Source organism: Ruegeria sp. YTSA064, from assembly GCF_059610325.1.
In genome coordinates this window covers 1-113461 of record NZ_JBXWNK010000004.1, presented here as the reverse complement: position 1 = coordinate 113461, position 113461 = coordinate 1, and the positions used below count along the sequence as shown (strand labels likewise).

Annotated in this window: 109 protein-coding genes, 4 tRNA genes and 1 pseudogene (1 of these 114 cut by a window edge); 66 read left to right on the top strand and 48 right to left on the bottom strand. The window is 56.2% G+C overall.

Annotated features, from left to right (window positions below; translation table 11 throughout):
- Nucleotides 1–138, top strand: the end of a protein-coding gene (locus AC2FI7_RS07430; protein WP_010442661.1) for a winged helix-turn-helix transcriptional regulator. 216 nt of this gene lie to the left of the window's left edge; only the last 138 of its 354 coding nucleotides appear in the window; the start codon falls outside the window, past its left edge; the stop codon is at nt 136–138.
- A 104-nt stretch (nt 139–242) separates the two neighbouring features.
- Here the strand turns inward: AC2FI7_RS07430 and AC2FI7_RS07425 are convergent, their stop codons facing one another.
- A complete protein-coding gene (locus AC2FI7_RS07425) occupies nt 243–1256 on the bottom strand; it encodes a LacI family DNA-binding transcriptional regulator (protein ID WP_083829028.1) in 1014 nt (337 codons plus the stop codon).
- Nucleotides 1257–1360: 104 nt separating this feature from the next.
- On the opposite strand from AC2FI7_RS07425, the gene AC2FI7_RS07420 reads away from it, so the two are divergent.
- From AC2FI7_RS07420 to AC2FI7_RS07405, 4 genes are all read left to right on the top strand, one after another.
- Nucleotides 1361–3682, top strand: a complete 2322-nt coding sequence (locus AC2FI7_RS07420; RefSeq protein WP_496815662.1) for a DUF1989 domain-containing protein — start codon at nt 1361–1363, stop codon at nt 3680–3682.
- A gap of 35 nt (nt 3683–3717) precedes the next feature.
- Entirely contained in the window at nt 3718–4686 is a 969-nt protein-coding gene (locus tag AC2FI7_RS07415) for an ABC transporter substrate-binding protein (protein WP_010442658.1), read from the top strand.
- 64 nt (nt 4687–4750) lie between these two features.
- Complete coding sequence (locus AC2FI7_RS07410) at nt 4751–5800, top strand: quaternary amine ABC transporter ATP-binding protein (protein WP_496815663.1); 1050 nt, start codon at nt 4751–4753, stop codon at nt 5798–5800.
- Between the two features lie 10 nt (nt 5801–5810).
- The gene (locus AC2FI7_RS07405) at nt 5811–7328 is read left to right on the top strand and encodes an ABC transporter permease (protein WP_010442656.1); all 1518 of its coding nucleotides are present in this window, start codon (nt 5811–5813) and stop codon (nt 7326–7328) included.
- A gap of 418 nt (nt 7329–7746) precedes the next feature.
- Here the strand turns inward: AC2FI7_RS07405 and AC2FI7_RS07400 are convergent, their stop codons facing one another.
- From AC2FI7_RS07400 to AC2FI7_RS07370, 7 genes are read right to left on the bottom strand one after another with little or no spacing between them, the layout of a single operon-like run.
- Nucleotides 7747–8811, bottom strand: a complete 1065-nt coding sequence (locus AC2FI7_RS07400) for an ABC transporter ATP-binding protein (protein WP_010442655.1) — start codon at nt 8809–8811, stop codon at nt 7747–7749.
- Nucleotides 8811–9596, bottom strand: coding sequence for an ABC transporter permease (locus AC2FI7_RS07395; protein ID WP_010442654.1), 786 nt, complete (start codon nt 9594–9596; stop codon nt 8811–8813). The genes AC2FI7_RS07400 and AC2FI7_RS07395 overlap by 1 nt, the downstream gene beginning before the upstream one ends.
- Nucleotides 9593–10456, bottom strand: coding sequence for an ABC transporter permease (locus tag AC2FI7_RS07390; protein ID WP_170477115.1), 864 nt, complete (start codon nt 10454–10456; stop codon nt 9593–9595). The genes AC2FI7_RS07395 and AC2FI7_RS07390 overlap by 4 nt, the downstream gene beginning before the upstream one ends.
- Nucleotides 10457–10484: 28 nt before the next feature.
- Entirely contained in the window at nt 10485–11525 is a 1041-nt protein-coding gene (locus AC2FI7_RS07385; protein WP_010442652.1) for an ABC transporter substrate-binding protein, read from the bottom strand.
- Between the two features lie 41 nt (nt 11526–11566).
- Nucleotides 11567–12499, bottom strand: a complete 933-nt coding sequence (locus tag AC2FI7_RS07380) for a PfkB family carbohydrate kinase (protein WP_010442651.1) — start codon at nt 12497–12499, stop codon at nt 11567–11569.
- Nucleotides 12496–13521, bottom strand: a complete 1026-nt coding sequence (locus AC2FI7_RS07375) for an ADP-ribosylglycohydrolase family protein (RefSeq protein WP_496815664.1) — start codon at nt 13519–13521, stop codon at nt 12496–12498. Before AC2FI7_RS07375 ends, AC2FI7_RS07380 begins: the two co-directional genes overlap by 4 nt.
- A gap of 5 nt (nt 13522–13526) precedes the next feature.
- A complete protein-coding gene (locus AC2FI7_RS07370; RefSeq protein ID WP_010442649.1) occupies nt 13527–14258 on the bottom strand; it encodes a GntR family transcriptional regulator in 732 nt (243 codons plus the stop codon).
- 172 nt (nt 14259–14430) lie between these two features.
- Here AC2FI7_RS07370 and AC2FI7_RS07365 point away from each other — a divergent pair, with 172 nt between their 5' ends.
- Genes AC2FI7_RS07365 through AC2FI7_RS07335 form a run of 7 tightly spaced genes read left to right on the top strand, consistent with a single transcriptional unit; the run spans nt 14431 to nt 21920 of the window.
- Nucleotides 14431–15258 (top strand): FAD binding domain-containing protein, encoded by an 828-nt coding sequence (locus tag AC2FI7_RS07365; protein ID WP_029622116.1) that lies wholly within the window; start codon nt 14431–14433, stop codon nt 15256–15258.
- On the top strand, nt 15258–17993 hold the full coding sequence (locus AC2FI7_RS07360; protein WP_496815665.1) for a molybdopterin-dependent oxidoreductase: 2736 nt from the start codon (nt 15258–15260) through the stop codon (nt 17991–17993). The genes AC2FI7_RS07365 and AC2FI7_RS07360 overlap by 1 nt, the downstream gene beginning before the upstream one ends.
- A complete protein-coding gene (locus AC2FI7_RS07355) occupies nt 17993–19477 on the top strand; it encodes a hypothetical protein (protein ID WP_010442646.1) in 1485 nt (494 codons plus the stop codon). Before AC2FI7_RS07360 ends, AC2FI7_RS07355 begins: the two co-directional genes overlap by 1 nt.
- On the top strand, nt 19474–20337 hold the full coding sequence (locus tag AC2FI7_RS07350; RefSeq protein WP_010442645.1) for a UPF0280 family protein: 864 nt from the start codon (nt 19474–19476) through the stop codon (nt 20335–20337). Before AC2FI7_RS07355 ends, AC2FI7_RS07350 begins: the two co-directional genes overlap by 4 nt.
- Complete coding sequence (locus AC2FI7_RS07345) at nt 20324–20905, top strand: amino acid synthesis family protein (protein ID WP_496815666.1); 582 nt, start codon at nt 20324–20326, stop codon at nt 20903–20905. The genes AC2FI7_RS07350 and AC2FI7_RS07345 overlap by 14 nt, the downstream gene beginning before the upstream one ends.
- A complete protein-coding gene (locus AC2FI7_RS07340; RefSeq protein ID WP_010442643.1) occupies nt 20902–21486 on the top strand; it encodes an amino acid synthesis family protein in 585 nt (194 codons plus the stop codon). Before AC2FI7_RS07345 ends, AC2FI7_RS07340 begins: the two co-directional genes overlap by 4 nt.
- A gap of 8 nt (nt 21487–21494) precedes the next feature.
- Nucleotides 21495–21920: a MarR family winged helix-turn-helix transcriptional regulator gene (locus AC2FI7_RS07335; RefSeq protein ID WP_010442642.1), complete on the top strand. Its 426-nt coding sequence runs from the start codon at nt 21495–21497 to the stop codon at nt 21918–21920.
- Nucleotides 21921–21981: 61 nt separating this feature from the next.
- Here AC2FI7_RS07335 and AC2FI7_RS07330 read toward each other — a convergent pair whose 3' ends face one another.
- On the bottom strand, nt 21982–23148 hold the full coding sequence (locus AC2FI7_RS07330; protein WP_010442641.1) for an amidohydrolase family protein: 1167 nt from the start codon (nt 23146–23148) through the stop codon (nt 21982–21984).
- Between the two features lie 225 nt (nt 23149–23373).
- On the opposite strand from AC2FI7_RS07330, the gene AC2FI7_RS07325 reads away from it, so the two are divergent.
- A complete protein-coding gene (locus AC2FI7_RS07325) occupies nt 23374–24177 on the top strand; it encodes a ferredoxin--NADP reductase (RefSeq protein ID WP_010442640.1) in 804 nt (267 codons plus the stop codon).
- Nucleotides 24178–24246: 69 nt separating this feature from the next.
- On the opposite strand, the gene AC2FI7_RS07320 is transcribed toward AC2FI7_RS07325, so the two are convergent.
- The gene (locus AC2FI7_RS07320) at nt 24247–25014 is read right to left on the bottom strand and encodes a copper chaperone PCu(A)C (protein WP_010442639.1); all 768 of its coding nucleotides are present in this window, start codon (nt 25012–25014) and stop codon (nt 24247–24249) included.
- An 87-nt stretch (nt 25015–25101) separates the two neighbouring features.
- Here AC2FI7_RS07320 and AC2FI7_RS07315 point away from each other — a divergent pair, with 87 nt between their 5' ends.
- The 6 genes from AC2FI7_RS07315 (at nt 25102) to AC2FI7_RS07290 (ending at nt 31127) form a co-directional block, all read left to right on the top strand.
- Complete coding sequence (locus AC2FI7_RS07315) at nt 25102–26439, top strand: hypothetical protein (RefSeq protein WP_496815667.1); 1338 nt, start codon at nt 25102–25104, stop codon at nt 26437–26439.
- A gap of 90 nt (nt 26440–26529) precedes the next feature.
- On the top strand, nt 26530–27822 hold the full coding sequence (locus AC2FI7_RS07310; protein WP_010442637.1) for an ABC transporter substrate-binding protein: 1293 nt from the start codon (nt 26530–26532) through the stop codon (nt 27820–27822).
- Nucleotides 27823–27852: 30 nt separating this feature from the next.
- Complete coding sequence (locus AC2FI7_RS07305) at nt 27853–28779, top strand: branched-chain amino acid ABC transporter permease (RefSeq protein WP_010442636.1); 927 nt, start codon at nt 27853–27855, stop codon at nt 28777–28779.
- Nucleotides 28779–29720: a branched-chain amino acid ABC transporter permease gene (locus tag AC2FI7_RS07300; protein ID WP_010442635.1), complete on the top strand. Its 942-nt coding sequence runs from the start codon at nt 28779–28781 to the stop codon at nt 29718–29720. The genes AC2FI7_RS07305 and AC2FI7_RS07300 overlap by 1 nt, the downstream gene beginning before the upstream one ends.
- Entirely contained in the window at nt 29708–30439 is a 732-nt protein-coding gene (locus tag AC2FI7_RS07295; RefSeq protein ID WP_010442634.1) for an ABC transporter ATP-binding protein, read from the top strand. The genes AC2FI7_RS07300 and AC2FI7_RS07295 overlap by 13 nt, the downstream gene beginning before the upstream one ends.
- Nucleotides 30432–31127 carry an ABC transporter ATP-binding protein gene (locus AC2FI7_RS07290; RefSeq protein ID WP_496815669.1) on the top strand — a complete coding sequence of 232 codons (696 nt, stop codon included), beginning with the start codon at nt 30432–30434 and terminating at the stop codon, nt 31125–31127. The genes AC2FI7_RS07295 and AC2FI7_RS07290 overlap by 8 nt, the downstream gene beginning before the upstream one ends.
- Nucleotides 31128–31254: 127 nt before the next feature.
- Here the strand turns inward: AC2FI7_RS07290 and AC2FI7_RS07285 are convergent, their stop codons facing one another.
- From AC2FI7_RS07285 to AC2FI7_RS07265, 5 genes are read right to left on the bottom strand one after another with little or no spacing between them, the layout of a single operon-like run.
- The gene (locus tag AC2FI7_RS07285) at nt 31255–32733 is read right to left on the bottom strand and encodes an aldehyde dehydrogenase (protein WP_010442632.1); all 1479 of its coding nucleotides are present in this window, start codon (nt 32731–32733) and stop codon (nt 31255–31257) included.
- A gap of 8 nt (nt 32734–32741) precedes the next feature.
- Entirely contained in the window at nt 32742–33776 is a 1035-nt protein-coding gene (locus AC2FI7_RS07280) for an LLM class flavin-dependent oxidoreductase (RefSeq protein ID WP_010442631.1), read from the bottom strand.
- A 3-nt stretch (nt 33777–33779) separates the two neighbouring features.
- The gene (locus AC2FI7_RS07275; RefSeq protein ID WP_496815670.1) at nt 33780–34703 is read right to left on the bottom strand and encodes a flavin reductase family protein; all 924 of its coding nucleotides are present in this window, start codon (nt 34701–34703) and stop codon (nt 33780–33782) included.
- The gene (locus AC2FI7_RS07270) at nt 34690–35478 is read right to left on the bottom strand and encodes an alpha/beta fold hydrolase (protein ID WP_319546718.1); all 789 of its coding nucleotides are present in this window, start codon (nt 35476–35478) and stop codon (nt 34690–34692) included. The genes AC2FI7_RS07275 and AC2FI7_RS07270 overlap by 14 nt, the downstream gene beginning before the upstream one ends.
- Nucleotides 35450–36049 carry an amino acid synthesis family protein gene (locus AC2FI7_RS07265; protein WP_319546719.1) on the bottom strand — a complete coding sequence of 200 codons (600 nt, stop codon included), beginning with the start codon at nt 36047–36049 and terminating at the stop codon, nt 35450–35452. Before AC2FI7_RS07265 ends, AC2FI7_RS07270 begins: the two co-directional genes overlap by 29 nt.
- Nucleotides 36050–36155: 106 nt before the next feature.
- Between AC2FI7_RS07265 and AC2FI7_RS07260 the strand changes: the two genes are divergently transcribed.
- Nucleotides 36156–37001, top strand: a complete 846-nt coding sequence (locus AC2FI7_RS07260; RefSeq protein ID WP_496815671.1) for a LysR family transcriptional regulator — start codon at nt 36156–36158, stop codon at nt 36999–37001.
- Between the two features lie 203 nt (nt 37002–37204).
- Here the strand turns inward: AC2FI7_RS07260 and AC2FI7_RS07255 are convergent.
- Nucleotides 37205–37288: transfer RNA gene (locus tag AC2FI7_RS07255), tRNA-Tyr, on the bottom strand.
- Between the two features lie 116 nt (nt 37289–37404).
- On the opposite strand from AC2FI7_RS07255, the gene rlmB reads away from it, so the two are divergent.
- The 5 genes from rlmB to AC2FI7_RS07230 all read left to right on the top strand — a co-directional run bounded on the left by rlmB (nt 37405) and on the right by AC2FI7_RS07230 (nt 40304).
- The gene (gene rlmB / locus AC2FI7_RS07250; RefSeq protein ID WP_010442626.1) at nt 37405–38178 is read left to right on the top strand and encodes a 23S rRNA (guanosine(2251)-2'-O)-methyltransferase RlmB; all 774 of its coding nucleotides are present in this window, start codon (nt 37405–37407) and stop codon (nt 38176–38178) included.
- Nucleotides 38179–38190: 12 nt separating this feature from the next.
- Nucleotides 38191–38463, top strand: coding sequence for a hypothetical protein (locus AC2FI7_RS07245; RefSeq protein WP_496815691.1), 273 nt, complete (start codon nt 38191–38193; stop codon nt 38461–38463).
- Nucleotides 38464–38638: 175 nt separating this feature from the next.
- On the top strand, nt 38639–39010 hold the full coding sequence (locus AC2FI7_RS07240; protein ID WP_010442624.1) for a YHS domain-containing (seleno)protein: 372 nt from the start codon (nt 38639–38641) through the stop codon (nt 39008–39010).
- Nucleotides 39011–39211: 201 nt separating this feature from the next.
- On the top strand, nt 39212–39682 hold the full coding sequence (locus AC2FI7_RS07235; RefSeq protein WP_010442623.1) for a CoA-binding protein: 471 nt from the start codon (nt 39212–39214) through the stop codon (nt 39680–39682).
- Nucleotides 39683–39830: 148 nt separating this feature from the next.
- Entirely contained in the window at nt 39831–40304 is a 474-nt protein-coding gene (locus tag AC2FI7_RS07230) for a GFA family protein (protein ID WP_259462651.1), read from the top strand.
- Between the two features lie 76 nt (nt 40305–40380).
- On the opposite strand, the gene AC2FI7_RS07225 is transcribed toward AC2FI7_RS07230, so the two are convergent.
- The 3 genes from AC2FI7_RS07225 to hisF all read right to left on the bottom strand — a co-directional run bounded on the left by AC2FI7_RS07225 (nt 40381) and on the right by hisF (nt 42092).
- Complete coding sequence (locus AC2FI7_RS07225) at nt 40381–40947, bottom strand: hypothetical protein (protein WP_010442621.1); 567 nt, start codon at nt 40945–40947, stop codon at nt 40381–40383.
- Nucleotides 40948–41016: 69 nt separating this feature from the next.
- The gene (locus AC2FI7_RS07220; RefSeq protein WP_010442620.1) at nt 41017–41334 is read right to left on the bottom strand and encodes a phosphoribosyl-ATP diphosphatase; all 318 of its coding nucleotides are present in this window, start codon (nt 41332–41334) and stop codon (nt 41017–41019) included.
- On the bottom strand, nt 41331–42092 hold the full coding sequence (gene hisF, locus AC2FI7_RS07215; protein WP_010442619.1) for an imidazole glycerol phosphate synthase subunit HisF: 762 nt from the start codon (nt 42090–42092) through the stop codon (nt 41331–41333). Before hisF ends, AC2FI7_RS07220 begins: the two co-directional genes overlap by 4 nt.
- A gap of 120 nt (nt 42093–42212) precedes the next feature.
- On the opposite strand from hisF, the gene AC2FI7_RS07210 reads away from it, so the two are divergent.
- Complete coding sequence (locus tag AC2FI7_RS07210; protein WP_496815673.1) at nt 42213–42659, top strand: DUF302 domain-containing protein; 447 nt, start codon at nt 42213–42215, stop codon at nt 42657–42659.
- 12 nt (nt 42660–42671) lie between these two features.
- Here the strand turns inward: AC2FI7_RS07210 and AC2FI7_RS07205 are convergent, their stop codons facing one another.
- Complete coding sequence (locus AC2FI7_RS07205; protein WP_496815674.1) at nt 42672–43136, bottom strand: DUF2867 domain-containing protein; 465 nt, start codon at nt 43134–43136, stop codon at nt 42672–42674.
- Between the two features lie 4 nt (nt 43137–43140).
- Nucleotides 43141–43863, bottom strand: coding sequence for a 1-(5-phosphoribosyl)-5-[(5-phosphoribosylamino)methylideneamino]imidazole-4-carboxamide isomerase (gene hisA / locus AC2FI7_RS07200; protein ID WP_010442616.1), 723 nt, complete (start codon nt 43861–43863; stop codon nt 43141–43143).
- Between the two features lie 133 nt (nt 43864–43996).
- Between hisA and AC2FI7_RS07195 the strand changes: the two genes are divergently transcribed.
- Nucleotides 43997–44398 (top strand): DUF2147 domain-containing protein, encoded by a 402-nt coding sequence (locus AC2FI7_RS07195; protein WP_010442615.1) that lies wholly within the window; start codon nt 43997–43999, stop codon nt 44396–44398.
- Between the two features lie 4 nt (nt 44399–44402).
- On the opposite strand, the gene hisH is transcribed toward AC2FI7_RS07195, so the two are convergent.
- On the bottom strand, nt 44403–45041 hold the full coding sequence (gene hisH / locus AC2FI7_RS07190; RefSeq protein ID WP_010442614.1) for an imidazole glycerol phosphate synthase subunit HisH: 639 nt from the start codon (nt 45039–45041) through the stop codon (nt 44403–44405).
- Nucleotides 45042–45629, bottom strand: coding sequence for an imidazoleglycerol-phosphate dehydratase HisB (hisB, locus tag AC2FI7_RS07185; RefSeq protein ID WP_010442613.1), 588 nt, complete (start codon nt 45627–45629; stop codon nt 45042–45044).
- Nucleotides 45630–45783: 154 nt separating this feature from the next.
- Here hisB and AC2FI7_RS07180 point away from each other — a divergent pair, with 154 nt between their 5' ends.
- The gene (locus AC2FI7_RS07180; protein ID WP_010442612.1) at nt 45784–46023 is read left to right on the top strand and encodes an Lrp/AsnC family transcriptional regulator; all 240 of its coding nucleotides are present in this window, start codon (nt 45784–45786) and stop codon (nt 46021–46023) included.
- Here the strand turns inward: AC2FI7_RS07180 and AC2FI7_RS07175 are convergent.
- The 6 genes from AC2FI7_RS07175 to AC2FI7_RS07150 all read right to left on the bottom strand — a co-directional run bounded on the left by AC2FI7_RS07175 (nt 46020) and on the right by AC2FI7_RS07150 (nt 48506).
- The gene (locus AC2FI7_RS07175; protein ID WP_010442611.1) at nt 46020–46424 is read right to left on the bottom strand and encodes a GNAT family N-acetyltransferase; all 405 of its coding nucleotides are present in this window, start codon (nt 46422–46424) and stop codon (nt 46020–46022) included. The genes AC2FI7_RS07180 and AC2FI7_RS07175 overlap by 4 nt on opposite strands.
- Nucleotides 46425–46589: a hypothetical protein gene (locus tag AC2FI7_RS07170; RefSeq protein ID WP_010442610.1), complete on the bottom strand. Its 165-nt coding sequence runs from the start codon at nt 46587–46589 to the stop codon at nt 46425–46427.
- A 138-nt stretch (nt 46590–46727) separates the two neighbouring features.
- Nucleotides 46728–46886 carry a hypothetical protein gene (locus tag AC2FI7_RS07165; protein WP_496815675.1) on the bottom strand — a complete coding sequence of 53 codons (159 nt, stop codon included), beginning with the start codon at nt 46884–46886 and terminating at the stop codon, nt 46728–46730.
- 106 nt (nt 46887–46992) lie between these two features.
- Nucleotides 46993–48210 (bottom strand): RidA family protein, encoded by a 1218-nt coding sequence (locus tag AC2FI7_RS07160; protein ID WP_496815676.1) that lies wholly within the window; start codon nt 48208–48210, stop codon nt 46993–46995.
- A gap of 112 nt (nt 48211–48322) precedes the next feature.
- Nucleotides 48323–48397, bottom strand: a tRNA-Gly gene (locus AC2FI7_RS07155).
- A 34-nt stretch (nt 48398–48431) separates the two neighbouring features.
- Nucleotides 48432–48506: transfer RNA gene (locus AC2FI7_RS07150), tRNA-Gly, on the bottom strand.
- Between the two features lie 149 nt (nt 48507–48655).
- On the opposite strand from AC2FI7_RS07150, the gene AC2FI7_RS07145 reads away from it, so the two are divergent.
- Nucleotides 48656–48808: a hypothetical protein gene (locus AC2FI7_RS07145; RefSeq protein WP_158005280.1), complete on the top strand. Its 153-nt coding sequence runs from the start codon at nt 48656–48658 to the stop codon at nt 48806–48808.
- A 15-nt stretch (nt 48809–48823) separates the two neighbouring features.
- Here AC2FI7_RS07145 and AC2FI7_RS07140 read toward each other — a convergent pair whose 3' ends face one another.
- From AC2FI7_RS07140 to AC2FI7_RS07130, 3 genes are all read right to left on the bottom strand, one after another.
- Nucleotides 48824–49207 (bottom strand): MAPEG family protein, encoded by a 384-nt coding sequence (locus tag AC2FI7_RS07140; protein ID WP_010442606.1) that lies wholly within the window; start codon nt 49205–49207, stop codon nt 48824–48826.
- A 71-nt stretch (nt 49208–49278) separates the two neighbouring features.
- Nucleotides 49279–52716, bottom strand: coding sequence for a pyruvate carboxylase (locus tag AC2FI7_RS07135; RefSeq protein WP_010442605.1), 3438 nt, complete (start codon nt 52714–52716; stop codon nt 49279–49281).
- A 324-nt stretch (nt 52717–53040) separates the two neighbouring features.
- Nucleotides 53041–54831 carry a sensor domain-containing diguanylate cyclase gene (locus AC2FI7_RS07130; protein ID WP_496815677.1) on the bottom strand — a complete coding sequence of 597 codons (1791 nt, stop codon included), beginning with the start codon at nt 54829–54831 and terminating at the stop codon, nt 53041–53043.
- Nucleotides 54832–54998: 167 nt separating this feature from the next.
- On the opposite strand from AC2FI7_RS07130, the gene AC2FI7_RS07125 reads away from it, so the two are divergent.
- Complete coding sequence (locus AC2FI7_RS07125) at nt 54999–57395, top strand: ATP-dependent helicase (RefSeq protein ID WP_029622107.1); 2397 nt, start codon at nt 54999–55001, stop codon at nt 57393–57395.
- Nucleotides 57396–57398: 3 nt separating this feature from the next.
- Here the strand turns inward: AC2FI7_RS07125 and AC2FI7_RS07120 are convergent, their stop codons facing one another.
- Nucleotides 57399–57689: a DUF1330 domain-containing protein gene (locus tag AC2FI7_RS07120; protein ID WP_010442602.1), complete on the bottom strand. Its 291-nt coding sequence runs from the start codon at nt 57687–57689 to the stop codon at nt 57399–57401.
- 369 nt (nt 57690–58058) lie between these two features.
- On the bottom strand, nt 58059–58283 hold the full coding sequence (locus AC2FI7_RS07115) for a DUF1127 domain-containing protein (RefSeq protein WP_029622106.1): 225 nt from the start codon (nt 58281–58283) through the stop codon (nt 58059–58061).
- A gap of 328 nt (nt 58284–58611) precedes the next feature.
- On the opposite strand from AC2FI7_RS07115, the gene AC2FI7_RS07110 reads away from it, so the two are divergent.
- The 10 genes from AC2FI7_RS07110 (at nt 58612) to AC2FI7_RS07065 (ending at nt 68879) form a co-directional block, all read left to right on the top strand.
- The gene (locus AC2FI7_RS07110; RefSeq protein ID WP_496815678.1) at nt 58612–58884 is read left to right on the top strand and encodes a hypothetical protein; all 273 of its coding nucleotides are present in this window, start codon (nt 58612–58614) and stop codon (nt 58882–58884) included.
- A gap of 337 nt (nt 58885–59221) precedes the next feature.
- Nucleotides 59222–59689 (top strand): division/cell wall cluster transcriptional repressor MraZ, encoded by a 468-nt coding sequence (gene mraZ / locus AC2FI7_RS07105; protein WP_010442599.1) that lies wholly within the window; start codon nt 59222–59224, stop codon nt 59687–59689.
- Between the two features lie 4 nt (nt 59690–59693).
- On the top strand, nt 59694–60686 hold the full coding sequence (rsmH, locus tag AC2FI7_RS07100) for a 16S rRNA (cytosine(1402)-N(4))-methyltransferase RsmH (RefSeq protein WP_496815679.1): 993 nt from the start codon (nt 59694–59696) through the stop codon (nt 60684–60686).
- A complete protein-coding gene (gene ftsL / locus AC2FI7_RS07095) occupies nt 60683–61051 on the top strand; it encodes a cell division protein FtsL (RefSeq protein ID WP_010442597.1) in 369 nt (122 codons plus the stop codon). Before rsmH ends, ftsL begins: the two co-directional genes overlap by 4 nt.
- Nucleotides 61048–62835: a peptidoglycan D,D-transpeptidase FtsI family protein gene (locus AC2FI7_RS07090; RefSeq protein WP_010442596.1), complete on the top strand. Its 1788-nt coding sequence runs from the start codon at nt 61048–61050 to the stop codon at nt 62833–62835. The genes ftsL and AC2FI7_RS07090 overlap by 4 nt, the downstream gene beginning before the upstream one ends.
- 22 nt (nt 62836–62857) lie before the next feature.
- Nucleotides 62858–64339: a UDP-N-acetylmuramoyl-L-alanyl-D-glutamate--2,6-diaminopimelate ligase gene (locus tag AC2FI7_RS07085; protein ID WP_010442595.1), complete on the top strand. Its 1482-nt coding sequence runs from the start codon at nt 62858–62860 to the stop codon at nt 64337–64339.
- The gene (locus tag AC2FI7_RS07080; protein ID WP_496815680.1) at nt 64336–65730 is read left to right on the top strand and encodes a UDP-N-acetylmuramoyl-tripeptide--D-alanyl-D-alanine ligase; all 1395 of its coding nucleotides are present in this window, start codon (nt 64336–64338) and stop codon (nt 65728–65730) included. Before AC2FI7_RS07085 ends, AC2FI7_RS07080 begins: the two co-directional genes overlap by 4 nt.
- A gap of 34 nt (nt 65731–65764) precedes the next feature.
- Nucleotides 65765–66847 (top strand): phospho-N-acetylmuramoyl-pentapeptide-transferase, encoded by a 1083-nt coding sequence (gene mraY / locus AC2FI7_RS07075; protein WP_010442593.1) that lies wholly within the window; start codon nt 65765–65767, stop codon nt 66845–66847.
- Between the two features lie 150 nt (nt 66848–66997).
- Nucleotides 66998–68392 carry a UDP-N-acetylmuramoyl-L-alanine--D-glutamate ligase gene (gene murD / locus AC2FI7_RS07070; protein ID WP_010442592.1) on the top strand — a complete coding sequence of 465 codons (1395 nt, stop codon included), beginning with the start codon at nt 66998–67000 and terminating at the stop codon, nt 68390–68392.
- Nucleotides 68393–68504: 112 nt separating this feature from the next.
- The gene (locus tag AC2FI7_RS07065) at nt 68505–68879 is read left to right on the top strand and encodes a glycine zipper family protein (protein ID WP_259462652.1); all 375 of its coding nucleotides are present in this window, start codon (nt 68505–68507) and stop codon (nt 68877–68879) included.
- On the opposite strand, the gene AC2FI7_RS07060 is transcribed toward AC2FI7_RS07065, so the two are convergent.
- Nucleotides 68876–70054 (bottom strand): BaiN/RdsA family NAD(P)/FAD-dependent oxidoreductase, encoded by a 1179-nt coding sequence (locus AC2FI7_RS07060; RefSeq protein WP_496815681.1) that lies wholly within the window; start codon nt 70052–70054, stop codon nt 68876–68878. The two genes, AC2FI7_RS07065 and AC2FI7_RS07060, sit on opposite strands and share 4 nt — an antisense overlap.
- A gap of 241 nt (nt 70055–70295) precedes the next feature.
- On the opposite strand from AC2FI7_RS07060, the gene AC2FI7_RS07055 reads away from it, so the two are divergent.
- The 17 genes from AC2FI7_RS07055 (at nt 70296) to AC2FI7_RS06975 (ending at nt 88239) form a co-directional block, all read left to right on the top strand.
- On the top strand, nt 70296–71342 hold the full coding sequence (locus AC2FI7_RS07055) for a Hint domain-containing protein (RefSeq protein WP_010442589.1): 1047 nt from the start codon (nt 70296–70298) through the stop codon (nt 71340–71342).
- A 170-nt stretch (nt 71343–71512) separates the two neighbouring features.
- Nucleotides 71513–72676: a putative lipid II flippase FtsW gene (gene ftsW, locus AC2FI7_RS07050; RefSeq protein WP_010442588.1), complete on the top strand. Its 1164-nt coding sequence runs from the start codon at nt 71513–71515 to the stop codon at nt 72674–72676.
- A complete protein-coding gene (locus tag AC2FI7_RS07045; protein WP_010442587.1) occupies nt 72676–73767 on the top strand; it encodes a UDP-N-acetylglucosamine--N-acetylmuramyl-(pentapeptide) pyrophosphoryl-undecaprenol N-acetylglucosamine transferase in 1092 nt (363 codons plus the stop codon). The genes ftsW and AC2FI7_RS07045 overlap by 1 nt, the downstream gene beginning before the upstream one ends.
- A complete protein-coding gene (murC, locus tag AC2FI7_RS07040) occupies nt 73764–75170 on the top strand; it encodes a UDP-N-acetylmuramate--L-alanine ligase (RefSeq protein ID WP_010442586.1) in 1407 nt (468 codons plus the stop codon). The genes AC2FI7_RS07045 and murC overlap by 4 nt, the downstream gene beginning before the upstream one ends.
- Nucleotides 75171–75174: 4 nt before the next feature.
- Nucleotides 75175–75423 carry a DUF2484 family protein gene (locus AC2FI7_RS07035; RefSeq protein WP_010442585.1) on the top strand — a complete coding sequence of 83 codons (249 nt, stop codon included), beginning with the start codon at nt 75175–75177 and terminating at the stop codon, nt 75421–75423.
- Nucleotides 75420–75686 (top strand): DUF2484 family protein, encoded by a 267-nt coding sequence (locus AC2FI7_RS07030; protein ID WP_010442584.1) that lies wholly within the window; start codon nt 75420–75422, stop codon nt 75684–75686. The genes AC2FI7_RS07035 and AC2FI7_RS07030 overlap by 4 nt, the downstream gene beginning before the upstream one ends.
- A 22-nt stretch (nt 75687–75708) precedes the next feature.
- Nucleotides 75709–76002, top strand: coding sequence for a hypothetical protein (locus AC2FI7_RS07025; RefSeq protein ID WP_010442583.1), 294 nt, complete (start codon nt 75709–75711; stop codon nt 76000–76002).
- Nucleotides 75999–76922: a UDP-N-acetylmuramate dehydrogenase gene (gene murB, locus AC2FI7_RS07020; RefSeq protein WP_010442582.1), complete on the top strand. Its 924-nt coding sequence runs from the start codon at nt 75999–76001 to the stop codon at nt 76920–76922. The genes AC2FI7_RS07025 and murB overlap by 4 nt, the downstream gene beginning before the upstream one ends.
- A 111-nt stretch (nt 76923–77033) precedes the next feature.
- Nucleotides 77034–77951, top strand: coding sequence for a D-alanine--D-alanine ligase (locus AC2FI7_RS07015; protein ID WP_010442581.1), 918 nt, complete (start codon nt 77034–77036; stop codon nt 77949–77951).
- On the top strand, nt 77939–78943 hold the full coding sequence (locus AC2FI7_RS07010; protein WP_010442580.1) for a cell division protein FtsQ/DivIB: 1005 nt from the start codon (nt 77939–77941) through the stop codon (nt 78941–78943). Before AC2FI7_RS07015 ends, AC2FI7_RS07010 begins: the two co-directional genes overlap by 13 nt.
- Before the next feature lie 8 nt (nt 78944–78951).
- The gene (ftsA, locus tag AC2FI7_RS07005) at nt 78952–80286 is read left to right on the top strand and encodes a cell division protein FtsA (RefSeq protein ID WP_010442579.1); all 1335 of its coding nucleotides are present in this window, start codon (nt 78952–78954) and stop codon (nt 80284–80286) included.
- Nucleotides 80273–80692 carry a hypothetical protein gene (locus AC2FI7_RS07000; protein ID WP_010442578.1) on the top strand — a complete coding sequence of 140 codons (420 nt, stop codon included), beginning with the start codon at nt 80273–80275 and terminating at the stop codon, nt 80690–80692. The genes ftsA and AC2FI7_RS07000 overlap by 14 nt, the downstream gene beginning before the upstream one ends.
- A gap of 348 nt (nt 80693–81040) precedes the next feature.
- The gene (gene ftsZ, locus AC2FI7_RS06995; protein WP_496815682.1) at nt 81041–82642 is read left to right on the top strand and encodes a cell division protein FtsZ; all 1602 of its coding nucleotides are present in this window, start codon (nt 81041–81043) and stop codon (nt 82640–82642) included.
- A 214-nt stretch (nt 82643–82856) separates the two neighbouring features.
- Nucleotides 82857–83777, top strand: a complete 921-nt coding sequence (lpxC, locus tag AC2FI7_RS06990; RefSeq protein ID WP_029622104.1) for a UDP-3-O-acyl-N-acetylglucosamine deacetylase — start codon at nt 82857–82859, stop codon at nt 83775–83777.
- Between the two features lie 126 nt (nt 83778–83903).
- Nucleotides 83904–84764: an outer membrane protein assembly factor BamD gene (locus tag AC2FI7_RS06985; protein ID WP_010442575.1), complete on the top strand. Its 861-nt coding sequence runs from the start codon at nt 83904–83906 to the stop codon at nt 84762–84764.
- Nucleotides 84765–84799: 35 nt separating this feature from the next.
- Nucleotides 84800–86449: a DNA repair protein RecN gene (gene recN / locus AC2FI7_RS06980; RefSeq protein WP_496833299.1), complete on the top strand. Its 1650-nt coding sequence runs from the start codon at nt 84800–84802 to the stop codon at nt 86447–86449.
- A gap of 104 nt (nt 86450–86553) precedes the next feature.
- Nucleotides 86554–88239, top strand: coding sequence for a chloride channel protein (locus AC2FI7_RS06975; RefSeq protein WP_010442573.1), 1686 nt, complete (start codon nt 86554–86556; stop codon nt 88237–88239).
- Here the strand turns inward: AC2FI7_RS06975 and AC2FI7_RS06970 are convergent, their stop codons facing one another.
- Nucleotides 88240–89610: a DUF3179 domain-containing protein gene (locus AC2FI7_RS06970; protein ID WP_496815684.1), complete on the bottom strand. Its 1371-nt coding sequence runs from the start codon at nt 89608–89610 to the stop codon at nt 88240–88242.
- A gap of 315 nt (nt 89611–89925) precedes the next feature.
- Here AC2FI7_RS06970 and speB point away from each other — a divergent pair, with 315 nt between their 5' ends.
- Complete coding sequence (gene speB, locus AC2FI7_RS06965; protein ID WP_010442571.1) at nt 89926–90897, top strand: agmatinase; 972 nt, start codon at nt 89926–89928, stop codon at nt 90895–90897.
- 531 nt (nt 90898–91428) lie between these two features.
- Here speB and AC2FI7_RS06960 read toward each other — a convergent pair.
- From AC2FI7_RS06960 to AC2FI7_RS06925, 8 genes are all read right to left on the bottom strand, one after another.
- A complete protein-coding gene (locus tag AC2FI7_RS06960) occupies nt 91429–92649 on the bottom strand; it encodes an aminopeptidase P family protein (protein ID WP_010442569.1) in 1221 nt (406 codons plus the stop codon).
- A gap of 160 nt (nt 92650–92809) precedes the next feature.
- Nucleotides 92810–94021, bottom strand: a complete 1212-nt coding sequence (locus tag AC2FI7_RS06955) for an ABC transporter permease (protein ID WP_496815685.1) — start codon at nt 94019–94021, stop codon at nt 92810–92812.
- A gap of 5 nt (nt 94022–94026) precedes the next feature.
- Entirely contained in the window at nt 94027–95301 is a 1275-nt protein-coding gene (locus tag AC2FI7_RS06950) for an ABC transporter permease (protein WP_029622103.1), read from the bottom strand.
- Nucleotides 95302–95370: 69 nt separating this feature from the next.
- Nucleotides 95371–96462, bottom strand: a complete 1092-nt coding sequence (locus tag AC2FI7_RS06945; RefSeq protein ID WP_010442566.1) for an extracellular solute-binding protein — start codon at nt 96460–96462, stop codon at nt 95371–95373.
- 102 nt (nt 96463–96564) lie between these two features.
- Nucleotides 96565–97665, bottom strand: a complete 1101-nt coding sequence (locus tag AC2FI7_RS06940) for an ABC transporter ATP-binding protein (protein WP_010442565.1) — start codon at nt 97663–97665, stop codon at nt 96565–96567.
- A 132-nt stretch (nt 97666–97797) separates the two neighbouring features.
- A complete protein-coding gene (locus AC2FI7_RS06935) occupies nt 97798–98511 on the bottom strand; it encodes a maleate cis-trans isomerase family protein (RefSeq protein WP_010442564.1) in 714 nt (237 codons plus the stop codon).
- Nucleotides 98508–99653 (bottom strand): M24 family metallopeptidase, encoded by a 1146-nt coding sequence (locus tag AC2FI7_RS06930; protein WP_496815686.1) that lies wholly within the window; start codon nt 99651–99653, stop codon nt 98508–98510. The genes AC2FI7_RS06935 and AC2FI7_RS06930 overlap by 4 nt, the downstream gene beginning before the upstream one ends.
- Complete coding sequence (locus tag AC2FI7_RS06925; RefSeq protein WP_496815687.1) at nt 99650–100693, bottom strand: pyridoxal-phosphate dependent enzyme; 1044 nt, start codon at nt 100691–100693, stop codon at nt 99650–99652. Before AC2FI7_RS06925 ends, AC2FI7_RS06930 begins: the two co-directional genes overlap by 4 nt.
- A 215-nt stretch (nt 100694–100908) precedes the next feature.
- Between AC2FI7_RS06925 and AC2FI7_RS06920 the strand changes: the two genes are divergently transcribed.
- Nucleotides 100909–100994 (top strand) — tRNA-Leu (locus AC2FI7_RS06920).
- Between the two features lie 8 nt (nt 100995–101002).
- Here the strand turns inward: AC2FI7_RS06920 and AC2FI7_RS06915 are convergent.
- Complete coding sequence (locus AC2FI7_RS06915) at nt 101003–101455, bottom strand: hypothetical protein (RefSeq protein ID WP_238528824.1); 453 nt, start codon at nt 101453–101455, stop codon at nt 101003–101005.
- Between the two features lie 37 nt (nt 101456–101492).
- The gene (locus AC2FI7_RS06910; RefSeq protein ID WP_158005279.1) at nt 101493–102434 is read right to left on the bottom strand and encodes a helix-turn-helix transcriptional regulator; all 942 of its coding nucleotides are present in this window, start codon (nt 102432–102434) and stop codon (nt 101493–101495) included.
- Nucleotides 102435–102866: 432 nt separating this feature from the next.
- On the opposite strand from AC2FI7_RS06910, the gene AC2FI7_RS06905 reads away from it, so the two are divergent.
- From AC2FI7_RS06905 to AC2FI7_RS06880, 6 genes are all read left to right on the top strand, one after another.
- Nucleotides 102867–105278 (top strand): hypothetical protein, encoded by a 2412-nt coding sequence (locus AC2FI7_RS06905; RefSeq protein WP_010442559.1) that lies wholly within the window; start codon nt 102867–102869, stop codon nt 105276–105278.
- A 129-nt stretch (nt 105279–105407) separates the two neighbouring features.
- Nucleotides 105408–107351, top strand: a complete 1944-nt coding sequence (locus tag AC2FI7_RS06900) for a hypothetical protein (protein ID WP_010442558.1) — start codon at nt 105408–105410, stop codon at nt 107349–107351.
- A gap of 36 nt (nt 107352–107387) precedes the next feature.
- Nucleotides 107388–109679, top strand: coding sequence for a type I secretion system permease/ATPase (locus tag AC2FI7_RS06895; RefSeq protein ID WP_010442557.1), 2292 nt, complete (start codon nt 107388–107390; stop codon nt 109677–109679).
- A gap of 3 nt (nt 109680–109682) precedes the next feature.
- Nucleotides 109683–111023, top strand: a complete 1341-nt coding sequence (locus tag AC2FI7_RS06890; protein ID WP_010442556.1) for an HlyD family type I secretion periplasmic adaptor subunit — start codon at nt 109683–109685, stop codon at nt 111021–111023.
- A gap of 72 nt (nt 111024–111095) precedes the next feature.
- Complete coding sequence (locus tag AC2FI7_RS06885) at nt 111096–111488, top strand: rhodanese-like domain-containing protein (RefSeq protein WP_010442555.1); 393 nt, start codon at nt 111096–111098, stop codon at nt 111486–111488.
- An 85-nt stretch (nt 111489–111573) separates the two neighbouring features.
- Entirely contained in the window at nt 111574–111759 is a 186-nt protein-coding gene (locus tag AC2FI7_RS06880; protein ID WP_170775234.1) for a hypothetical protein, read from the top strand.
- On the opposite strand, the gene AC2FI7_RS06875 is transcribed toward AC2FI7_RS06880, so the two are convergent.
- Entirely contained in the window at nt 111760–112518 is a 759-nt protein-coding gene (locus AC2FI7_RS06875; protein WP_319547300.1) for an alpha/beta fold hydrolase, read from the bottom strand.
- 89 nt (nt 112519–112607) lie between these two features.
- On the opposite strand from AC2FI7_RS06875, the gene AC2FI7_RS06870 reads away from it, so the two are divergent.
- On the top strand, nt 112608–112982 hold the full coding sequence (locus AC2FI7_RS06870) for a hypothetical protein (protein ID WP_170543664.1): 375 nt from the start codon (nt 112608–112610) through the stop codon (nt 112980–112982).
- Between the two features lie 272 nt (nt 112983–113254).
- Here AC2FI7_RS06870 and glyA read toward each other — a convergent pair.
- Nucleotides 113255–113461 (bottom strand): annotated as a pseudogene (gene glyA, locus AC2FI7_RS06865) (serine hydroxymethyltransferase); the annotation flags it as partial.

The window sequence follows — 113461 nt, the reverse complement described above, 5'->3', positions numbered from 1 at the left end:
ACTATCCCTCCACATGTGGAATACAGTTTGACATCATTGGGGCAAAGCCTGATCCCTTTGTTGCAGGCCATGCATGAATGGGCGGCCACAAACGCGGGCAAAATGGCACATCCGAAAGACAGCAAGGAGCGCATTTAGTTGCGTACGTTCCTGCAGTAATTGCATCCTTCCAACAGTTGCTTTCGGGACACTGAAGCCCGGTATCGAACGGGTCGGCCAATGTCTGGTCTGGCCCACTTGCCTCAACAACGTTTTGTAGAGTTCCGAACAACGAGTTGTGTAAACAACTCTTCGGATTTGGGCGCCTGATGAGTCGTGATCCAGTTGGCAAGTGCGTCCGCCGCGCGTTCACCCATCTGAGAAACCGGTAAATGTACGCTTGTCAGTGGCGGAACGGTCACAGACGAAGTTGGAAGATCGTCAACCCCGACCATGGAAATTTGGTCCGGGACGATGATATTTTGCGCCTGAAGACCAAGCAAAACCCCCAGGGCGACGACGTCGGATAGACATAGAATTGCCGTTGGCCTGCTGCTTAGATTGCCCAAGTGTTTTGCAGCGTCTGCGCCACCCTGATGGCTGATCTCGGTCTCGAAGGTTGAGAGCTTTCCGTCGAAGGGAAAGACTTTGAGGCCGGTTAGGCGCGCTCTGGTACGGTCATTGTCGTTAACGGGGCCATGCACGACCGCAATGTCTCGGTGTCCGAGTTCAACAAGGTGTTGTAGGGCAAGTTGCGCCGCAGCCGCGTTGTCATACCCGATGGTCGGCAGCGGGTTTTCCGGATTAAAGAAAGACGTGACGATCGTTGGCAACGACGCCCGTTCGATCAGTTCGTGAAACGCCGGGCTGTGCGTAATGCCAGTGATGATCAGTCCTTCTGCCCCGATATCCAGCAGGCTTTTGGCTTTCTCGGCTTCAATCTCTAGGCTCGCCTCGGTTGTCGCAACGATCAGAGACAACTGATGGTCTGATAGCTTACGCTCCAGAGCAGCAAGGAAACGGGCAAAGATCGCATTGTCCAGCGTAGGGACCAAAGCCCCAACAAAGCGGGTGCGACCAGAATTGATTGCCCTGGCAGCCGCGCTAGGAACGAATTTAAGCTCGGCAATGGCGGTCTGAACTTTTTCGAGCGTTTCCTTCTTCACCACGGTCGGTTCATTAAGCACCCTGGACACCGTTGCGACGGACACGCCCGCTGCTTTTGCTACATCTCTGAGATTTGAGCGTTTTTTAGGCTCGGGGGTTTTCTGCGTCACTGATTTTAGGGCCCGTCTTGCCGATCTATAAGTAAAGAGTTGACATATGTAACTGGTTTCATCAAGCTCTGTAACTAGTTACATTTTAGGAATCTGGCTGCGCGATGCACGGGTCTACGGTTTTACATACTTTTACTAACACGGGGTACGACGGCCCCGGTCGCCGGTTCCCGGGCTTCCCAAATGCCTTTGACGCACGCACGCATGTCCTGTCGCCGCGCGAGGCGGTGAAGCTGTCGATCAAACCCGGAGATTTGCTGTCAGTAGAAGGGGCTGGTTCAATGCAGCCATTGGATCTTGCTGCTTTGGCAGAGGGTGGGCAGCCGATGCTTGCGGCACTTGGGCTGAGCCAAACCGGGTTGGTTGAATGGGACGGTTTTGACAGTGCCCAGTTCTCGGGTTGGATAGCAGCGCGGGATGGGGATCAGCGGGTTCCCTGTTACAGATTTGATCAATCATCCGAGCCAGTGATTATACGTGCCAGTCAGACGATGACGGTCTGGTTGATCCGACCCGTCGGAGTTGCCGGGCTAATCGAAGGCTCAGGCGCTGGAAATGTGACGGTTCTGCACAAACCCGCAGCCAAACGTGATGTGCAATTGCCGCCTTTGCTGGGTGATACACGAGACGAATTCACCATCCCTCGCGGCAGCGCCATGGCGTATGAGCTTAAAGCTGGCGAATTCGTTCAAATCATCGATGTTGAAGGCCAGCAATGTTCCGATTTCATGGCGTTGCGGGCTGATGGCCTGGACCGTGGCGAGGAATGGATGATCGACTCCACTGCCACTCGGTCCATGGTTAGACGGGCTTTTCCCGGTCCCGGTTTGCTGGATAAATTCTTTGATCGCGATATGCGCCCGTTACTGAATGTGGTTCAGGACACTTGTGGTCAACACGATACATTCGGTCTGGCGTGCACCGCTCGTGGTTACGAAGAGAGAGGCTTTCCCGGCCATCTAAACTGTTCCGACAACATGACCAATGCTCTGGTGCCCTACGGTGTCAAAAAGCGGACCGCTTGGCCCGCAATCAATTTCTTCTGGAGCACGTGGGTTGACCCGGCTTCGCATCATATCCTGACTGAAGAATCCCGTTCGCGCCCCGGTGATTATGTTGCCATGCGAGCGTTGGAGGATCTGGTCTGCACCTCGACCGCCTGTCCAGACGACATTGATCCGATCAACGGCTGGAACCCGACGGATGTGCATGTACGTATCTACCGCCCTGAAACACCGATCCGCCGTGCGGTTGCCTATCGCGAAAAGGAAGACGCCCTCATGTCGATCAGCCAGGAGTCCGCTTTTCATGACCGTCTGGCCCCGCTGACCCAGCATTTCGCGCCAGCGCGTGATCTATGGACACCGGTCAGTTACCCGGCCCATGGTACTTTGGGTGAATATTGGGCCTGCCGCGAGGCTGTGACAGTGCAGGACATGAGCGGACTGCGCAAATTCGACATCGTCGGCCCGGATGCCGAGGCGCTGCTGCAACTGGCCACCACTCGAAACGTGGCGAAACTGCCGGTTTGGCGTGGATCTTACACGCTGATGTGCGACGAAAGTGGATCGGTCATTGACGATGGCACCTTGTTCCGTCTGGCGCCCGAGATTTTCCGTTGGTGCTGCGGGTCCGAGGAAAGCGGGCGGGTGTTGCAGGAACTGGCAGACTCGCGCGGCTTGCAAGTGCGGGTCCACGCATTGCGCGGAACGATGCCAAACCTGGCTATTCAAGGGCCGAAATCGCGCGACTTGCTACGCAAGATCGCTTTTACCCAACCGCATGTACCCAGCCTGGATCATCTAAAATGGTTCGGTGTCACCGTCGCACGGTTGAACGATCGCGAAGGTGCGCCGTTCATGCTGTCGCGATCGGGCTATACCGGCGAATTAGGGTATGAAGTTTTCTGCTCAAAATCCGATGCCGTCGCGATCTGGGATGCGGTAATGGCAGCCGGCGAAGAATTCGGGATCACCCCAATGGGTTCAGCCGCACTAGACATCATCCGGATTGAGGCAGGTCTGGCCGCCGCAAACGCCGAATTCGCACCGGGCGTCGATGCGTTCGAGGCTGGATTGGGCTTTGCGGTCGATCTGACCAAGTCTGACTTCACCGGCAAGTCGGCTCTGCAACGCAACGCACGCGACCCGCGCCGGGTGCTCAAAGGGCTGCTGATCGGTTGCGATGACGTGCCAGCCCACGGTGCCCCGGTCTACGCGGGAGAACGGCAGGTGGGTGTGGTGACCTCGGCTATACGTTCACCGATGCTGGAGCATGCGATTGCGATGGCCCGATTGTCGGTCGAGCAGGTGGAAAACGGCATTCAATTGGAGATCGGACAGCTCGACGGACGGATGAAACGCCTGTGCGCGACTGTCTCGGACATTCCATTCATAGACCCGCAACGCAAGCGGGCGCGCGCCTGATGGCGCATGCAACTCAACGAAACGGGAGAAATAATATGAAAAAAGGAATGCTAACGGCAGCATTGACCCTGACTTTGGGCGCTACAACCGCGATCGCACAGGACAAAGTGATGGTCGGTGAACCCAGCTGGCCCGGTGCCAAGATTATGAGCCGCGTCATTGGTCAGGTTATCGAAACACGTCTAGGCGGCGAAGTTGGCTATGCGCCTGGCGCCAATGCGGTCATCTTTGCAGCGATGGATGGCGGGCGTGGCGATATCGACGTGCACCCGGATGTCTGGCTGCCGAACCAGTCTTCGTTCACCGACGAGTATGTCGATCAGAAGGGCACTGTCGCGCTGTCTTCTGGCAGCTACGAGGGGCGCGCCGGCATCTGCGTGCCGAATTATATGGTTGAGGATCACAACATCCGTTCAATCTACGATCTGGCCACCCCAATGGCGCAAGAGCTCTTCGACTCGGATGGTGACGGCATGGGTGAGGTTTGGGTTGGTGCTTCGGGCTGGGCTTCAACCAACACATTCAAAGTGCGGGTGCGGGACTATGGGATCGAGACCTTCCTGACACCAACGACCGAGGATGAAACCGTGTTCTATTCGCGCTTGAAGGATCAGGTTGACCAACAGAAGGGTGCGGCCTTCTACTGCTATGCGCCGCATTACGTGCATGCTTTGTATGATGTGACAATTCTGGAAGAACCCGAACATGATGCGACCACATACAAGATGGTGCAGCCCGATCAGGACGCAGATTGGTTCAACAAGTCCCATATCAGCACCGGTGAACCGGTCAAGACCGTGACCGTCGCCCATTCCAAATCGCTTGAGCAGCGCAACCCGGCAGCGGCGTCCTTTCTGGCTAATATCGACATGGATGCCGGCGAGCTAAGCGGTCTGACTTACGAGGTCGTCGTCAAAGGGCGTGATACAGACGAGGTCGTGGCCGAGTGGATCGCCGCCAATGGCGATACCGTCGACAGCTGGCTTGGTCTGACCACCAACTAAAACCTGTGCGCCCCCGATGATTTCGGGGGCGTTGCTCGATTCATTCAACTGCGGTGGGGTCAGTATGACAGCGGATATCGCAATCGACGCAAAAGGCGTTTGGAAGGTTTTTGGTGCGCGGTCGCAGGAAGCTTTGCAAGCCATCCACAGCGAGGGGCTGAGCAAGGCCGAAGTACTGGAGCACTTCGACTGCGTTGTCGGCGTCGCCGATGCAAGTTTCGAAATCGAGCGGGGTGAGTTGTTCTGTGTCATGGGCCTGTCGGGCTCGGGCAAGTCGACCCTTGTGCGGCATGTGAACCGTCTACTGGAGCCCACGGACGGCCATATCTATTTGGATGGCGAGGATGTGATGGGCCTGAATGATGAGAGCTTGCGCGACCTGCGCAACCGGCGCGTCGCTATGGTGTTCCAGAACTTCGGCCTGATGCCCCACCGTACTGTCCGCGACAACGTAGCGATGCCGCTGGAAATCCGAGGCACCGGCAAGGCGCGCCGCTGGGAAGAAGCGGACCGGGTGCTGGAACTGGTCGAACTGAATGGCTGGGAAGACAAATACGCTCATGAGCTGTCGGGCGGTATGCAGCAACGTGTGGGTCTGGCCCGTGCCATCGCCGCCGACCCCGAGATATTGCTGATGGACGAGCCGTTCTCGGCCCTCGACCCGCTGATCCGAAAGCAGTTGCAGGACCAGTTCATGGACCTCAGCCACAAGCTGAACAAGACCACGATGTTCATCACCCACGATCTAGATGAAGCGATCCGCATCGGACATCGTATCGCGATCATGAAGGACGGGCGCATTGTGCAGATCGGTACGCCGGAAGAAATCATCCTCAACCCCGCCGATGACTACGTGGCCGACTTTGTGGCAGGGATTTCCAAACTCAACATGATCTTCGCCCATGCGGTGATGAAACCGGTCGAAGAGTTCGAGGCGCATCACGGCGAAGTGCCCGAAGATGCCAAAGAGGCGCATCCGGACATGGATTTGTCCGATCTGATGAACCTCTGCGTTGATGGTCATGGAGTTGTAGCCGTCGCTCAGGATGGCAAGACCGTGGGTGTTATCAACCGAGCGGGTCTGATCCGCGCGATTCAGGACAGTCAAGCCTAAGGGGGCCGCTATGAAACATGTTGATACACAACAGATCCAACCGGAAACCGCCGACCGCCTGAATGGCTTGATCGGAGATTTCGTGGGGCAGGGGCAGTCCTATTACCAAAAGACGTTTGCCTACATGATGCAGGCCCCCGGCTACCGCTTTACGCTGAACAAGGCCGCCGCAATTCTGGGGCCGATATGGTTCGGGGCGCGGGGGCTGTGGTCGTGGTTCCTTGGGTTTTTGGTGCTGGAAACGCTTGCCTATATCCAAATCGGTCTGGGCTTATTCGGTGATCTGGGCCGTGAGTTTCGGGAACGCGCGGAACAGATTGAGCAGACACTGGAGCTGCGCCGCCAGCAAATTGCAGCGGCAGAGCAATCCGGTTTAACCACTTTGGAGTCATTGAAGCGCGCCGCGGAATCGCTTGAGGGTGCTTTGGCAGGCGCGCAGGAGGCCGCACGTTCGGCGGATTCGACAGGATTCACCTATCTGGTTATCGGGATCGTCCTTCTGCTGGCGTTTAAGTTCCTGGCCGCCTCGTTGGCCAACTGGACGCTTGAAGGGCAGTTCGCGCGCTGGCGTTCGGACCCGAGCGTAGCGCATGGCTGGTCGCTGCCTCGGGTAGTCGTCGCGACGGCGCTGACTGCCGTGGTAGTAATCTTGTCGATGATCAAGTTTGCGCAACCCGATGCGCTAGCGGTACTCAAAACTTTCCCAACCAACCGGGACTGGCGTTTAAACGTCGGCGATGGCGTACAAGCAGTGTTTGAATGGACCAAAACCGCCGGGCGCGGCTTCTTCGATGGGCTGACCTTTGGGATGCGCACCCTGCTGGACTGGATTGAGGTAGTGCTGGTCGATACGCCGTGGCCGGTCGTGGCACTGGTGATTATCATGCTGGCCTATCTCTCTGCCGGACCGCGCGTGGCAATCTTCACCGGTGCAGCGCTGGCCTATCTGGGCCTATTGGATTTCTGGGAAAAAGCGATGACCACGATTGCCCTGCTGGGCGCGGCGGCGCTGATTTCGATCACGCTAGGTATCCCGCTGGGCATCTATTGTGCGCGCCGCCCGCGGGCGTTTGCAATCGTGCGACCGATTTTGGATTTCATGCAGTCGATGCCGTCCTTCGTCTACTTGATCCCGGTCGTGGCCTTTATCGGATCAGGCAAGCCAGCGGGCGTGGTCGCAACAATGATCTTCGGCAGCCCCCCGGTGATCCGTTTTACCGTTCTTGGCCTGCAGCAAGTTCCCGAAACCGTGCGGGAGGCCGCCTTGGCCTTCGGAGCGACGCCCCGGTATCTGCTATGGAGGGTAGATCTGCCCCTGGCGCACAAGACTATCATGGCGGGTGTGAATCAGACTATCCTGATGTCTCTTGCGATGGTGGTCGTCGCCTCGCTGATCGGTGCAAAAGGCTTGGGCGAGGACGTGCTGGAGGCGCTTCAATATGCCGCTGCAGGACAAGGAATTTTGGCTGGATTGGCGATCCTGTTCTGCGCGCTCATCCTGGATCGAATTGTGGCTGGAAGAAAATGACAAATACGTCAAGCGCACGATCACTCGACAGTATTTCGAGGTGGCGATGCAGATTTTTTCGCAGATGTCACGGTTTCGTCTGAACCCTTAGTTGAAGCAACCTCTCTGGTCCGGGCATGTGGGCAGCGCAGGCACCTACAAGGTGGCAGGCTATGTTGTTCTACCAATCTGATTGAAGCTGGTTCGAATTGTTTTCCAACCCGGTGGCAGCGCAGATCCAGTGCCGCATACGTTGGATTGATGTTTGAACCCAGATCGTCGGACTAATAATCGCATTCGCCACCCAGTGAGGCGTCATTCAATTAATAAGTTGAACTGGCCAGATGCAGTCACGTCGATTGTCACGAGGTCACCGCACATCAGGCCGTGTTTGTTCTAGCGTCACGCACGAGGGTTTTAGATCTTGATCTGGCTCGGCTCAGTTGGGGTCAAACCCAACTGATCCTTCCGGGACAACAATCGTGTGCTCGGGTTTCCAGCTCAGCCATATTTCGCCGCCTTCGGGCAAATCCGGGATGTCCTGATCGCGCGCAATGACTTTGAAGGTGTTGTCGTTGTGTTTCAGGACGCAGGTCGCCATCGCTCCGGCGAAGATGCGACGGACCAGCGTGGCGGGGAGTTTTGAGATCTCGTCGCCGTCAGGCTCTGAGATCGATATGCTCATGTTCTCGGGTCTGACGGCCAGCGTCGACTGCGGTGTCGCGCTGTGTGGTAATTTGATATCCGCACCGCCAGAACTCAGAGCCAAGCCGCTTTGACCTGTCAGAATATTGGCTTCGCCCAGAAATTCGGCGGTAAAGACGTCGACGGGATTGTTGTAGACTTCGCGTGGCGGGCCAGCCTGAATCATCGTGCCCTGTCTGAGGATGCCGATCTTGTCTGACAAAGTAAGGGCTTCTTCCTGATCATGGGTCACAAAGATCGTTGTAATGCCAATCTCACGCTGAATACGCTTCAATTCTATCTGCATGTCGACGCGCAAAGATTTGTCCAAGGCCGATAGCGGCTCGTCCAATAGAAGCACCTTTGGATTAGTGACAATAGCCCGTGCCAATGCCACGCGCTGTCGTTGACCACCAGACAACTGATGAGGTTTGCGGTCGCCCAGTTGCCCAAGCTGTACCAATTCCAGCGCTTCACTCACGCGGCGGCGTTCCTCAGCGGCACCTACTTTGCGTACACGCAAGCCAAAACCCACATTGTCGGCGACGGTCATATTGGGAAACAGAGCATAGTTCTGGAACATCATTCCGATGTCGCGCTTTTCGACGGGAATGTGCTCGACCGACTGATCACCGATATGGATCGAACCACTATCCGCAAAGATGAATCCGGCAATGGCACGCAGCAACGTCGTCTTACCGCTGCCTGACGGGCCGAGCAGGGCAAAAAAACCACCATCCGGAAAGTGCATGGTGACGTCATTCAAAGCCTTGAGTGACCCGAATGTTTTGGTGACGTTTTGGACAGAAACATCGGCCATCAGCGTTCTCCTCCGAAATTTGAGAACCGGGCTGCAAACAGCATCACGGCCATCGAGATTACGATAATGATTGTCGAGATTGCATTGATTTCCGGCGTGAAGCCTTTGCGGATCGAGGTGTAGATCAGCACTGGCAACGTGCTGTCGCCGGGTTCGGAGAGGAAGTACGATACAACGAACTGGTCAAAACTGACCGCAAAAGCGAACAGAGCACCGGCAATGATCCCCGAGGCGATCCAGGGCAAGGTAACGCGGCGCGTCACAGTCCAGCTGTCGGCACCCATGGACCTTGCGGCCTCTTCCAGTGTGGGATCAAATGTCGCCAAACGGGCGCTGACGACGACGATCACGTAAGGCAGTGCAAGCGCGACATGGCCGATCAGAACCGACGGTGTGCCGCGGCCAAGACCGACGCCATAGAAAAAGATCAGCATCGCCGTGCCGGTGATCAGCCATGGAATTGCGATCGGCGGGAACAGCATCACCTGCAGGAAGCGCTTGCCTCGAAACTCGAACCGGAACAGGGCCAGCGAGGCGGCTGTGCCCAAGATGGTGGCAATCACTGTTGTAGCCAGTGCGATCAAAATTGAGCGGGTCGCGGCATTCAGAATTTCGGTGTTCTGGCCCAGTTTTTCGTACCATTTTAGCGAAAAATCAAAGGGCAGTTGATAATACTGTGACGCGTTGAAAGACATGAACGCCATGACGATGATCGGGGCGTAAAGAAAGAACAGGATCAAGCCAAGCCAAACCTTACCTGCCCAGACCAGATAGGTGTTCTTCATGTCTGTGCCCTCCGCAACGCCGGGCTGGCGGTTGCCAGGATCACCAAAACCACCGCAAGCAGGATAAAGGACAAGGCAGCCCCTAAGGGCCAATTGAATACGGCCACGAACTGATCCTCAATCACGGTGCCAAAATAAGTTCCGACACGACCACCTAATATGCGTGGCTCCATGAAAGAGCCGACGACAGGTACAAAAATCAGTACCGCACCGGCCAGCAGCCCGGGCAGGGACAAAGGCAGGATGACGCGCCATAGGATGGTCAGCTTGTTCGCCCCCATTGACCGCGCGGCGTCGATCAGATTGTCGTCGATGGCCTGTAAGGCCAGATACGAAGTCAAGATCACGTAAGGCAGGTAAGAGTGGACCAGGCCGATAACGATCGCAGGGGTCGAGAACATCAGGTTCACATCGACCTCGAACGGCAGGATCGCGTTGAGGCCGAGTTCTAGCACTCCATTTCCGCGCAGAACGATGGCCCAGGAAAATATCCGGACCAGCGAATTCGACCAGAAGGGCAGGATGACTAGAAGGAATAGTGCTTCGCGCGACTTACCCTTAATCGCCTTGGCCAAAACATAGGCGCAGGGAAAGCCAACCAGCACGGAAATCACCGTCACAGTCAGGCCCAGCTTTATGGATTTCCACAGCAGCGTTGCGTAAGTCGAGGTCTGGAAGAAGGCCTGATAGTTTTCAGAAGTGTAGTGCCATTCGGCATCGCCAAAAGGCACATCGGACAAAAAGCTGAAATACAACATCGCCGACAGCGGCAAAAATATTGCCACCGTCAGCCAAATATAAGCCGGAGAAAGCAGGCTGACGATCTTGAGCCTGTTTTGTCGGGCGAGAACCGTTGACATGTCTGCTTTCTCCTTAGCGTGCCTGGGCTTATTGGGCGGCTTTCAACCCTTGCCAGAGCTCAAGGTATCTCTCGCGGTTTTCATCCGAGACCGGACGCTGGAACTGGACGCGTGCCACGACTGCGGGATCGCCCAGAACGCGTTTGTTGAAGGCATCATCAGGCAACGCAGCGGCTGCCTTGGCATTGGCCGAAGCTGGGGCACCGCTTTCGGCCCATTTGACGTAGAACTCAGGGTCGATCATCCAATTGATAAAGGCGTGTGCAGCCTCTTTCTTGGTCGATGATGTTGGGATCGACAGACCATCCAACCAGCCGATTGCACCCTCGTCCGGCACGATGAATTGAACCGGTAGTCCGGAAGCCATCGAGCGGCTCGCAGAACCTGACCAGAAGGTCGCCACATCCAGATCGCCCGCGGCCATGAACTGGTTCCAGTCGTTCTCCGAACCCCAATAGGTTTTGATCTGAGGCATCAACTCGGCAAGTTTGGCCTCGATGGCATCGAGATCCAGGATGTCGTTGATATCCTGGCCCGTTGCGATAGCTGCGAATTGTACGGCTTCCAACGCGTCATCGCGGATCGAGACTTTGCCTTCGTGCGCCGTGTCCCAAAATACCTCAATCGACGTTGGCATCTCGTTGAATTCATTGGTGTTCACAGCAAAGGATGTCAGGCCCCAGGTCCAAGGCATTCCATGCAGCGCACCTCCGGCGTTGAGGTCCGGATTGGCGGCCAGATTTTCGGGCACGTCGCTAAAATTCGCGACCATCGAGCTGTCCACTGGCCCTATCAGCCCCTCGGCCTGCGCCTGTGGCGTAAAGGCCGCGTTGATCAGCACGACGTCATAGGCACCGGGGTTGGTCCGAAGCTTGGTCAACATCTCTTGTTCAGAATTGAAGTATTCATGAACGACGGTGTGGCCCGTTGCCTCGGTAAAGGCAGAAATGGCCCAGTCTTCGTCGGTTCCATACCCTTGCCAATTGAGAACTCGGATCTCGTCGGCAAGAACGGCCGCGCCCGTTGTTGTCAAAGCAACTGTGGTTGCCAATAGGATACGTTTGTTCATTGTGATCTCCCGGTTGAATGGTCTTTAGCTTTGGTTCTCGATCAACCCGCCTCTTTCTTGTTTAGGGCGTCCGTCACGACCGCCTGGGTCGGCGCCGTTGCGGGTCCTTGTTGTGTGGTTGACAACGCCGCAGCGACATTTGCGTAAATGGCGGCTTCTTTTGGGGTATCACCGCGCGCCATTCGGGCGATGAAACTGCCAACATGGGTGTCACCAGCGCCGTTGGTGTCCACCGCTTGAACGCGGTAAGGTGGGATATGGTGAAGAGCATCGGGCCGGGCCAGAATGCAGCCGTCTTCCCCCAGCCGCACAATAGTTCCACCGTCATCAGGGCGCGTTTCAGCAAGTGCTTTGGCTGCAGCAATAGGGTCCGTGTGACCAGTCAGAACCGCAGCTTCGCGCGCATTTGCACTGATCCATGTGGCCCGTCTCAATGCCGTCTGCAGCACCTCATGTGGGAGAGAGGCGATGATGGGCGAAGGATCGAACACCAGGTTATTGATGCGGGCATCCGAAGATAACCTCTGGTGCAGCGCATCACGCGAGCCCGTGTAGTGCAAAGCGTAGCCAGACAAAAGGGTCCAGTCGAATTCGGCAAAGCTGATCTGCGTTAAGTCCTCGGCAGTCACGTGCCCTTCAGCACCGTCGCTTGCCACAAAGGTCCGCTCACCCTGAGGGTCGATCATCACGGTACAGCAGCCCTGATCGCGTGTTAGGTCTTGTGCCCGCAGGAACGGGATACCTTCGGTGTTAAGACCTTCGCGAATAATCTTGGCAAATGGGCCAGATCCGATAGAGCCTCCATAGAATACCATCATACCCGCGCGTTTCGCGGCCACCATGGCGTTGAACCCGCCACCAGGTGCGATGGAGAAACCCTTGACGATAGCTTCTTCACCAACCGCTGGAACAGCTTTGACCTGATAGAGCAGATCGGCCACAACACCTGACATCTGAAGAAGACGAGTGGTCATCTTGCGGCCTCCGTCTTTTCGTCAGACGTATTGCGAAGAGAAAGCAACTGTTCCGCTATTGCTTCGACGGGTAGGTTGTTGGCAGCACGAACAGGTTCGAGTACAGCGGGTGCGATGGCTTCAATTCCGGCGCATGCCCCTGCCATCGCTCCGGCAATAGCGCCGATCGTATCTGTGTCGTCCCCAATATTCGCAGCAATCCGGGTGGCCTTCCAAACATCCCCCGACGCCATCCTTACGATGCCAAAGGCCGCCGGGACAGATTCAAACGAAGAGACAGAAGTTCCGACGAGCTGCGCGAATTCGACATCGGTCAGGCCCTGATCAGCGAGATCAAGTGCGTTTGAAATCCGACGGCGCATGTTTGCTTCGCCAAACCGATGGCCGCGTTTCTGCCCTTGCTCTGCGGCGTCCAGCGCGGTGTCGAGCGCTGCGTCGAAATCAAGACCATCCACACCACAGCTGACGACAGTGGCAACAGCAGCAGCGGCGGCGATGGCTTCGCCCGTGTTATGCGTCATACGGCAGGCCAGTTCCACGCGGTCCAAGAATTTCTGCGTTGGCGAGAAATGCGTGGCGATCCCAACTGGCGCAATTCGCATCGCAGCGCCGTTTGTCGTTCCGTTGCGCCCCGTTTCGCTGGCTGGTTCTCCGTTCAGCATCGCTGCAAGAGCCGCTTTGGAAGATGGACCCAGCAGGTCGCGCAAACCACGCGCTCGGACGTCACTCTCCCAATCCAGCAGGTCTTGCGCCCAAAGCGCCTCGTCAAAACCTTCGCCATCTTGCACAAGACGTTGAGCCAACAGAAATGCCTGCTCGGTGTCATCCGTCACCTGCGCCGCCTGTAGGCCATGAGAGACCGGATGGTCGGGGTAGGGGGCGACATAAGCTGTGATCTCGCCATAATGTTGCGCTATTTCTGGGCGCGACAGCGTTTGTGAGGGCATACCCAACGCATCCCCGATGGCCATTCCGGCAAGAGCGCCACAAGCGCGACTGAAAGCCAGTTCTCCAGTGGCCATAGCCGTCAAAACTCCATGTGCAGACCAAACAGGTCTGGGTCCAGAATGCTCTCGACGAATTCCAGGGAGTCCCCGTCGGCTGAACGGGTCAACCGGCACAGCCGCAACATCGGTTCTCCTGACACGCGCCCCATGACAGCCGCGTCTTCCGCGCTGAGCGCGGGCAACACACGCGCCCATTCGCTACCGCCGTTGACTGCCAACCCGCGACTGCGAAGCGTTTCCGTCAAAGAGCCGTTTTCCAAACCGGTCTCAATTATCTCGGAAAACTCCGAACGCCATGGGACACGGCTGCGTTCCAGCGAAACTCCCTGACCGGTGTTCACACGAAAACGTAAACGATCGACCATCAGGACATCGGTGCCGACACTTTCAGGTGCGTCTGCTAAATCCATTTTACCGCGTGTCAGGCGAAGAATCCGCGTCGCAAGTTCTGTTTCACCCGAGGATAGTGCAACGCTCCATCCCTTGCGGTCGTCGATCGTTTTTCCCCCAAAGGTAACAAATGATCCGATGCCACGCCGGGTCGTTATCAGACCCTTGCGGCTGAGGATATCGAGGCTTTTGCGTATTGTGTTTCGACTGACTGAGAACCGTTTGACCAGCGCGTTCTCACTGTCCAGCGGTGCGCCTGTATCCAACCCACCTGACCGGATCTCTTCCTCTAGCATGAGTGCGATCCTGACAGATTTCGGTGCTCCGATCCGGTCAGTGCTTGTTGATTCTTGTTCAGACATGTTCATCCTTGTACCTTATCTGGATTCGATTATCTGTCAACTTGGGTATACGGAGGCCCACTTGGCTCAAACTGCGGCCCATGTATGATTGGATGTGTTCTCAGGACAGTTCTGTTGACTCTGGCAAACGTCCACACTTATCATTAGTGTGCTAATGAAAGTGGATATGTGCATGGCCTACTCACAACCAAGCTTGTTGCCTGATGCGCTGGGCATTCTTAAGCAGGCTGGGGTCCGCATTATTGCAGGTGGGACAGATTTCTATCCGGCGTTGAAAGCAGGCCAGCATCCCGAAAATCTGTTAGATGTAACAAGAATAGATGGGTTTTCGGACATCACGCAATCTGAAGGGGGCACAAGAATTGGTGCAGCCGTCACATGGTCGGATGTTGTTAGAACTGATCTTCCTCGGGCCTTTGATGCCTTGAAGCAGGCGGCGCGCGAGGTCGGAAGCCTGCAAATTCAAAATGCAGGTACGGTTGTCGGAAACATTTGCAACGCCTCTCCCGCCGCCGATGGTGTTCCACCTCTGCTTGCATTGAATGCTGAGGTTGAGCTGGCCAGTGCAGCAAAGGGAAAGCGTGTTCTTCCCCTCGAGGCATTTATCAGGGGTGTGCGGCAAACAGCGTTAATGGATGACGAACTGGTAACAGCGATCATCGTGCCGAAACCCCATGCTGGCATGACGTCTGGTTTTGAAAAATTAGGGAGCCGTCGCTATTTGGTCATTTCTATTGCCATGACAGCGGCAAATGTTCTTTTGGATGCAAAGGGAAGAATAGCCGAGGCTCGCATCGCAGTTGGGTCCTGTTCCGCTGTAGCGCAACGGCTTACGGCGTTAGAGGCGGGCCTGATCGGTCAGGATCCCGCTGATGTCGGGATTTCTCCGATTGATGTCGCAGCATTAACGCCGATCGATGATGTCCGAGGGACAAGTTCGTATCGGCTTGATGCAGTGCGTCATCAAATTCAGCGTGCAATTCACAAGGCGGTTTCGTGATGAACAAAGCGCTTTCAGACACCCCGACCCCATTTCGTTTGAATGGACGTGAAGCTGCCCCAATGCTTTTCCCCGGCCAACGACTGTCCGAAGTTCTGCGCGAAGGGTTGGGTCAACGCGATGTAAAGATTGGCTGTGATGCTGGGGATTGCGGTGCGTGTACTGTGCTGATTGAGGGTGAGCCCGTTTGCGCCTGTCTGACCCCAGCACATCAGGTTGCGGGGCGCGAGGTCGAAACTGTGCAAGGATTACATGCCAATGACCCCGTGGCAGCCAAGCTGGCGCAGAGCTTTCTGGATCATGGCGCGGCGCAATGCGGGATCTGTACGCCCGGCATGATGGTATCTGCCGTTGCGCTGCTGCGGGACGTGCCCGAGCCCACCGAGGCGCAAGTGCAGGATGCGTTGGGGGGTGTGCTATGTCGCTGTACAGGTTATCGCAAAATCATCGATGCGGTGATGGGTGCGCCCTCGGTTGCTATCGCGACAGCAGGTAAGGTGGGCGATGCGGTTCAGCATTTGGATGGGATCGAAAAAGTTTCGGCTACCGTCAAGTACGGCGATGATATTGCACCCGTGGGGTGCCTTGAGATTTTGGTCATTCGCTCCCCCCATGCCCGGGCGGTCTTTGAAATCGGTGACCTCGAAGGGTTCGCGCAGGCGGCTGGACTGGACGCGGTACTGACTGCGGAAGACGTGAAGGGCCAGAACAACTTTGGCGTGATACCCGGATTTGAAGACCAACCCGTCTTTGCCGAGCGGGAAACGCGTTTCAGGGGAGAGGCTGTCGCGGCCCTGATTGGTGCTCGGGATGTGCTTCGTGCGATCGATCCGGAAATGGTGCCGATTACCTGGACCGAACTGCCCGCCTTACAAGACATGGATGCGGCCGAAGACCAGAAAGCTGATCAACTTCATCACGGGCGGGAAAATAACGTGATGTGCACAGGGTTTGTGACCTGTGGCGATCCAAATGCGGCCCTAGGACGCGCGCATGTAATCGTGGAAGGCCGGTTTGAAAGCGGCTTTGTCGAGCACGCCTATATCGAACCTGAAGCCGGTTTCGCCGAAGTCGTGAACGGTCGCGTTGAGGTGCATGCCTGCACGCAAGCCCCGGTTATGGATCTCGAAGGGCTCGAGCGTGTTCTGGGGCTTGACCGGTCGGACATACGCGTTGTGCCAACGGCCACCGGAGGCGGTTTCGGTTCCAAGTTGGATATGAGTGTACAGCCCTATCTGGCGCTCGCGGCACTGAAGACAGGCAAGCGCGTGCGGCTTTGCTACACGCGTACTGAATCCATGCAATGTTCGACCAAGCGGCACCCCTCAGACATCACGCTTAGGATCGGTGCTGATAAGACGGGCAACCTCTGCGGCTTTGACTTTTGTGGCCGCTTTGACACGGGGGCTTATGCCAGTTGGGGCCCGACAGTGGCGAACAGGGTGCCGGTCCATGCTTCGGGACCGTACCGCGTCGCTGACTACATCGCGCAGGCCAAGGGTGTGCATACCAACAACCCGCCGTCGGGGGCGTTTCGCGGCTTTGGTGTGCCTCAGGCAGCCATTGCACAAGAATGTCTTTTCGACGATCTGGCTGAGAAGCTGGGAATGGATGCGCTGGAGTTCCGTGTTCTCAACGCTTTGGATAATGGTGTGCCGACCGTGTGCGGACATGTGTTTGACCAGGGGGTCGGGATCAAGGCCTGCCTTGAGGCATTGCGGTTTGCCTGGACGGAAGAGCGCGCAGGTGTTGAGGCATTCAACGCACAAAATGACGCTGTAAAACGCGGTGTGGGTATCGCCAGCGGATGGTATGGCTGTGGCAACACGTCTTTGCCCAACCCATCGGCCATCAAATGCGGCATTCGCGCTGATGGCACGGTGGTGCTGCATCAAGGCGCGATGGATATCGGTCAGGGGGCCAATACCGTCATCACCCAGATTTTTGCCACCGCACTTGGGGCCGAGGTGGGTCAGATTACGCTTGTCGGAGCGGATACGGATGTGACACCCGATGCGGGCAAAACCTCGGCTTCGCGCCAGACTTTTGTCTCGGGCAATGCGGCGCGGCTGTCGGGTGAGGCATTGCGGGCCATGATACTGGAGCGTCTGAACGTTGCCGAAGATGCTGCCTTGGAGTTCAGCGCCGGGGAAATTCAGGCGACTGATGCCGGGGGGGCTCGTGTGCTGGATCTTTCGGCTCTAGAAGCGGACTCGGATGGGTATGTTCTTCGCGCCGAAGAAAGCTATGATCCGCCGACAAAGCCCTTGGATAAAAATGGGCAGGGGCATCCTTACGCCCAATTCGGCTATGCTGCGCATCTGGCTGTTGTCGAAGTGGATACCGCGCTGGGCACAGTCACGCCAGTGAAATTCATCGCGGCTCATGATGTCGGTCAGGCCATCAACCCGATGCTGGTCGAAGGACAGGTCCATGGCGGTATTGCTCAGGGTCTGGGGATGGCGCTAATGGAGGAATACATCCCGGGCCGGACCGAGAACCTGCATGACTATCTGATCCCGACATTCGGTGACATCCCTCCGATTGAGACCATTATCATCGAAGAAGCCGACGCGCATGGACCTTATGGAGCCAAGGGTCTGGGAGAGCATGTTTTGATCCCAACGGCACCGGCGATCCTGAACGCAATCAAACATGCAACAGGGGTACGATTGTTCAAGGGACCGGCAATCCCCAGCGTCGTCCATGCAACCCTCAAGAAGAGTGTAACCTGATGACGGATGTAGCGAAGCCAGAAAAGATCCGCTGCGACGCCTGCCCGGTGATGTGCTATATCGCAGAGGGCAATTCGGGCGCCTGCGACCGTTATGCCAACCACGGTGGCGAGCTGGTTCGGCTTGATCCGTTGACCATCATCCAAAGCGGCCAAGACCTCGTTCCGTTCATGGGCGAGGGCGCGACAGAGGAATGGGATGGCGATATCTTCAAAGGTGAGCGTCAGTTTGTGACAGCTGTAGGAGCGGGAACCACTTATCCCGACTACAAGCCCGCGCCTTTTATCGCCAGCCAAGAGGTCGAAGGCGTCGATATGGTCACCGTCGTGACCGAGGGTATCTTTAGCTATTGCGGTGTGAAGGTGAAGATCGACACTGATCGCCACATCGGCCATGAGCGAGACGTGGTGCGCGTCGACGGGGAACCGATCGGCCATGTCATGACCTCTGAATATGGCTCAAAGATGCTATCCTTGGGTGGTGTCGAACACCTCACAGGTGGTAGCAAGAAAGAAGGCCGCGTAACCTGTGACGCGCTGCTGCGGCTGTGCAACCGAGAACCTGTCACGATGGTCATTGGCGAAGAGGATCACGCCACCGAAGTTGTGGTTGAGGCGGGAAAACCACCTATCATCAACGGTGTGACAGAAAGCTTGATGCGCGTAGGCTGCGGTTCTGCCACGATAGGCATGTTCCCGAAACAGTGGATCGGTCATGTCGACGACGTCGTGGTGGTGGATGACCACATCACCGGAGTGCTTAGCGAGCACGAGACCGGCAAGCAGCTTGATGTCCCAGCAACGGGGATCAAGATCAAAGGACGGCGCTCGACGCCTGGGCGATACTTCCAAGTGGCTGAGCCCGGCACCGGTTGGGGCGGGACAGATATCGAGGACCCTCTTGCGATCCTTGGCCCCTTCAACCCCAAAACAGCATGGGAAGGCTTGCGGCTGTTTATGGTGTCCACAACGGGTGAGCAGTTTTCATACTATGAACTCGACGCCGATCTTGTCCCGCAGCTGCGGGACGTACCCGCGAAACTGGCGGCTTCAGCTGCGCTGATTGCGGAAAACTGCGAACCTTCGGTTTGTTCAGTGCTGTTCATGGGTGGGGCAGGGGGATCGCTGCGCGCGGGCGTTACTGAGAACCCCGTGCGCCTGACCAAATCGGTTAAGGACGCGCTGACCCATGTGTCTTGTGGTGGTGCAGATGCCTATGTGTGGCCCGGAGGCGGGATCACTGTGATGGTAGATGTGTTGGATATGCCCACGAATTCTTTTGGCTATGTTCCAACTCCCGCGCTTGTCGCCCCCATCGAGTTTACCTTGCGTGTCAGAGATTACGCTGCTCTGGGCGGACATGTGGACCACATGCGCCGCGTCAGTGACATCAATTCGGATCAGGCTCGCCACGTACGACAAAAACCTAATGCCGGGGATCCGATGGATCTTGGAAATTACAACTGGAAGGCGGACGCAGAATGAGGCCGCGCGCGCGCCTTTTGCCCGATGGCCAACGGCTGCATCTGCAGCATGGCCCCAGTGATCTGATTGTTTGGGTGGAAGGGGATCGGGATCAGGCGTACCGGGCCGCAGCAAAGCGGTTCGAAACGATCATTGCCGAAATTGTTGAGGAACTGCCGGACCTCCGGGCGATGCTGTCTCCGCTAACAAAACGTCCCAACGGCACAGTTGCGCGTCGAATGCATGACGCGTGTCTGCCGTTGACTGATGTGGGGTACGTCACACGGATGGCCGCCGTGGCTGGAAGCATTGCGGATGAGGTGCTTGCGGCAATGACCCAAAGCGCGAATATCACGCGCGCTTATGTCAATAACGGTGGAGATATCGCTCTGTATCTGACCCCAGGAACGAGCTTCAAAACCTCGATCCAAGCCCATGACGGCGGCGAATTGGGTCGGATTGAAGTTGCGGACAAGGATCGTATCGGGGGTATTGCGACCTCTGGTCGCCATGGGCGCAGCCTGTCTCTGGGCATTGCGGACAGCGTGACGGTGCTCGCCTCATCGGCCGCTGAGGCTGACGTTGCGGCAACACTCATCGCCAATGCGGTGGACCTGCCGGGTCATCCATCGATCACACGTCGCGCCGCTTGCGATATCGACGAGAACAGTGATTTGGGGGAGTTGCCGGTCACTGTTAGCTGTGGTGTTTTGTCAGCCGAGGATTGTGAACGCGCTTTGGCCCGTGGTCTCAACCGCGCGACGTCGTTTCAGGCCCTGGGACGGATCGCGTCTGCGGGTTTGTTCCTCCATGGCCGATCTGTCACAACCGGTGCACACGCATTTTCGTTCCAACAAGAGATACAACATGTCCCAGCTTAATGTCCGGAAAACAGCCTATTCTGTCGAAGAGATTTTCCACGAAGGTGGCCCGGCCCCGGCGAACCCTCTGCGTCGGGCGGCGGCGATTGCGATCATCGAGAACCCATTTGCCGGGCGTTACGAGCCTGATATTCAGTGGTTCATGGAGGACCTCAAGCCACTTGGTTTGCAGATGGCGAGGCGATTGGTTGAGATGCTGGGCGGGGCGGACAAGATTGAAGGCTATGGCAAAGGCGCATTGATAGGTGAGGCGGGTGAGCTGGAACATGGCGCCCTGTGGCACGCTCCGGGGGGGTACGCTATGCGCGAACTTCTCAATGATTCCAACGCGATCGTACCCTCTACCAAGAAAGTCACGGGCGTTGGCGGGCGGCTCGATGTGCCGATCACCCATATAAATGCCTCTTACGTTCGAAGCCATTTTGACAGTATGGAGGTCGGCCTGAACGACGCGCCCAAAGCTCATGAAATGGCCGTCATTCTGGTCATGAGCACGGGACCACGCATCCACGACCGCGCTGGCGGCCTGGCAGCCAAGGATATCAAAGGAGAGGACGGCCTGAGATGAGAGCTAAGATTCGCAAGATCGCTGTAAACATCGAAGAAACGCATTCCGAAATCGGACGAAAGATCGACCCGGCCACCCGCAAGGCCGTCGCCGTTGCAGTAATCGAGAACCCGTTTGCGGGCACCTATACTGAGGACTTAAGCGCATTGATGGAGATCGGTGCAGAGCTGGGAACGCTGTTGGGTCGCAAATGCGTAGAAGCCCTTGGCATCACACCAGAGCAGGCAGAGAGCTATGGCAAGTCGGCCATGGTCGGCGAAAATGGCGAGTTGGAACATGCCGCTGCGATCCTCCATCCCAAGTTGGGCGCGCCGTTGCGTAAAGAAGTGGAAAAAGGGGCCGCCTTGGTGCCGTCTTCGAAAAAGATGGGTTCGCCCGGTCAGGTGCTTGATGTACCGCTTGGGCACAAGGACGCAGCCTATGTGCGCAGCCACTTTGACGGCATCGAAGTGCGGCTGAACGATGCGCCGCGTGCAAATGAAATCATGGTGGCCGTGGCTGTGACCGACAGCGGGCGGCCATTACCCCGTGTCGGTGGCTTGACCCACGATGAAGCAGAAGGCAAAGACGGGCTTCGTTAGGAGCACTTATGTCAAACAGCGTTGATCCCTACCATCTTGAAGACCAGGTCGGATATCTTTTGCGGCTGGCCAGTCAGCGCCATTCGATCATCTTTCAGAACCGAATTTCCAAAGATCTGACGCCGACGCAATTTGCCACGCTGATCCGGGTGGCCGAGAAGAAAGAGGTGTCGCAAAACCAGCTGGGCCGACTTGCGGCAATGGACATTGCGACGATCAAGGGCGTGGTCGACCGGTTGAAGGCTAAGGGACTATTGCAGGCGACTGCCGATCCCGGGGACAAACGCCGCTCGATCATCTCGTTGACCGAAGCGGGGGCGCAATTGATGGAACAGCTATACGCTGACGGGTTCGGGATTTCGCATGAAACCCTCGCACCTCTCAAGAAGTCCGAGCAAAAGACGCTTCTGGCATTGCTCAAAAAGATCACCTGACCTTCAAAGATCGCGTTGCCCGCATTTTGCGCCAAACAACCCAAGTCACCGAAAATCGAGTTTACAGAATACGTTCCGGCAGGCGTTGTGCGGGCGGTGTGTTGCGAGAACGTTCCGAGCAGATCACGCCATCAATGATCGTCATGCCGACACCCGGCAGATTCCCCTGCGCGACGCTTTCAAGCATGTTTTTTCCGGGCGCGTGCTGCGCTTGGTCCAGAAGGACGAAATCGGCGCAACGACCCTTTTCAATAAGACCCACATCCAGATCTCGCTGCCGTGCCGTGTTTCCGTTGCCAAAGCAGAAAGCGATCTCAGCAGGGACGTTGCCAAAGGCCGACAGCATGGCGATCATCCTTAGGATGCCAAGGGGCTGTACGCCTGACCCTGCCGGCCCGTCGGTGCCCAAGATCACCTGATCCAGTTTGCCTAATTCGCGCGCGGTATTCACCGTAAGCACCGCGGCGCGCTCATTGCCGTTATGAACGATTTCAAAGGCTTGCTTGGTGCAGGTCTCACAAAGGCAGATGATCTGATCATCCGGCAGCGCCGAATGACCTCCGTTGATGTGCCCGATCACGTCGGTACCTGTCTCGATCACCATATCCGCGTCGATGAGGCCGGACCCGGGGATGGATGGGCCTCCCGTGTGGATCGTGGACTGAATCCCATGTTTTCTGGCCCATTCGACCATCTGGTTTGCGGTTTTGCCATCTTTTACCGAACCCAGACCAACTTCGCCCAGATATTTCACTCCGGCGTTGGCCAGTTCGGCGAAATCCTCCTCGACCATGCCATGTTCGATGACAGGGGCGCCGGCATGGACCTTGACACCGGAGGGGCGAAAATTCTCATACCAGCGTTGTGCCGCGATCGACATCGCCTTAAGGCCGATCACATCTTTAGGTCGCCCCGGCATATGAACCTCTCCGGCCGAGATCATTGTGGTCACACCGCCGTTCAGAGTGGAGTCGATCCAGTGGAGTTGTTGCTGACGGGGCGTGTAGTCACCTACCACCGGGTGCACATGGCTGTCGATCAGACCGGGGCCAAGCGTCACACCATGGGCGTCTACGATGCTGGTAGCGCCGTCGGTATCGAGGTCCTTTTCATTACCCCATGCGTCTATCTTACCATCTATGGCAATCAGACAATCGCCATCAAAAATCGGTTCTTCCATTTTTCCTGACAGGATCATGCCGATGTTCTTTATGACAAGTTTTTCCATAAGATCCTCCCACTATTCATTAGTATACGAATATAATTAGCGGGCATGCGTCAAGATAATTCTGGGACGAGAGGCATTCTTCACAAATCAATTGACAGGATATTCCATTGCCTCATAATCATTAGTATACTAATGAAATGAATGGCCTGACAAAGGTGGTTGACAAATAATGCCTCATGGTTAGGGCATCTGGCCGCTTTCTTGGTGGCAAGAGGAGGTGATCTGATGGCGCTCGATTCCAAAGAGACAAAGTTCCCGATCCCGGCGGGTGTATTTGCCCAGACCGTAACTGAAGTGCAGCACTATACTGATCGGCTGTTTCGGTTCCGTATGACACGGCCTGCATCTTTCCGCTTCCGGTCCGGTGAATTTGTGATGATTGGCCTGCCAAATGCCGAGAAGCCTGTGTTCCGGGCCTACTCTGTGGCGTCTCCCAGTTGGGATGAGGAGTTGGAGTTTTATTCGATCAAAGTTCCGGACGGCCCGCTCACCGAGCATCTGCAAAAGATCAAGGAAGGTGACACCATATTGATGCGCAAAAAACCAACGGGCACCTTGGTGAACGATGCGTTGTTGCCGGGCAAACGGCTCTGGATGTTTTCTACAGGTACGGGATTTGCGCCCTTTGCCAGTTTGATCCGAGATCCTGAGACCTATGAGAAGTTTGAAGAGGTCATCGTCACCCATACCTGCCGCGAAGTCGCTGAACTTACCTATAGCAAGAACCTGGTTGCGTCTGTGAAAGACGATCCGTTGTGCGGAGAGTTTGCGCATGGCCTGAGCCTTTATGCCACCACCACACGCGAAGACTATCCATTCATGGGTCGCACTACCGATCTAATGACCAATGGCAAACTGTTTGAAGACCTAGAGGTTCCCCCAATTTCGCCAGATACCGACCGGGGCATGATCTGCGGCTCAATGAATATGCTCAAAGATACCAAGGCTCTACTCGAGGAGTTCGGTCTGGTCGAGGGATCGAACAGTAAACCAGACACGTTTGTTGTTGAGCGTGCTTTTGTCGATTAAGAACAACTGCTTGTGTTCTGCTTTTCTGTGATTCACTGAAGGCTTGTCACTTGCCAAAGGCAATCCGCATCATAGTGTAAATCTATAGGTTACCGAGATGGGTGCGCCATCGGACATATAAGGGCGGTGGTCGTTAGAGTTCAGCGCAACAGTTAATTCATAATCGCCGGGCTTCAGCGCTCCGACTTGAAAGCTGTTTTCGTAAAGTCGGCCAAGCTTCAGGCCGTTCAGATAGATATGGGCGTGACCCTGACCGTCGATATGCGGTGTGCCGTCCTCGACAAGGACAAACTCGAAGTTTTTAACGCTAATTTGAACAGCAAATCCGTCAGTGCTGACCTGCGGGTCCTGAACCAGCGCGATCGTCGGGCTAGGGGAGATTTCGATGCCGTTGGCATTGCTGTGGTCCATTAACGTCATACTGCCGGTTGCCTCTGGATTCAGGATGCGAGTCACCACCTCGCTGCCATCGTCAAACGTGAGCGCCAGCGAATGATAAGTGCCTTCGGGAAAGCTTCCGTCGGGCACTTGCAACATGATATGGGCCCCGTCCATTGCCAGTTGCGCCGGATCGCCACCAGGCACTACAAGTGGTTTGTCATGGCCAGGGTTCATTAATGACGTGTGGGCTCCAGATGGCGACGTGACGCTTTGAAGAATGCGAGGGTCACCGTCATTTTGCAGCTTAAGAGTGACCATGAACAGCGATCCCGACGCCCCCATCGGCGCGGCGCGCCCGTCGCTGACCTTTACAGCAGTTTGCGGCGTACCTGCGAATATGTAGGCGAAACCCAACGCGGCCGCGATACCTGCCACAGCGAACCAGCGTTTGCTCATCTGACTTGCCTCCTTGCAAGAATTTGTGTGTATGCTAACGAAGTGAAGTTGATTGTGAAGTCATTTCTAGCGTTAATTTGCGCCACTATGGTTGCTGGACCAGCCTTTGCCCATGCCGCCGATCAGGGTTTTGTGCTTCTTTTGCCCACCACCGCCTACATCACTGGTGGTGCAGCGACTGTGGCTGCGACAATCCTGCTGCTTGTTTGCCTGAGACCAGGGCAGATTGAGGTTATACTGCGGCCCATTACATTGCCTCTCAAGCGCGGTCGAGGCCGATGGTGCAACTGGGGTCAGATCGCAGCCTCCCTTTGTCTGATGTTGTTGATACTGATTGGTCTAAGGGGCCCAACGGACCCGCAAGCGAACCTCATGCCTTTGGTGTTGTGGACCATATGGTGGATGTTGCTTTTCATGGTGCAAGCGCTGATCTTCGATGTCTGGAAATGGGTTAATCCCTGGCCGGGCTTGCACCGTCTGTTGGCCCCAGATCACAAAGCACCTCTGACACTTGCAAAAAAACTTTCGATTTGGCCGGCTGTTGTTCTTATGGCGGCGTTTCAGGGCTTTGTTCTTGCCGATGCAGCACCAAACGATCCGGGCAGGCTTGCGAGTTTCGCGCTTGGATACTGGGGTTTTACAGTACTGGGTATGACCCTTTTTGGGCGCAAATCCTGGCTTGGTCAGGTCGAGTGCTTTTCGGTCTTGTTCGCACTGATCGGCACAATCAGATCGGTGCGCGGGTCAGCATTTGGCGTGCCGGGATGGCAAGTCTTTCACGGTAATCAGTTTGATCTAAGCCATGCGGCCTTTGTAATAATTATTCTCGCATCCGGCAGTTTCGATGGCCTCTACGAGACCTTCTGGTGGCTAGATCAGTTAGGGGTCAATCCCTTGGAGTATCCGGGGCGAACCGCGATGATCTGGCCAACGACGCTTGGCCTCTACACCAGTATGCTACTGCTGACGTGTATTTTTGCGCTCGCCGTTTACTTGGGAACGGTACTGGTGAACGAGACCGCTTCCTTCAAAATAGCCTTCATCCGCTTTTCCATCACCTTGCTGCCGATTGCGATCGGCTATCATTTTGCCCACTATTTCGTGACGTTTCTGGTTCAAATTCAGGTTGTAGTCGCAACACTGGCCGATCCTTTCGCGCTTGGCTGGAATCTGTTCGGACTAGGCAGCCGCCCCGTCAGGGTCGGGTTTCTGACGGTTCCAGACACTGTGAAGACCATCTGGCTCACCCAGACCGGTGTCGTTGTATTGTCGCATGTTTTGGCCGTCATCTTGTGCCACAGGACAGCTGAGGCTCTTTGCACATCCCGCCGGGACATTCTGCTGTTGCAATTGGGTCTGTCTATCTTGATGATTTTCTATACGATTTTCGGGCTGTGGCTGCTTTCCAGCCCGCGCGGAGCCTAAAAAATGTAGACAACTCGTTAGTATACATACAAACTGATCACAAAAGAGAGGCGAAACATCGCCCTAAAAACAACAGAGGAGATGAACGCCATGACAAAGACTTCAAAGATCAGTCGCCGTAGTACACTGCTTGGTCTCGGGGCCGGTGCAAGTGCTCTGGCCGCGGGTGGGGTGTTGCCTGGTTCTCTTGGTTTTGCGCAAGCGCAAAGTTCGGCGCCGATCAAAATCGGATTCCAAAAGCACGCGACTGGCATTGGCGCTGCATATGGCCGCTGGTATGACGTGGCAACTAACGCCGCTGCTGCGCGCATCAACGAAATGGGCGGCATCAATGGTCGCCCGGTCGAGATCATCACTGAAGACGACGCAACCGATCCTGGGCGTGGGGCCGAAGTGCTTGAAAAATTTGCCAACCAACACGAGGTAGACGTCGCTTTCGGTACCTTGTTCAGCCACGTGGTAATTGGCTCTGCGCCCCGCGCGGGCGAGTTGAAACTGCCTTATTTTGTTGTCTCCGAAGGTCACCATGTCGCCAGCGGCATGCTGAATCGCTATACGCTGCAACCAGGTATCACTGATGTGAAAAGTCAGGTTATTTCGATGGCACCCTTCGTCGCCGACAATCTGGGTAAGAAGGTCACGATGATTTATCCTGACTTTGCTTTTGGTCATGATCATCGCGACTTTTTCTCGCAAGCGATTGAAGCGCAGGGGGGCGAAGTTGTTGCGAAGATTGCTATTCCGCCCACCGAGACAACCTTTACCCGCTATTTCCCAAGCATCCCGCGCGAAACCGAAGTGATCTATCATGTGATGGTGGGCCCGGCAGTACTGACATTCGTCAAGGAAATGGGCGAATTCTTCGGGCCCAGCCGACCCGAGATTTTTGGTTTTATCGACAGCCTTGAAGCGGTTGATATACAAAGCCCCGGGCTTGAGTTCCTCGAAGGCACGTATTTCTGGGAAGGCATGCCGCGCTATAAGCAAGCCAACGAATCGGAGGCGGCCTCAGCCTATCGTGCGGCAGTTGGCGTGAATGACAGTGGCGCTGCGATCGATGACCCGGCCAATGTTGCCACTTACGCTCATATGTTCGGGTGTTGGGAAACGATGCATATCATCAAAGCTGGTATGGAAGCAGCGGACTACCAAGGGCCTGCAGATCGCTCCAAACTGATCGAAGCGGTCGAGGCGATGACTGACATGCCGGAATCCATCGAACATCCGCAGGGTGAAAAAGTCTTTAACGGCAAGACCCATCAGACCTTTGGCAAACAGTATATCTCAAAGGTTGGTGATGGCCGTCTTGATGTGGTGCATACCGCGTCAATCGAGGATGGCCTTTATGAAGATGAGGTGGATTACACCACGCAATCCTTCTGATCCCGACATTAGGCAAAAGCGAGACTGGGTATGGACTTCGGGCCTCACCTGATGCTCGCCTCCATCGAGGGGGCGGTCATTTCGGCTATTCTTGTGCTGACGGCAATGGGGCTCAGCATTGTGTTCGGCGTCATGCGCGTTGTGAATGTCGCCCATGGCGAGTTCTTCATGCTGGGTGCGGTATTTGCCTGGGCGGTAAGCACGTTGATCGGCGGCCATGCTGGTTTCGGTTTCGTGGCTGCCCTGCTTATAGTGCCGGTTTTGGTCGGCTGCATTGCGGCGGGGGTCGATCAGCTGATCCTAAAGCGGATCGACTATGACGTGGACCGGACCATCGTAGCCACGATTGGCGTACTTTATATTGTGCAGCAATCGACGCTGATGCTGTATGGACCCGAGGCGCGGCCCGTCGCGCCACCGTTCAACACTCGCTTGGCACTGCCCTGGTTCGAATTTGGTGCAGATGGATTCCAAATGATCTGGCCCTGGGGGCTAAGCGTGACGACCTACAAGCTGTTCGTGATAATAGCGGCGATTTCCGTGTTGGGGATGCTTTGGTTTGTGCTGACGCGCACCAAGATCGGATTGATCATGCGTGCAACGCAGCAGGATCGCGAGATGGCTCAGGCCTTTGGGGTGCCGGTCAATCGTGTGTACTCTTGGGTATTTGGCCTGGGTGCAGGGCTGGCAGCACTAGGTGCTGTGTTGGTGGTTCCAATTCAGCAGGCCCATTATCTGATGGGCGGAGATCCATTGTTGCTGGCGTTTATCGTGGTAATCATCGGCGGTCTCGGAAGTTTGCCCGGCACTGTGATTGCAGCGGTGCTGATCGGAATGAGCGACGGCATTATCTCGGTCTTTTTCTCGCCGACTCTGGCCAAAATCATCGCGACCTTCCTTGTCGCAATGGTGCTTGTGTTTAGGCCGCAAGGCTTGATGGGGCGGGTGGCGGCCTGATGACGGTGTCCAGAACAACCGCTTTGCATTTCGGCACCTTACTTGTGCTTATCGCATTGTTCTTCGTGCTGCCCGCCTATCACGTCGGAGCCTTCTCGCGAATCATGGTGCTTGCGATTTATGCCATCGGGTTCAATCTGCTGTTTGGCTATACCGGCCTGCTGAGCCTTGGCCACGCCATGTTCTTTGCCGCCGGAATGTACGGGTTTGGGCTGAGCATGAATTTCGGCGGACTGTCAGTGCTGCCAGCTTTTGCAGTTGGCGTCCTTGCTGCGGGATTGTTGGCGCTGGGCGTAGGCTTATTGGCGCTGCGTACCATCGGTGTCGCGTTCATGATCGTGACGCTGATGTTTGCTCAAACCTTCTATCTCGTGATCCTGTATTTCGGAGAATACACGCGCGGTGACGAAGGCTTCATCATTCAACAGGCCCAACGCAACCTCGCTGGGATTGACCTGACAACGGAAACGGCACGTTACTTCGCTGCATTTACCCTTTTCGCCATCTGCTTTCTCGCCATGGCGCGTTTGGTGCAAAGCCCATTTGGAAAGCGACTGGTTGCCATACGGGAAAACGAAGAGCGAGCCCGGATGTTGGGATATGACGTAGGGCGGCTGAAACTTGCTGCGCTGGTTGTATCTGGCCTGTTTTCAGGTGTCGCAGGCGCCGCCTACGCGATGCTGTTCGGCTATGTCGGTGCAAGCTTTGCCGCGGTGCATTATTCTATCTTCCCGCTACTGTGGGTCTTGCTGGGCGGGGCCGGAACCACGATCGGACCTCTCATCGGTGTCATCTTCATGTTCTATCTGATTGACATTTCCAGCAGTTTCACCAACGCATATATGCTTGTTGCCGGTGTTGCTTTGGTTCTGCTGACCCTGTTCGCCCCCCAAGGTATTGCGGGCACAATACGCAAGAGAGCTGTGTCATGGTTGCCGTAAATATCCTTGAGACCAAAGGCCTGACCAAGATCTATGGCGGGCTCCAGGCCAATACTGACATAGATTTCTCTCTGCGAAGGAATGCAATTACAGCGTTGATAGGGCCCAACGGCGCGGGTAAGTCGACATTTGTTGGAATGGTTAGCGGGCGGACTCCACCAACCCGCGGCAGCGTTTCATTCGAAGGCCGGGACATCAGCCAACTGCCCGCACATAAACGCATGCAACTCGGCATGGCCTATACGTTCCAAATCACTTCGATCTTTCCCGGACTGACGGTTGAAGACAACGTCGCCCTTGCTGCCGGCCGCAGGCTTGCGCATGACAAAGTAGCCCATGCTGAAAAGACGGCTACTGTGCTGGATAGAATTGGATTGAAGGATCGCGCTGGCCAGGTTGCTTCGGACCTCAGTTATGGCCATCAACGGGTTCTTGAAATTGCCATGGGACTGGCGCAGGATCCCAAACTTTTCATCCTTGACGAGCCGACCCAAGGTCTGGCCGAAGGTGAAGTTGAAGCGTTTGTGGCGCTCATGCGGACGATGGCCGAAGAAACTACGATCCTGCTGATCGAGCACAATATGCGGGTGGTCGCTGAAACCGCCGATCATGTTGCAGTGCTGGATCAGGGTCGCCTTTTGGCCTCGGGTAGCTTTGACGAAATTCGCGCGAACGCTGCCGTGCAATCCGCCTATTTGGGGGCGCCCGCCGATGTTTGAGGTCCAGAATATCCACACCGGCTATGGCAAGGTAAAAGTGCTGTTTGGCGTGTCGTTGACCGTCAGTGCAGGGGAAATTCATTGCCTGATGGGCCGCAACGGGGCGGGCAAAACGACATTGCTGAAAGCAATCATGGGGCAACTACCGCTGAGCCAAGGTGAGGTCATCTTGGATGGTGAACGCCTCAGCGGCCTGCCTGCACACCTCGTGCCACAACGCGGAATGGGCTATATCCCGCAGGGACGGCGGCTTTTTCCTGAGCTTACGGTTTCAGAGAACATCGAAATGGGCCTTTTGGCACGGGGTGAAGGTGCAGATACACGAGATTGGGTGCTTGAACTCTTTCCCCGGCTCAAGGAACGTCTGAGCCAAGTCGCTGGTACACTTTCAGGAGGCGAACAGCAGATGTTGGCCACAGCCCGAGCGTTATGCCTGCGCCCCAAGGTATTGCTTTTGGACGAACCGACCGAAGGCTTGCAGCCTTCAATGATCGAACAGATCCGGCAAGTCGTGGTTAAAATGAAAGCAGAAGGCTACGCTATCGTCCTTGTGGAACAGCGTATCGATGCGGTTTTGTCGATTGCTGACCGGATCTCCTTTATTGAAAACGGCCAAGATCGTGTGACTGTCCAACCCGCAGATGTCGCTGAAGATCAGACGATCCTTACACGTTACCTCGGTGTCTAACAGCATCGACCCAGATAAGCTTCTGTAGATTTTTCTGGATTTGGATCGAAATCATCGCTGTAAGCGGTGCCTATTCCGTCACCAATCCGTCAGAAGTTGGCTCAAAAAATTCCAGTTCATATAAATGTCAGCGCATGGTGAATGGATTGGCCATTGCCGCATCTGACGTATTGATCCAGGTGGTTTTGGTTCTCGTGTAGTCATAAACCACGTCAATCCCGGCCTCTCGCCCATAGCCGGACTGATTGAACCCACCAAATGGGGCAATGGGAGAGACTGCGCGATACGTGTTCACCCAGCAAATCCCTGCTTTGAGCCGTCCTGACACACGATGTGCACGGGCGACGTTTTGGGTGAATACCCCCGCGCCGAGCCCATATGGCGTTTCATTGGCGATTGCGATGGCTTCCTCTTCCGTATCAAACGGGATCAAGGACATAACCGGGCCAAACATCTCAACCTTCAGGGTCTCGATGTCGGTATTGGGGCATTCCACAAGCGTCGGCGCCATATAGTTGCCAGCGCGCTCCAACCTGCTTCCACCAAAACGGATTCGCGCGCCCGCGGAACGGGCGGCATTTAGCGCGGCCTCTATTTTCTGTATCTGCGCTGACGTACAAAGAGGTCCGATTTGCGTATCGGGCGCAAGAGGATCGCCGACAGTGACGCCCTCCATTTTGGATTCAATCAGAGATACGATCTTTTCAAATACCGGGCGGTGGACAAGCCCACGACTACCAGCCACACAGCTTTGCCCTGATGCGCCAAAATTCCCTGCAATCAATCCATTCGCGGCACCATCGAGATCAGCGTCATCAAAAACGACCATCGGGGATTTTCCCCCAAGCTCAAGCGAGGTAACCGCGAAATTTTCGGCCGAGTTGCGAACGACATGACGCGCGGTTTCCGGCCCGCCGGTAAAGGCAATACGGTCTACATCCGGATGGCGCGTCAAGGGTATGGCGCAGTTTTCGGCATCACCAGTGAGGACCGATACAACGCCAGGCGGAAACCCGGCTTCTTTAATGAGACGGGCAAATTCAAGCAGAGGCGCAGGAGCGATTTCTGAGGCTTTTAGTACAACTGCACAGCCCGCAGCCAGGGCCGGTCCCAACTTGGTTGCGGTCAGGAACATTTGTGCGTTCCAGGGGACGATCGCGACCACAACGCCGATCGGCTCGCGCTGGGTAAACGCATGCATGTCGGGTTTATCAATGGGCAGAACCGCACCTTCGATCTTGTCTGCCAGTCCCGCATAATAGCGATAGTAATCCCCGACATAGGCGGATTGCGCCGCAGTCTCAGCCAGCAGCTTGCCGCTGTCGGTAGTTTCGATGCGGCCGATCTGTTCGGCATGCTCCTCGATCAATTCTGCCAGACGATACAACAGCTTGCCACGCTGAGTTTGGGTCATGTCGCGCCATGCAGGGTCGTTGAGGGCCCGGCGAGCGGCACTGATCGCGCAATCAACATCGTCGGGTGCCGCACAGGCAAAGGTGGCCCAATGTGTTCCGGTGGCGGGGTTTTCCGAGGACATGGTTTGCCCTTGGGCACCGTCGGTAAATTCCCCGTCGATGAAAAGCTGGTAATGTGGTTTCTGGTCCATCTCTTCCCTCACTGGAATGCTGGCATGACGTCGTCGATAAAGCGGGCAAGCGAGGCGCGCTTACGCTCAAAACTCATGCCGCTGTCGATCCAGAATGAGAACTCATCATACCCTAAATCTTCGTAGCGTTTAATCTGATCAATCACCTCAGTTGCGGTTCCGACCGTCAGATCACGCCGCAGGTTTTCCGGGGCCATCAGCGTGTTGGCAGCGATTTCTTCTGCGGTCAGTTGTTGGATCAAACCCTGTTTCACTGGCCGCTTGTTCTGGAACCATGCACCAAAATAGCAATAAAACCGCGACAACTCTTGTGCAGCTAAATCTACATCGGCTGCATCTTTTCCGACATATGTGTGGTGCAAGAGCATGATTTTGGGGCGTGGCCCAGCATACCCTTCACAAGCGTCATTGAAACGGCCGACCAGACTCTCAATCTCTTCCATCCCTTGCCAGAGTGGGGTGACCTGGATGTTAAATCCGTTGTGAACGCCAAATTCATGGCTGTTGGGATCACGCGCGGCGATCCAGATCGGAGGCCCGTCTTTCTGAACAGGTTTCGGCGCAGAGGTCGTTGCGGGAAACTGAAAGAACTCTCCTTCATGTGCACAATCGCCAGCCCATAGTTTGGGGATCAGGGGCACCAATTCGCGCATGCGTTGCCCGGCCTCCCACGCGTCCATACCCGGCATGAGACGTTCGTATTCATAAGAGTAAGCACCGCGCGCGATGCCAAGCTCGATCCGGCCACCTGTAATCAGGTCCGCCGATGCAGCTTCGCCTGCCAGTTTGATGGGGTGCCAGAAAGGGGCGATGACTGTACCGGTCCCAAGTTTCACATGGTTGGTGTGATTGGCGAGGTTGACCAGTTCCAACAAAGGGTTAGGGGAAATGGTGAAATCCATTCCATGATGCTCACCCGTCCAGACCGCGCGCATTCTGGCGTCATCGGCCATTTTGCACAGCTCGATGAAATCGCTGTGAAGATTTTCCTGGCTTTGATCAGGGGTCATGCGTTCCATGTGCGCAAAAAGCGAAAAATCCATGGATCAGTTCCTTTCAATCAAGCTATGAACATCGCCGCGATCCGCATTGCCAAGGTAAAACCCAAAGCTGTTCGTGCGGGATTCGAGCGCATACCGCAGCATCATGTCGGCAATCGCGGAGGTCGTGTATGAGAGGGTCGGCAGGGTAGCGGTTGGGATGGGTTGCAACGAAGATTGTCCGGTTTGCACGCCACTTTGGGCCAGAAAGTAAACATGGTGGGTCTGGCTTTGCGCATCGTCATAGACAGAATAAACCGGGCCAAGCTCGACGGGGCTTCCCTGCAATGCGAGGGCGTCGGTCAGGTCCTGCCGCAGATTGCCATTGTCGCTTAGGCTGATCTGAGGCGGTCGGTATCCATCGTCAGTGAGTTCCAGCAAAACGCAGTCGTTTGAGTTAATAATTGCGCCACAAGTTGTTGTGCCACCATTCCGGTCCATCGCGGCGCGTTCGAGGCCAAGGCTGAAATACTGCCCGCCGGTATATCCAAGCCCAAGGGCGTCGGATTCAGTGAACGCTTGCACTTCTCCGATCAGGATTTGGTGGTCCCCTGCAGGCAAGGATTGCCATGTGCTGCAAGAAAACTGAGCAATAGCCCCATCGATCAACGGAATGCCGTTCAGATCGAGCGTATGGGGGACCGCGGCGAAACGATCTCCGGTGAAACTGGCGAATGTATTGGATACTTCTTGCTGCCCCTCGGCCAGAATACTAATGGCGAAGTGACTGCAGTTCGAGAACTGGTCAAAGGTCGACAGAAACCGACCCGGACAAACCAGAAGCAGAGGCGGGTCAAGCGAGACCGACGAAAAGGAATTGGCGGTGAAACCGCAAAGCGTTCCGTCATTTGCGCGGCAGGTCACCACGGTCACGCCGGTCATGAAACGGCCAAACGCGCTGCGTAGGGTGCGGGGATCAATCTCTGCCATGAGCTGACTTTCTAGCAAATTCCAGCAGCGCAGAATTGACTTCGGCTGCATGTGTCATGGGCATCATGTGCGCAGCACCTGTGATTATTTGGGCTTTTCCTTTCGGGGTAAGCGAGGCCATGGTTTCAGACATCTCGGGTGTCGAATTGGGTTCGGCGCTCCCCGTCAGGAAAAGTGCGGGGCAGGTCAGCGCAGAGAGCGTGTCGATATCTGGGCCATTTTCATGCGCAAATATGCTGTAGGCTCTGCGGTAGGCCATCGGGTCGACGTTTGTGAGCCAATTTCTGCAAACCTCTTTCTCGATGACATCTGCATCACCGAACCAACGGGCCAGGGTAGGCGTCGGGTCAGCGCCTGTTTCCGTGTCCAAAAGAGATGCGCGCGCTTTTACGGCTTTGGCGGCTGTATCACTTCGATTGAATATGGCATTCAGCGCCGCCACACCCAGCACCTTTCCCTTATGTCGCGCGGCCAAATCCAATGCGATCATGGCCCCCATGGAATGACCAATGACGATTGCCGGTGTATCCAGGCCGGATGCAATCGTATCTGTATAACTCCGGAGGTCTTGTGCTCCGGCTGGCAAGGCGCTCGCGCCATGGCCCGGCATGTCCACTGCGGTTACACGGAACATTGACGACAAGGTGTCCAGTTGCGCGTTCCACGCTTCGGCCCGAAGCCCGACACCATGTATCAACAGAACCGCAGGACCATCACCTTGGCGGATCGCGCGGAGACGTCCGAAATCAGACCGCGGCCGGGTTGTCCAGATCATGGCCCAAATCCTTCAAGTCCTGATAGCGATCTCCAATCCTATGATGGGGGCGTCCACCGGTAGCTGCTCCCAGCACCACCACGATCTCGTCATCCCGCGGAGCATCAGGGATCGAGAATTGGATGGTGAGGTAGTGTGATCGCCGGCCAGCATCGTTTTTGTCCATCAGTGGAACCATGATAGGTGCATTGGCCGTTCCGCGTGTATTGGTAAACGCCAGATAAGATTTCGCGCCGACCGCCTCACGATAAAAATTGCCGAAGCGCAGCGTATGAATCAGTCCCGAGGCATGCTCGACCTCGCCGTTCAGACCAACCACGGCGGCTTTGCCATAAGCTTCGATCGCATCTCCGCCGCCGGCCAGAGCGATCATCCGGTTGGTTATCATCTCTCCCAAAACAGGGCCATAAGCCTGTATTTCGGGTTTCAGGTCCTCAACAAACCGCCCTGCCCAAGGGTTTTTGACAACTGCGGCAACAGCGAACATGCGCCAAGGTTGTTGTGTTTCTTTGAAACCTTCGATGAGAACTTCTTCATCATAGGTCACGATCTTCCGTATCTCGGGGCGCATAAATTTCTCCTGTTCGCTACCCGAGAAATTCAGAGATTACACCGACTTTGACAAACGATTGATTTAAGGGCTTATGTATTAAAAAGACTAATGGCTTACTTGACCCATGAAAAAATCGCTGCCCCCGCTGACCTGGTTTCGCGCGTTCGAGGCCGCTGCGCGCCATCTGAGTTTTACCGCTGCCGGTGAAGAGATCGGCCTGACCCAATCTGCGGTCAGTCAACAGGTAAAATCCCTTGAAACACGGCTGCGTGCAGCTTTGTTTACGCGCCATGCGCGTGGATTGTCGCTGACCGACGAAGGGCGCAAACTGCTGCCTCAGGTCGGGGCGGCACTGGGGGTGTTGTCTGCAGCGACAGATACATTTGATACTGGGCCGTCAGAGAACCTTTTGACCATCGCGTCGTCAGTCAGTGTTGCCCAGTGGATTATCGCGCCAAACCTTGCTGAATTTCGGAAGAGGCATCCGAATACCCGCGTTCGTCTTCTAAGTGCGGTATGGCCGGACGAGTTCAGTTCTGCACGTGCAGATGTAGAAATCCGCTTCGGATCAGAAAAACAGGTAGGAAGAAATGCCAGATTGCTAACACCTAACCGGCTCATTGCCCTCAAATCACCCAGCCTTAAAGGTGGGGTAAGTGATTTGCCGTTGATCGAAGCGGTCGGCACATCCAGCGGATGGAAAGAATGGTCCGCAAAGGTTGAGCCTGTTCCGGAGCCTCAGATTTTTGCGGATTCGTACGGTGTGGCCTTGCACTTTGCTGCCCACGGCAATGGAATTGCGCTTGTGAGCGAACTTCTGATCAAACACGCGATCAATTCTGGTGTGCTTGAAAGGGCGCATCCGGCAACCGTCGAAAGTAACGAAGGATATTACCTGTCGAGCAACGAAGAGAATGAATTTGCAAGGCAATTTCAGGGCTGGCTATTGGAGCAATTACCACAACAATAAAGAGATCAATGTCTCGAAAACACTAATCTACGAGTGGTTTGCCCTATTTGATACCAGAGACAAATTTCCAGTTAATGGATGTGGGCCATTCGCATTAGTCTAGATTCCCACTTTGCAACAAACAAACAGTCGACCAAAGCGGGCGCAAAGCTTATTGGAACACCCTAAATGGCATTTACCGACCCAAAGACTGAGAAGCTGAATGGTGGGCGACCCTGGAATCGAACCAGGCGTGCGTCTCCGCGAGGGAGTTACAGTCCCCTGCCACACCTTGCGGCCTGTCGCCCACTGTCAGGCGTTGCACCTGACGTGGAGGCGTGATTACTAGCGCGTCTAAAGGGCGTCAACAGGAAAATACCGCTTTGACGCAGGAAACCGAATTCCCGGCCCGGAGGCCCGTAATATGAAGAAACCAAAGTGGGTCGTTGAGAAAGAACAGGCGCGAAAAGCTGCTGCTGCGGAAACCGTATGGCTGTTTGGATTACATGCTGTTCGTGATGCCTTGATGAACCCGAAACGGCAGAAGTTGCGTTTGATCGTGACCCGAAACGCCCGCGATAAGCTAGCGGAATCCATTGATTTTTCCGGGATTGAGGCCGAGGTAGTTGATCCACGGAAATTCACGGCTCCGATTGATCCGGGCTCTGTTCATCAGGGGGCTGCGCTTGAGGTCAAGCCACTGGACTGGGGTGGACTTGCCGAGAATTGTATCGGGCAGGAAAACCCGCGTGTGCTGCTTTTGGATCGGGTAACGGACCCACATAACGTTGGGGCGATTCTCCGTTCAGCGGAAGTATTTGGCGCAAGTGCAGTAATTGGCACGCGGCACCATTCGGCCCCTGAAACGGGCGCACTGGCAAAAACTGCCAGCGGTGCGTTGGAACGGCAACCGTATCTGCGTGTCCGTAACCTGGCTGACACGATCAATGCGCTGCAGGATATGGGCTTTCTGGTTCTGGGTTTGGATGGTGAGGCAGACGAAACTATCGAAACCGTATTGGAGGGCAAACGAGCGCAGCCAGTAGCGCTAGTATTGGGGGCCGAAGGACCGGGCCTGCGTCAAAAGACCAAAGAAACTGTGGACCAGCTGGTCAAGATTGACGCGGCGGGCGGATTTGGGTCACTCAATGTCTCAAATGCTGCCGCAATTGCACTATATGCGTCACAGCCGAGATGACAGGAGGTTCACATTTCCACGCCGCACAAAATCGCCACCTGCTGCTATTGTGGAACCCGCGCCGCGCTGGTTCTTAGGGGGAAACAGCAACATGAACTAAGTTGCTCAAGCTGTGGTGCGCCTTTGCATAACCTCAAGATGGTTCCAAAGGCCAAGCTTGTTGATCGTCCGGTCCAGAAATCCAGGCCAACCAATTACAATATAAAGAATAGGAAGAAGAAAAAGGGCCTGTTTTCGCGCGTATTGGACGAGGCCTGGGATGCTATTGAAGACGTTTTCGATTGAAGACCGCACGCGTGTTCACAAGGGCGTCATGGGGGTTTTCGTGACTAGATGAAATGTGCAACTTAAAACCCTCTCAAATTCAATCGATGAATCAGTGATGCTGTCCCGACGTTCCTTTTTGACCAGTCTCGCATGTCTTGCCGTAGCGCCTTCAGTAAGAGCGCAGGAAAAGCCAATGTTCTATTCGGACGGTGGATTGGCTGTTTCTGGTTATGATGCGGTCTCATACTTCAGGATCGGAACGCCTACGCTGGGGAAATCTGATTTTTCCCTGATGTGGAAGGGGGCCGTGTGGCAGTTCACATCGGAAGAAAATCGTGACAGATTCGAGCGCAACCCACGGGCTTTTGCTCCTCAGTTTGGTGGATATTGTGCGTATGCGATGGTGCAGGGGATGCTCAGCAGCACTGACCCGCAAGCATGGCAGATCGTTGACGGAAAGTTGTACTTGACCCATTCGGAAGCGATTGAGCGTATCTGGAAACAGAACGTGTCGCAGAACATTCGCGAGGCCGAGGGGCATTGGCCTCAAGTTCTGTATAACTGATCGGCAAATCTCCGCCAATTGTGACTTGTCATCACAAAAATGCGCGCCCCCTCTTTTTTTTCACAAACTTAGGCTTAAATGTCACAGTGACCGCGGAATGGAACTGCCGCGGGTCATTTCACTGTCCCTCGTTCCAACAACTGGCGCTCAGGCAAGACCTGAGCGCTTTTTTCTTTTTGGCATGGCGTCTAGGGTGCGATCATGCCTGATTACTCTGACCAGTTCCTGACCACAGTGTTGAAACGTACCAAGGTTGTTGCCGTTGTTGGCGTGTCGATGAATCCGGTAAGGCCCAGCTACTACGTTGCGCGTTACTTGTCGCTCAAAGGCTATACGGTGATTCCGGTGAACCCGGGGCATGCCGGTAAACCTCTCTTTGGTCAGACGGTCAGGGCGTCGTTATCCGAGATCTCTGAAGCGGTAGACATGGTTGATATTTTTCGACGCTCTGAAGCCGTTCCGCCTATCGTTGACGAGGCTTTGGCCGAGTTGCCGAATCTACGCACGATCTGGATGCAGATCGGCGTAGAGCATGCCGAGGCCGCCGCCAGAGCGCAGGCCCGCGATATTGACGTGGTCATGAACCGCTGCCCCAAAATCGAATATCAGCGCCTGTTTGGCGAGCTGCGGATGGGTGGGTTTGCAACGGGCGTCATTTCGTCCAAACTCTAAGCAATTCATGGCTATAGCGCTTTCACAGCAATATCGCGCTATGATTGGATTGCCAGTCGGTCTTGGTTGAGTGCCGCCTTGGTGCAATCCGCTGATTCCCAGCCTCCCGAAATTGAACCTGTCTGATCCCTGCGGAGGGGCTTGTGAAATGGAAAGTGAGCTAAGAACAATGTCAATTCCAGAACCACCATTTGAAGGTGCTTGCTTATGTGGTGCGGTGCGCGTTCGTGTGACGGCATCCCCCCTGTTAACCGTTGCGTGCCACTGCCGTGATTGCCAAAAATTCAGTGCGAGCGCTTTTTCTCTTACCACCATGTTCCCAAGCGATAGTTTCTCCTATGACGGCGAACTGGTTCTGGGTGGTCTTAGATCGGTCGAACGCGCGCATTATTTCTGCAAATCGTGTCTGAACTTCATCTACTCTCAGCTCAAAGGAGCACCGGAACGGGTCAACCTGCGGACGTCGATCTTAGATCAAGCAGCTTCATTCGAGCCATTTCTCGAAGTGATGACAGAGGCGAAGATGCCTTGGGTGGATGTTCCTGCTGTTCGCAGCTACTCCCGATTTCCGGAAACACCGGAAGAGCTGCAATCGCTAATGCGCGACTATTCAAAACGCTGAATCCCGGTGGAGACAGACTGAACTGTCACGGGCTTTCGAGGTCGAACACATCGGAGCCTGATGATGCACAACGGGTTCAGTTCAAAGCCAATCGGGTCAGTTGCCCGACTTGTTCCTGACGACGCTTTTCCAGAACCTCTTCGCGTGGAACCCACTCGTAACGGGTATCCTCAACTAGGGGCGACCAGAATAGCACTCCACCATAGCGCCAGGGGTCCAGGACGACGCCATCATACATGCTCTCGCCTTTGCGGCTGATAATGGCAGTGCTGTGGTCGATGCGGAACGGGTTATCCGCATTGGCAATAGCGCGGTGCATCTCGAGCGTACGGAATTGTTCCTGATCCAGTCGCCGCTCGATATCCTCGGCCCAATGCCAGCACAAGCCGCGCGGGCGCAGGCCTTTGTTGACCTTGGCATTGTGGATCAGCGGAGGGTCTGTGATTTTGTATTCCTGCACCAGCTGCGCAGTATAGGCATGGGCGATGCGGGCGGCGCGGGTGGCTTCTTCCGGGTCGATATCGGGACCGAGGCTTTGGATCTCGGCGGCAAGCCGCTGGACCTCATCTCCAGAGGAAGGGGGAGGGGTGGCGCAGGCCGTGAGGGTGGCAAGTGCTGCTGCGAACACCAAAGCTCTGATCATCTGCGCGCCCTTTGCCTCAATGCACCCGAACCCGGAGTATAGCGAGCTGGGTTATCGCACGAAACCCGCTTACCCCTTGGGTCGGGATGCCTTTTCAGTGATGCCACTGGTACCCTGGCGTTGGGCCAGTTCGGCCAACACATCGTCCAGTTCTACATCGCGCGCGGCGAGCATGACTAGCAAGTGGTAAAGCACATCCGCCGCCTCAGAGGTCAGCTTTTCTTTGTCGCCTTTGGCTGCCTCAATGATCGCTTCGATAGCCTCTTCACCAAATTTCTCAGCACATTTCTCAGGGCCTTTGGACAACAGCTTGGCGGTCCAGCTGCTGTCAGGATCCGCCCCTTTGCGGGCCTCAATGGTTGCGGCCAAATCGTGTAGAATACTCATGTCAGCCTCATTGGAATGCCGGCGGCGGCCATATGTTCTTTGGCCTCTTGGATGGTGTATTCGCCGAAATGGAAGATCGAGGCCGCCAGAACAGCGCTTGCCCCACCCTTGGTGACGCCTTCGACCAGATGGTCCAGATTGCCGACGCCACCGCTTGCGATCACTGGTACATCGACGGCATCTGAAATCGCGCCGGTCAGGGGCAGGTTGAATCCGGCCTTGGTGCCATCGCGATCCATCGAGGTTAGCAGGATCTCTCCCGCGCCCTTGGCGACAACGGTCTTGGCAAACTCAACCGCGTCGATACCGGTGGGCTTGCGACCGCCATGGGTGAAAATCTCCCACTTGCCGGGGCTAACGGTTTTGGCGTCGATGGCGCAGACGATACACTGACTGCCGAACTGGTCCGCCGCCTCAGCAATCACATCCGGGTTGGCCACAGCGGCCGAGTTAAAGCTGACCTTATCCGCTCCTGCCAACAGCAGGGCACGTACATCATCCTTGGTGCGAACTCCGCCACCCACGGTCAGGGGGACAAAGCATTGTTCTGCCGTGCGTTGGACGACATCAAACATGGTGCCGCGATTTTCGTGGGTTGCATGGATGTCGAGAAAGCAGATTTCGTCGGCTCCAGCAGCATCATAGGCCTTGGCGGACTCCACCGGATCACCCGCATCGCGTAGGCCCACGAAATTCACACCTTTGACCACGCGGCCATCAGCGACATCCAGACAGGGAATGATACGGGTTTTCAGCATTGGGTATCCTCTGTTGCTGGCACCTCTACCGGCAAAGCCTCGCCGATGCCAGACTTGTGATTGTGATCTACCGAGAAGCCATGGAAATTAGAGATGAAATTCATGAAAAGGATTATCCAGATGCGACATCTTATTTTGGCTTCAATAATCACATTCGGAGGTGCGCTGTCCGCCATGGCTGACGACATCATCAAAGTACAAACCAATAAAACAGTGGCCGAGGCGCTGGACGCCCTCGAAGCTGCGGTAGGCAATGCAGGCGCGACTGTATTTGCCCGTATCGATCACGCCGCTGGGGCAGAAAAGGTCGGTACTCCGATTGCACCCAATCAGGTGCTTATCTTCGGCAACCCAGCACTGGGCACGCCTGCGATGCTGATCGATCCGCGCGCCGGGTTATTTCTGCCACTGAAGGTGCAGGCTTATGAGGATGCGAATGGTCAGGTATGGCTGGCTTACGAAGACCCAAAAGAGACCATGGATGAACTCGATGAGGTCGAAAAGTCACCGGTCATCGAAATGATGCGTGGCGCATTGAAAAAGCTGACCACAGCCGCAGCGGGCTAATATGGCTTCGTGTCAGGCGCTTGCGCGGCTCACCCGTGCAAGCGCGTTGCGCGCAATCAGGATGTGGAAAGGCAAAATAATCGCCAGATATAGTCGCCCACCCAGATTGTGTCGATGAACCCAGGTCGCGAGGGAAATACGACCGTCTTCGGAAAAGACAGACACTCGGAAATCGAGGTGACGGTCATCGAAGCCAGCGATCACCTCGCTCGCGTCATCGTGCTCAACCGGAAAAATACCCACCTTATCAGTTGCTTCTGGCCCTGTATTATCAAGCCCAAACGGGGCGGCCAGGATGCCGCGCAGTCGAACCAACATTTTGGCCCAAGCAGGGAAACTGGTGATAATCTCTGCCGCCTGACGCGGCGAAAGATCAGAAACCACGCTGAAACAATCCAGAAAATCGCCATCTTCCAGCCGGTTATGCAGCAGACTCTTGGTTGGCAGTTCGGATCGCTTCACGCGTGATTTGAGCATCGGACTATTCTCTGAGTGTTGTCAGAGCCTCTTTCAGATCGATGGCGCCATCGTAAAGCGCGCGCCCTGAGATCGCACCATTCAAATCTGCGCCACAATTGCGCAGGGCGATCAGGTCGGAAATAGAAGACACACCACCCGAGGCAATGACCGGGATGTCGACAGCTTTGGCTAAGTCAGCAGTGGCTTCGATATTTGGTCCCTGCATCGCACCATCCCGATTGATGTCAGTGTAGATGATTGCAGCGACCCCGGCGTCTTCGAAACTGCGTGCCAGATCGGTGACCTGAACGTTGGTTTCCTCGGCCCATCCTTTGGTGGCAACCATGCCGTTACGCGCATCGATCCCGACAGCGACCTTACCCGGAAAGGCTTTGGCTGCGTCGCGCACCAGATCGGGGTTCTCGACCGCGATAGTGCCCAGAATCACTCGCGCCAGGCCTTTCTCGATCCAGGCCTCGATTGTTGCCATGTCACGAATGCCGCCACCTAACTGAGCTGGAACATTGCACTCCCTCAGAATAGCTTCAACCGGGGCTGCGTTTACCGGCTCACCGGCAAAAGCACCGTTCAAGTCAACCAGGTGCAGCCATTCACAGCCAGCTTCTACAAAGGCGCGGGCTTGCGCGGCGGGGTCTTCATTAAAGACCGTCGCCTTGTCCATTTCACCGCGCAGCAAGCGCACAGCATTGCCGTCTTTGAGGTCGATAGCGGGGTAGAGGATCATGTCAGGCGGCCCTATATCTTTGTTACACGCGCGGGATATCGCACAGGCGGGGCAGGGGCGCAACGCGACGCAAAGTCAATCTTGCGGGGTACAGACCGGCAGGTCAGACTGTCTGCAAAACAGGGAGACAACAATGAAGACATACACTCTTGCAGCTATATTCGCTGCGATGGCCACAACCGCCTTTGCCGCCGATCCGGTGGACGGTTTGTGGAAGACTGCCCCAGGAGATACGGGCGGTTATCTGCATGTGACGATTTCCGAATGCGGCAGTGCCATTTGCGGTACCATCGACAGTGCGTTTGACGCTGAAGGCAATCAGCAACTGGAATACGAGAACCTTGGGAAGCAGATCATCTGGGACATGGTGCCAGATGGTGCCGGTGCCTATAGCGGCGGCAAAATCTGGGCACCGGATCGCGATAAGACCTACAACTCAAAAATGTCGCTGAACGGGCAGAACAAACTGACGGTGAAAGGCTGCGTTGCGGGCGGGTTGATCTGTCGTGGACAGGATTGGACCCGAGTTCAATAACCGATCACGGAGTCCAGGTCAGGAAATTCCCGATCATGCGCAGGCCAACGTCCTGGCTTTTCTCAGGGTGAAACTGCATCCCGACCATGGTGTCACGGCCAATCACGGCCGTGACCTCTTGCCCATAATTCACATATGCCAATCTTTGGACCGGATCGGTCACCCGAAAGTGGTAGGAGTGGACAAAATAGGTGTGATCACCTGATTTCACCCCGTCAAAAACCGGGTGGTCGCTTTCCAAAACCAGATCGTTCCAGCCCATATGCGGAACCTTCAGGGTACTGTCCGAGGGTTCGATCTTCACGACATCACCGGCAACCCAACCCAGACCGTTGGTCTCGGAGTATTCGTGCCCCTTGGTCGCCATCAGCTGCATACCAACGCAGATGCCCAGAAACGGGCGGCCCTTCTGTTCCACCGCCTCGATCATCGCGTCATAGATACCCTTGTGGCCGCGCAACTCGGTGGCGCAAGCCGGAAAGGCTCCATCTCCCGGTAGGACCAATCGATCCGCCCTCGCAACAACGTCAGCGTCCGAGGTCACGACGACTTCGCCAGCATCCAACTCGCGCGCCATGCGTTGAAACGCCTTCTCTGCCGAGTGCAGGTTACCGCTCTCGTAGTCAATGATGGCTGTCAGCATCTACAGCGTGCCCTTGGTCGAGGGAATCGCATCCGCCTTGCACGGATCGGTCTCGACCGCCAAACGCAGAGCGCGGGCGACTGCCTTGAAGGCGGCCTCGGCAATATGGTGGCTGTTGAAGCCGTGTAATTGGTCGACATGCAGGGTTATGCCGCCATGTGTACTGAGCGCTTGAAAGAACTCGCGCACCAACTCTGTATCGAACGTACCGATTTTGGGTGTCGGCAGGTCCACATTCCAGATCAGGAAAGGGCGGGCGGACAGGTCCAGCGCACAGCGCACCTGTGCATCATCCATGGGCAGGTGGCATTCGCCATAGCGTCGGATTCCCTTCTTATCGCCCAAGGCCTGTGTCAGCGCCTGACCCAGAGCAATCCCGGTATCCTCGACCGTGTGGTGGTCGTCGATGTGGTAATCACCCTTGGCGCTGATCGTCATGTCGATCAGCGAATGCCGCGCCAATTGATCCAGCATGTGGTCAAAGAACCCAACACCAGTCTGGTTGTCATACTGGCCTGTGCCGTCCAGATTGACCTCGACCGAGATTTCGGTCTCGGCGGTCTGACGGCTGATCTTAGCGCTGCGCATGGGCGAATTCCTTTTTCTTCTGGGGCGCTTATAGACCCGGATGAACGACCTATCCAGACCGCTTTGAGCCTTCGGTGCAAACTGTTGCAGGGGATTGCACCCGGGCGCGGCCCGTGCCAGCCTGCGGTCAACACGAACCAACAAGGCCCGGCCCATGTCCACCTGCGTTTTCATCCAGATCCGCTGTAAACCCGGCACCACCTACAAGGTAGCCGAAGAGATTGCCCTCCGCGAAATCCACTCGGAGCTGTATTCCACCAGCGGCGAATATGACCTTTTGCTGAAGCTCTACATCCCTGAAACCGATGATGTGGGCCATTACATCAACGAAAACCTGCTGGTGATTCCCAATATCGAACGCTCGCTGACCACGATGACGTTTAAGGCTTTTTAGCCCAGTTCAAACGTCGACACGCCGAAGACCCGGTTCAGGTCAATCTCGGGTTCGTGGTCGGAATACATCCGCGCGGTCTCAAAGACCTTCTCCAGCCCAAGCTCTTCGGCCAACGCGAACGCCGATACATTTGGCTGTGGCATATCGATGAACACTTCGTGTGCGTTATGAACCTCGGGAATCGACGGGAGAACAGCGGCCAGCAACGCCCTCGCGATTTCTGCAGTGTCCGCAAATAGGGGGCCGATCTTATAACCAGTTAGACAAGGGCGCTGTGTTGCATAGTCCCTGGTCCTGCCGTTCTCGGTATAAAGCTTTGAAACGTGGCTGAAAGCACCAAGCCAGCTTTCCAGAAACAGATCGCGTGGTGCGGGGAACAGAGCGCGATCATATACCTTCAATTAATCAGACGCTTGTTTCAGATCCGATATATGGCTGTTCGGCTCAGCCTCTAGCTTTGCCAGAATCTGGTGTTTTGTCCCTGCGAAACGATTGTTGTTATAAGCAAAAGAAAAGCCAGACTTAAAATAGTTATCCTGCTGTTTGACCACGCCATCCAGGCCCATGTTTCAGCCCGTACAATGGCTCAGCGCATGCTGTGCGATTTCAAGCCCGTGGCCGTGGTGCCTGAGCTCGGGCTTTACGATGTAGAACCTCAAAAAAAGAAAATCTGTCGTCGTAATTCACTGCCGAAACAGATGAGATCATCTCGCCATCCAGAAACCCACCAGAAACCCATCAGGGTCTGTCGGGCGAAAGCACTCGGCATCATGCACACCCGGGTTCCAACCTTCGTGCCTGGCCCAATCCACGCCGTGCTGAACCTCGGCTTCGGTGAGAGGGCGTATGTCATAGCGCGGCATGGTCAGGTCCCTGTTTTATGGCTGTATTGGTCAGAGTGGCCCAGCCCGCCGAAAAGAACCAGACCCTTGCTGGCTCGGCGAGCGCGCGTGTCCAGAGCGGTACTGCTTAATCCAAAATTGCGATCGCTTCGATTTCGATCACCATGCCTTCATAGAAAAGCGCGGGAATCGGGATACCCGTCGTAGCAGGCCCCGGCGCCGTGTAAGAATTCGAGCGTATCAGAAGGTTTTCATGCAATGCTTCTGCTGAAGCATTACCCTGATAGAAGGTCGTTACTTTTACGACGTCATCCAGTGTCGCACCAAACTCGGCTAGAACTTTGGATAGGTTTTTCATTGCGATCTTGGTTTGCGCGACCATATCTCCGGGCTGAAGGACTTGCGCCTGATTATCCAGGGCGACCTGCCCACCAATGTGGATGACATTGCCACACCTGTTACCGTGTTTGTACGGAAGCGGTGTGGTCCAGTTCCAATGCCCGTCGGGCCAGGCAAAATTTTTGGGCTCATCAGTCGCCGAAGAGCAAATTGCCGTTGCCGCAATTTTGGTCTTCAGACCTTCTTGTGCAAAACTGGGAACCGGTATGCCTGTCGCTGCAGGTCCGGGATCGGAGAAATACGAAGCTCTTAGACTTGCGGCTTTCTTCCAGCTCCTGCCATGTAGATCATCTTGATAAAATGTGTTGAGCTTGACGATGTCGTGCAAGCCCGCGTCGACCGTCGACAGCGCCCGCTTCAAACGCTCCATGGTTTTGGCAGTTTGCGCTGGAATATTGTCTGGGGCCTCAACCGTTCCATGTGGTGTCAGGGCAGACATCTCGCTGGTAAAAACCGTGTCCCCGACACGAACCACATGTGAAAACCCGTCTGGCAAATACGGCATGTCCTCAAGTCGATGGCATTGTTTTGGTGTTCTGGCATCGTCTGGACGCCGCATGGCAACGCCTTCGATTTCTGTGAGCATGTCCGGATAACATAGCTCTGGCATGTTGATCATGCTGATCACGGGGCGGGCCGTGTCGCCAATGATCTGGCTTAGAAGCTCCAGTAAATGGCCTTCGTCATTCGCATCCCCTACGTAATAGACGACCACGCGCACCAGATCATCGAAATCGACACCCAAATCAGAGAACAGGTTGGCCATATAGGCCATAGAGTTTCTGCATTGCGCTGTCAGATCGCCAATGTTGCGCACATTGCCTTGCGCATCCAGATCGACTTGCCCGCCAGTGAAAATCATGTCCCCGGCACGGACGGCGTGGTGATGAGTCAATTTGACGGGCCAATCCCAATGCCCGTCAGGAAAACTGTATCGTCTGGTCAATCCAACCTCCGCGCCTGATTTGGCAACTGTTGGATGGAAGCCAATGCGATGTCAAAACAGTAACGTGTTCCGTAAAGCACCACATTCAAACTGGTGTTGAAGGTCTGGTATCTGGAGCGGGCGAGGCGATTCGAACGCCCGACCCTAACCTTGGCAAGGTTATGCTCTACCCCTGAGCTACGCCCGCATCAGATACTTATGTCGGTCCGAAGACCTCTCAATGGAGCGGGCGAGGCGATTCGAACGCCCGACCCTAACCTTGGCAAGGTTATGCTCTACCCCTGAGCTACGCCCGCGCCGTTGAGTGAGGAGGGATGTATTAATTCCCACACGTGGCTGCAAGAGGAAAATGGGGCCGTTGGAAAATTATTTCGACGGAATGCTTGCCCCTCACGCGTTCAAGAGCAAATGGAAAGCAAAATAAGCTGCGCGGGAAGGTGTTATGATGATCGATGTCTCAGATTTGAAAGCCATAGCGTTGGGTGTCATGATCATTCTAGTGATCATGGTTTCGAAATTTGACAGCGAGCGCATGGGATCCGAAGTCTCGCACCGATTTAGCGGCGCTCAGCCTGGTTGGCACGATCCTATCGGATAGCAGCGATCAGGTGCTTCAAAGCGCCAGAATAAGACCCGCGCTGGCCGCGACTAAAATCGCCAAGAATGTCAGTAACATTCCGATCTGTCGCAAGATGATTGTTTGTGGCGTCTTTCCGAAACCGTAGGCGTGCGACAGACGCCCAGCCAGCAACAGCAGACCCAGCAGATTAACAAGCCATGCTTCAGCGCCCTGCAACTCAACCATGGCGATCAGCAGCAATGCGAAAGGTGCATATTCGGCACAATTGGCCTGCGTCCGCATGGCTTTGATCATGGCCTTGTCGCCGTGGTCTCCGACCGAGATTTTGCCTTTGCGACGCTGCAGGATGACGTTCACGCTGAGCGCAATGAACAGAAATGCAATCAGTGCAGCGTAGATCGGGGTGATGGACAGCATGACAGCTCCTGACATTGAAAAGGCCGCGCAGAGAACTGCGCGGCCCTGTATGCCCCAATGTGATAACTGGCTTATTCCAGTTCGACCAGCAGGTCCTTGGCGTCAATCTGGCCGCCAGGTTGGACGTGGACGGCCTTGACCGTTGCGTCTCGCTCGGCATGGATGCCGGTTTCCATCTTCATCGCTTCGATGGTCAGCAGCAGATCGCCTTCGTGTACTTCTTGACCTGCCGAGACGGCAACGGTGGCCACAACGCCCGGCATGGGCGCGCCAATATGGTCGGGATTCCCAACTTCGGCTTTGGGCCGCTGCGCGGTAGTGGCTTTGACCATCCGGTTCGGCACGCGGATCACACGTGGCTGGCCATTGAGTTCAAAGAACACGCGCACTTCGCCGTTTTCGTCGGTCTCGCCGATGGCCTGACAGCGAATTTCTAGCGTTTTGCCTGGGTCAATCTCGGCAGTAATTTCTTCGCCGGGTTCCATGCCGTAGAAGAAGGTGCGCGTGGGCAGGGTACGGACCGGGCCATAGGTCCGGTGGCGGCCCATGTAATCCAGGAACACCTTGGGATACATCAGATAGCCGTTCAGGTCCTCGTCATCGACCTCTTTGCCCTCAAGCTGTTTGGACAGATCGGCGCGGGTGGCTTCCAGATCGACGGCTTCGACATTTTTGCCGGGGCGTTCCGTATTCGGTACTTCGTCTTTTAGTACCTTGGTGATGATCGTGTTAGGGAACCCGCCCGGAGGTTGACCCAGATTGCCGCGCATCATGTCCACGACCGAGTCGGGGAAGGCGACGTCGGTGTCAGGGTCTTCGACTTGTTCGCGTGTCATGTTCTGGCTTACCATCATCAGCGCCATGTCGCCGACCACTTTGGACGACGGTGTCACCTTGACGATATCACCGAACATCTGGTTCACATCGGCGTACATCTGGGCGACCTCGTGCCAACGCTCCTCTAGACCCAGCGAACGCGCCTGTGCCTTTAGGTTGGTAAACTGACCGCCGGGCATCTCGTGCAGATAGACCTCGGAGGCCGGGGCCTGCAGGCTGGATTCGAAGGCCGCGTATTGGCCACGGACGGCCTCAAAATAGTCGCTGATCTCGCGGATGGCCTTGATGTCCAGCCCGGTGTCACGTTCGGTATGACGCAGTGCTTCGACCACGGTGCCCAATGTTGCTTGGCTGGTGTTGCCGGAGAAGCTGTCCATCGCGCAATCCACCGCGTCCACGCCCGCCTCAGAGGCCGCCAGAATAGTGGCGCTGGCGATACCGGCCGTATCGTGGGTGTGGAAGTGGATCGGCAGGCCGACCTCTTCCTTAAGCGCGCGGATCAAAATGCGTGCCGAGGCTGGTTTCAACAAGCCCGCCATGTCTTTCAGGCCAAGAACATGCGCGCCCGCATCTCGCAGCTCTTTTGCCATACCGACATAATATTTCAGGTCATACTTGGCGCGATCCGGGTCGAGGATATCGCCGGTATAACAGACTGTACCTTCACAGATCTTACCGTTCTCGATCACTGCATCCATGGCGACGCGCATGTTCTCGACCCAGTTCAGCGAGTCGAAAACGCGGAACACGTCGATATTCTGCGAGGCTTGCCGCACGAACTCCTGCACCACATTGTCGGGATAGTTTGTATAGCCAACCCCGTTTGCGCCACGCAGCAACATCTGGGTCATCAGGTTCGGCATTGCCTCGCGCAGGTCGCGCAGACGCTGCCACGGGCATTCCTGCAGAAAGCGATAGGCCACATCAAAAGTCGCGCCACCCCAACATTCAACGCTGAACAACTGGGGGAGGTTCGCCGCATAACTTGGCGCTACCTTGATCATGTCGATCGAGCGCATCCGGGTGGCCAGCAGGGACTGGTGCCCGTCACGCATGGTGGTGTCAGTGATCAGCAGTTGCCGCTGCGCCTTCATCCAGTCGGCAACTGCCTGCGGGCCTTTTTGCTCCAGCAGGTTGCGTGTGCCCATTTGGGGCTCGGCCTTGGGCGCGGGGGGCTTGGCCTCTTTCAGGTCGGCGCGTGGTTCGGGGCGATCCTTGGTTTCGGGATGCCCGTTCACGGTGATGTCCGCGATATAGTTCAGAACCTTGGTGCCGCGGTCGCGACGCTTCTTGAACTGAAACAGATCCGGTGTCTCATCGATGAACTTTGTCGTGTATTCATTCGACAGGAAGGTTGGGTGCTTCAGCAGGTTCTCGACAAAAGCGATGTTGGTGGAAACGCCACGCACCCGGAATTCGCGCAGGGCGCGGTCCATCCGGGCGATCGCTTTCTCGGGGGTAGGCGCCCAGGCGGTGACCTTAGTCAGCAATGAATCGTAAAACCGCGTGATCACCCCGCCCGCATAAGCGGTGCCGCCGTCCAGACGGATGCCCATGCCGGTAGCCGAGCGATAGGCAGTGATGCGGCCATAGTCGGGGATGAAGTTGTTCAGCGGGTCTTCGGTGGTCACTCGGGTTTGCAGGGCGTGACCGTTCAGGCGGATCTCGTCCTGGCTGGTTTTGCCGGTAGCCTCGGCCAGCGTCTTGCCCTCGGCAATCAGGATTTGCGCCTGCACGATGTCGATGCCCGTTACCTCTTCGGTGACAGTGTGCTCGACTTGCACGCGCGGATTGACCTCGATGAAGTAGAACTTACCGGTGTTCATATCCATCAGGAATTCAACCGTGCCCGCGCATTCATAGTTCACATGGGCGCAGATGCGGCGGCCCAACTCGCATATTTCGGCGCGCTGTTCGTCGGTCAGGTAAGGGGCAGGGGCGCGTTCGACGACTTTCTGGTTGCGGCGCTGGACCGAGCAGTCACGTTCATAGAGGTGATAGATCTCGCCATGTTTGTCGCCGAGAATCTGAACCTCGACATGGCGGGCGCGGGTGATCATCTTCTCCAGATAACCCTCGCCATTGCCAAACGCCGCTTCGGCCTCGCGACGACCTTCCAGAACCTTCTCTTCCAGCTCATCTTCGGACAGGATCGGACGCATTCCGCGCCCGCCGCCGCCCCAGCTGGCTTTCAGCATCAATGGGTACCCAATCTCGGCCGCTTCAGTTTTGATGGCGGCCATGTCGTCGCCCAATACTTCAGTTGCCGGGATAACTGGAACGTCAGCCGCAATCGCCACTTTCCGGGCGCTGGCCTTATCGCCCAATGCGCGCATGGTTTCGGCCTTGGGACCAATAAAGGTAATGCCATTCTGAACACAGGCATCTACGAAATCCGGGTTCTCGGAAAGCAAGCCGTAACCGGGATGGATTGCATCCGCGCCACATTCCTTGGCAACTCGGATAATCTCGTCGATCGAAAGATAGGCCGCGACCGGTCCCAGATCCGCACCAATACGATATGCCTCATCCGCCTTAAAACGATGCAGCCCCAACTTGTCTTCCTCGGCAAAAACCGCGACGGTCCGTTTGCCCATCTCGTTGGCAGCGCGCATCACGCGAATGGCAATCTCGCCGCGGTTGGCGATCAGGATTTTCTTGAAGTCTGTCATTGCAGGTCCCGGTCTTTACTAGGTGTGGCCTTGTGAATAGGCGGACAATACAGCCACGTACATATGTAGTTCTGGGTAGAACCGGCATGTTAACGCTCGCAATCGCCGCCTATTGCCGCTTTTCTTTACACGCGCTGCGCCGCAGCATCAAATACTGTATCTATGATGTCAGATTTTCTGTACCCTATGTGCTTAGGGCTGTGGATTTCACTTCTGAAATCCGTCTCAATCCGAGTGATTCGGAAGCGCACAGGGCCAAGATTTCAAGGTCAGCGAATTCCTAGACGCCATGCCGGTCGCAAGCAGGCAACGACTGGCATAGGCTTAAGGCTTAGCAAGGGAGGTCGAGGAACCTGAAACCACCGGCCTTTTTCGATCGGCAATGTCCGTGACGGTCTGATTGGATTTTCCAACCTGCACCTGATTGCGACCTTTGTCCTTTGCCGCATACAGCGCATCATCAGCAACACGCATCAGATCCTGCGGCATCACACCGTGGGTCGGATAATGTGCAACCCCAACTGAGATGGTGATGCGCGGTAGTGATTTCTCGCCATACCGAACCGTGATCGCTTCGACTGCCTGCCGGATCTGTTCCGCACGGGTCATCGCATCATCCGGAGTATTGTCCGGTAGGATCAGCATGAATTCCTCGCCGCCGATCCGGCAGGCCACTTCATCCCGATCACACCCAGTTTCAAGGGCCGATCCAACCGCGCGCAGCACCATGTCACCTGCGTCATGCCCATGCGTGTCGTTAAACTTTTTGAAATGATCCACGTCCACCGCGATCAGGCTCAGCGGAGAGCCGGTTTGCTGACTGCGACTGATGGCTTTGCGCAGTGTCTCAGTCATGTGGCGGCGATTGAACAATCCGGTCAGAGGATCGCGGACGGACTGATCATGCAACTGATCCCGCATTCTGACATTCGCGATGGCCATGCTGATTTGCTCTGCACACAGCTGTGCCAACTTTTTACTGTCATGGAACGCCTCTCCGCTGCCTTCATGAGCGCGCAGATGCAGCAAACCCACTGTCTCGCCATGCGCAAGAATGGGAAAGCAGAAATAGGGCCGCCCGTCATGAGGTTCGGCATGTTCGCAGACAAAATCGACCTCGGAGGCACCGAATTCATAAGTCCGTCCACGTCGCAGACCCCAGCACCCCTCGGGATGAATGTGCGCTTTGTGCGAGCCACCATTCCAGCTGGCACAGCCATCCAGCACATCGCGCGAGTTTGAGTAGACATATACACTGCCCTCGGCCTCAGGCAGAATGTGGGTCATGAAACGCGATACCATATCGAACAGCTCATCCAATGACCGGCTGGATTGCAGCCATTCATTCAACTCACCCAGCAGACGCACCTCGCGCGCGAGGCGCAGTTGATCATCCATAAGCTCGCGTTCCTTGTCTGACCTGTTTTTCAGCGACTGAAGCTGATACCGGTTGGTGCGATATGTCACCAGACTCACCGCACTCAACGCAAGCAGGGCAATCCCGCTTAGAATGGCCAGAGAAACCCGCAACCGGTAGATGAATGTACTGCGCAGGTCGGTGAAATCCGTAAAGAACTCGATCGCGCCTATGAAGCGGCCGTTCTTGGTGACCGGCATGAACACCTCGGCCACGTGATGCTGGGTGGTTTTGCTGGTGTTTTCCGTGTGCAGATCAAGCCCGTCAATTTCGGACAAAGGAACAGTTTCCTGAATGTAGTGAGTCATGCCCCGCGCCACGTCACTGCGAAAGAAGTTTCGCGGTTCCGAGGTGCCGATTTCCTCGGGGCGGGTCGACCAGACCACCCGTCCGGACGTGTCGAATAGTTTGAATCGATAAACATCCGAAGCCTCGGGCATAGTCGAAAGAAACTCGGCATCATGATGATCGATTTGCCCTGTGCGCAGGGCGGTTTCTGGATCCTCCAGATGCAACACAACCCGGCGCTTCCAAAGCTCGGCCTGTTTAAGAATATCGGTTCTGAGCATACGGTCTACGACCGGAGCGGGCAGCGCATAAATGCTCCATCCCGCGGTCGCAGCCAGCGCTATAAGCAGAATGGTGATTCCCGCCCATTTCAGGCGATGGCCAAGCGGTCGCCGATCCTTCAATTTCATATTCCGCACTCCCACTGCATTGAACCAAGCATCATTGCCAAGGTTTGACAGGGGGTTAACGGCGGTGGGTGATTGTTTAGAATTTAACGGATGTGGCGGCAAAATCCTTGTGAACAAGGCGTGAACAAACCCTTTCCCTTGGCGCGCATCCAGCGTAGTTTGAACCCATGAGCAGTTTTGATGAAATGGACGCCTTCGAGGGCGCCTCACTGTCGGCGCGGGCGATGCCTGTGCCCTCGGCAGAGTATCTCAATAATCTCAACCCGGCACAGCGCGAAGCTGTTGAACGGCTGGATGGTCCGGTGTTGATGCTGGCGGGCGCGGGAACAGGTAAGACCAAAGCGCTGACCGCACGGATCACGCATCTGCTTAGAACCCACCGCGTGCGTGAGAACGAGATTCTGGCGGTGACCTTCACCAACAAGGCCGCGCGCGAGATGAAGCAGCGCGTAGGGCGCATGCTGGGTCGACCCGCCGAGGGAATGCCCTGGCTGGGCACGTTTCATGCGATTTGTGTCAAGCTGTTGCGTCGCCACGCGGAATTGGTCGGGCTAAAGTCTAATTTCACCATTCTGGACAGCGATGATCAGAAACGGCTGCTGAAACAGCTTACTCAAGCCGCCAATATCGATGACAAGCGCTGGCCCGCGCGGATGCTGGCAGGGATCATCGATGACTGGAAAAACCGAGCCTTGACGCCCGATAAGGTGCCTGCCGCAGATGCCGGAGCCTATAATCATAAGGGTATCGAGCTTTATGCCCAGTACCAGACCCGCCTGCGCGAGTTGAACGCGGTGGATTTCGGCGATCTGCTGTTGCATATGGTCACGATCTTCCAGACCCACCCGGACGTGCTGGAGCAATACCAGCGCTGGTTCCGCTACATCCTTGTGGACGAGTATCAGGACACCAACGTCGCCCAATATCTCTGGTTGCGCCTGCTAGCCGGTGGACACAAGAATATCTGCTGCGTCGGTGACGACGATCAGTCGATCTATGGCTGGCGCGGTGCCGAGGTGGGAAACATCCTGCGTTTTGAGAAGGATTTTCCCGGCGCATTTGTAGTTCGGCTGGAACAAAACTACCGATCGACCCCGCATATTCTGGCCGCGGCGTCCAATGTCATTCGTGGCAATGAAAGCCGCTTGGGCAAAGAGCTTTGGACCGACCGCGAAGAGGGCGAAAAGGTTCGTCTGATTGGCCATTGGGATGGCGAGGAAGAGGCGCGTTGGATCGGCGAGGAAATCGACGCGATGCAGGGTAGCACGCGCGGCGTGCGACCGATGAACCTTGATGAGATGGCGATCCTCGTGCGCGCCTCACACCAGATGCGCGCATTCGAGGACCGGTTCCTGACCATTGGCCTGCCCTACAAAGTGATCGGTGGCCCTCGGTTCTATGAGCGGATGGAGATTCGCGATGCCATGGCCTATTTCCGGCTGGTGGTCAGCCCCGAGGATGATCTGGCGTTCGAGCGGATCGTGAACACCCCCAAACGCGGCCTCGGCGACAAGGCGCAGCAGACGATTCAGGTGGTGGCGCGCGAAAACGGGGTATCTCTTGTCGAAGGCGCGCGGATCGCGGTTGAGAACGGGTTGATCAAGGGGAAGGGCGGCAAGGCACTGCGCGAGTTGATCGACGGGTTGGCTCGGTGGAACGCGATGACGCGCGGACCTCGGATTGAAGTGGATGATGATTCGGTGATCGATGACGGCGCGTCGCCGATCCGCTATGGCGCGCCTGAGCATACGCATATCGAGCTGGCGCAGATCGTGTTGGACGAATCCGGCTATACCGCCCATTGGCAGAACGAGAAGACGCCCGAGGCTCCGGGACGGCTGGAGAACCTCAAGGAGCTGGTCAATCAGCTGGACAATTTCGAGAACCTGCAAGGGTTTCTGGAACATGTCAGTCTGGTGATGGACAATGAGCAGGACAGCGACGGGGCCAAGGTCTCGATCATGACGCTGCACGCGGCCAAGGGGTTGGAGTTTCCTGCCGTGTTCCTGCCGGGCTGGGAGGATGGGTTATTCCCTTCGCAGCGTTCGATGGACGAATCCGGTCTCAAAGGCCTCGAAGAAGAACGGAGGCTGGCCTATGTCGGCATCACCCGGGCAGAAGAGGTCTGTACGATTTCCTTTGCAGCCAACCGACGGGTGTTCGGACAATGGCAGAACTCGATGCCGTCCCGGTTCATTGATGAGTTACCCGAAGATCATGTGGAAGTACTGACGCCGCCAGGTCTGTATGGTGGTGGTCAGACCACTACCGGTATCGAAACCCGCGCGGCCGAGGCGAATGTCTATAACTCGCCGGGATGGAAACGGATGCAGGCGCGGCAGGGACAGTATGGAATGTCTCAACCGAAAGAAAGCCGGAATACCGTGATCGACGCCACAGCGGTCGCCAGCTTTACTCTGGGTGAGCGGGTGTTTCACCAGAAGTTCGGTTATGGGGCAGTAATTGGCATCGAGGGCGACAAGGTTGAGGTCGATTTTGACAAGGCCGGAACGAAAAAGGTCGTCTCGCGCTTTCTGACCGCGAAGGATGACGTGCCGTTCTGACGCTTACAGCCCCTCGACCAGCACCAGATTTGCCGTCGCCGTTTGTTGCCTGATCTTGGCCAACTCAACATAGTCCGGATCGTCCTTCCACGCGTTTGCGGCAGCCATGTCTGGGAACTCCATCAAGACAATACCGTCTTCTGCCCAACTGCCTTCGATCACTTCGACGGGCTTTGAGGATATGGTCAGCAGGCGCCCGCCATGCCGGTCAAAGATCGGCATGAAGCCTTCAAGGTATTTCTGGTATCCATCCGGGTCATGAATGGAAATCTGGGCGATGAAATAGGCGGCCATGGGACACTCCTGAAAATCGTTCACGGCCCCAGCTTACATCTTGTGCGTCAAAAACGAAAAACGGCGGTTCCCAGGGAGGAGGGGAACCGCCGTTCTTTTCTACATCAGGGCAGGGAGGAGGTAGCCCTGATGTATCCGAGCCCGGGTTTGATCCCGGTATGAGGAAGACGCGGCGACGTCAGGGAGGAGGAAGGCGTCGCCGCGCGCTTTCAACATCAGGGCAGGGAGGAGGAGAGCCCCGATGTATCGGCTTCCGGCAGTCAGAGCCGGTATTAGGTGCGGCAACGTCAGGGAGGAGGAGAGACGTTGCCGCTGATTACAGACCCAATAGGGAGGAGGATGGGCCTGATCTCAGTATCTGTGTCGCGCTTACTGCGCGGTTTGCTCTTCGGTGGCCTGCTGGGCCAGTCGACGGATCATCGAACGGTGCAGGCCCAGATCGGCCAGCTCGCGATCCGACAGTGCCGACAGTTCGTTTACCGTCTGGCGGTACAGGCGGTAGCGCGCAACGCGGGTCTTTACGGTTTCAACCAGTGCTGCGACTCCAAATACCGGAGCGCTCTTCAGACCTGTTTGTGTGCTTGCGACTGCCATCTTCATCATCCGTTCATTCTTGTTGCTGCCGGCATCGTCCGGCGCTTGCTTGAGACTGAAGATAGGCAAATGCTGCGATTGCACAATAGTTCGCGCCATCAATGCTGCTATGCAGCAAATGCATGGATTGTCGGGATAATCCGGGCCTCCCCAATAATTGCCTTTAAAATATAGGTTTTCGCATGCGGTTGGCTTTTTGTCAGTTCAGGTGCCGTGATTAAAGGTGCTTATCCCTTAAGCAGGATTGGCATTTGTTTGGGCATGTTGTGTCAGATCAAGAGGGGGCAGAGCTGTTCGCTTCTGATCCAGCCCGTGGTGTAACGGTGCCATGGGAAAGCATGGGTCGCCTGTGGGAATGGCCTCCTCAGCGATCGCGATTCGTCCTGCTTGGCCGGATTTCATGGGTGCTTGCGCCAGTTTTATCACCATTTGGGAAGTTTATTGGGAAATCGTGGGAAAAAATTTTTCAACGCTGATTTGCGTATATATGGTGTTGATGGGTTTTAAGATAACAATTTATGGTGCATTCAACCCGGATTTTGATTGCATTAACCTTATTTTGAAGCCAGAATCAGTTTTCTTCTTACAAATTTTTTATTGATTTCCATAATTTCCCATGGCATCCCTTGTTTACCCGATGAGGGCGAGGACAGTTAAGGGGCGCCAAACGACCCCGAACCAAAAATACAAAAACAGGTTTCATACAGGCATCTCGCTTTCATCACTTAACAGATCCGGCGCGCGGGCGAGCAGACATCCCCCCAGGTGGCGCGCGCAGCTGGACATCCCGCAAAGCGGGTCAATGCGGCGGGTTGATCAGTGGCAGCAGATCAACCCGCCGTTTTTCATCCGGGGGGGAACGTGAATTTTGAGGTGGGGCGCAAGCGAAAGGGACAGTCGTCTTGGCGCGCAGGTTTAGAGGTGAAAGCCACCATAAGGTGGATACGAAGGGCAGGGTCTCGATCCCGGCCTCGTTTCGCCGTGTGCTTGAAGCATCCGATTCCAACTGGCAGCCCGGTGACAATCCTGAACTGGTGATTGTCTATGGCGACCACCGCCGCAAATACCTTGAATGCTATACGATGGAAGCGATCGATGAGGTGGACGCCAAGATCGACGCGCTGCCGCGTGGTTCGATGCAGCGTCGGATGCTGCAGAGGATGTTCCACGGTCAGTCCTTTCCGACCAATGTGGACGAAACTGGCCGTCTGGTTTTGCCCGCCAAGTTGCGTAACAAGATCGATCTTGAGAACGAGGCATTCTTTATCGCCGCTGGTGATACCTTTCAGATCTGGAAGCCCGAGACATACGAGGCCGAGGAACTGGCCACGACCGAGGAATGGCTGGACGATCTGCCAGAGGATTTCGATCCGATGCAGTATCTCGACGGCATTGGGGACGGGTGACGGCATGGCCGGCGCTCAAAGCTCATCGGACAAACCTCACATCCCTGTTCTGTTACGCCCGTTGCTGGCTGCTGTGGCACCTGTGTCCGGCATTTGGCTGGACGGAACCTTTGGTGCAGGTGGCTACACGCGTGGTCTGCTCGAGGCCGGGGCCGAGAAGGTCATTGGTGTGGATCGCGATCCACTGGCCTTTGAAATGGCCGCGGATTGGGCCAGTGAATACGGTGATCGGTTGGTGATGCAGCAGGGTGTGTTTTCGCGCATGGATGATTATGCGCAAAATCTGGACGGCGTCGTGCTGGACCTCGGCGTTTCTTCAATGCAATTGGATCAGGCAGAACGCGGCTTCTCTTTCATGAAAGACGGCCCGCTCGACATGCGGATGAGCCAGGAGGGTGAAAGCGCCGCTGATCTGGTGAATACGGCAACCGAGACGCAACTGGCCGACATCCTGTTCCATTTCGGTGAAGAACGCGCCAGCCGTCGCATTGCCAAAGCCATCGTGAAAGCGCGGGCCGATGAACCGATTACAACGACTTTGCGGTTGGTCGAGATCATCGAATCCTGCCTGCCGCGCCCGAAGCCCGGTCAGTCGCACCCGGCGACGCGTAGCTTTCAGGGGCTGCGGATTGCTGTGAATGCGGAATATGAAGAGCTGTTCCAAGGTCTTATGGCAGCAGAACGCGCTTTGAAGCCGGGCGGGCAGCTGGCTGTGGTCACTTTCCATTCCATCGAGGACCGGATGGTCAAGCGGTTCTTCCAATCACGCGCGGGCAAGACAGGCCGCGCGAACCGCTATGCACCCGAGATGGCGCAGGAACAGCCGCAATTCACCCTCAAATCCCGTAAAGCTGTGGGACCGGATGAGCAGGAGCTGCAGGAAAATCCACGCGCACGCTCGGCTAAGTTGCGTGTCGCTGTTCGTACAGATGCTCCGGCGGGTGAAATTGAGGCTCGGGCCATCGGGATGCCGGAATTGGGGGGAAGGGCAAGATGAAGAGTATTATGTATATGTTGACGGCCCTTTCTGTCTTTGGGCTGGCGCTCTGGGCCTATCAGGAAAACTACCGCACCCAACAGGTGGTGAAGGAAACTCAGTCATTGCAGGGCCAGATCGGTATGGCGCAGGCACGACTGGCGGTGCTGAACGCTGAATGGGCCTATCTGAACCGACCGGATCGTCTACGTGAACTAGCAGACCTGAATTTCGAGCGTCTCGGGCTGCTGCCTCTGCGCGCTGAACAGTTTGGCCGCGCGGACCAGATTTCTTATGGTGAAGATCCGGACCTGCCCATAGTCGACCCGCTTGAACTGCAGGCGATTGCCGAGACGCAGGCACTTGGTGAGGTGCAGTTCCCATGACCCGAACACCGCTCCGCCCTCTGGCCCGCATTCTCGATGCCCGCGCCAAGGGCGAGAACCCGAAGACGATCGAGCGGGAGAATATCCGCAAACGTCACGAAGACATGAAAGACCGCGCCCGTGCGCGCGCCGAAGGCCGCCTGCTGGTATTGGGTCTGTTCTTCTTCTGCGCTTTCTCGGTGGTGGGTTTCCGCATGGGCGTTTTGGCCACGTCTGAAGCGCAGGAACCGCTAGCCAGTGCGCCGGGTGCTACCATCGCGATGCAACGCGCGAACATAGTTGATCGCGAGGGACGCATTCTCGCGACCAATCTCGACACCTATTCCGTCTACGCCCAGCCGCCGCTGATGATTGACCCGATTGCCGCCGCGGATCAATTGGTGGCGATTTTTCCCGATCTCGAAAAAGAGCGGCTGGTCAAGGACTTCACCGGCAAGCGTAAGTTCCTATGGATCAAGAAACGCATCTCGCCCGAGCAGAAGCAGGCCGTGCATGACATTGGCGATCCAGGTATCCTGTTCGGACCACGTGAAATGCGGCTATATCCCAATGGCCGACTGGCGGCGCACATTCTGGGTGGCTCGGGATTTGGTCGTGAGGGCGTCAGTGCAGCTGAAGTGATCGGCGTTGCGGGCGTCGAAAAACAATTCGACGACTATCTGCGCGATCCGGCCAATGGCAACAAACCCCTGCAGCTGTCGCTGGACCTGACCGTTCAGGCCGCCGTTGAACAGGTGCTCTATGGTGGCATGAGGATCATGAATGCCAAGGGGGCATCGGCGGTACTGATGAACGCCCATACGGGTGAGGTCGTCTCGGCGGCTTCACTGCCGTCATTCGACCCCAATGATCGTCCACGCCCACCGACGTCGGGCTTTGACCCCTCGGACAGCCCGTTGTTTAACCGCTATGTGCAGGGTGTGTATGAGTTGGGCTCAGTCTTCAAAATCTTCACCGCCGCGCAGGCCGTTCAGTTGGGTTTGGTCAATTCCAACACGATCATCGACACTTCCGGCCCGATGAAAATCGGGCGTTTCCCGATCGGCGAATTCAACGGCAAGAACTATGGCGAGATCAGCGTGGCCGATGTGATCGTCCATAGCTCAAACCGGGGCACCGGTCGCCTGGCCTTGCAAATTGGGGCCAAGCGGCAGCAGGACTTCCTGAACGCATTGGGAATGTTCGACCCAACCCCATTTGAAATCGTTGAAGCCAAAGGCGGGCAGCCTCTCAAGCCCAAGAAATGGGGCGAGTTGAGCACTGTCACCATCTCCTATGGCCACGGCTTGTCGACCAGCCCAATGCATCTGGCCGCTGGGTACGCTGCGATTGCCAATGGCGGGCACTATGTCAGCCCGACCATCCTGCGCCGCAACGGTCCGCAGTACGGCCCACGCGTGATGTCCGAAATCACGGCAAAACAAGCGCAGAACATGCTGCGCAAAGTGGTCACGGATGGCACCGCCAGCTTTGGGGATGTCAAAGGTTATGACGTAGCCGGCAAGACCGGCACTGCCGACAAGCCCAAGCCACGCGGCGGGTATTATGACGACAAGGTCATCGCCACTTTCGCCACCATCTTCCCGGCTTATGATCCGAAATATGTGCTGATCGTCACGCTGGATGAGCCCTCGATTGTCGCCTATGGCGAAAAGCGCCGCACCGCAGGCTGGACTGCTGTTCCGGTTGCCGCTGAACTGATCGGGCGCGTGGCACCGCTCTTGGGGCTCAGACCCCGGCTTGAGCCTGAGGCGCGCGCTGCTATAACGCTGACCTCAAATTAGGCCGTCGGACAAGAGGTGGGTCATGGGCAATCGGTCAAAGAAACTTAGCCAACTGGCCCTGACCGCGCGGGGCGGGGCGAATCCCGACATCACCGGACTGGCCGTCGACAGCCGTGAGGTGAAAGACGGCTTCCTTTTTGCTGCCCTTCCAGGCACTCGCGTTCATGGCGGAGAGTTTATCCAATACGCCCTGCGTATGGGGGCAGCTGCCATTCTCACAGACGCAGAAGGGGCTGATCTCGCTGCCAAAGAACTGACCGCATCCGACGCTGCGCTGATCGTGACCGAAGATCCACGCCAGGCATTGGCCGGGGTGGCGGCGCTGTGGTTCGGTGCGCAACCGCAAACTATCGTGGCGGTCACTGGCACTAACGGTAAAACATCCGTGGCCAGCTTCGTTCGTCAAATCTGGTCCGAGCTGGACCTCGCCGCCGTCAACCTGGGCACCACCGGGGTTGAGGGCGCATGGACCGCGCCTTTGGCACATACCACGCCCGAACCAATCACACTGCACCGCTGTCTGGCCGAGGCCGCCGAGAATGGTGTGACCCACGCGGCGATGGAGGCCTCATCTCACGGCCTTGAACAACGTCGTCTGGATGGTGTGCATTTGGCCGCCGCCGGGTTCTCGAATTTCACACAAGACCATCTGGACTATCACGATACGTTCGAGGCCTATTTCGCCGCTAAGGCCGGTCTGTTTGACCGTGTGTTGCCCGAGGACGGGGTCGCGGTGATAAACCTTGGCGACCCGAAAGGCGTTGAGATGCGCAAGATCGCTGAGGCGCGGGGGCAAAGCATTATCACCGTTGGGCCTGAAGGCTCTGATCTTTGCCTGCTAAATCAACGCTTTGACGGGACTGGACAGGACCTGCGTTTTTCGTGGAAAGGCAAGACCTATCAAACCCGTTTGAACCTGATCGGCGGATTTCAGGCTGAAAACGTTCTGCTGGCCTGCGGTCTGGTTATCGCGGCAGGAGAGGACCCCGACCGCGTTTTCGAAACCCTGCCGCATCTGACAACGGTCCGGGGCCGAATGCAACTGGCCGCCACCCGCGACAACGGCGCGGCGGTGTTTGTCGATTACGCGCATACGCCGGATGCGGTTGCTACAGCGCTAAAAGCGATGCGCCCTCATGTGATGGGTCGTCTGATCGCCATCGTTGGCGCAGGTGGGGATCGGGATGCCACCAAACGCCCTCTCATGGGGCAGGCGGCCGCAGAGAATGCAGATCTGGTCTTCGTTACCGACGATAACCCCCGCAGCGAAGACCCGGCGATCATCCGTGCCGCTGTCATGTTGGGTGCGCCTGAAGCGACTGAAGTCGGCGATCGGGCCGAAGCGATCCTTCGTGGCATCGACGCGCTGCAACCGGGTGACGCCCTGTTGATCGCGGGCAAAGGTCACGAGACCGGTCAGATCGTCGGCGATCAGGTTCTGCCCTTTGACGACGTGGAACAGGCAAGTATCTCGGTCGCCGCGTTGGACGGGAGGGTCGCATGACGCTCTGGACCGCAGCCGAGGCCGCCGAGGCCACCGATGGACGCGCCACCACCGATTGGCAGGTGACCGGAGTCTCGATCGACACCCGCACCTTGCATCCCGGAGATCTGTTCGTCGCGCTCAAAGCTGCCCGCGACGGCCATGATTTCGTCGCGCAAGCGCTGGAGAAAGGGGCAGGTGCCGCGCTGGTATCCCGCATTCCCGAAGGCGTATCCGAAGATGCGCCGCTCTTGATCGTTGATGACGTGCAAACCGGGCTGGAAGCTTTGGGGCAATCGGCCCGTGCCCGGACGGCGGCGCGCGTAGTGGGTGTGACCGGCAGTGTCGGCAAAACCTCAACCAAGGAAATGCTGGCCAGCATATTGGAAACGCAAGGGAAAACCCATGCAAGCGTCGCCAGCTACAACAACCATTGGGGTGTCCCGCTGACATTGGCGCGGATGCCGCGCGATACCGAGTTTGCCGTGATCGAGATCGGCATGAACCACCCGGGCGAAATCGCCCCTCTGGCGCGTCAGGCGCAGCCGCATGTGGGGCTGGTGACGACGGTGGCTGCGGTGCATCTTGAAGCGTTCGACTCGGTCGCGGGGATCGCCCATGAGAAGGCCGCGATTTTCGACGGGTTGACCAAGGGCGGGGCCGCCATCGTGAACGCCGATATCGAACACGCCGACATCCTGCGCAGCTGTGCGCAGGCGCTGGGCGCGAAGATTGTCGATTTTGGTCGAACGGCCCAAGATTACGCTCTGACCGAGGTGGAGCAGGGCACGGACAGCCTTCAGGCGCAGGGTAAGGTTGGCGAAAACAATATCTCGTTCAACGTTCAATCGGCGGGAACGCATTTTGCGATGAACGCGCTGGCCGCTCTGGCGGCTTGCGTCGAACTGGGCGTCGATCTGGATCAGGCCGTTGCTGGCCTGCGCCGCTGGTCCCCAGTCAAAGGTCGCGGGGTGCGTGAAGTTATCACGCTGCCTGGTGGCGATCAGATCGAGCTGTTTGATGACAGCTACAACGCCAACCCAACATCGATGGAGGCCGCATTGGACGTGCTGGCTGCATCGCAAGGTAATCGAAAGATCGCCTTTCTGGGCGACATGAAAGAGCTGGGTGCGCAGGAACACGCGATGCACGCGGCCATGGCCGATGTGGCCGCGATGGCTCAGGTCGATCAGGTTCACTGCATCGGTCCACTGATGCAGGCGCTGCATCAGGCCTTGCCGGAGGGCAAGCGTGGGCTTTGGACTGAGACCAGCGCCGAGATGGTCGGGCAACTGCCCGAGTTGATCCGTAACGGCGACGCAGTGCTGGCAAAGGGTTCGCTCAGCATGGCATTGGCACAGATTGTTGACGGTCTGCGGAAAATGGGGCAAGGGGGCGCGCTTGAGCCGTAAGCGCCCGTGATGCCCGTGTGAGAAAGGTCTTGGTATGCTCTATTGGTTGACCGCCCTGTCGGACGGAGGGGATTTCTGGAACCTCTTTCGCTACATTACGTTCCGGGCAGGTGGAGCCTTTCTGACGGCACTGATCTTTGGATTTCTCTTCGGAAAACCTCTGATTAACGTACTGCGTCGCAAGCAGGGCAAGGGCCAGCCAATCCGGGATGATGGCCCCGAAGCGCACCTGTCCAAAGCCGGAACCCCTACTATGGGTGGCCTTTTGATTGTTGGCGCACTGGTAACTTCAACGCTGGTCTGGGCGCGTTGGGACAATCCCTATGTGTGGATGGTTCTTTTCGTAACACTGTCTTATGCGGCCATTGGATTCGCTGACGACTACGCCAAAGTATCAAAACAGAATACCAAAGGCGTTTCGAGCAAGATGCGTTTGGCTTTGGGAGTTCTGATTGCGGTTTTGGCGTCTTTTTGGGCTGGATTGCACCATCCTGCCGATTTGCAAAATCAACTGGCTATGCCGGTGTTCAAGGATACGCTGATCAATCTGGGCCTATTTTATATCCCATTCGCGGTCATTGTGATCGTCGGGGCTGCCAATGCGGTAAATCTGACCGATGGATTGGACGGGTTGGCCATCATGCCCGCGATGATCGCCGCCTCGACGCTGGGCGTGATTGCCTATGCGGTGGGGCGGGTCGATTTCACCGAATACCTTGACGTGCATTATGTGCCCGGCACCGGTGAAATCTTCATATTCACCTCAGCGCTTTTTGGAGCGGGGCTTGGCTTCTTATGGTACAACGCCCCTCCGGCAGCAGTGTTCATGGGGGATACAGGATCGTTGGCTCTGGGCGGTGCACTTGGCGCAATCGCTGTTGCAACCAAGCACGAACTGGTGTTGGCCATTGTGGGTGGCCTATTCGTGGTCGAAGCGCTGAGCGTGATCATTCAAGTGCTTTACTACAAGCGCACTGGTAAACGTGTATTCCTGATGGCCCCAATCCATCATCACTATGAGAAAAAGGGGTGGGCTGAGCCGACGATTGTGATCCGCTTCTGGATCATCTCGCTGATCCTGGCGATGATTGGTCTGGCGACGTTGAAAGTGCGGTAGGACTCCCGCCGGGTTCGGAGGGCCTGTGGCCCGCCTGCCACCCGTTGGGCCCGGCTCGCGCTGCCGCGCGAGCCTGAGCGCCCCCTTGCCTTTGGGAAATCCTTCGGTGCAGTGTGGCGCAAATTTCTATGCGATGAAGGTGGACAGCAGATGATCCCGGTCAAAGGGTTTTCAGGGAAAAAAGTTGCGGTTCTGGGGCTAGGGCGGTCTGGTTTGGCCACGGCTCGTGCATTGCAGGCGGGCGGTGCCGAACCGGTGTGCTGGGATGACAACCCGGCCGCGCGTGAGGCGGCTGAAGGAGAGGGGCTGGTCTGCTCTGATCTGCGCCGACATGGAGCGTTCGAAAATATTGCTACTCTGATTGTTTCACCTGGTATTCCGCATCTTTATCCCATGCCCAATCCGGTCGTGGCTGCTGCAACGGATGCTGGCGTCCCGGTAGACAATGATATTGGCTTGTTCTTTCGCTCCTTCGCCGGGCCTGAATGGCACAACTATGACACCCCGCCGCGTGTCATCGCAGTGACGGGATCGAACGGCAAATCAACGACTGCAGCCCTGATCCACCATATCCTGACCGAGGCCGGACGCGACTCGCAGTTGGCGGGCAATATTGGGCGCGGTGTTCTGGATATCGATCCGGGCGGTGATGGCTCGGTGGTGGTGTTAGAGCTGTCCAGTTATCAAACTGAACTGGCCCGCGCCCTGACGCCAGATGTGGCGGTTTTCACCAATCTCTCACCTGATCATCTTGACCGGCATGGAGGTAAGGGTGGCTATTTCGCAGCCAAACGCCGCCTCTTTGCCGAAGGCGGGCCGGATCGCGCCGTGATCGGGATCGATGAGGCTGAAGGCGCGTTTTTGGCTGGTCAGTTGGCCGAGGGGCCGTCTGATGATCGGGTGATCCGCATTTCGGTTGCGCGTAAACTGACTGGACCGGGCTGGCAGGTTTTTGCACGCAAGGGATACTTGTCTGAATACCGCAAGGGACGTCAGACGGGATCAATTGATCTGCGCGACATTAAGGGCCTGCCTGGCGCGCATAACCACCAGAACGCTTGTGCTGCCTATGCTGCCTGCCGTTCTCTGGGCCTTGCCCCCCGCGTGATCGAACACGCGCTGCATAGTTTTCCTGGTCTGCCGCATCGCAGTCAAATTATTGCCGAAGCGGATGGGGTGACCTTCGTGAACGACTCCAAAGCCACCAATGTGGACAGCGCCTTGAAAGCGCTGAGCGCCTTCAAAAAGGTTCGCTGGATCTGTGGCGGGCTTGAGAAAGAGGGTGGGCTTGAGGCGCTGAACGGGGCCGAAGGTCACGTGATCAAAGCCTATGTCATTGGACGCGAAGCTGCGGGCTTTGCCATGCAGCTAACTGCGGATGCTCAGGTTTGCACCACCATGACTGCCGCTGTTGAACAAGCCATGGCAGACGCGCAGCCGGGCGAGGTGGTCTTGTTGGCCCCTGCAGCGGCCAGTTTCGATCAATATGACAATTTCGAACAGCGCGGTGATGACTTCACCGCTGAGGTGAAAAAACGCCTCTGAAAGCAAGGCGTTTGCAATTGTTTGCCGGTTCGGCGAAGCTGAGCGCCTATCTGCTTGACGCGCAATCTGCATTGGTTTTTGCCTTCAGGAAATTCAACACGAGGTTATGAAAATGCCAAACCGTAAGTTTCTATTGATCGTTCCCGCTCTGCTTGTGGCGGGGGCATGCACCAATACCGGTGCCAACTATCAGCCCGTGATCGATGGTCCTGTAGGCCCGAACTACAATGTCGATCTGCAGCAATGCCAGCAACTGGCGGCCTCACAGGCCAGCGTTGATGGGTCCACTGCTGGCAATGCGGCCATCGGCGCGGTAGGCGCAGCTGCCGTAACGGGCATCGTTCAGGACAGCAGCGACAATCTGGGTCGCGCAGCCGTTGCCGGCGCTCTGGTTGGGGCAGGCGCGGACGTGATCAACAAGAACCAGAACAAAGAAGTGCTGGTGCGCAATTGCATGCGCGGACGAGGCTATAACGTCGTTGGTTAACGGCCTGCGATGGCACTTCCTGCAGCGTGACCCGAAGACCACGCCCATTGGAAGTTGTAACCACCCAGCCAACCGGTGACATCCACCGCTTCACCAATAACATAGAGGCCGGGGACTTCCCTGGCCTCCATCGTTTTGGACGACAACCCTTGAGTATCGATTCCACCGAGCGTTACCTCGGCCGTGCGATAACCTTCAGTGCCAGCAGGGGTGAGGTGCCAGTCCGACAGAGCCGCGACCAGATCGGTCAGCGCAGCATCGGATTGATCCGCCAGATTGCCTTGCATCTGGAAATGGTGCTTGAGGTAGTCCACCAGACGCGAAGGTAAATGGCGTGCAAGCTCTGTGGTCAGCGCCTTGCGTCCACCCGCCTGCCGCTGATCCCGCAACAGCTCGAACAGCCCCAGACCCGGGATCAGATTCACCCGAATGACCTCGCCCTCGCGCCAATACGAAGATAGTTGCAGTACAGAAGGGCCACTCAGCCCGCGATGGGTGAACAGCAGGGCTTCATCGAAACTGGTGCGTTGATTTGACAGCCGCACGGGCAGCGAGACACCGGATAGGTCTTTGAACCGTCCATCTGAAAAGGTGAATGGCACCAGTGCTGCCCGGGTTTCGGTCACCTTTAGCCCGAATTGGCGCGCAATGTCGTAGGCCAACCCTGTTGCGCCCATCTTGGGGATCGACTTGCCGCCCGTGGCCAAAACCAGATTGCGGCATGTCAGGGAAATGCGATTGCCTTCTCGCTCGACCTCCAGCGAGAACCCGCTCTCGGTCTTGCGCAGCGAGTGGAAGGTAGTCTGTACCCACAGCTCGGCCCCGACACGCGCCATTTCGTCCAGCAACATTTGTATAATCTGTTTTGACGAACCGTCACAAAACAACTGCCCCAGAGTCTTCTCATGCCAGGCAATGTGGTGACGTTCTACCAGATCGATGAAATCCCATTGTGTATACCGCGCCAAAGCCGATTTGCTAAAATGGGGGTTCTGCGACAGGAAATTTCCTGGCCCCGCATGCAAATTGGTGAAATTGCACCGCCCGCCGCCGGATATACGGATCTTTTTGCCGGGCGCTTTTGCGTGATCGATCACCAGCGCGCGTCCGCCGCAATGGGTCGCGCACATCATGCCAGCCGCCCCGGCACCAAGGATGATTGTATCGTAATTCATGTATGGCCATTGGCCTGTTATCCGCCAGATGGCAAGGGCCACCGGACCACGCGCGTTGAAGTGAGACGGATAGAACTTGTTCTACAAGCCTCATGGTCCAGTATTGGAGCAGTGCGCACGCGCCACAGGGGTGAAATATCCCGTGAGCTCAGCTTGACCCGTCGTAGACCAGGCTCTAGCAAAAAATGGCACATATACTGGATATGTGCGTGTGTTTTGAAATGTTGTGGAGTTACGCCCGATGCCAACGAATATCTATGGTGCGTTTCGCAGCAACACCACGTTGTCCGACGCAGGCGCTTCAACAACCGTCGTGGGATCAACTTTCCAGATTTTTGCATATGATCAAATCACCGTCGAAGATGGTGCCGACGGTACGATTTACAGCGGTGACAGCAATTCCAACGAAGTCTCAAACGATCCGACGCAGACTTATAACGGCGAAATCATATTCTGGGATTTTACGGTTACGGTGACAGATGGGACCAACACCTACCAGATCGGCCTGTTTGACTATGATATCAACGGCGATGGTGACTCGATCGGAGTTGACAGCGAAGACGGATATTTCATGGCATTTATCGGTGGGTCTATTCCGCCGTTAAATACGACGCTGACGATCACGGCGATTGTCGATAATGGACCCAGCATTGATGTAGATACCGTTGTACCATGTTTCACTTCGGGGACTAAGATCGATACCCCGTCTGGCCCGAGACCGGTTGAAACCCTCGAAGCAGGTGATTTTGTTCTGACACTCGATAATGGACCTCAGGCCATCCGTTGGATCGGAAGGTGCACTCTGGACAGTATTGACCTGAATATAAAACCCAAGTTGCGCCCCGTCAGAATCGCCAAGGGTGCGTTGGGCGAGGGTCTGCCAGAACGCACATTGCGCGTTTCTCCGCAACATCGGATGCTGCTGCGCTCAGCCATTGCTGAACGTATGTTTTCCAGTCACGAGATCCTGGTTCCAGCAATTAAACTTATGGGGCTGCCTGGGGTTTCGGTGGATGAGGAGGCGCAGAGCGTAACATATGTTCACCTCCTCTTTGACAGGCACGAGGTGGTCTTCGCTGAAGGCGCACCATCGGAAAGCCTGTTAACCGGGCCCGAAGCATTAAAAAGCGTTGGGAAAGACGCCCTGGCGGAAATCACCGAGTTGTTTCCCGAAATTGTTGCCAAAGACTACGAGCCTCAGATGGCGCGCCTCGTGCCGCAACAGGGTCGGAAAATGCAATCTCTGATCCATCGCCACGTGAAAAACGACAAGCCGTTGTTGTCCTGACAGATGGTCCCAGCGTGCGGCGCTGTTTTTGACAATGATGTCATCATGTCGGGAAAAGTGTTTTGAAAATCTAATCCGTCATTCCTCTGGTCTGAAAACAAAAATCACTGTAGACTCCCGAACAGATCCCGAAAACGGGACGTTGACGAGGCAGATAGTGGCGGTATCTCATGACTGAGATGGTGTATGGCGCGGTCCAGGACCAGCGCGGCGAACCGATTCTACCGAAGTGGTGGCGGACGATTGACCGCTGGACGATGTCCTGCGTTTTGATCCTGTTTGTCATAGGGCTTCTGCTTGGGCTGGCCTCTTCTCCGCCGCTCGCGGGGCGCAACGGATTTGATCCCTTCCACTATGTCGAGCGGCAGGCGCTGTTCGGAGGGCTCGCGCTGGTTGCGATGCTTCTGACCTCGATGATGTCACCCACGCTGGTGCGGCGTCTGGCGATCTTGGGCTTTCTTGTCTCGTTCGTGGCGCTGGCATTTCTGCCGATCTTTGGCACGGATTTTGGCAAAGGCGCAGTGCGCTGGTATTCGCTGGGCTTTGCCTCGCTGCAACCATCAGAATTTCTCAAGCCCGGATTTGTCGTCGTGGCAGCGTGGCTGTTGGCTGCTTCGCAGGAAATCAATGGCCCTCCGGGGCGGTTATGGTCATTCGCGCTGTGTATGGCCATTGTTGCGATGTTGGTGATGCAACCCGATTTTGGACAGGCCTGCCTGATCCTCTTTGGTTGGGGGGTAATGTATTTCGTGGTGGGCGCTCCGATGTTGCTGTTGGTTGGCATGGCGGGGGCCGTGGTTTTGGGTGGAATGTTCGCCTATTCCAACTCAGAGCACTTTGCGCGCCGTATCGACGGTTTTCTAAATCAGGAACTCGACCCGACCACGCAGCTTGGTTACGCGACGAACGCAATCCGCGAGGGTGGATTGTTCGGCGTTGGCGTGGGCGAGGGGCAGGTGAAATGGTCGCTGCCTGACGCGCATACTGATTTCATCATCGCAGTGGCGGCAGAGGAGTATGGTCTGATCCTCGTTCTGATCATCATCGCACTCTATTCGTTGATCGTCGTGCGTTCGCTGCTGCGACTGATGCGCGAACGCGACATGTTCATTCGCCTGGCGGGTACCGGGCTGGCCTGCATGTTCGGTGTACAGGCGATGATCAACATGGGCGTTGCTGTACGTCTGTTGCCTGCAAAAGGCATGACGTTGCCTTTCGTAAGCTATGGTGGCTCGTCGCTGATCGCAGGCGGCATCGCGGTCGGCATGTTGCTGGCCTTCACCCGAACCCGCCCGCAAGGCGAACTCGGTGATATTTTGCGCGGGCGAGGATGATGCCGTATCTTCTGATCGCAGCAGGTGGCACCGGAGGACACATGTTCCCGGCGCAGGCACTGGCAGAGGCGATGCTGGCCAAAGGCTGGCGTGTGCGCTTGTCCACCGATCCGCGAGGAGCGCGCTATACCGGTGCGTTCCCCGAAGGTGTTGAAATTGTCGAGGCATCCTCGGCAACCTTTGCCCGCGGTGGTCTGGCCGCCAAAGTGCTGGTCGGGCCCAAGATTGCTGCTGGTGTGACCGGTATGGCGGCGCAGATGATGCGCGACAAGCCGGACGTTGTGGTGGGATTTGGAGGCTATCCGTCGATCCCGGCGCTGGGCGCAGCAACGCTGTTGAAAATCCCGCGAATGATCCATGAACAGAACGGTGTTCTGGGTCGCGTGAATAAAGTGTTTGCAACTCGGGTTGCGCAGGTGGCCTGCGGTGTCTGGCCCACCGATCTGCCGGCCGGGGCCAACGGTATCCACACCGGCAACCCGGTGCGCGGCGCGGTACTGGAACGTGAAGGAGCGCCCTTTATTCCGCCCGGAGATTACCCGATGTCGGTGCTTGTAATGGGCGGCTCGCAAGGCGCGCGTATTCTCAGCGATGTGGTCCCCGGTGCGATTGCGGCGTTGCCCGAAGCCGTACGCGACCATATCCGCGTCTCGCACCAGGCCCGCGAAGAGGATAGCGAGCGGGTTAAAGCCTTTTACTCCGATCACGGCATCCGCGCCGATGTGCAGCCATTTTTTGACGATGTGCCGCGTCGCATGTCTGATGCGCAGCTGGTTGTCAGCCGCTCGGGTGCCTCCAGTATCGCCGACATTTCGGTGATTGGCCGTCCGTCGATATTGATCCCGCTTGCTACCGCCGCTGGTGACCACCAAACCGCCAATGCGCGCGGGTTGGTTCAGGCGGGTGGGGCGATCATGATCCCCGAAAACGCCCTTGACGTTCCCGCGCTGACAGAGCAGATGACCACGGTTCTCACCAACCCCGAAGCCGCACAGCAAATGGCCCATGCCGCGCTATCGGTCGGGGCTCCGGACGCAACCGAGCGTCTGGTCGCCCTTGTCGAGCAACTGGCGCAGAAGGAGACCTCATGAATCCAGCAACCAAACTGCCGCAGGACGTTGGACCGATCCATTTCGTGGGTATCGGCGGGATCGGGATGTCAGGCATCGCCGAGGTGCTTTTGAACCTTGGCTACCAGGTACAAGGTTCGGATCTGAAGACCTCGAAGATTACTGACCGACTGGCTGGGCTCGGCGCTGAGATTTTCGAAGGCCAGCGTGCCGAGAATCTGCAGAACGCCGCGGTGGTCGTGGTCTCGACCGCGATCAAACCGGGGAACCCGGAACTGGATGAGGCGCGCGCGCAAGGCCTACCGGTGGTGCGCCGCGCCGACATGCTGGCCGAACTCATGCGGCTGCGCTCGAATATTGCCATCGCCGGAACCCACGGAAAAACGACCACGACCACGATGATGGCTGAACTGATGGTTGCGGGTGATTTCGATCCCACCGTCATCAATGGCGGCATCATCCACGCCTATGGCAGCAACGCGCGCATGGGGCAGGGTGAATGGATGGTGGTTGAAGCGGATGAGAGCGATGGCTCGTTCAATCGCCTGCCTGCAACCATCGCCATCGTCACCAATATCGACCCCGAGCATATGGAGCATTGGGGCGATTTCGACCAACTGCGCGACGGGTTTTACGAATTTGTCTCGAACCTGCCGTTTTATGGTCTGGCCGTTTGCTGCACGGATCATGCCGAGGTGCAAGCTCTGGTCGGACGCATCTCGGACCGTCGCGTGCGCACCTATGGTTTCAACGCACAGGCCGATGTACGGGCCGAGAACTTGACCTATAAAGGTGGCGTTGCACATTTCGACATCCATTTGCGCTACGAAGACAAGGTGATCGAAGGCTGCACCCTGCCGATGCCAGGTGATCATAACGTATCGAATGCTCTGTCCGCAGTGGCCGTTGCCCGTCATCTGGGGATGAAAGCTTCGGAAATTCGCGACGCGCTGGCCAATTTCGGTGGCGTTAACCGCCGCTTCACCAAGGTCGGAGAGATCAACGGTGTCACCATCATCGACGATTATGGTCACCATCCAGTAGAAATCGCAGCCGTTCTCAAGGCTGCGCGCCAAGCTACCGAGGGCCGCGTCATCGCCGTCCACCAGCCGCACCGGTATTCGCGATTGTCTGACCTGTTTGATGATTTCTGCACCTGTTTCAACGATGCCGATGTGGTCGCCATCGCCGAGGTCTTTGCGGCAGGAGAAGACCCGATCGAAGGGGCGGACCGCGACGCACTGGTCGAAGGGCTGATCCGTCACGGCCACCGCCATGCGCGGGCCATTCTGGATGAAAGTGACCTCGTGCGGCTCGTCCGCGAACAGGCCCGACCGGGGGATATGGTTGTATGCCTCGGTGCCGGGACCATCAGCGCCTGGGCCAATGGGTTGCCTGACCAATTGATTGCGAAGGCGAGTTAGGCTCGTGTCGCTTTCGCTCATCATCGCCTGCGCCTGGGTTTTTGCCTCAACCATCGTCGCAATGCTACCGATGCGTTTGCAGTTCCCGCCGGGCGTAGTGCTATTTGGCAGTGCGCCGTTCCTAATCCTATGGTTGGGATATGACTATGGCTGGTTTATCGGTGTGATGGCCATTGCCGGTTTCGCTTCGATGTACCGCAACCCGATCCGCTACTACTTGCGTAAATGGACAGGTAAAGAGGTATCGGAATGAGTTGGTCGCTCGCGCTTGCCGGTCTTTGGGGCGTTGTTGCCAATATATTGGCAATGCTTCCTAGCAAAGATAATCACTGGAAACGGGCATATTTCTTGATCGCCGTGGGAATTCCGATTCTTGGTTATGTCACCTATGAAAGCGGTCCCTGGATCGGGCTTGTGGTGCTGGCTGCGGGTATGTCGATCTTGCGCTGGCCGGTGATATACCTGACCCGTTGGACAAAGTCGAAATTGCAGGGCATGAAGGCGGTCAACAAGTAACCGACCTTATCAGGAGGCCTCCATGGTCGACATTGCCACCTTTGCTTATCTGCCATTGATCTCTCTCATCTTCGGTGCCGTATCTGGTTTTGTTGCCGGACGCTGGATCGGTATAAAAGCGCTGATTTGGTTGATCGGTTTGACTTCGGCTGTGGCATTGGTGCTGATCGTGATGTTGGCTGGTGTCGAAACAGGCGAAGAGGAACAGGCATTTGGCCCATTTGTTTGGCTCACAGGTGGTGTCCTACCGTTCCTGTTTGCCGTCATTATGGGGGGCGTTGGAGGACGCAGCCTTTCAGCTAGGACAAATGCATGACCGATCTACCCGTGGTCCGAGGTCGCCTGACCGAGGCGCGTGCGCTCAATGATTTGACTTGGCTTCGCGTTGGTGGGCCTGCTGATTATTTGTTTCAGCCTGCCGATACCGAAGACCTGCAGGCCTTTTTGCGCGCCCTGCCCGCAGACGTTCCGGTTTTTCCCATGGGTGTCGGATCAAACCTAATTGTACGGGATGGCGGCCTGCGTGCCGTGGTGATCCGTTTGGGGCGTGGGTTCAACGGTATCTCAGTCGACGGCAACACCGTCACTGCAGGCGCGGCGGCGCTGGATGCCCATGTGGCGCGGAAGGCTGCAGATGCAGGCGTTGACCTGACATTTCTGCGCACGATCCCCGGCTCTATCGGCGGGGCGGTGCGCATGAACGCGGGTTGCTATGGCAGCTACACGGCGGATGTGCTGCAAAAAGCCACCATCGTCACACGGCAGGGCGAACTTGTCGAACTCAGTTCCGATGACTTCAACTTCCGCTACCGTCAGTCCGATCTGCCCGAAGGTGCGGTGCTGGTTTCAGCCACCTTCCAAGCCCTCTCGGGCGATCCGGCCGAGCTGCACGCCCGCATGGAAGCGCAGCTTAAGAAGCGCGACGAAACGCAGCCAACCAAGGACAGAAGCGCTGGTTCGACCTTCCGCAACCCGGCTGGGTTTTCTTCGACCGGGCGCGAAGATGATGTGCACGACCTCAAGGCGTGGAAGGTGATCGACAACGCGGGCATGCGCGGCGCTACCAAAGGCGGCGCGCAAATGAGCCCCAAGCACTCGAATTTCCTGATCAATACCGGTGACGCGACTGCCGCTGACCTCGAGGGACTGGGCGAAGAAGTCAGAAAAAAGGTTTACGAAACAAGCGGCATCACGCTAGAGTGGGAAATCATGCGGGTCGGTGATCCGCTGAAATAATATAGCCCCAACCGTCAGACCAAAACAGGCAAATTCAGGCGACGGATCAAAGGCATAAACGCAATACGGACCACTACATAAGGTCCGGGGACATTGAGGCGCACATTGGGTATGTCGAGCAGGACAAACCCCAAAGTGGCGGTATTGATGGGCGGCCCCTCGGCGGAACGCGAGGTGTCTCTCAGCTCTGGGCGCGAATGCGCAGCCGCCCTTGTGGGAGAAGGCTTTGAAGTGGTCGAACTGGACGCGGGTCCCGACCTCTACGCGCGCCTTCTGGAGATCAAGCCAGATGTAGTTTTCAACGCCCTGCATGGCCGCTGGGGCGAGGATGGCTGTGTGCAGGGTCTACTGGAATGGATGCGCATTCCCTACACGCATTCCGGCGTGCTGGCCTCGGCTTTGGCGATGGACAAACAGCGCAGTAAAGAGGTTTATCAGGCCGAGGGTCTGCCTGTTGTGCCCAGCGTGATCGTGCCCAAGGTCGAAGTGGTCGAAGTCCACGTGATGGAACCACCCTATGTGGCCAAGCCCAACAACGAAGGTTCTAGCGTCGGCATTTATATCGTGCACGAAAATGCCAACGGCCCGCCGCAACTGGACGCGGCGATGCCCGATCAGGTGATGGTTGAGAAATACGTCGCAGGCCGTGAACTGACCGTGACGGTGATGGGCGACCGCGCCTTGACGGTAACCGAAATCATGACCGATGGTGGCTGGTACGACTATGACGCCAAGTACAAACCCGGCGGCTCGTGGCACGTGCTGCCCGCCGACATCCCGCAGGATATCTTTGACCGCTGCATGGACTACGCGCTGAAAGCCCATAATGCACTGGGTTGTCGCGGCGTATCCCGTACCGATTATCGCTGGGATGACAGCATGGGTGCGGATGGCCTGTTCCTGCTGGAAACCAACACGCAGCCCGGCATGACGCCAACCTCGCTGGTGCCCGAACAAGCCGCGCATCTGGGCATGACATTCGGCGAGCTTTGCGCCTGGATGGTGGAGGACGCCTCATGCGACCGCTGACCGCCACCCGCACGCCAGTGATCCACCGGACCAAACCGCTGGCGGGGCCAGATGCGGATTTTGGTGCTGCTCCAAAGTCGGAATCCGAAGCTGAACCCAAACTGCGCTTGCGAGGCACCCGATTCTTTGGTCGCGGACGCTTGTCTGATCCTGCGCCTTCGCGCCTCAGCTACCGTTTTCAGCGCTGGATGCTCACCCCCGGCATCCGGCGCGGGGTGAAGATTGGTCTACCGGTTCTGGCGGTCGTCGGATTGGTCGGAGGCTTCTTTGCCGCTGAAGAACGCCGCGAGGCCGTCAGTGCCTATGTCATCAGCATCAAGACCTCGATTCAGGAACGTCCGGAATTCATGGTCAACCTGATGGCCATCGACGGTGCGGGGACCGCGCTATCGGAAGATATCCGCGAGGTTGTACCTCTCGATTTCCCGCTCAGTTCCTGGGACCTGGATGTCGAGATGATCCGCGACACCATCACTGGGCTCGATCCGGTGAAGTCGGCAACTGTGCGCATTCGCCCCGGCGGTATCTTACAGGTGGACATAGTTGAACGTCAGCCGGTCATCGTCTGGCGTACGCGTGACGGGATCGAGCTACTGGATGAAACCGGTGCCCACGTGGATATGATTGCGGCGCGTGCTGATCACGCAAACTTGCCTTTGATTGCCGGGAAAGGCGCGGACAAGCATGTGCCCGAAGCGCTGCAGATTCTGACAACCGCCCGCAGTTTGGGCGAGCGGGTCCGGGGGCTCGTGCGTGTTGGTGAACGCCGCTGGGATCTGGTGTTGGATCGCAACCAGCGCATCATGTTGCCAACCGAGCGACCTGCGCGTGCACTGGAACGCGTACTGGCAGTAAACGAGGTGCAGGACCTTCTGGAACGCGATGTGGCTGCGGTCGATATGCGCCTTGGCCAGCGACCAACCATCCGAATGAACAAAACAGCCAGCGAAGACTGGTGGAACACAAAAGTAGATGTGAGTAGCGGGCAGTAACGACCATGATGACCGATCTTTATCAGTCCCAACGGGCTATGCGGCAGATGCGCCGGCAGGCAATGCAACGCGGCGTAGTCGCCATTTTGGATGTGGGCAGCTCCAAAATCGCCTGCCTAGTCCTGCGCTTCGACGGGACGGGGCGGTTGTCCGAGGACAATTCGATTGGCTCCATGGCGGGTCAGACCGGGTTTCGGGTGATTGGTGCCGCGACTACTCGCTCACGCGGGGTGCAGTTCGGCGAAGTTACCGCGATGCAAGAAACCGAGCGCGCCATCCGCACCGCCCTGCAGGCGGCGCAGAAAATGGCCGATATCCGTGTTGATCACGTCATCGCTTCCTTCTCAGGGGCCAATCCACGCTCATACGGTCTGGACGCACAGGTCGATCTGGAAGGCCAGCTGGTCACCGAGGCCGAGGTGGGGCGCGTGCTGAATGCCTGTGATGTGCCGGATTATGGCGAAGGACGCGAAGTGTTGCATGCCCAACCGGTGAATTTTGCACTGGACAACCGTTCGGGGCTGATCGACCCGCGTGGACAGTTAGGTCAAAGTCTTGCAGTGGATATGCACATGCTGACCGTCGATGCGGTCGCGATCCAGAACATCGTTCGCTGTATCAAGCGCTGTGATCTGGAATTGGCGGGGATCGCTAACTCAGCCTACGTTTCGGGCATTTCGGCATTGGTCGAGGACGAACAGGAATTGGGTGCCGCCTGTATCGACATGGGCGGCGGCACCACCAGCATCTCAATCTTCATGAAGAAACATATGATCTATGCCGATTGCGTGCGCATGGGCGGCGATCACGTGACCAGCGATATCTCAATGGGCCTTGGAGTGCCTGCAGCAGTGGCCGAACGGATCAAGACCTTTAACGGCGGCGTTCATGCAACGGGTGCTGACGACCGCGACCTGATCGATATTGGCGGCGACACCGGTGATTGGGAGCATGACCGTCGCACCGTCAGCCGTGCCGAATTAATCGGCATTATGCGACCACGCGTCGAAGAAATCCTCGAAGAAGTCCGCACCCGCCTGGATGCAGCGGGATTTGATCACCTGCCCAGCCAGCAAATCGTTCTGACTGGCGGTGGCAGCCAGATCATGGGACTCGACGGGTTGGCCAGTCGTATTCTGGGCCAGCGTGTTCGTTTGGGTCGCCCGCTGCGCGTCCATGGTTTGCCGCAATCGGCGACGGGGCCGGGCTTTTCCTCGGCGGTTGGGCTTAGCCTGTTTGCTGCGCATCCACAGGACGAATGGTGGGACTTTGAAATCCCGGTTGACACCTACGCTGCGCGCCCGTTCAAACGTGCTGTGCGCTGGTTCCGTGACAATTGGTAAACAACTGCGCCGGGTGGCGCTCTGCGCGGCGTTCTTACCCACCGTCGCAGAGACCCAGACACTGATCACGCCTGAGGCGTTTCTGAACGCTGTTGTAGGTAAAACGATCACCTTTCACGAAATCCGCAGCGGTATGCTGGTCGGAACCGAAGAGTTCCTGAGCCCGACTCTCTCTGTCTGGCGGATGGAGGGGCGGGGATGCGTTTATGGTCAGATCACCACGCCAAACGGCCAGATTTGCTTTCTCTATGATGATGCGCCCGATGGCGTACCAGTTTGCTGGTGGCCCTTCCTTCATGATGACCGGCTGATGGTGCGTCTCGCGCGTTTTGTAGGGAGCGAAACGCAAGAAGTCCGAAGTGTTACAGACGACAGTCTAAACTGCCCAAGTACTCCAGTAGGCTAAAGAAATCGGTTGCAGCCCGTGCCAGAATCCCGCAAGATATCCACAAGGCCCGAAAGAGGCCTAGCGGCAGGACGTTGAGCAGTTTTCCGCGACCATATTGAATGATCAACGAGTTTCGCACCCCCGTAGGGCGGGTGTGGTTTTCCGTACGTAGTGGTACATGAACCATTTGCCGCAACATATCGCGGTTGCAGCGAAATGCGGCAGTTTGTTGCCTTATTTCCTCCATATTTTGTGGAATCTGGCGATTTTTCTGGTGACGTTTCCGAAATGACACAGTAAAATCAATTGTGGATAGGTCAGAATAAACCGCATTTTGCGGCAACATATAAAACAGGCGGACAGAGCATGACATTAAATCTTTCGATGCCCGGGCACGACGAACTCAAGCCTCGGATTACCGTATTTGGCGTTGGTGGCGCTGGGGGCAATGCTGTCGACAATATGATTGAAAAGCAGTTGGACGGCGTCGAATTTGTCGTCGCCAATACAGACGCGCAGGCGTTGCAGCAAAGCCGCTCATCAGCGCGGGTGCAACTGGGTGTCAAAGTCACAGAAGGGCTGGGTGCGGGGGCACGCCCGACCGTGGGAGCCGCGGCTGCCGAAGAAAGCATCGAACAGATCGTTGACCACCTGGCAGGGGCACATATGTGCTTTATCACTGCAGGTATGGGCGGCGGGACCGGTACCGGGGCGGCCCCGATCATAGCACAGGCTGCGCGAGAACTGGGTGTTCTGACCGTTGGTGTTGTGACTAAACCCTTCCAGTTCGAAGGGGCCAAGCGGATGCGTCAGGCCGAAGACGGCGTTGACGCATTGCAGCAAGTTGTCGACACACTGATCATCATCCCGAACCAGAACCTGTTCCGTCTGGCCAATGAAAAGACCACGTTTACTGAAGCGTTCTCGATGGCGGATGACGTTCTGTATCAGGGCGTCAAGGGCGTGACCGACCTGATGGTGCGTCCGGGTTTGATCAACCTCGACTTTGCCGACGTCCGCGCTGTGATGGATGAGATGGGCAAGGCGATGATGGGTACGGGTGAAGCCACTGGTGAAGACCGCGCCATTCAGGCCGCCGAGAAGGCCATTGCCAACCCGCTGCTGGACGAAATCAGCCTCAAGGGCGCGAAGGGCGTTCTGATCAACATCACTGGTTCGCACGACCTGACCCTGTTCGAATTGGACGAGGCCGCCAACCGCATCCGCGAGGAAGTGGATCCCGAGGCCAACATTATCGTCGGTTCGACCCTCGATACCGAGATGGAAGGTGGCATGCGCGTGTCTGTTGTTGCGACGGGTATTGATGCCAGCGAAAAAACCGACGACGTGCCAGTCGCACGCCGTTCGATGTCGGCTCCGCTGACCCGCACGGTTTCAGCGGAAGAGCAGCCGCAGGAGCCGGTTGCCGGCGCCCCGGCAGCAGAAGAGGACAACATTGCTCCGACGCTGTTTGAATCCATCGAAGACGTTGAGTTCAACGAGGGCTGGCAAGTCGAACAGCCCGCGGCTGAACAGGATGATGACGGGCTGCCTCCGCCTGCCTATCAGCCACAAGTGGCACAATTCGAGCCGCAGCCAGAAGTGGAAGAAACCCCCGAGGCTTACGTCGATCAGCGTGCTCCGACCCCCGGCACTCCGTCGCCAGAAGCGATGCAGCGATTGCAGGCAGCCGTACAGAAGGTACCGCATAACCGGCTACGTCCAACGGCTGCAGCCCCTCGTGAACCTGCTCCACAGCCGCAGCAGGCAGCCGAGGATCGTCCGCGTTTTGGATTTAACCGACTGATCGATCGTATGACTGGTCATGCGGCCGATACGCCTGCGCAACCGGTGCGCCAACAGCCTGCTATGCGGTCGGTTGACGCCACGGCACCTGCGCAGGATGAGGTTGATCCAGACCAGGAGCGCATCGAAATTCCGGCCTTCCTGCGGCGTCAAGCCAACTGATCGCGGTAACAAAATCGTTTCAAAGGGCCGCAAACATGCGGCCCTTTTCTGTTGAAACACAAGGTATTAAACCCATGTAAGCAGGGATTTGCCGATGTGTAACAATCATGTTTCATTCGGTTGCAAAGAGTGAGTTGAGCCTTGACGCCCCCTTCCTTAGTTGAGGGTGCAACACAGCCCCTGGCAGGCTGGACACAATTCACCGAGGCTCACATTGCAACATACGCTCAAATCTTCAGTCACGTTTACGGGCACTGGGCTGCATAGCGGCAAGCCTGCGACGATGGTTCTGAAGCCTGCGGCCGCAGGTCATGGAATCTGGTTCAAACGGATTGATATCGAGCTGGGCAATGCGATGATTCCCGCGATCTACGATGTCGTCGAACGTACGCCGCTTTGCACCCGTCTCGTGAACGAAGCGGATGTTTCGGTGTCGACCGTTGAGCATATCATGGCGGCACTCGCCGGGTGCGGCATACATAACGCTCTGATCGAGATTGACGGTCCCGAGGTTCCGATCATGGATGGCTCGTCCATCGAGTTCGTTCGCGGTATCATGGCTAAAGGTGTGCGTCGTCAGGCGAGCCCCGTGCTGGCCTACGAAGTTCTCAAACCGATCACCGTTTCGCGCGAGGGCGCAAGCGCGTCGATCGTTCCTGCCGACGGGCTTGAGATCGAATTCCACATTGATTTTGAAGATCACGCTATTGGCAGTCAGACCAAAGTTCTGGATATGCGCAACGGGTCCTTTGCGAGAGAATTGTGCGACAGCCGCACTTTCTGCCGCCGTACGGATGTTGAGGCGATGCGCGAGAACGGTCTGGCGTTGGGTGGAACGCTGGAAAACGCGGTCGTTGTGCAAGGTGATGAAGTTCTGACGCCGGGTGGTTTCCGCCACGATGATGAGGCCGTGCGTCACAAGATGCTGGATGCCTTGGGTGATCTTTATCTGGCAGGCGGTCCGATCCTGGGTCGCTTTACCGGTGAAAAGTCGGGTCATTCTATGACCAACACGCTGCTGCGCAAGCTGTTCGAGACACCTGGTGCGGTGCGCCCGATCCTATGCACGCCTGAACAAACCGCACGCTTGCCGGGTCAGGGTCTGGTGCGGAGTGAAATTCCACAAGTTGCGTGACCCGGTCAACTCTGGCGACATTTGCGTCAATAGGGTGGATAAGGCGTTTTGCACTGGAATTTTATGTGCTAGACCGAGGTCCGATCAGGGATAAATCCCGCTAAGTTAACGACAAGGATGGGCGGAATGGTTGGCACCAAAGCGGCAGTCAGATTCGCAGCGGCGATTCTTCTGGCAGCATCTTTGACGGCGTGCGGGGACGGAGGCCTTTTCAGCAAAAAGGGCGCTGACCGCAACCAGAACCTCGAAGGTTTCACACCAGAGCAGATTTATACCCGTGGTGAATATGAGCTGTCTCAGAACCGTTCTGACGACGCCGCGTGGTATTTCTCTGAGGTCGAGCGGCTTTATCCTTATTCCGACTGGGCCAAGCGAGCTCTGATCATGCAGGCGTTTTCCTTTCATTCGGATCAAAACTACGAAGAAAGCCGCGCCGCTGCACAGCGATACATCGATTTTTATCCAACCGACGAAGATGCGGCGTATGCGCAATATCTTCTGGCGCTCAGCTACTATGACCAGATCGATGAGGTTGGTCGCGATCAGGGCCTGACCTTTCAGGCGCTGCAGGCCTTGCGTACGGTGATCGAAGTCTACCCTGATAGCGAATATGCCACTTCTGCCGTTCTCAAGTTTGATTTGGCCTTTGACCATTTGGCCGGAAAAGAAATGGAGATCGGGCGCTATTACCTGCGTCAGGACCACTTTACTGCGGCCATCAACCGATTCCGTGTTGTGGTGGAAGACTTCCAAACCACCTCGCACACTGCTGAGGCGCTGTATCGTCTGATCGAGGCCTACTTGGCACTGGGTCTGGTAGATGAAGCGCAATCCGCCGGAGCAATTCTGGGTTACAACTATCAATCCTCTGAATGGTACGATGCAGGTTACACACTGTTGACCTCACGCGGGCTGGATCTGAAGAGCCGAGGCAATAACTGGCTCAGCACGATCTATCGCCAGACCATCAAAGGTGAGTGGTTGTAAACGCGATGGCTAAAGGCGTGGGACGCTAAGACCCGATGCTGCGCGCCCTTGATATCCGCGACATGCTGATCATCGACCGGTTGGAGCTGACGTTCCAGCCGGGCTTGAACGCTTTGACCGGTGAAACCGGGGCAGGCAAGTCGATCCTTCTGGACTCTTTGGGTTTTGTATTGGGTTGGCGCGGGCGGGCTGAACTGGTCCGTCAAGGCGCTGAACAAGGTGAGGTTGTCGCTGAGTTCGAGTTACCTGAAGGCCATCCTGCCCATGCCGTGTTGGCAGACGCCGGTTTGCCTGGGGGCGAGGAGTTGATCCTGCGTCGGGTCAATACGGCTGAGGGACGTAAGACTGCTTGGGTCAACGATCGTCGTTGCTCGGGTGAGGTGTTGCGGGCTTTGTCAGGAACCCTGATCGAGTTGCATGGCCAACATGATGACCGGGGCTTGCTGAATCCGCGTGGTCATCGCGCAATGCTGGATGCGTATGCAGAGGCAGAGGACAAACTAGCCGCTGTTCGCTCCGCCTGGGGTCAAATGTCCGCTGCTCGAAAAGTGTTGGCTCAGACCGAAGCTGCGCTGACCTCCATGCGCGCGGAGGAAGAGTTCTTGCGTCATTCCGTGGCTGAGTTGGACAAGCTAGATCCGCAGCCGGGTGAAGATGCCGACCTCGACGCTCGCCGCCGTATGATGCAGGGGGCCGAGCGCATCCGCGATGACGTAGCCCGCGCTTTTGCGTTGATGGGCGGAGATGGGGCCGAAGGCGCCATGGCCGACGCAGTGCGCTGGCTGGAAGGTGTCTCGGACCATGCGGAGGGGCAGTTAGAAGAACCCATCGCTGCGCTTGGCCGTGCCCTAATCGAATTGGGTGAGGCGCAGGATGGTGTGAATTCCTGCCTGCAAGTGCTTGAGTTTAACCCCTCGGAGCTGGAGCAGATCGAAGAGCGACTCTTTGCGATCCGCGCATTGGCCCGAAAACACGATGTGGCACCAGACGAATTGGGTCCCTTCGCTGATACGCTGCGCGACCGTCTAAACCGGTTAGACGCCAGCGATGCAGATATCAGCGATAAGCGCGCTGCCGTTGCCGCTGCACAGGCGACTTATGACAAGGCAGCTGAAGCTCTTAGTTCTTTAAGGCAATCTGCAGCCAGAGCGCTCGACAAAGCGGTCATGGGGGAACTTGCGCCGTTGAAAATGGAACGCGCGGTTTTCCAGACCGAGATTGCGCCCGGCGATCCCGGTCCCGACGGCATCGATGCAGTAGCCTTTACCGTCGCCACGAATCCCGGCGCGCCCTCAGGGCCACTTAATAAGATCGCTTCGGGCGGGGAACTCAGCCGCTTTCTGCTGGCACTCAAGGTTTGCCTGACCGGCGAGGATAGTGCCCGCACAATGATCTTTGATGAGATCGACCGGGGCGTTGGCGGAGCCACCGCTAATGCGGTCGGGCGGCGTCTGGCGTCGCTGGCCCATGGCGGGCAGGTGCTGGTGGTGACGCATTCGCCGCAGGTCGCTGCCCGCGCAGCACATCATTGGCGGGTGCAGAAGCAGGTGGCAGGGGATCAGACCCTGTCAACCGTGACCCCATTGTCCGTTCCTGATCGCATTGATGAGATTGCGCGCATGGTCGCGGGTGACACAATTACGGATGAGGCGCGCGCTGCAGCCCGTGCCCTGCTTGAGGCTTAACGCGCAACGACTGTAAACAAACCACCGTGAACCGACTTTTCTCTGCGCTCCACGTCGCTTACTAAAGGTCAGCGACCATTCTTACGCGATCCCCATGAGGGCCAATGACCCAGTCCACCCGCACTGTGCTGCGTAATCAATTCAATCAGGCGCTGTCGGCCCTGAAAGATGCTTGGCGCGTGATGCTCCATCGTGGTCCCAGCCAGATACAATTCTGGTTTATCGCGCTGATCATCGGGATTGCTGCTGGTTTCATGGCGCTGGGGTTCCGCATGTCCATCGCGTCGCTGCAAGCCTATCTCTATAGCACTGACAACATTCTTTTCCTTCATAGCCATGCTGAGAAACTGCACTGGTTCTGGATATTCATCACACCCGTCATAGGCGGATTGGTTGTCGGGGTTCTATTAAACCGATTTACAGATGATGGACGGGTACGTTCAGTCGCGGATGTGATTGAGGGATCGGCCATAACTGATGGGCGCGTCGAGAAAAAGGCCGGTATCGCATCATTCATTGCCTCGTTGATCACGCTAAGCTCGGGTGGCTCGACGGGCCGAGAGGGGCCAGTCGTGCATATGGCAGGGGTTATTTCGACCTGGGTCAGCGACCGTATTCGCGCAGATGGGATCACTGGGCGTGATCTTTTAGGCTGTGCTGTGGCTGCCGCTGTCTCAGCCAGCTTTAATGCCCCAATTGCAGGAGCGCTGTTCGCGCTTGAAGTTGTGCTGCGCCATTTCGCCGTGCATGCCTTTGCCCCTATCGTTATCGCATCGGTCGCAGGTACAGTGATCAACCGTCTGGCATATGGCGACGTGACCGAGTTTACGTTGGACACGCCCGGTTCGCTGCAGTTTTATGTCGAATTGCCTGCCTTTCTGATCCTCGGACTGATCTGTGGGTTGGTATCGTTGCTGCTGATGCGCTCGATTTTTTTTGCTGAAGATATCGGCACACACATCCAAAATCGATTATCGCTACCAGGCTGGCTGCGCCCGGCAGTGTCTGGTGCGATGCTGGGTCTATTGGCGATCTGGTTCCCCCATATCATCGGCGTGGGTTATGAAACGACAATACGCGCCCTGACAGGTGACATAGTGCTAACTGCGGCAATTGTGTTGGCCGTTGTGAAAACAGTTGCAGTTGCCATCACCATGGGTGGGCGCATGGGGGGTGGAGTCTTTTCCCCTTCACTGATGATTGGGGCGCTGACCGGGTTGGCTTTTGGTCTGATCGCCACCGGCCTGCTACCCGACGTGTCGGGAACTCATACGCTTTATGCCTTTGCCGGGATGGGTGCCGTTGCTGCGGCGGTTTTGGGTGCTCCGATCTCGACAACGCTTATCGTTTTTGAATTGACCGGAGATTGGCAGATCGGCCTCGCCGTGATGGTTTCGGTCTCGATGTCCACAGCGCTGGCCTCGCGTCTGGTGGATCGGTCGTTCTTCCTGACACAGCTGGAACGTCGCAATGTGCATTTGGCCGCCGGGCCTCAGGCCTATTTGCTGGCCATGCTGCGGGCCGGCACCGTGATGCGACCGCTTGGTGGCACCCGCTCAATAACGAAAGAAGAAGCGCAGGCGCTGATCGAACAAGGGCTTTGCGTCAAGGCCAGCGCCACGCTCGAGGCTGCCATGCCCTATTTTGATCGCGACGACATCCCCTGTATCCCGGTTGTCATAGTCGACGAAGAGGGGTGTGAGGATCCTGTCGGAGCGCTCTATCACGTCGACGCACTCAAGGCATATAACCGCGCACTGGCCGCGACAGCGGCCGAAGAACACTCTTGATCAGCCGTCATAAACGCTGGCTGCATCACCCAGATAGTTATCCCAGGCAAACCAGTAGGAAATATGCCCGGCTACCCGCGGCAATTGCGTACCATTCGGGGAGACCAGCGCCTCTTCGGTGACGGTCCATTTGGTCCCTGCTTCGTCGAGCAACCCGCCGTTCGGTGTTGCACGGAACTGATGCGGACCACGTTCGTACGCGCGCACGCTGCGTTTGTCTGGATCGCCCATCAGCATCAGGTTCCGCCCGCCGATTACATCATTGATGACCGGTTTGCCCTTAAACGCATCCAGAGGCCAGGCCCGCGCTGCGCCAAATTGGCGAACGGCAAACACATAGTCTTTTTGTCGATGCTTGGATTGATCGACCAGCGCAGGGAACATCAGATCAGGCGAGGCAAAATAGTCACGATACACGACACCGGATCCATAGTTGCGTCGATAACCAGTGTTCAGCGACAGAACCCGGGTATTGGGATGTGAAGCTTTCCAGCTATCCCAACGTGTAATCACCACCGGGCGCTGCCTAAGCTCGATCCCACTTTCTGCCAGCGGGCCTACAACAGGTTTGCCGGTATACTGGTTCCAGAGCGAATGCGTTTCACGATCGAACATCAACTTATTTGAACGATAAAGGAAACCGGATGAACCAAAGATCAAGGGTTTCCGTCGCCCTGCGACCTGCGTTTCAAACAAGATTCCCGAACCACAAAGTGTGCAGTAAGCCAGCGCAACCGGAACGTCACCGATTACATCATTGAACATCTCATGCCAGCCCATGATCCGCAGAGGATAAGCGCGCTCGTCTCCGTTGATCGAAACGCCAAAGACCAAATCATCGTCTTTCAGATAATCTGCCTGCGCTGCCGAAATCAGTTTGGGATTATCCAGTGACGGGATGCCATCCTTGACCACGCCGCCCCAGGAAATCTCTTCCAGTCGGATCTTCATTTTGTCGCGTTTCAGATACTCAGGTCGCAGAAACAGGTCAAAATTCTGATCAATTCCCAACAGAACTTCGCGTTTGAAGGGCGCGAGTGACGGGTGGGGAACAATCTGTGCGTTCCGTTCCTGCCATAGCATCCATTCGAACCAATCCGTGCCGTGGTTTTCCCCGGTCAAAGCTTCCATGACTTTGGCGATGTCGCGTACGCGACGTCCGCTGAACCGCATCGAAGTCAAAAGCGCAGGGACAACATCGGGGTTATCTCTCTCGGTCAGAAACTCCATACCGGCTTCGAATTCCGCATTATCTCCAAACACGGTTGAACGCACGGCCTCATATACAGGGTCTTCCTGTGCCCATAGCGTTGTGGGCAAGACCATCCCAGCGCTAAGAAGTCCCGCAAATCCTCGGCGAGTGATCGACATCGCATCCTCCGGTTTCGTTCGTGCCCATTCTGCCCGCAAACCTCTTCACATACACGAAACACCCGCGTGAGGCGTTCGTAACATCCCGAGTTAAAGAGGTCGGTTGTTGGTACTATGAAGCCAATTATTTCTTACGTGCCGCGACCTGACATTCGTAGCGACTTATTATTATGAACCCCCAAAACGTAATTTGGATGTTGGCAGGTTTCGTTGGCTCGACATCGTGCGTTTCTCTGCACATGATGCTCGACAAAGCTCTGGGGATCGGATTTTTTCGATAACTGTTGCCGGGAAATACAAAAAGGAAAACACCCCATGCAGGATCATGGCTATGAATCTGGCAGATTGAATCTACCGTTTGTTGGTATTTCTACCTTCGCAAAATCTCCATACCTCGCGGATTGGAATGTTATCGATGCAGATGTTGCGATATTGGGGGCGCCGTTCGACTTCGGGACCCAGTGGCGGCCCGGCGCGCGGTTTGGTCCGCGGGCCGTGCGCGAGGCCTCGACCCTGTTCAGTTTTGGTCATGCCGGTGCTTATGACCACGAGGATGACGCGACCTATTTGGATAGCTCGGTGCGGATGGTCGATCTTGGGGACGCAGATATTATCCACACCAAGACCGAAGAGAGCCATGCAAATATCGGTTATGGCGTAGGTAAAATCCTGCAGGCGAAGGCTATGCCCGTGACCATCGGCGGCGATCATTCGATCAACATCCCCTGCATCAACGCCTTTGCCCAGGATTGTGCTCAGAACGGGCCCATACATGTGGTTCAGATCGATGCCCACTTGGATTTCGTGGATGAACGTCATGGGGTCACTGCCGGGCATGGCAACCCCATGCGGCGCGCGATTGAGAAAGACTATGTCTCGGGCATGACGCAGCTTGGTATTCGCAATGTATCCTCCACCGCGAAGGAGGGGTACGAGGACGCCCGTGCACGTGGTTCGGACATCTTGTCGGTAAGGCAGGTACGTAAGCTGGGAACCGAGGCCGTTCTAGCACGCATTCCTCAAGGGGCGCGGTATTATGTGACGATCGATATAGACGCGTTTTGCCCTTCAATCGCTTCAGGCACTGGTACGCCCAGCCATGGCGGATTTCTATACTATGACGTGCTGGAGGTCCTGCAGGGGCTGGCAAAACGTGGCGATGTGGTCGGCATCGATCTGGTCGAAGTCGCTCCTGCCTATGACCCGACCGAAAGCACCCAGATTCTGGCCGCACAGTTGTTGTTGAATTTTTTGGGTTTCATCTTTCACGAACGCGCAAGGCTTTAGAAGGCCGGGGCCTTGCACCACAGGCCTTGGCATGCGGTGATTTAGGCCAGGATGAAAACCTTGCCATTGAGAATCCATTCTAAATAGAGGCTTTCCAAAAAGTTGAAGGAACCTAATGGATTGAATGTCCGCAACGCGGACTTTGCTGACCTTGAAATATGAGCAAACTTTGCGCAAAAATTGTTCAAACAAAATTCAGGGCCTCACTATGACACAGGATCAAAGCTTTGCCGTTGTCGCCTTGTCGATGCTTGGAACGTACGGAGTTTTGTTGGCATTTTCTCCGCGATATCGAGCTGATACGGTAAAGATGTTCCACTTGGAAAAATCGACGTTGCGCGTTGCGATTGAACACCCTTTGGCAACATTTGCTCATTTTTTATCGTTTGTTTTGCCAGTCTACTACGTGATGGGCTTTCCAATACACCATCCGTAGCTCTGGGCTCAGAGCGGACTATGCGCTCTGAGCGATTGTGCGAATTAACTGGATTGCGAGTAGAATGGGGCTACGATAGATCCCCACCTGTTTCCTTACGCGCCGATGATGTTGTGGCCGGGGCCGTAGGGGAAACCGGTGATGTTTTCGGCCCCGTCCTCACCGACCACGAGGATATCGTGCTCACGATACCCACCCGCGCCCGGCTGGCCCTCAGGAATCCACAGCATCGGCTCGATCGAGACGACCATGCCGGGTTCCAGCACCGTGTCGATATCTTCGCGCAGTTCCAGACCAGCCTCGCGACCGTAATAGTGGCTGAGGATGCCGAAGGAATGGCCGTACCCGAATGAGCGGTATTGCAGCAGGCCTTCATCGGCAAAGAAACGGTTGATCTCGGCGGTGATGCCTGAGCATGTAGCACCGGGTTTGATCAGGCTCAGGCCCAGCTCATGTGCCGCGACGTTGGCTTTCCACAGGCGCAGGCTGTCTGCATCGGGTTCGCCCAGGAACAGGGTGCGCTCCAGCGCGGTGTAATAGCCCGAGATCATCGGGAAGGTGTTCAGCGACAGGATATCGCCCTTTTGCAGCGCGCGTTTGGTCACCGGGTTATGGGCACCATCGGTGTTAAGCGCCGACTGGAACCAAACCCATGTGTCGCGGTATTCTGCGTCGGGGTAGGCGCGGGCGATTTCCTCTTCCATCGCATCGCGACCGGCCATGGCGATTTCAATCTCGGTTGCGCCTTCGCGGATGGCCGCATGGATGGCAGCCCCGCCGACGTCAGCGGTACGTGCGCCGCCTTTGATCAACTCGATCTCTTCTACGGATTTCACCATGCGGGCGAACATTGTGTCAGGTGCGATGTCGATCAGTTCGGGCTGACCCAGCATGTCCAGCGCCGTGTTGCGCGCCGCCAAAGTCATGTGGTCGCCTTCAATCCCAATTCGTTTGGCCCCGCCGATCAGGCTGGCCACGGCGCGCCAGTAATTGTCGCGCTTCCAGTCGGTATAGATGACATTGTCTTCGACCGAGCGCCGCCACGGCTGGCCCGCATCGATATTGGCCGAGACGGTGGTGCAGGCGTCTTGCGTCACCACGCAGCCGTAAGGGCGACCAAAGGAACAATATAGAAAGCCAGAATAATAGGCGATGTTCTGCATCGAGGTCAGCAGGACTGCGGGGATGTCATGCTTGGCCATGATGGCGCGCAGTTTGCCAAGGCGGCGGTCATATTCACCTTTGCTGAACGGCAGGGGCGCCTTGTCGCCATTGTGGCAGGTGAAGAATTCGGGGCGTTTTGTTATGTCTGTCATCACAAGGTCTCTCATCTTTGCCGGGCGGCAAACCCGGCCACTTGTCCCGGCGTTCAGGACAGGCGGTCTCGGGTTCCGAGAGCCGATCATCCCAGTGTGTCCGCGACGCCATCGCGGCTGGGATGAACGGGTGAATCGTTAGATCACGCGCGGGCCTGCGTCAAGACGGGGAAAGCCCCCGCAGACGCTCGGACCGGCGGCGCAGCAATTCAACTGTGGTCAACAGCGCGATGGAAATCACAACAAGGATTGTCGCCACCGCCAGAATGGTCGGGCTGATCTGTTCACGCAGGCCGGTGAACATCTGCCACGGCAGGGTCTTCTGGCTGGCCGAGCCGACGAACAGCACCACAACCACCTCGTCAAACGATGTGATGAAGGCGAACAGTCCACCTGATATTACACCCGGCAGGATCAAGGGCATCTGGATCTTGAAGAACGTCCGCACCGGACCCGCGCCCATATTCGCCGCCGCCCGTGTCAGTGAACGGTCGAAACCGACCAGCGTCGCGGTCACGGTGATAATCACGAATGGAATTCCCAGAACGGCGTGGGCAAGGATAACTTTCACATAGCCAACGAAATTCTTGTTCATGCCTAGCGTGCCCTCCATGAAGCGACCGATATCGCTGTAAAAGAAGAACATGCCGGTGGCCGAGATGATCAGCGGCACGATCATGGGAGAGATTAGAATGCCCATGATGGCGCGCCGGCCGGGAACATGGCTCTGGCTGAGGCCGATGGCTGCCAACGTACCTAGCGAGACCGAGATGATTGTCGCAATCGGGGCGATGATCAGCGAGTTCTTGAAGCTGCGCTGCCATTCATTGTTGGTAAAGAAGTCGCGATAATGCTTCAGCGAATACCCTTCAAGGTCCAGACGCAGCATCTCGGGCGTGAAGGTAAAGAAGTCCTGCGCGTTGAACGACAGCGGCAGCACCACAAGAATCGGGGTGATCAGGAAGACAAAAATCGCACCGCAGATCACCCGGAACAGGTAGTGATAGAACACTTGTTTCGGGGTCAGGTACGGCAACAATTTCTGACGATAACGGCCTTCGTACAGCCAATAGATAAACCAGACGAAGAACCATCCGCCCAGCAGGCCAAGAACGCCACCCATCGCGCCAGAGAACAGAAAACCGATAATGCCAAAGCCCAGAATGTTAATCCAGCGGGCCAATTTTTCATTCTTGAGGACAGTGATGTAGATCCAGGCCACGGCTGCGATCAGAGCAGCCCCACCTATTATGCCGAGCAGTATCGACCCATTGCCCGCGCCGACAAAGATACCGGCGAAGGCTCCAGCCAGCGCGACGCTGGGTAGGACCATTGAAAGTGGTTTGCGGGATATCGGAGTAAGTGCGGCCATGTCGATTATCCCAGTTTCACGTTATCAATGCCGACGATCTTGTCGTAGCACCAGTAGAGCAGCATAACGACCGCCAGAAGGATCGTCCCCAATGCCGCTGCCAATCCCCAGTTCAGCGAGGACGAGATGTGGTAAGCGATCCGGTTCGAAATGAAGACACCCTTGGTGCCGCCGACGATTTCGGGTGTGATATAGTAGCCAATAGCCAGAATGAACACGAGGATCGAGCCCGCGCCGATGCCCGGAATGGATTGCGGGAAATAGATGCGCCAGAAGGTCGTCCAGTTGGTTGCGCCCATGGATTTTGCAGCACGGGTATAATAGGGCGGAATGGTCTGCATCACCGAATACATTGGCAGGATCATGAACGGCAGCAGGATATGCGTCATCGCAATTATCGTGCCGAATTGATTGTTGATGATCACTAGTCGCGCGTCATCAGCCACCAGTCCAAGCCAGACTAGCGTTTCGTTGATCACGCCTTGTTGCTGCAGCATCACCTTCCAGGCTGATGTCCGTACCAGCAGCGAAGTCCAAAAGGGGAGCAGGACAAGGATCATCAGCATGTTTGAAACCCGCATCGGAAGCGTCGCCAGCAAATAGCTAACCGGGTAGGCCAGCAGGATACAGGCTCCGGTTATGATCAGTGACATGAACAGGGTTCTGCCGAACAGTTTGATCAGGATTTGTTTGTCCTCAGGTTGCGACTGCGCTCCTTCAGGAGTGCGACGCATATCGACCGCGTTAAGGAAATAACCGTTAGTTACAGCTGGCGAATGGGTCTTGATGACCGCCCAGGTTTGCGGCTCACCCCAACCCTCATGAATCTCGATCAGTTGTTCTTTGAACGGGCCATCGGTCTCGGGGTCCAGCTTGCCAAGCTTGCGCCCTGAACGGCGGAACAACGAGGACATACCGGTTTCTTCGTAGTTCAAACGCGAGCCCAGGCGGGTATGGGTTTTGTTGTCGACGGCCACGACCATATCGCGCACGAAGGCGTCATAGACGGTTTCGTCGGGCGTTTCGCCACTGAATTCATCCCAGTTCTGCAATGCTTCGACCGTCAACGGCAGCGTTTCCTGAACGATGCTGTTCTCCACAGACCGAAACAGCATCGATGCTATGGGCACGATGAACGAGAATATGACGAATAGCAGCAGCGGAGCAATGAGCATCAGCGCCCGCAATTTCTGTCGCCGCAGTGAACGTGCCAGTGATTGCTTGAGCGGCGTCCCATCCGCTGCCAGCATCGGCCCCGCGTTTTGGCTTGCGTCGGTCATATTTGCCCCTTGGTTCTGCTTGGGTTTGGGGCGGCGCACCGCCCCAGACTGTATCATAAAATCAAGCGCTTATTGCGCCAGCCATGCCTGGAACTTGGCTTCGATATCGTCGCGGTAGTCCGCCCAGAACTCGTAGTTATACAGGAACGTGTTCTTGGCGTTTTCCGGATCGGTCGGCATATGCGGTGCCATGTCGATGCCCAGTTCGGCGTGCTGACCCACCAGCGGAGCCGACGAAGCGCGGGCCGGACCGTACGAGATGTACTTGGCCTGATCTGCCAGACGCTGGGTGTCGGTCGCGAACATGATGTAGTCCAGTGCGCGCTGCTGACGTTCTTCACTCAGACCTGCCGGGATGATCCAGCCGTCTAGGTCAAAGATTTGCGCGTCCCACAGCATGGCGACGGGCTGCTTTTGCTCTTCGATCACGCTGAACAGACGACCGTTATAGGTCGAACCCATGACGATTTCGCCATCAGCCAGAAGTTGCGGTGTGTCCGCACCAGCAGACCACCAGACAACATCGTCTTTGATCGTTGCCAGCTTGGCCAGCGCCTGATCCTGTCCTTCAGACGTCGCCAGCACGTCATAAACATCATCTTTGGCGACGCCGTCACAGATCAGGGCCCATTCCATGTTGTTGATGGCGCGCTTTTCAAGCGAGCGCTTACCCGGATAGGTTTCAGTATCGAATACTGCACAGACGTCAGTCGGCGGAGTGTCACCAACCAGATCGGTACGGTAGCCGAAGGTGGTCGAATAGACGATCTGAGGGATGAAGCAGTCGCTGACCAGCAGGTCACCAAAGTCATCCGCCGCAGAAGTGCCATCGGGGGCAGGGGCCAGCATGGTGTCAGGGTCGATTTCCAATGCCAGACCTTCGTCGCACAGACGGATCGCATCTGCCGCAACAACGTCAACTACGTCCCAGGTGATGTTGCCCGCTTCGTTCATCGCGCGCAGTTTGGCAACCGCTTCGGCTGAACTGTCATCGTTCAGGATGGTGACGCCGGTTTTTTCCGAATAGGGCTCGTGATAAGCCTTCAGCTGCGATTTGGAATAGGCTCCGCCCCAAGAAACGATTGTCATCTCTTCAGCAGACACCCCGCCAGCCGCTGTCGCCAGCGCCGCTGCGGTCAGCAGTGTTTTGGTTGGTTTCATGTGTTACTCCCAGTACTTCCCGTTTATCATAGTGTCAGCTGACGCACGGGTTTTCGCCAGCCGGTCCCTCGGTGAAACCGCGCTTGTGCCGCGCGGTTTGGTCTATGCGTCGAGCGCACGACAATCCTTGGCCAACCAGCCGATATCGATCTCTTGGCCGGGCTGCAGGCGAACGGCATCGGGGGCGTTGCGCGTCTTGACGATGAACTCGTCATTCCCGGCCACCGACATGCGGAAGCGGAACACGTCACCCATATAGATGAACTCTTTGACTGTGGCCTTTAGCGTATGTGCGTCTGCATGCAGTCGGTCTTTGTTGAATTCCACACGTTCGGGCCGAATCGAGACCTTGGTCCGTTCACCCGGATTATGTACGTTGATCGGAACAGCATCGATTTCCGATCCGTCATCCAACTGCACAAGACAAGTGTCACCGTCTATCGATTTAACAACGCCTTCTAGCGTGTTGTTTTCACCGATAAATTGTGCAACGAAGCTGTTTTCAGGCTCTTCGTATAGTTGATCCGGTGGCGCCAGCTGTTGAATGCGGCCATCGTCGAATACCGCCACGCGGTCGGACATGGTCAGGGCTTCGGTCTGGTCATGGGTCACGTAAACGGTTGTGATACCCAACTCATGCGCCAGACGGGTAATTTCGAACTGCATATGCTCACGCAGTTGCTTGTCAAGCGCACCCAGCGGTTCATCCATCAGAACCAATTCGGGCTCGAACACCAGTGCTCGGGCCAGGGCGATCCGCTGTTGCTGACCACCAGAAAGCTGCGCTGGACGGCGGCCGCCAAAGGCGCCCATCTGGACCATATCCAGAGCCCGTTTAACTTTCTCTTCCCGTTCAGACTTGCCAAGCTTGCGAACCTCAAGCGGGAACGAGAGGTTCTCGGCTACGGTCATGTGCGGAAACAAAGCATAGTTCTGGAACACCATCCCGATACCGCGTTTGTGCGGCGGAATGTTGTTGATAGGTTTCCCATCCAGAAGAATTTCGCCATGTGTGGCGGTTTCGAATCCGGCAAGCATCATCAAGCAGGTTGTTTTGCCTGAACCGGACGGCCCGAGCATAGTCAGGAATTCGCCCTTTGGCAGTGCCAGGTTGAGATCTTTAACGACGAGATTCTCGCCGTCATAAGACTTTTGCACGCGTTGAAATTCGACAAACGCAGCGTCGCTATTTGTGTCGGTCACAAGACCCCCTGTTGCGTCAATTGACTATCCGGTTGGTCCGGATTTCATTGATCTTCTCGTGTATTAAACCCGAGGCTAACAAATGGTCGCAAGCCCGTAAAGCAAATGGATTACTGATAACGCCGCTTTTGCCTAGTTTTGCGACATGTTCAGCTTCTTCATATGCCAGGCCAAGCTTTGATTGCTTGAAAGAACCGGTTTGCGGATCACCTTTTCGATCAGGGGAATCGCAGCAAGGGTTCGCAGGTTCGTGCAGCTCAAGAACACCGCATCGACGTTTGAATCATTGCCCAGACGGACCGCGGCTTCGACCACAGATTCGGTTGATATACGCACCACCTTGGCCTCTTCTGCCTCGCCAAAAGTGCCGAATACATCCATTGTGATTCCCTGATCCGCAAATGCGCGACGCAGCGGGGTGTTCACTTCTTCGATGTAGGGGGAAAGCAGCGCAAACTTCGATACCCCTCGATCCTCGGCGCAAGCTGTCGCTGCGCGCAAAGGGTTCGTTACCGTTTGAACATCACAGGTCTGCTTGACCATTTTCTCAACCTGATCCGAACCGATAACTGAGCTGGCGGACGTACAGCCATATCCCACAACCCGATAACGCCGTGCCTTGGGCAGCAAATCGGCCGCTGCTGACAGGTCGGTTTCCATCTGCGCCAGAGTATCAGTGTTAACCTCATTCCCGCTGGGGATGCGGCTGACATAGAGCGGGCTTTTGTCATTCGCGAAAAGTGTACGAAACTCAGGCTCGATTGTCTCATCCGTCTGTAGCACGATCAGGCCCATTGGCACCGCTGAGGGATCATCCGCATCTAGGATATAGGGCAAGGTGCTCATAGCTCAGGGATCTCCGGTCCGATACGCGGGCTTAGGAATTCGGGCGCGCCATCGGTGATCAGGATGTTTTCTTCATGAACGAGGATCTTATCGTTCACGGCGATGCCTGGCTCCAGAGTTAACACCATCCCGGCCTCCAATTCTGTATGGTCATCAGGGATAAGCGAGGGCCATTCAGTCAGTGACATCCCCAACCCGTGGCCCAGTCGACCAGCATCCGTACCAACACCTCCGTCAGTCAAGATTGTATTCATGGTGTGAAACAATTGCGACGCGGTGGCACCGGGACGAGCTTGTTCAAAGGCGGCGTCCGATGCTTCGATCAGCCGCGAATGCGCCGCACGAACCGGCGCGCTTGCCGGACCGACCGACCAGTTGCGATCATAATCACAGAAAAATCCATCGCGTACGAGGCCTGTATCCAGCATCAGAACATCACCCGACCTAAGTGGCGTTTGACTGGCAGGGGAGATCACGTCTATGTACCCGCCTTGTTCGGCACCGCCGGCCAGATAGGGGACCCAGTCCGCGCCTTCCTCAAGGCAAAGCATCTGAAAACGTCGAAAAACCTGATCCAGCGGTGTGCCGGCCGAGGCAATTTCCGGCACCCGTGCAAACGCGCGCGCGCTGATTTGACAGGCAGCTCGGATCTTGGCGACTTCGGCATCAGATTTCACCATGCGCAGCCCCCTTAGGATGCCATGGTCCCCGACAATTTTGCGCGTTCCTATAGCTGATTGAAGGCGTCTTAAATCGGCCAGAGGCATGCGCAGATGTGTCTCATGCCCATCGGGGCAGCCGATTTCATCGCCCTCGGCCGTCAATTCGCTCAGCGTATCCGCCAACAAGGATACCCCGTCATCTATTAGGTCGGGTGCGCTCCAGGTGCGAATGTCATCAATCCAAGTCTGCGCCATGAGCGCGGCACCAATGGAGGGAATTACTGCAACCGGTTTGCCGGAGGCCGGTACAATCAGAAACCAGGGTCGGGTCGGGCTTTCCCAGAACCGAGTGAGATAGCCGGTGAAGTATCGTAGTTCGGGCTCCGTTGTCAGCAAAAGGGCTGCAAGACCTAACCGCTGCATCCGCGTTTGAGCGCGCGCAACCCGAGCCTCGAACTCTGCCGGAGCGAATCCAGTCATGCCGGCTGCTCGGTCAACATGCATAGCACCTTGGCATCAGGGCCAATTTCCAAACCGGTGCGGCTGGCGTCGTTCAAGACAGCAGCAATTCCAGCGCCTCCCGAGGCACTGGTTTCCAACCCTGCCTCTGCCATGACAGGCAATAGGGCTGCTACGTCAGTGTCGCTGATGGTCAGAAATGCATCAGCATCCCGCGCAAGCCCATTCAACGCAATAAGCGACGGTTCTTTGCAATCCAACCGACCCATGATGCTGTCTGGCCCATCTGCAAAAACGCGGTGCCCGGCATCGATGCTGGCCTGAAGCGCAGGGGCGGACGTCGGCTCCACAACAATGATCTGTGGTTCGTCACCCCAAACCACGCGTGCATAGGCGGCGACAGCGCCAGCCATGCCTCCGACACCGGCCTGCAGCAGAATATGGGTGGGCGCTTCGGGGCATTGCTCGGCTGCTTCGACAGCCATTTGTAGATACCCTTCCATCAAAAGATGTGGGAGTTCGGTGTACCCGTCCCAAGAACTATCCGAGAGCAGGGTCCATCCATTTTCTTGCGCGGCAAGGTTGGCGGCCTCCATGCTTGCTGCGTAGTCCGCACCGGCCCGAACCACCTGTGCGTTTTGCGCGCGCAGACGTTCGGCAAAGCTCTCGGGAACGGTTTCCGCGATGTATACCACCGCATCGGCCCCGAAGACACGAGCACCGGCGGCCATACTCATCCCGTGATTGCCCGCGCTTGCCGTGACATATGTACGCCCTTTGAGGGTGTCGCTGCCTGGTTTGTCCGAAGCCTCGTTCGCCTGACAGGCAATAACATAAGCAGCGCCCAGGGCCTTGAACGATCCCAGACTCATGCGGGGCCGTTCATCTTTGACCCAGAGACTTGCGACCGGTGCAATCGCTGATGCATCAACCAAGGGCGTTGGCTCAAAATCCGGGCAGAACGAACGGTGCCGCCCCAGTCGAACGGTTTCGACTGACGGGTAGGGGGCCTGATCTGCAAGCTTGGATCCGTTTCGAAACGGGTTGCTGATTATCTTCATTCTTCGCTCCCTGACCGGTTTATGCGCAGACGTGAACGAATTGCCCGAACCCTGTCAAGTAAAGCGTTTCCTTGACACGTCCGGTCCTGAATTTTGATCGCACCGACATTCGAATTTATGGATCAATCCATTGAGTATCTTTTCAATCGTTTTGGTTGCTTGTAAGAGATTGCCTAGATCATCAGTGTGGTTTGAATTTATCGCTCAGGTGATATGCGGGCGTGATGGAATGGTAGACATATCGGACTTAAAATCCGAAGGCCTTAGCGCCGTGTGGGTTCGAGTCCCACCGCCCGCACCAGTTGAGCTTCAGACCGGGAAACCCAGCCGGGATATCAGTTTCCAGATGTCTTTGTTCGCGTCCGAAAGCTGAGAGACGACATCCTCGATTTCTTTCATCGCTTTGTCATCCACCGTATCTTCCCGCCCTAATTTAATATCAGTTTTGCGATCAGCGATTCTCATCAGGATGGTCTTGGGATTTCCGCTTTCCTGATCAAAGGAGTAAATGCAGTGGTTGTACTTATTCCGGATGGAGGACAAGCGAGACAATCGCTGGGTGTGTTCAAGGATCGGATCACGGATTTCAGGTGCGCGACCTTCCATCTTCGCAAGACGCTCGACCAGATCGATGCGGGCTCGCGTCGTGTTCAAAGTCAGGAAAATGATCACTGCTACATCTTTGTTGGCCTCGGTTAGCCCAGCAATGAGATGGATCAGAAGGCTTTCGGTATTTGTCCACATGTAATTGAGGCGACCCACCAGCAGGATGAGCCGGTCAAATCGGGTTTCGAAAGCCTCATCCAACGGCTGCGCTACGCGCTTCGTTCGGCGCGACCTCGAAATAGAAATGAGCGGCCTCGGTCCGGTTGCTCACATCGATTTTGCCCGAAACATTATGCATATGCAGTTTGACTGTATGTTCAGTAATGCCCAGCCTGGTCGCAATCGTTTTGTTGCTTTGGCCTTTGGAAACAAGCCTCAAAACTTGTTTTTCCCGGCGTGTAAGCTTTGCGTATTGCAGTAGTTTGTCGGGTGACCGAGTTCTGGTCGCAGGCTGTTTTTCGATTGGTACGTCCGCTGCGCCTGGCGATGCCGCCATACTGTCGGCCAGAAAACAAGGTAGGTGTAGTTCCTCATGCATGAGAAGCCGCAATATCGCCCGCCACACATCCGGAGCGACGTTCATCGGCAGATATCCGATGTTGCCAAAACTCGTGCGGTCCCAGTGTTCGAACAATATCCGAGCGGGGCCTTTCTTGCGATAGGCGAAGGCAAGGCAGCCGTTTTCGGCAATTTTTGCATAATCGGCGGGTCGAGCCAGCAGCTCATCCAGCATCATCTGATCCACCACGATTATTCGTTCGGCGGAACTCGCGACACTACTTTTGGCCAGCACGTCTTCCAGGTGATCAAAACGCTCTGCACCAACACCGAATTCAGTTTGAACACTTCTTAGGGTTTGGTCCGAATAGAACAGTTCTTTACCGATAAATATGATCGAAAGCTCTTCGGGATATTCGATCTGACTACGGGCATGGTCTTGTAAGGAATAACTCACTGATCTTCCCCCACTAGTAAAAACGTCACCTTCTGAAGCCAAAAAATGCGGGCACAGGGTTAAGCGACGTGAGAAAATTTTTTTATTCAAATTACATTTCATCATACCTGAAAGTACGGGTTTCAGCAACCAGAGGCAGTACTTAGGAGCCGCATATCTAGAACCTTTGATCAGGTTCAACTTCACTCCAGATTGCCTAACCTGATGAAATGGCTTCATTAATAATAATGTTCGATCTGCCGAGATTGTTTCCCCTTCGATTTGGCGATGGAAGGGGCAATTTTCCCAATAAAGCGCATTAATAATAAGCAGTTAAAGAAACTAATGCTTTCGACCAGCTATGCATGCCCGCTCATGACTGCAACCATGATGGTGCTTTGATTTGTAAAGCGCACTTGAACCTGACGTGCCCATGGATTCGCGTATTTTGGCGAGACCCCCGTGGTCACGGAATCGGCTAAGCCGAGAAAGGGGGGCAAACCAAACAGAAGACGATCACTGCCGCGCGAGTGTCCAGTTTGACGCTCTGTGCGCGACGTTTGTTTTAACCGCGCCAGTAACCGCTTTGTAGATGAATGGCGGTCGGGTGCTTCCGTAAAAGTGGAATTTATTATGAGACGCCAGCCTAATCAAACGACAACCGTAACAACAGTTGATGAAGTCCAAATCGACGATCTGGACGCCGATTTTGATACTGATATCGCGGTAGACGAAGCAAATATCGAAGCGGACATCAACGCTCAACAACAGCAACAAGAGCAAGATGTTGATAATTCTGCGAACAATTCTGACTCACAGGACCAAGATCAATCACAACGTTCAAGAAATGATAATGACAACGATCAGGATCAGCGCCAAAACCAAAATCAGAACCAGCAAAACACCAACGGTGGAGAAGACAACAACAACAATGACAACTCGAACCACAACGAAGTGAACATCGACTTCGGTGGCGGCGAGTGGATTCCGCGCGATGACGACAAAGTAGATGTCGATATCGAAGATATTGATGGTGATGTAGGCGACGTAATCACCGCTGGTGACGACCTGGACTATGATCCCGGTGATGATATCAACATTGATATCTCACAAGATGGCCCAGGAAACGACTTCGCATCCATCAACAGCCAGTACGCGAGCCTAGAGGATAACGACTCACTAGGTAACGCATCGGTATCAAATTCAGGTGACTTTAGCCAAAGTGGCAACGCTCATGGAGGTGAGGCCTACGCGGAAGACGGTATCGACGTAAATAACGATGGTGGCGACTCGGGTGATGGCGGAGAGAGCTATGGAGGTGATGCCGATGGCGACACCAGCGGCAGCCATTCGTTTGCACTCGGTGGTCATTCTGGAAGTGCTGATAGTTCAGCGACCGGTGGTGATGGCGCATCTTCGGGTGATGCCTATAACGCAAGCCTTGGTCTTGGTCTTTCCGGTGCACACTCCAGCGGTGACAGCACTGGTGGTGATGGCGGTGACGCCGATAGCGAGTCCAATGCGGATAACTACGGTGAAGCAAGCGCAGACAGCGACTCGACCGGTGGCGACGGTGGTAACGCTGAATCGTTTGGTCTTGGTCTTGGCCTTGCTCTGTCCGGATCGAACGCTGATGGCGATGCAGATGGTGGTGATAACGCCTCAGGCGCGCTGGCTGCCGGTCTCGGCCTAGCAGGCAATGACTCGTCAACCGGAGATGCTGATGGTGGAGATGGTGACGCTGAAAATGACGGTTCGGCTGACAACTCCAGCGAAGGAACCAACGAAGCTAACGAATCTTCCTCTGGTGGTAATATCGGTCTGGGTCTGGCGGGTGCGGGTGCACTTGGCCTGAACGATGCCGATGGCGGTAGCGGTTCTGGCGGCGAAGGATCAGGTGGTGAAGGCTCAGGTGGTGAAGGTTCTGGTGGCGAAGGCTCTGGTGGCGAAGGCACAGGCGGTTCCGGCACTGGTGGCGACGCCAACGGTGGTGACGGTACCGGTGGAGATTCGGGCTCTGTAGAAGAAGCCTTCCCATTCCCGGTACTCCTTGTCGAAGAGGAAGATCCAGACGGTGAAGAAGAAGCTGCAGCTGGTAACTCGAACGGTACCGGCGGTGACGGTGGTACTGGTGGTGCTGGTACCGGTGGTACGGGTACTGGCGGTACGGGTACCGGTGGTACGGGTACTGGTGGTACAGGTACTGGTGGTACAGGTACTGGTGGTACAGGAACCGGGGGCGCAGGTGGCGGTTACGTAGACACAGATGCGGCAGCGCAAGGCGTTGGTGACCAAGATGCCGCTGGTCCGGTAATCACGCAGTCACCCGGTGACATCGACGGCTCGGCTGATAACGATCAGGACGTTGATGGTTCCGGTGGTAACGGTGGAACCAACACAACCAATGGATCTGCGGACGCCAGCGGTGATGGTATGGCAACCGCCGAAGGTACTGGTGGTGCAGGCGGAACAGCCAACCCCGAGTCAAGCTCGGCGGCAAGCGGCGCAGGTTCTGCTGACGCAACCAACGAAGCCGGAAACGGTGGCGATTCCGAAGCGTGGTCCGATGCAGCCAATGACGGTTATGCAGAAAGCCTTGCCGAAGCGATTGCCGGATACGGTGGTGACGCGTCATCTGACAATGATGCAGACTCGTCGGCTTCGGGTGACGCAACCGGTACCGCAACGTCCGGCGCCGGTGGTGCAGGCGGTGCAGCGGCGTCGAATGGCGGAACCAGTGGTGACGTCATGGGCTCGTCGACTGGCGGTGCAACCACGGGTGCGATGAACACCGGTGGCGAAGCTTCCGGCGCATATTCAGGTGCCGGTGGTGCTGGTGGTGACGGCGGAATGTGGGGCTCGAACAACGGTGGCGATGGTATCGTCAACGGTGAGTCCTACGCATCAGCAGCTGCAGTAGTCGATACATCGGCCTTCAACCAATCGATCGTCATGGGTGCCAACGTGCTTGGTAACTCGGTCGATACGACCATGGTTGGTGGTTCGATGACATCGTCCTACGCAAGCGACGACACCGACGTGTAAGACCAACCTTTCGGGAGCCGCATTCTCGGCCCCCGTTAAATGAAATCGCCGGGGCCACTCGATGTGGCCTTGGCCCAGTAAATCCCGAACCGGAAATTTATGCAGGTAAGGGGGTAAGGGATCATCGAAATGTCATTCGATAGTGTTACCGAAAAGATTGCACACTTTATTGGAACTTTTGATCTCACGATTGAAAAAGCCCGGCTGAGGGATCAGTACGAAGAGTTCACCGCCGTCAGACGCAAGGCGGAACTCGACGAACTGGAAGAGCCCGCAAAAATCCGGGTCAAAGCAGATCTTGAATTAGACCCGGGCAAATTTGGCCCGCTACCCTATGGGTTCAACACCCCCCCGGCCACTCCTGAACTTCCACCACTGGTTGAGGGACCGGACATTCAAACGGCCATCACACTAGAGCCACCACTCACTGACGGTCCACCGTTGCCTGAGACGACCACCGGCATTGGCGCAACGTTCATAATCGAACAGAAGCTTGAAATTGTGACCGAACTTATCGGCTCGGCAGTAACCTATACATTCCAGAACATTTTTCTACGCGACAATGATGTCGTTGGCGAAGGGGATTTTCGCGACGTCGACCAACTTATCGCCCAGGCAGAAGCAGCAGCGCAGGTTGCGGCCTCGATGCATGGGTTTGCTGTGCCTTCATTCTCGATCTCCGACTATCTGTCTATCGAATATGTGGAGACATTGGCCGCAGAGATGCTCGCACCGATCAATATCGAAGTTGAAGGCGCAGTTGTTTATCAGTTCCACGGCGAAGACGCGATGGGTGTAATCGTCAATGGTGAGTATGTGGACGAAGCCCCGGTTTGGGATGACCTATTGCCAGAGCATCACAGGCCCGACGAAGAGGAAGAGGACGAAACGCCTGATGCGATGCCCGCGGAATGGGATCAGGATGAGGATTCCGAATTTGCCGATGGCCACACGGTGATTGCAGGCGGCAATCTGGCGATCAACGAAGTGAACGCAACTGTAGCGTGGGTCGACGCGCCCTACATCGCGGTGGGTGGTAAATCGATCGAGTTGGCCATGATCAGCCAAGTTGCTGTTGTGTCGGATATGGATGTAGGCACGAATGGCGGATCGGGCACCAATGTTGTGCACTCATCGACGATCGAAGTAGAAGGTAATTCAGCCCCTTGGTTGATGCAGGGGGCAAACGACGACGCTCCGGCATTCATACATGTTGATTGGATCACCACTGACCTGATCGTCGCTAATTTTGTGAAGCAGAACATTGATGCGACAGATATCGATCACATTGATACCGAGATCAACGCGACGACGACGCTCTATGCACTGGGCGACAATGAGATGGTGGATGTCACAAATATCCTCCAGCTTGGCAGCTATTATGATCTGATCATGATCGAAGGCGACATGATTACGGTCGATGCGTTCATCCAGACCCATGTGTTGATGGATGACGATGTGGTTATGGGTGGACTGCCTGGGCCCATCGAAGGATCGGATGAGAACCTGGTCATGAACGAGGTTTCTCTGAAGAAAGAAGGCGAAGACACGCATCAGGAGATGCATAGTTCAATGGCCGAAGCAATGGCCTTTGGTGAAGACGACATGGCCGCGCTGGAAGAAGCGCTGATGAACGATCCGATGTTCGCCGGCATGGAACAGATGCGGGTACTCAAAGTGGATGGTTCTCTGGTTCAGGTCAATGTGACCGAACAATCGACGGTCCTCGCTGATCAGGATGACGTTCACCTGCATGGCCAACACGCTGATGAGACTCAAGTAATAGCTGGCAGTAGTGCGATGTTGAACGCGGCGAACATCACCAAGGCTGGCGTGGATTCAGTCGTGATGGCGCAGGACGGTGCATTTTCGGACCTGCTGCTGCATCAGGCGAGCCTGATTGACATGCCGACCAATGAGGAAGTCTCGGAAATGACTAACGAAGCCATTGCCGCGATTATGGCAGAGGCGGGGATGCCCGGACACCAAGGCGACATCGCTCCAAACGGCAATGACCTCACGCCCAGCGAAATGGCAAATTCCTCTGATGGCCTGCAAACCATGCTGGCCTGATTTTCCCTGATTTACGAGTGACCGGAAGGTTAGTTTATGTCGATCGTTTTTTCGTCGCGCCGCACCCGATTTGCTAGCCCATTGGACAGGCACGGAGGAGGGGGTCCGCTGACCCTCAAAACCCGTGATCGCGTGGCCAAGTCAAACGGGAATTCTTTGTCGAAAACAGAGGCACGATTACGGTTGACCCCTGAAATGCGGATGCCTGAGCCTTGCGTTGGAACGGCAGCTGCAGAACCTGCGACGCACCCCAATGATCCAGAAGAATTGCCACGTGCGGCGCAACAAACATACAGACCGACGCAGGCAGAAGCAGAGGCAGAGCAGCAGAATGCAAATTCAAAATCGTGCGCTGGCTCTCCCCTTCGGCGCACGCGGTCGCGGCCCAAAAAAGACAAGGATCCTGTGGGTGGCGACGCTGGGGTGGCCGATGCGGAAGCCCCTGATCGTGACGCCGCCGATCAATCGACTGCGCGCATGACCCCCTCTGTGCCGTCGGACGGCAAAAATCGCATGGGCACCACGATCGAGGCTAAGGCAAATGAACCGTTGATGCGCCTGGAAACGGGAGGCGGCGACGGGAAAGGGCCACCCCAAACTTTTCACAAACGCACCCCGCCCGAAGATTTCCAGAAGACGCTGCGCACATCGCTGCGGGCGATTTGGCGTAATCTGGCTTTCGTGCTGGTTCTGACTTGCGCAACTAATGTTCTGATCCTTGCGATCCCAATTTACCTGTTTCAAATCAGTGACCGAGTTCTGACCAGCCGGTCGCTGGATACGCTTATCATGCTGACCGCTATCGTCGCCGGGGCGGTCATTTTTCAATCAGCCTTTGATGCGGTTAGGCGATTCATGTTGATGCGCACGGCGGTTGAAGTGGCCGCGCGTCTTGGTGCTCCGGTTTTGAGTGCCGCTGCACACGCTTCTCTGCATGGTAATGGACGTGAATATCAGACCTTGGGTGATCTGCAGCAGGTGCGGGGCTTTCTGGTTTCTGGCACATTGATTTCGTTTCTCGATGTTCCGTTTGCGCCGCTCTTCATCCTGATGATCTTTCTGGTCCACCCGCAATTGGGGATGATTGTCGTGACGACGGCTCTTATCCTGATGGTGATCGCGCTGATCAACCAGAAGATGACGGCCAAGCCCTTTGCCAAGGCCAATCAGGCGCAATCTTTGGCCAACCAGCATTTGGATTCGATGTCGCGCAACAGTCAGATCATCAACGCGTTAGCGATGATCCCCGAGGCGGTGCGCATCTGGGGTCGTGACACCGCACAATCGCTGACCTGGCAGGTCAAAGCGCAGGACCGCAATGTCATCTTCGCTGCTATTTCCCGTGCCGTTCGCTTGCTGACACAAATCAGCATTTTGGGGTGGGGCGCCTTTTTGGCCCTGCAGGGAGAGATCACCGGAGGAATGGTAATCGCCGCTTCGATCATCGCGGGCCGGGCCTTCGCTCCGATTGAGGGATCGATTGAGGGCTGGAATACATTCCTGCTGACGCGAGGTGCTTTTGGCCGGATCAAGGCTCTGCTGTCGAGTTCGGCTCTGCAATACGAAAAATTACGCCTGCCGCGGCCCGAGGGACGGCTGGATGTAGAGCGTCTGCTCTATGTCCCGGGTGGAACCAAGAGTGTCGTTCTAAACGGGATTACCTTTGCACTGAACCCCGGGGAAACTTTGGCAGTCATCGGGAATTCAGGCGCGGGGAAAACTACGCTGGGCAAAACGCTGGTGGGTTCGATTCTTCCGACCTCGGGAAGCGTCCGGTTGGATCTGATGGATATCCGCAATTGGGATCCACGCCAGTTTGGCGAGAATATTGGCTATCTTCCGCAGGACGTGCAGCTGTTCCCAGGTACCATCAAGGACAACATCGGCCGGATGCGTGCGGACGCCACAGATGAGCAGATCCACGATGCCGCCGTTCTGGCAGACGTACACAACATGATCGCGACGCTGCCACAAGGTTATGAAACCGTGGTGGCCGCAGACGGTTCGCCCCTTTCTGGCGGGCAAAAGCAACGTATCGCTTTGGCACGGGCTTTCTTCGGAAACCCGCGACTGGTTGTTCTGGATGAACCGAACTCGAACCTCGATGTGGCGGGCGACAAGGCGCTGGCACGGGCGATTGAACAGGCCAAGGAAAGCAAGATCACCGTGGTCGTCATCACACAAAAACCAACACTACTGAATGTGGTCGACAAGATCATGCTGCTGACTGACGGACGTGTGGCGCTGTTCGGGCAACGCGAACAGGTGCTGGAAAAGCTCAACGGGCCGCGCCAGCAACCACCCGAAATTCAGGGCAAGGGGGATTAAGCGATGAACGAAGTGGCACGCACCGACGAATCCGGGCTTTGGTATGCCGAGGTTCCGCGCTCGATCACCAAGTTCATAGTGATTGGGTTAGCCATGCTGATCATCTGTTTTGGTGGCTTCGGCGTCTGGTCATTCCGCGCACCTCTGGCGGCTGCGGTCATCGCGCAAGGCAGCTTTGTCGCCACCGGTCGTAATAAAATCGTGCAGCACCTGGAAGGTGGGATCATCGAGAACATTCTGGTCGCGGAAGGAGAATCCGTTCAGGCCGGACAGATCATGATGACATTGGACCAGACCTCGGCCGAGGCAAATGAGCGCGAGTTGTTCATCCGCAAGATCCGCCTTCAAGCGATGACTGAGCGGCTTCTGGCCGAGCACAGCGAACAGGAAAACCTGGTGTTTTCGCCAGCGCTGATTGATGCGTCAGACGACGTTGAGGTCATGACGATCCTCGACAATCAGAAACTCAGCTTTGATGTTTCGCGCAAGACTTTACTGAACGACATCGCCCTGCTTCAGCGGAACATGGAGGCATTGAAAATCCGTGCCTCGGGGTTTGAGGCGCAGTTGACCAGTATGGAGCGCCGCTCGGACATATTGAAGGAAGAATATGACACCAAACTTTCACTGTTTGAGAAAGGGCTTGTGCGCAAGGGCGATCTGAACACGATCCGCCGGGTACAGGCCGAGGCTGAGGGTCAATTGGCACGCCTGCGGGCAGAGACTGCCGAGGTCAATCAGATGTTGTTGAAATACGAAGAACAGATTCTGCGGACACGATCAGCCTATCGTGAGGCCGCTCTGGACGAATTGGGCGTTATCGAAGCCGATCTGGAAAGTGTGCGCGAAAAGGCGCGCCAGGCCCGCAGTGTTCTTGACCGTGCTGTGGTGCGGGCGCCGGTCACAGGAACCGTCGTAAGGTTACACCATCACACGCCCGGTGGCGTTATCGAAACAGGCGAACAGATCGCCGAGATCTTACCCGCTGACGCGCCGTTGATTATCGAAGCGCAAATCCCGAGAACCGAGATCGACAGCGTCATAACTGGCCAGACTGCGACGGTACGGCTCGTGGCCCTCAACCAGCGTACGACGCCTGTTCTGGAAGGTGAGGTGTTCTACGTATCGGCCGACTCGCTTGTCGAAGATTCTGCTGGCATGCCGCAAGAGGTGTATCTGGCGCGCATCTCGTTGACCGCCGATGAGATGAGCCGCGTACGAGGGTTTGTTCCCACGCCCGGAATGCCTGCCGAGATCATGATCCAAACCGAAGAGCGCACATTTGCCGCTTATATCGCCAAACCGGTTGTCGACAGTATGTCACGTGCCTTCAGGGAACATTGATTGCCTGAACCTCTACACCTTCAATTTTCTGCATGTTAGCCTTTAGCGGATCAACGAGCAGGAGAGACGAAGATGGCACTGACGGTCAAGGACATGATGCAAGCAGCGAACGCCGCGGTTGAGCGTATTGGTGCCAGCAAGGCGCAGGAATTGCTGGGACAGGGGGCATTACTTTTGGATATTCGCGACGCACCAGAACTGGAACGTACCGGTCGCGCCGTTGGTTCGCACCATATCCCACGCGGAATGTTGGAATTTCGGGCTGATCCAGATTTGCCGTCTCATGATCCTGAATTGCGCAAGGACAGGGTGATCATCCTGCATTGCGCGTCAGGAGGCCGGGCAGCGCTGGCAGGAAAACTGCTTAAGGATATGGGATTTTCTCATGTCTACAATTTGGGTGGCTACTCAGATTGGGTTGAGGGTGGCGGAGAAACCATCGGTCCGATGGATCGCGGAATGTAGCGACGAATTCTGACCCAAATCAAAGCCACGAATGTACTAGGGGTGTAATGACTTGGACAGGAACCAAAAGACAGGACGACTGGCCATGATACGCCTTGCAGCCATGCTTTATTCTCTGATCGCTACCGCAATTGCAGGTAGTGCTGTAATCGCCGTTCTGGCCGCCGGGATGGTCAGTTCGGTGGCGATCATTTCCGCGGCAGCTGCAGGTGCTGTTGTTGCCGCACCCGCGTCATGGCTCGTGGCAAAGTGTCTCTATCAAGGTGCATGATCAGGCGTTCAGAAAGGTTCTGACGGCCGCTTCGAATTCACGAGGTTTCTCGGCGTGCAGCCAATGGCCTGCGCCGGGAATTTTAGCAAAGCGTGCAGCGGGAAACATCTGACGGATTTGGTCGCGATATTCGGGCAAGACATAATCCGATGCGGCACCAGAAAGAAAAAGAGTCGGACCATCCCAATTGCCAGACACCTCTGGGAAACCCATTATTTTGGGCATTTCATGAGCCAGAACATCAAGATTCAAACGCCATTTTTTGTTCTCGACATCCAGAGATTGCGTGAAGAAGCTCTGAAGTGCTTTTTCGACTCCCTGATCCGCCAGCTGCGATTCAGCATCAGATCGTCGCTCAACATGTGACATATCAACAGCGCGCATCGCTTCAATGAATTTGATCTGGCTATGTCCGTAGGAAACCGGAGCAATGTCGGCGACCACCAGTTTGCGAACCTTATTTCCGTGTTTTAGGGCCAGGACCATTGCGGTCTTTCCGCCCATAGAATGCCCGACGACATCTGCGGCACCGCCTATACTGTCGATCACTTCGGCCAAATCCTGCGCCAATTCGGAGTATCCATGCTGATCATTCCAAAAGCTGTAGGCATGATTGCGCATATCGGCTGCGATCACCTGCCGCTCGTCTGACAAGCGCCGTGCAATCACACCCCAGTTTCGCGCCGAGCCATACAGGCCATGCGCAATCAACAAAGGAGGTTGGTCAGTCGGGTCGCCATGAATGATCGTGTTCAACATGGCTATGTGATACCTGCCACCACTTGGAACAACCAGCCCCATTGTCGTCAGCATTGAGCGCGGTTAGATTGCCCCGTCAGGAGATGTGAATGTCGCAGGAATTCGATATACAGACCCAAATTGCGCAGACCATCTTACTGCTGCGTAAAAAGCTTGGTGTGCGGGACAAAACCCTGACAGCATCGGTTCGCCGCGCGAGACGTCGATTGCCGCGAAAGGTCTATAAGCAGGCACTGGTGCTTGCGCAGGCCGAGAAGATGGCAGTTCATCCAAAGCTACGGCTGTTGCTGGATACACCCAAACTCGAGCAGGCCTCAGAGGATGTGCAAAGCCATCTGAATGCCATCAACCTTGCTGACCGGCGCTGGGGGTGGTTTCTAAGCTTTCTGGGGTCGCTTGCTTTGGGCTTGCTGGTTTTGACCGCCGTGTCGATCTTTATCCTCAGGTCGCGCGGCTTGATCTGATTCGCAATTCAGGCGCGATCGCGCAAGTGCGAGGCTCATGAAGAAAGCCTCCGGTCGGCTAAAACCCAGATCAGACGTCACACCTCCGAGAACAATATTTTTGAGGCGGTTGAGGCTTGTATTGCCCGCATCTGTTTATCTGATGTGCACCCAGCAGATTTTGCCAACGACACTGGATGCATCAGTCACCACTGATTTCTCACGTGCACGTCAATGTATATAGCAAAGCGGCGCCCGAAGGACGCCGCTTTAATGACCAAAGTCCGGACTTTTCAGAGGTTCGGATAGATCGGAAACTTGGCGCAAAGCTCAGCGACTTCGGCTTTGACTTTTGCCTCGACTGCGGCATTGCCTTCTTCGCCATTGGCGGCCAGACCATCGACAACTTCGATGATCCAATCTGCGATTTGACGGAACTCGACTTCTCCAAAACCTCGTGTCGTGCCAGCAGGAGAACCAAGGCGGATGCCGCTGGTGAT

Bases quoted from the DNA above. Each gene is read 5' to 3' on its own strand.
- AC2FI7_RS06945 (WP_010442566.1), bottom strand. From the start codon at position 96,462: ATGAAACCAACCAAAACACTGCTGACCGCAGCGGCGCTGGCGACAGCG.
- AC2FI7_RS06930 (WP_496815686.1), bottom strand. From the start codon at position 99,653: ATGACTGGATTCGCTCCGGCAGAGTTCGAGGCTCGGGTTGCGCGCGCT.
- AC2FI7_RS06880 (WP_170775234.1), top strand. From the start codon at position 111,574: ATGATACGCCTTGCAGCCATGCTTTATTCTCTGATCGCTACCGCAATT.
- AC2FI7_RS07055 (WP_010442589.1), top strand. From the start codon at position 70,296: ATGCCAACGAATATCTATGGTGCGTTTCGCAGCAACACCACGTTGTCC.
- AC2FI7_RS07340 (WP_010442643.1), top strand. From the start codon at position 20,902: ATGAGAGCTAAGATTCGCAAGATCGCTGTAAACATCGAAGAAACGCAT.
- speB (WP_010442571.1), top strand. From the start codon at position 89,926: ATGCAGGATCATGGCTATGAATCTGGCAGATTGAATCTACCGTTTGTT.
- AC2FI7_RS07330 (WP_010442641.1), bottom strand. From the start codon at position 23,148: ATGGAAAAACTTGTCATAAAGAACATCGGCATGATCCTGTCAGGAAAA.
- AC2FI7_RS07045 (WP_010442587.1), top strand. From the start codon at position 72,676: ATGCCGTATCTTCTGATCGCAGCAGGTGGCACCGGAGGACACATGTTC.
- AC2FI7_RS07315 (WP_496815667.1), top strand. From the start codon at position 25,102: ATGGTTGCTGGACCAGCCTTTGCCCATGCCGCCGATCAGGGTTTTGTG.
- AC2FI7_RS07085 (WP_010442595.1), top strand. From the start codon at position 62,858: ATGGGCAATCGGTCAAAGAAACTTAGCCAACTGGCCCTGACCGCGCGG.
- AC2FI7_RS07415 (WP_010442658.1), top strand. From the start codon at position 3,718: ATGAAAAAAGGAATGCTAACGGCAGCATTGACCCTGACTTTGGGCGCT.
- AC2FI7_RS07235 (WP_010442623.1), top strand. From the start codon at position 39,212: ATGCCTGATTACTCTGACCAGTTCCTGACCACAGTGTTGAAACGTACC.
- AC2FI7_RS07285 (WP_010442632.1), bottom strand. From the start codon at position 32,733: ATGGACCAGAAACCACATTACCAGCTTTTCATCGACGGGGAATTTACC.
- AC2FI7_RS07290 (WP_496815669.1), top strand. From the start codon at position 30,432: ATGTTTGAGGTCCAGAATATCCACACCGGCTATGGCAAGGTAAAAGTG.
- AC2FI7_RS07375 (WP_496815664.1), bottom strand. From the start codon at position 13,521: ATGGCCACTGGAGAACTGGCTTTCAGTCGCGCTTGTGGCGCTCTTGCC.
- rsmH (WP_496815679.1), top strand. From the start codon at position 59,694: ATGGCCGGCGCTCAAAGCTCATCGGACAAACCTCACATCCCTGTTCTG.
- AC2FI7_RS06900 (WP_010442558.1), top strand. From the start codon at position 105,408: ATGTCATTCGATAGTGTTACCGAAAAGATTGCACACTTTATTGGAACT.
- AC2FI7_RS07310 (WP_010442637.1), top strand. From the start codon at position 26,530: ATGACAAAGACTTCAAAGATCAGTCGCCGTAGTACACTGCTTGGTCTC.
- hisA (WP_010442616.1), bottom strand. From the start codon at position 43,863: ATGATCCTCTACCCCGCTATCGACCTCAAAGACGGCAATGCTGTGCGC.
- AC2FI7_RS07210 (WP_496815673.1), top strand. From the start codon at position 42,213: ATGCGACATCTTATTTTGGCTTCAATAATCACATTCGGAGGTGCGCTG.
- AC2FI7_RS07080 (WP_496815680.1), top strand. From the start codon at position 64,336: ATGACGCTCTGGACCGCAGCCGAGGCCGCCGAGGCCACCGATGGACGC.
- AC2FI7_RS06975 (WP_010442573.1), top strand. From the start codon at position 86,554: ATGACCCAGTCCACCCGCACTGTGCTGCGTAATCAATTCAATCAGGCG.
- AC2FI7_RS06970 (WP_496815684.1), bottom strand. From the start codon at position 89,610: ATGTCGATCACTCGCCGAGGATTTGCGGGACTTCTTAGCGCTGGGATG.
- AC2FI7_RS07300 (WP_010442635.1), top strand. From the start codon at position 28,779: ATGACGGTGTCCAGAACAACCGCTTTGCATTTCGGCACCTTACTTGTG.
- AC2FI7_RS07265 (WP_319546719.1), bottom strand. From the start codon at position 36,049: ATGCGCCCCGAGATACGGAAGATCGTGACCTATGATGAAGAAGTTCTC.
- AC2FI7_RS06925 (WP_496815687.1), bottom strand. From the start codon at position 100,693: ATGAAGATAATCAGCAACCCGTTTCGAAACGGATCCAAGCTTGCAGAT.
- AC2FI7_RS07145 (WP_158005280.1), top strand. From the start codon at position 48,656: ATGATCGATGTCTCAGATTTGAAAGCCATAGCGTTGGGTGTCATGATC.
- AC2FI7_RS07360 (WP_496815665.1), top strand. From the start codon at position 15,258: ATGAACAAAGCGCTTTCAGACACCCCGACCCCATTTCGTTTGAATGGA.
- AC2FI7_RS07420 (WP_496815662.1), top strand. From the start codon at position 1,361: ATGCACGGGTCTACGGTTTTACATACTTTTACTAACACGGGGTACGAC.
- AC2FI7_RS06875 (WP_319547300.1), bottom strand. From the start codon at position 112,518: ATGTTGAACACGATCATTCATGGCGACCCGACTGACCAACCTCCTTTG.
- hisF (WP_010442619.1), bottom strand. From the start codon at position 42,092: ATGCTGAAAACCCGTATCATTCCCTGTCTGGATGTCGCTGATGGCCGC.
- AC2FI7_RS06870 (WP_170543664.1), top strand. From the start codon at position 112,608: ATGTCGCAGGAATTCGATATACAGACCCAAATTGCGCAGACCATCTTA.
- ftsL (WP_010442597.1), top strand. From the start codon at position 60,683: ATGAAGAGTATTATGTATATGTTGACGGCCCTTTCTGTCTTTGGGCTG.
- AC2FI7_RS07405 (WP_010442656.1), top strand. From the start codon at position 5,811: ATGAAACATGTTGATACACAACAGATCCAACCGGAAACCGCCGACCGC.
- AC2FI7_RS07010 (WP_010442580.1), top strand. From the start codon at position 77,939: ATGCGACCGCTGACCGCCACCCGCACGCCAGTGATCCACCGGACCAAA.
- AC2FI7_RS07225 (WP_010442621.1), bottom strand. From the start codon at position 40,947: ATGATCAGAGCTTTGGTGTTCGCAGCAGCACTTGCCACCCTCACGGCC.
- AC2FI7_RS06905 (WP_010442559.1), top strand. From the start codon at position 102,867: ATGAGACGCCAGCCTAATCAAACGACAACCGTAACAACAGTTGATGAA.
- AC2FI7_RS07030 (WP_010442584.1), top strand. From the start codon at position 75,420: ATGAGTTGGTCGCTCGCGCTTGCCGGTCTTTGGGGCGTTGTTGCCAAT.
- AC2FI7_RS07345 (WP_496815666.1), top strand. From the start codon at position 20,324: ATGTCCCAGCTTAATGTCCGGAAAACAGCCTATTCTGTCGAAGAGATT.
- AC2FI7_RS07120 (WP_010442602.1), bottom strand. From the start codon at position 57,689: ATGGCCGCCTATTTCATCGCCCAGATTTCCATTCATGACCCGGATGGA.
- AC2FI7_RS06985 (WP_010442575.1), top strand. From the start codon at position 83,904: ATGGTTGGCACCAAAGCGGCAGTCAGATTCGCAGCGGCGATTCTTCTG.
- AC2FI7_RS07270 (WP_319546718.1), bottom strand. From the start codon at position 35,478: ATGATCTGGACAACCCGGCCGCGGTCTGATTTCGGACGTCTCCGCGCG.
- AC2FI7_RS07165 (WP_496815675.1), bottom strand. From the start codon at position 46,886: ATGCCGCGCTATGACATACGCCCTCTCACCGAAGCCGAGGTTCAGCAC.
- AC2FI7_RS06955 (WP_496815685.1), bottom strand. From the start codon at position 94,021: ATGGCCGCACTTACTCCGATATCCCGCAAACCACTTTCAATGGTCCTA.
- AC2FI7_RS06950 (WP_029622103.1), bottom strand. From the start codon at position 95,301: ATGACCGACGCAAGCCAAAACGCGGGGCCGATGCTGGCAGCGGATGGG.
- AC2FI7_RS07400 (WP_010442655.1), bottom strand. From the start codon at position 8,811: ATGGCCGATGTTTCTGTCCAAAACGTCACCAAAACATTCGGGTCACTC.
- AC2FI7_RS07260 (WP_496815671.1), top strand. From the start codon at position 36,156: ATGAAAAAATCGCTGCCCCCGCTGACCTGGTTTCGCGCGTTCGAGGCC.
- hisH (WP_010442614.1), bottom strand. From the start codon at position 45,041: ATGCTGACAGCCATCATTGACTACGAGAGCGGTAACCTGCACTCGGCA.
- AC2FI7_RS07320 (WP_010442639.1), bottom strand. From the start codon at position 25,014: ATGAGCAAACGCTGGTTCGCTGTGGCAGGTATCGCGGCCGCGTTGGGT.
- AC2FI7_RS06890 (WP_010442556.1), top strand. From the start codon at position 109,683: ATGAACGAAGTGGCACGCACCGACGAATCCGGGCTTTGGTATGCCGAG.
- murD (WP_010442592.1), top strand. From the start codon at position 66,998: ATGATCCCGGTCAAAGGGTTTTCAGGGAAAAAAGTTGCGGTTCTGGGG.
- murC (WP_010442586.1), top strand. From the start codon at position 73,764: ATGAATCCAGCAACCAAACTGCCGCAGGACGTTGGACCGATCCATTTC.
- AC2FI7_RS07140 (WP_010442606.1), bottom strand. From the start codon at position 49,207: ATGCTGTCCATCACCCCGATCTACGCTGCACTGATTGCATTTCTGTTC.
- AC2FI7_RS07180 (WP_010442612.1), top strand. From the start codon at position 45,784: ATGTCCACCTGCGTTTTCATCCAGATCCGCTGTAAACCCGGCACCACC.
- AC2FI7_RS07060 (WP_496815681.1), bottom strand. From the start codon at position 70,054: ATGAATTACGATACAATCATCCTTGGTGCCGGGGCGGCTGGCATGATG.
- AC2FI7_RS07195 (WP_010442615.1), top strand. From the start codon at position 43,997: ATGAAGACATACACTCTTGCAGCTATATTCGCTGCGATGGCCACAACC.
- AC2FI7_RS07350 (WP_010442645.1), top strand. From the start codon at position 19,474: ATGAGGCCGCGCGCGCGCCTTTTGCCCGATGGCCAACGGCTGCATCTG.
- AC2FI7_RS07090 (WP_010442596.1), top strand. From the start codon at position 61,048: ATGACCCGAACACCGCTCCGCCCTCTGGCCCGCATTCTCGATGCCCGC.
- AC2FI7_RS06935 (WP_010442564.1), bottom strand. From the start codon at position 98,511: ATGAGCACCTTGCCCTATATCCTAGATGCGGATGATCCCTCAGCGGTG.
- AC2FI7_RS07370 (WP_010442649.1), bottom strand. From the start codon at position 14,258: ATGTCTGAACAAGAATCAACAAGCACTGACCGGATCGGAGCACCGAAA.
- AC2FI7_RS07065 (WP_259462652.1), top strand. From the start codon at position 68,505: ATGCCAAACCGTAAGTTTCTATTGATCGTTCCCGCTCTGCTTGTGGCG.
- AC2FI7_RS07125 (WP_029622107.1), top strand. From the start codon at position 54,999: ATGAGCAGTTTTGATGAAATGGACGCCTTCGAGGGCGCCTCACTGTCG.
- AC2FI7_RS07390 (WP_170477115.1), bottom strand. From the start codon at position 10,456: ATGTCAACGGTTCTCGCCCGACAAAACAGGCTCAAGATCGTCAGCCTG.
- AC2FI7_RS07355 (WP_010442646.1), top strand. From the start codon at position 17,993: ATGACGGATGTAGCGAAGCCAGAAAAGATCCGCTGCGACGCCTGCCCG.
- AC2FI7_RS07240 (WP_010442624.1), top strand. From the start codon at position 38,639: ATGTTCTATTCGGACGGTGGATTGGCTGTTTCTGGTTATGATGCGGTC.
- AC2FI7_RS07395 (WP_010442654.1), bottom strand. From the start codon at position 9,596: ATGAAGAACACCTATCTGGTCTGGGCAGGTAAGGTTTGGCTTGGCTTG.
- AC2FI7_RS06885 (WP_010442555.1), top strand. From the start codon at position 111,096: ATGGCACTGACGGTCAAGGACATGATGCAAGCAGCGAACGCCGCGGTT.
- AC2FI7_RS07135 (WP_010442605.1), bottom strand. From the start codon at position 52,716: ATGACAGACTTCAAGAAAATCCTGATCGCCAACCGCGGCGAGATTGCC.
- hisB (WP_010442613.1), bottom strand. From the start codon at position 45,629: ATGCGCAGCGCTAAGATCAGCCGTCAGACCGCCGAGACCGAAATCTCG.
- AC2FI7_RS07305 (WP_010442636.1), top strand. From the start codon at position 27,853: ATGGACTTCGGGCCTCACCTGATGCTCGCCTCCATCGAGGGGGCGGTC.
- AC2FI7_RS07275 (WP_496815670.1), bottom strand. From the start codon at position 34,703: ATGGCAGAGATTGATCCCCGCACCCTACGCAGCGCGTTTGGCCGTTTC.
- recN (WP_496833299.1), top strand. From the start codon at position 84,800: ATGCTGCGCGCCCTTGATATCCGCGACATGCTGATCATCGACCGGTTG.
- AC2FI7_RS07380 (WP_010442651.1), bottom strand. From the start codon at position 12,499: ATGACCACTCGTCTTCTTCAGATGTCAGGTGTTGTGGCCGATCTGCTC.
- AC2FI7_RS07130 (WP_496815677.1), bottom strand. From the start codon at position 54,831: ATGAAATTGAAGGATCGGCGACCGCTTGGCCATCGCCTGAAATGGGCG.
- AC2FI7_RS07015 (WP_010442581.1), top strand. From the start codon at position 77,034: ATGTCGAGCAGGACAAACCCCAAAGTGGCGGTATTGATGGGCGGCCCC.
- AC2FI7_RS07385 (WP_010442652.1), bottom strand. From the start codon at position 11,525: ATGAACAAACGTATCCTATTGGCAACCACAGTTGCTTTGACAACAACG.
- AC2FI7_RS07205 (WP_496815674.1), bottom strand. From the start codon at position 43,136: ATGCTCAAATCACGCGTGAAGCGATCCGAACTGCCAACCAAGAGTCTG.
- mraY (WP_010442593.1), top strand. From the start codon at position 65,765: ATGCTCTATTGGTTGACCGCCCTGTCGGACGGAGGGGATTTCTGGAAC.
- murB (WP_010442582.1), top strand. From the start codon at position 75,999: ATGACCGATCTACCCGTGGTCCGAGGTCGCCTGACCGAGGCGCGTGCG.
- AC2FI7_RS07365 (WP_029622116.1), top strand. From the start codon at position 14,431: ATGGCCTACTCACAACCAAGCTTGTTGCCTGATGCGCTGGGCATTCTT.
- AC2FI7_RS07115 (WP_029622106.1), bottom strand. From the start codon at position 58,283: ATGGCAGTCGCAAGCACACAAACAGGTCTGAAGAGCGCTCCGGTATTT.
- AC2FI7_RS06960 (WP_010442569.1), bottom strand. From the start codon at position 92,649: ATGACAGACATAACAAAACGCCCCGAATTCTTCACCTGCCACAATGGC.
- AC2FI7_RS07325 (WP_010442640.1), top strand. From the start codon at position 23,374: ATGGCGCTCGATTCCAAAGAGACAAAGTTCCCGATCCCGGCGGGTGTA.
- ftsZ (WP_496815682.1), top strand. From the start codon at position 81,041: ATGACATTAAATCTTTCGATGCCCGGGCACGACGAACTCAAGCCTCGG.
- AC2FI7_RS07295 (WP_010442634.1), top strand. From the start codon at position 29,708: ATGGTTGCCGTAAATATCCTTGAGACCAAAGGCCTGACCAAGATCTAT.
- AC2FI7_RS06895 (WP_010442557.1), top strand. From the start codon at position 107,388: ATGTCGATCGTTTTTTCGTCGCGCCGCACCCGATTTGCTAGCCCATTG.
- AC2FI7_RS07280 (WP_010442631.1), bottom strand. From the start codon at position 33,776: ATGGATTTTTCGCTTTTTGCGCACATGGAACGCATGACCCCTGATCAA.
- AC2FI7_RS07410 (WP_496815663.1), top strand. From the start codon at position 4,751: ATGACAGCGGATATCGCAATCGACGCAAAAGGCGTTTGGAAGGTTTTT.
- ftsA (WP_010442579.1), top strand. From the start codon at position 78,952: ATGACCGATCTTTATCAGTCCCAACGGGCTATGCGGCAGATGCGCCGG.
- AC2FI7_RS07220 (WP_010442620.1), bottom strand. From the start codon at position 41,334: ATGAGTATTCTACACGATTTGGCCGCAACCATTGAGGCCCGCAAAGGG.
- AC2FI7_RS07025 (WP_010442583.1), top strand. From the start codon at position 75,709: ATGGTCGACATTGCCACCTTTGCTTATCTGCCATTGATCTCTCTCATC.
- AC2FI7_RS07110 (WP_496815678.1), top strand. From the start codon at position 58,612: ATGGGAAAGCATGGGTCGCCTGTGGGAATGGCCTCCTCAGCGATCGCG.
- AC2FI7_RS07230 (WP_259462651.1), top strand. From the start codon at position 39,831: ATGGAAAGTGAGCTAAGAACAATGTCAATTCCAGAACCACCATTTGAA.
- AC2FI7_RS07170 (WP_010442610.1), bottom strand. From the start codon at position 46,589: ATGGGCCTGGATGGCGTGGTCAAACAGCAGGATAACTATTTTAAGTCT.
- ftsW (WP_010442588.1), top strand. From the start codon at position 71,513: ATGACTGAGATGGTGTATGGCGCGGTCCAGGACCAGCGCGGCGAACCG.
- AC2FI7_RS07335 (WP_010442642.1), top strand. From the start codon at position 21,495: ATGTCAAACAGCGTTGATCCCTACCATCTTGAAGACCAGGTCGGATAT.
- rlmB (WP_010442626.1), top strand. From the start codon at position 37,405: ATGAAGAAACCAAAGTGGGTCGTTGAGAAAGAACAGGCGCGAAAAGCT.